111 protein-coding genes, 1 pseudogene and 1 riboswitch (2 of these 113 cut by a window edge) are annotated in these 115,343 nt (G+C 37.2%); of the genes and pseudogenes, 50 read left to right on the top strand and 62 right to left on the bottom strand.

Annotation, left to right across the window (positions count from 1 at the left end; genetic code table 11):
• Positions 1–616 carry the 3' portion of a DUF6259 domain-containing protein gene (locus tag KCTC52924_RS17710; protein WP_251807694.1) on the top strand. Its footprint begins 1,661 nt before the window's first position, so 616 of the gene's 2,277 nt are visible here — the last part of the coding sequence; its start codon lies beyond the left edge, outside the window; its stop codon occupies positions 614–616.
• 389 nt (positions 617–1,005) lie between these two features.
• Here the strand turns inward: KCTC52924_RS17710 and KCTC52924_RS17705 are convergent, their stop codons facing one another.
• A complete protein-coding gene (locus KCTC52924_RS17705) occupies positions 1,006–1,242 on the bottom strand; it encodes a YtxH domain-containing protein (protein WP_251807693.1) in 237 nt (78 codons plus the stop codon).
• A gap of 431 nt (positions 1,243–1,673) precedes the next feature.
• Here KCTC52924_RS17705 and KCTC52924_RS17700 point away from each other — a divergent pair, with 431 nt between their 5' ends.
• The 3 genes from KCTC52924_RS17700 (at position 1,674) to KCTC52924_RS17690 (ending at position 7,623) form a co-directional block, all read left to right on the top strand.
• Positions 1,674–2,123: a response regulator gene (locus KCTC52924_RS17700; RefSeq protein ID WP_251807692.1), complete on the top strand. Its 450-nt coding sequence runs from the start codon at positions 1,674–1,676 to the stop codon at positions 2,121–2,123.
• Positions 2,124–2,395: 272 nt separating this feature from the next.
• Positions 2,396–6,613, top strand: coding sequence for a chemotaxis protein CheB (locus tag KCTC52924_RS17695; protein ID WP_251807691.1), 4,218 nt, complete (start codon positions 2,396–2,398; stop codon positions 6,611–6,613).
• Between the two features lie 746 nt (positions 6,614–7,359).
• On the top strand, positions 7,360–7,623 hold the full coding sequence (locus KCTC52924_RS17690) for a hypothetical protein (RefSeq protein ID WP_251807690.1): 264 nt from the start codon (positions 7,360–7,362) through the stop codon (positions 7,621–7,623).
• A 182-nt stretch (positions 7,624–7,805) separates the two neighbouring features.
• Here the strand turns inward: KCTC52924_RS17690 and KCTC52924_RS17685 are convergent, their stop codons facing one another.
• On the bottom strand, positions 7,806–8,045 hold the full coding sequence (locus KCTC52924_RS17685; RefSeq protein WP_251807689.1) for a hypothetical protein: 240 nt from the start codon (positions 8,043–8,045) through the stop codon (positions 7,806–7,808).
• 343 nt (positions 8,046–8,388) lie between these two features.
• Between KCTC52924_RS17685 and atpD the strand changes: the two genes are divergently transcribed.
• The 10 genes from atpD (at position 8,389) to KCTC52924_RS17635 (ending at position 15,504) form a co-directional block, all read left to right on the top strand.
• The gene (gene atpD, locus KCTC52924_RS17680; protein ID WP_251807688.1) at positions 8,389–9,804 is read left to right on the top strand and encodes a F0F1 ATP synthase subunit beta; all 1,416 of its coding nucleotides are present in this window, start codon (positions 8,389–8,391) and stop codon (positions 9,802–9,804) included.
• A gap of 3 nt (positions 9,805–9,807) precedes the next feature.
• A complete protein-coding gene (locus KCTC52924_RS17675; protein WP_251807687.1) occupies positions 9,808–10,209 on the top strand; it encodes a F0F1 ATP synthase subunit epsilon in 402 nt (133 codons plus the stop codon).
• A 2-nt stretch (positions 10,210–10,211) separates the two neighbouring features.
• Positions 10,212–10,535, top strand: coding sequence for an AtpZ/AtpI family protein (locus KCTC52924_RS17670; RefSeq protein ID WP_251807686.1), 324 nt, complete (start codon positions 10,212–10,214; stop codon positions 10,533–10,535).
• Entirely contained in the window at positions 10,519–10,842 is a 324-nt protein-coding gene (locus KCTC52924_RS17665) for an ATP synthase subunit I (protein WP_251807685.1), read from the top strand. Before KCTC52924_RS17670 ends, KCTC52924_RS17665 begins: the two co-directional genes overlap by 17 nt.
• Positions 10,832–11,539, top strand: coding sequence for a F0F1 ATP synthase subunit A (locus KCTC52924_RS17660; protein ID WP_251807684.1), 708 nt, complete (start codon positions 10,832–10,834; stop codon positions 11,537–11,539). The genes KCTC52924_RS17665 and KCTC52924_RS17660 overlap by 11 nt, the downstream gene beginning before the upstream one ends.
• Positions 11,532–11,798, top strand: coding sequence for a F0F1 ATP synthase subunit C (locus KCTC52924_RS17655; protein WP_251807683.1), 267 nt, complete (start codon positions 11,532–11,534; stop codon positions 11,796–11,798). The genes KCTC52924_RS17660 and KCTC52924_RS17655 overlap by 8 nt, the downstream gene beginning before the upstream one ends.
• Positions 11,799–11,961: 163 nt before the next feature.
• Entirely contained in the window at positions 11,962–12,708 is a 747-nt protein-coding gene (locus KCTC52924_RS17650; RefSeq protein WP_251807682.1) for a F0F1 ATP synthase subunit delta, read from the top strand.
• Positions 12,709–12,712: 4 nt separating this feature from the next.
• Positions 12,713–14,260 carry an alternate F1F0 ATPase, F1 subunit alpha gene (locus KCTC52924_RS17645; protein ID WP_251807681.1) on the top strand — a complete coding sequence of 516 codons (1,548 nt, stop codon included), beginning with the start codon at positions 12,713–12,715 and terminating at the stop codon, positions 14,258–14,260.
• Complete coding sequence (locus KCTC52924_RS17640; protein ID WP_251807680.1) at positions 14,253–15,140, top strand: F0F1 ATP synthase subunit gamma; 888 nt, start codon at positions 14,253–14,255, stop codon at positions 15,138–15,140. Before KCTC52924_RS17645 ends, KCTC52924_RS17640 begins: the two co-directional genes overlap by 8 nt.
• 181 nt (positions 15,141–15,321) lie before the next feature.
• The gene (locus KCTC52924_RS17635) at positions 15,322–15,504 is read left to right on the top strand and encodes a M23 family metallopeptidase (RefSeq protein WP_370671552.1); all 183 of its coding nucleotides are present in this window, start codon (positions 15,322–15,324) and stop codon (positions 15,502–15,504) included.
• Positions 15,505–16,725: 1,221 nt separating this feature from the next.
• Here KCTC52924_RS17635 and KCTC52924_RS17630 read toward each other — a convergent pair.
• The 4 genes from KCTC52924_RS17630 to KCTC52924_RS17615 form a co-directional block, all read right to left on the bottom strand.
• Positions 16,726–17,568, bottom strand: coding sequence for a DUF2971 domain-containing protein (locus tag KCTC52924_RS17630; RefSeq protein WP_251807679.1), 843 nt, complete (start codon positions 17,566–17,568; stop codon positions 16,726–16,728).
• A 251-nt stretch (positions 17,569–17,819) separates the two neighbouring features.
• Positions 17,820–18,563: a hypothetical protein gene (locus KCTC52924_RS17625; RefSeq protein WP_251807678.1), complete on the bottom strand. Its 744-nt coding sequence runs from the start codon at positions 18,561–18,563 to the stop codon at positions 17,820–17,822.
• 210 nt (positions 18,564–18,773) lie between these two features.
• Positions 18,774–18,992 carry a hypothetical protein gene (locus KCTC52924_RS17620; RefSeq protein ID WP_251807677.1) on the bottom strand — a complete coding sequence of 73 codons (219 nt, stop codon included), beginning with the start codon at positions 18,990–18,992 and terminating at the stop codon, positions 18,774–18,776.
• Positions 18,993–18,994: 2 nt separating this feature from the next.
• Positions 18,995–19,225 (bottom strand): hypothetical protein, encoded by a 231-nt coding sequence (locus KCTC52924_RS17615; protein ID WP_251807676.1) that lies wholly within the window; start codon positions 19,223–19,225, stop codon positions 18,995–18,997.
• A gap of 147 nt (positions 19,226–19,372) precedes the next feature.
• Between KCTC52924_RS17615 and KCTC52924_RS17610 the strand changes: the two genes are divergently transcribed.
• The 6 genes from KCTC52924_RS17610 to KCTC52924_RS17585 are packed head-to-tail and all read left to right on the top strand — an operon-like array spanning position 19,373 to position 26,847.
• Positions 19,373–20,005: a hypothetical protein gene (locus tag KCTC52924_RS17610; RefSeq protein ID WP_370671487.1), complete on the top strand. Its 633-nt coding sequence runs from the start codon at positions 19,373–19,375 to the stop codon at positions 20,003–20,005.
• On the top strand, positions 20,002–20,832 hold the full coding sequence (locus tag KCTC52924_RS17605) for a hypothetical protein (protein WP_251807674.1): 831 nt from the start codon (positions 20,002–20,004) through the stop codon (positions 20,830–20,832). The genes KCTC52924_RS17610 and KCTC52924_RS17605 overlap by 4 nt, the downstream gene beginning before the upstream one ends.
• A 10-nt stretch (positions 20,833–20,842) precedes the next feature.
• Positions 20,843–21,139: a helix-turn-helix domain-containing protein gene (locus KCTC52924_RS17600; protein ID WP_251807673.1), complete on the top strand. Its 297-nt coding sequence runs from the start codon at positions 20,843–20,845 to the stop codon at positions 21,137–21,139.
• A gap of 13 nt (positions 21,140–21,152) precedes the next feature.
• Positions 21,153–22,775 (top strand): type I restriction-modification system subunit M, encoded by a 1,623-nt coding sequence (locus KCTC52924_RS17595; RefSeq protein ID WP_251807672.1) that lies wholly within the window; start codon positions 21,153–21,155, stop codon positions 22,773–22,775.
• The gene (locus KCTC52924_RS17590) at positions 22,776–23,993 is read left to right on the top strand and encodes a restriction endonuclease subunit S (protein ID WP_251807671.1); all 1,218 of its coding nucleotides are present in this window, start codon (positions 22,776–22,778) and stop codon (positions 23,991–23,993) included. It begins immediately after the preceding gene.
• Between the two features lies 1 nt (position 23,994).
• Positions 23,995–26,847 (top strand): type I restriction endonuclease subunit R, encoded by a 2,853-nt coding sequence (locus tag KCTC52924_RS17585; RefSeq protein ID WP_251807670.1) that lies wholly within the window; start codon positions 23,995–23,997, stop codon positions 26,845–26,847.
• Between the two features lie 798 nt (positions 26,848–27,645).
• Here the strand turns inward: KCTC52924_RS17585 and istB (KCTC52924_RS17580) are convergent.
• Entirely contained in the window at positions 27,646–28,161 is a 516-nt protein-coding gene (istB, locus tag KCTC52924_RS17580; RefSeq protein ID WP_370671486.1) for an IS21-like element helper ATPase IstB, read from the bottom strand.
• A 237-nt stretch (positions 28,162–28,398) separates the two neighbouring features.
• On the opposite strand from istB (KCTC52924_RS17580), the gene istA (KCTC52924_RS17575) reads away from it, so the two are divergent.
• Positions 28,399–29,943 carry an IS21 family transposase gene (istA, locus tag KCTC52924_RS17575; protein WP_370671484.1) on the top strand — a complete coding sequence of 515 codons (1,545 nt, stop codon included), beginning with the start codon at positions 28,399–28,401 and terminating at the stop codon, positions 29,941–29,943.
• Positions 29,944–29,967: 24 nt separating this feature from the next.
• Positions 29,968–30,687, top strand: coding sequence for an IS21-like element helper ATPase IstB (gene istB, locus KCTC52924_RS17570; protein WP_026815000.1), 720 nt, complete (start codon positions 29,968–29,970; stop codon positions 30,685–30,687).
• 43 nt (positions 30,688–30,730) lie between these two features.
• Here the strand turns inward: istB (KCTC52924_RS17570) and KCTC52924_RS17565 are convergent, their stop codons facing one another.
• From KCTC52924_RS17565 to KCTC52924_RS17545, 5 genes are all read right to left on the bottom strand, one after another.
• Positions 30,731–30,946, bottom strand: coding sequence for an ATP-binding protein (locus KCTC52924_RS17565; protein ID WP_370671485.1), 216 nt, complete (start codon positions 30,944–30,946; stop codon positions 30,731–30,733).
• 45 nt (positions 30,947–30,991) lie between these two features.
• Entirely contained in the window at positions 30,992–32,536 is a 1,545-nt protein-coding gene (gene istA / locus KCTC52924_RS17560; protein ID WP_370671484.1) for an IS21 family transposase, read from the bottom strand.
• Between the two features lie 177 nt (positions 32,537–32,713).
• Positions 32,714–33,163 (bottom strand): hypothetical protein, encoded by a 450-nt coding sequence (locus KCTC52924_RS17555; RefSeq protein ID WP_251809418.1) that lies wholly within the window; start codon positions 33,161–33,163, stop codon positions 32,714–32,716.
• Between the two features lie 98 nt (positions 33,164–33,261).
• A complete protein-coding gene (locus KCTC52924_RS17550) occupies positions 33,262–33,825 on the bottom strand; it encodes a hypothetical protein (protein ID WP_251809417.1) in 564 nt (187 codons plus the stop codon).
• A gap of 319 nt (positions 33,826–34,144) precedes the next feature.
• Positions 34,145–35,431 carry a hypothetical protein gene (locus KCTC52924_RS17545; protein ID WP_251809416.1) on the bottom strand — a complete coding sequence of 429 codons (1,287 nt, stop codon included), beginning with the start codon at positions 35,429–35,431 and terminating at the stop codon, positions 34,145–34,147.
• A 698-nt stretch (positions 35,432–36,129) separates the two neighbouring features.
• On the opposite strand from KCTC52924_RS17545, the gene KCTC52924_RS17540 reads away from it, so the two are divergent.
• A complete protein-coding gene (locus KCTC52924_RS17540; RefSeq protein WP_251809415.1) occupies positions 36,130–36,618 on the top strand; it encodes a hypothetical protein in 489 nt (162 codons plus the stop codon).
• A gap of 330 nt (positions 36,619–36,948) precedes the next feature.
• Here KCTC52924_RS17540 and KCTC52924_RS17535 read toward each other — a convergent pair whose 3' ends face one another.
• The 10 genes from KCTC52924_RS17535 to KCTC52924_RS17490 form a co-directional block, all read right to left on the bottom strand.
• Positions 36,949–37,218 carry a hypothetical protein gene (locus KCTC52924_RS17535; protein ID WP_251809414.1) on the bottom strand — a complete coding sequence of 90 codons (270 nt, stop codon included), beginning with the start codon at positions 37,216–37,218 and terminating at the stop codon, positions 36,949–36,951.
• 109 nt (positions 37,219–37,327) lie between these two features.
• Positions 37,328–37,774: a transposase gene (locus tag KCTC52924_RS17530; RefSeq protein ID WP_251809413.1), complete on the bottom strand. Its 447-nt coding sequence runs from the start codon at positions 37,772–37,774 to the stop codon at positions 37,328–37,330.
• 230 nt (positions 37,775–38,004) lie between these two features.
• Entirely contained in the window at positions 38,005–38,604 is a 600-nt protein-coding gene (locus tag KCTC52924_RS17525; RefSeq protein WP_251809412.1) for a hypothetical protein, read from the bottom strand.
• A gap of 180 nt (positions 38,605–38,784) precedes the next feature.
• On the bottom strand, positions 38,785–39,750 hold the full coding sequence (locus KCTC52924_RS17520; protein WP_251809411.1) for a DUF6371 domain-containing protein: 966 nt from the start codon (positions 39,748–39,750) through the stop codon (positions 38,785–38,787).
• 223 nt (positions 39,751–39,973) lie between these two features.
• A complete protein-coding gene (locus KCTC52924_RS17515) occupies positions 39,974–41,038 on the bottom strand; it encodes an AAA family ATPase (RefSeq protein ID WP_251809410.1) in 1,065 nt (354 codons plus the stop codon).
• Positions 41,038–41,517 (bottom strand): hypothetical protein, encoded by a 480-nt coding sequence (locus KCTC52924_RS17510; protein ID WP_251809409.1) that lies wholly within the window; start codon positions 41,515–41,517, stop codon positions 41,038–41,040. The genes KCTC52924_RS17515 and KCTC52924_RS17510 overlap by 1 nt, the downstream gene beginning before the upstream one ends.
• Before the next feature lie 155 nt (positions 41,518–41,672).
• Complete coding sequence (locus KCTC52924_RS17505) at positions 41,673–42,050, bottom strand: hypothetical protein (RefSeq protein WP_251809408.1); 378 nt, start codon at positions 42,048–42,050, stop codon at positions 41,673–41,675.
• Between the two features lie 150 nt (positions 42,051–42,200).
• Complete coding sequence (locus KCTC52924_RS17500; RefSeq protein WP_251809407.1) at positions 42,201–43,157, bottom strand: hypothetical protein; 957 nt, start codon at positions 43,155–43,157, stop codon at positions 42,201–42,203.
• Between the two features lie 318 nt (positions 43,158–43,475).
• On the bottom strand, positions 43,476–44,144 hold the full coding sequence (locus KCTC52924_RS17495; RefSeq protein ID WP_251809406.1) for a hypothetical protein: 669 nt from the start codon (positions 44,142–44,144) through the stop codon (positions 43,476–43,478).
• Positions 44,145–44,193: 49 nt separating this feature from the next.
• Positions 44,194–45,510 (bottom strand): tyrosine-type recombinase/integrase, encoded by a 1,317-nt coding sequence (locus KCTC52924_RS17490; RefSeq protein ID WP_251809405.1) that lies wholly within the window; start codon positions 45,508–45,510, stop codon positions 44,194–44,196.
• 258 nt (positions 45,511–45,768) lie between these two features.
• Between KCTC52924_RS17490 and KCTC52924_RS17485 the strand changes: the two genes are divergently transcribed.
• The 3 genes from KCTC52924_RS17485 (at position 45,769) to KCTC52924_RS17475 (ending at position 47,682) form a co-directional block, all read left to right on the top strand.
• Complete coding sequence (locus KCTC52924_RS17485) at positions 45,769–46,980, top strand: site-specific integrase (RefSeq protein ID WP_251809404.1); 1,212 nt, start codon at positions 45,769–45,771, stop codon at positions 46,978–46,980.
• A 139-nt stretch (positions 46,981–47,119) separates the two neighbouring features.
• Entirely contained in the window at positions 47,120–47,389 is a 270-nt protein-coding gene (locus KCTC52924_RS17480; protein WP_251809403.1) for a helix-turn-helix domain-containing protein, read from the top strand.
• Between the two features lie 2 nt (positions 47,390–47,391).
• Positions 47,392–47,682, top strand: a complete 291-nt coding sequence (locus tag KCTC52924_RS17475) for a hypothetical protein (RefSeq protein ID WP_251809402.1) — start codon at positions 47,392–47,394, stop codon at positions 47,680–47,682.
• 570 nt (positions 47,683–48,252) lie between these two features.
• Here the strand turns inward: KCTC52924_RS17475 and KCTC52924_RS17470 are convergent.
• From KCTC52924_RS17470 to KCTC52924_RS17375, 20 genes are all read right to left on the bottom strand, one after another.
• A complete protein-coding gene (locus tag KCTC52924_RS17470) occupies positions 48,253–50,709 on the bottom strand; it encodes an MFS transporter (protein WP_251809401.1) in 2,457 nt (818 codons plus the stop codon).
• Entirely contained in the window at positions 50,710–52,842 is a 2,133-nt protein-coding gene (locus KCTC52924_RS17465) for a copper-translocating P-type ATPase (RefSeq protein ID WP_370671551.1), read from the bottom strand.
• Between the two features lie 215 nt (positions 52,843–53,057).
• Positions 53,058–53,201 carry a hypothetical protein gene (locus KCTC52924_RS17460; RefSeq protein WP_251809400.1) on the bottom strand — a complete coding sequence of 48 codons (144 nt, stop codon included), beginning with the start codon at positions 53,199–53,201 and terminating at the stop codon, positions 53,058–53,060.
• Positions 53,202–53,205: 4 nt separating this feature from the next.
• Positions 53,206–53,856 carry a hypothetical protein gene (locus KCTC52924_RS17455; protein ID WP_251809399.1) on the bottom strand — a complete coding sequence of 217 codons (651 nt, stop codon included), beginning with the start codon at positions 53,854–53,856 and terminating at the stop codon, positions 53,206–53,208.
• Positions 53,853–54,746: a ribose-phosphate pyrophosphokinase gene (locus KCTC52924_RS17450; RefSeq protein WP_251809398.1), complete on the bottom strand. Its 894-nt coding sequence runs from the start codon at positions 54,744–54,746 to the stop codon at positions 53,853–53,855. Before KCTC52924_RS17450 ends, KCTC52924_RS17455 begins: the two co-directional genes overlap by 4 nt.
• Positions 54,747–54,756: 10 nt before the next feature.
• On the bottom strand, positions 54,757–56,259 hold the full coding sequence (locus tag KCTC52924_RS17445) for a thymidine phosphorylase family protein (RefSeq protein WP_251809397.1): 1,503 nt from the start codon (positions 56,257–56,259) through the stop codon (positions 54,757–54,759).
• A 29-nt stretch (positions 56,260–56,288) separates the two neighbouring features.
• A complete protein-coding gene (locus KCTC52924_RS17440) occupies positions 56,289–57,665 on the bottom strand; it encodes an MBL fold metallo-hydrolase RNA specificity domain-containing protein (protein ID WP_251809396.1) in 1,377 nt (458 codons plus the stop codon).
• Between the two features lie 154 nt (positions 57,666–57,819).
• Entirely contained in the window at positions 57,820–58,074 is a 255-nt protein-coding gene (locus tag KCTC52924_RS17435; RefSeq protein WP_251809395.1) for a hypothetical protein, read from the bottom strand.
• Between the two features lie 42 nt (positions 58,075–58,116).
• Positions 58,117–58,959 (bottom strand): restriction endonuclease, encoded by an 843-nt coding sequence (locus KCTC52924_RS17430; RefSeq protein ID WP_251809394.1) that lies wholly within the window; start codon positions 58,957–58,959, stop codon positions 58,117–58,119.
• Positions 58,960–58,961: 2 nt separating this feature from the next.
• Complete coding sequence (locus KCTC52924_RS17425) at positions 58,962–59,792, bottom strand: universal stress protein (RefSeq protein WP_251809393.1); 831 nt, start codon at positions 59,790–59,792, stop codon at positions 58,962–58,964.
• A 77-nt stretch (positions 59,793–59,869) separates the two neighbouring features.
• Complete coding sequence (locus KCTC52924_RS17420) at positions 59,870–60,931, bottom strand: class I fructose-bisphosphate aldolase (RefSeq protein WP_251809392.1); 1,062 nt, start codon at positions 60,929–60,931, stop codon at positions 59,870–59,872.
• Positions 60,932–60,942: 11 nt separating this feature from the next.
• Positions 60,943–61,956 (bottom strand): type II glyceraldehyde-3-phosphate dehydrogenase, encoded by a 1,014-nt coding sequence (locus KCTC52924_RS17415; protein ID WP_251809391.1) that lies wholly within the window; start codon positions 61,954–61,956, stop codon positions 60,943–60,945.
• A complete protein-coding gene (locus KCTC52924_RS17410; protein WP_251809390.1) occupies positions 61,953–62,234 on the bottom strand; it encodes a DUF5676 family membrane protein in 282 nt (93 codons plus the stop codon). The genes KCTC52924_RS17415 and KCTC52924_RS17410 overlap by 4 nt, the downstream gene beginning before the upstream one ends.
• Before the next feature lie 15 nt (positions 62,235–62,249).
• Positions 62,250–62,468: an SHOCT domain-containing protein gene (locus KCTC52924_RS17405; RefSeq protein ID WP_251809389.1), complete on the bottom strand. Its 219-nt coding sequence runs from the start codon at positions 62,466–62,468 to the stop codon at positions 62,250–62,252.
• A 38-nt stretch (positions 62,469–62,506) separates the two neighbouring features.
• Positions 62,507–62,725, bottom strand: a complete 219-nt coding sequence (locus KCTC52924_RS17400; RefSeq protein WP_370671483.1) for an SHOCT domain-containing protein — start codon at positions 62,723–62,725, stop codon at positions 62,507–62,509.
• Positions 62,726–62,752: 27 nt separating this feature from the next.
• Positions 62,753–62,971 carry a heavy-metal-associated domain-containing protein gene (locus KCTC52924_RS17395; RefSeq protein WP_251809388.1) on the bottom strand — a complete coding sequence of 73 codons (219 nt, stop codon included), beginning with the start codon at positions 62,969–62,971 and terminating at the stop codon, positions 62,753–62,755.
• A 9-nt stretch (positions 62,972–62,980) separates the two neighbouring features.
• Complete coding sequence (locus KCTC52924_RS17390) at positions 62,981–63,253, bottom strand: hypothetical protein (RefSeq protein ID WP_251809387.1); 273 nt, start codon at positions 63,251–63,253, stop codon at positions 62,981–62,983.
• 33 nt (positions 63,254–63,286) lie between these two features.
• Positions 63,287–63,796 (bottom strand): hypothetical protein, encoded by a 510-nt coding sequence (locus KCTC52924_RS17385; RefSeq protein WP_251809386.1) that lies wholly within the window; start codon positions 63,794–63,796, stop codon positions 63,287–63,289.
• A 74-nt stretch (positions 63,797–63,870) separates the two neighbouring features.
• Positions 63,871–64,452, bottom strand: coding sequence for an AraC family transcriptional regulator (locus KCTC52924_RS17380; RefSeq protein ID WP_251809385.1), 582 nt, complete (start codon positions 64,450–64,452; stop codon positions 63,871–63,873).
• Between the two features lie 171 nt (positions 64,453–64,623).
• Positions 64,624–65,046: an HYC_CC_PP family protein gene (locus KCTC52924_RS17375; RefSeq protein ID WP_251809384.1), complete on the bottom strand. Its 423-nt coding sequence runs from the start codon at positions 65,044–65,046 to the stop codon at positions 64,624–64,626.
• Positions 65,047–65,330: 284 nt separating this feature from the next.
• Here KCTC52924_RS17375 and KCTC52924_RS17370 point away from each other — a divergent pair, with 284 nt between their 5' ends.
• The 15 genes from KCTC52924_RS17370 (at position 65,331) to KCTC52924_RS17300 (ending at position 84,053) form a co-directional block, all read left to right on the top strand.
• Positions 65,331–65,747, top strand: coding sequence for an HYC_CC_PP family protein (locus KCTC52924_RS17370; RefSeq protein ID WP_251809383.1), 417 nt, complete (start codon positions 65,331–65,333; stop codon positions 65,745–65,747).
• 145 nt (positions 65,748–65,892) lie between these two features.
• The gene (locus KCTC52924_RS17365; RefSeq protein WP_370671482.1) at positions 65,893–69,633 is read left to right on the top strand and encodes an efflux RND transporter permease subunit; all 3,741 of its coding nucleotides are present in this window, start codon (positions 65,893–65,895) and stop codon (positions 69,631–69,633) included.
• Positions 69,630–70,844 (top strand): TolC family protein, encoded by a 1,215-nt coding sequence (locus KCTC52924_RS17360; protein WP_251806024.1) that lies wholly within the window; start codon positions 69,630–69,632, stop codon positions 70,842–70,844. Before KCTC52924_RS17365 ends, KCTC52924_RS17360 begins: the two co-directional genes overlap by 4 nt.
• A gap of 60 nt (positions 70,845–70,904) precedes the next feature.
• Positions 70,905–73,313, top strand: coding sequence for a multicopper oxidase domain-containing protein (locus KCTC52924_RS17355; protein WP_251806038.1), 2,409 nt, complete (start codon positions 70,905–70,907; stop codon positions 73,311–73,313).
• A gap of 47 nt (positions 73,314–73,360) precedes the next feature.
• Positions 73,361–73,963 carry a DUF3347 domain-containing protein gene (locus tag KCTC52924_RS17350; protein ID WP_251806023.1) on the top strand — a complete coding sequence of 201 codons (603 nt, stop codon included), beginning with the start codon at positions 73,361–73,363 and terminating at the stop codon, positions 73,961–73,963.
• Positions 73,964–74,416 (top strand): heme-binding domain-containing protein, encoded by a 453-nt coding sequence (locus tag KCTC52924_RS17345; protein ID WP_251806022.1) that lies wholly within the window; start codon positions 73,964–73,966, stop codon positions 74,414–74,416. It begins immediately after the preceding gene.
• 52 nt (positions 74,417–74,468) lie between these two features.
• Positions 74,469–74,933, top strand: a complete 465-nt coding sequence (locus tag KCTC52924_RS17340) for a DUF3347 domain-containing protein (protein ID WP_370671550.1) — start codon at positions 74,469–74,471, stop codon at positions 74,931–74,933.
• 212 nt (positions 74,934–75,145) lie between these two features.
• Entirely contained in the window at positions 75,146–75,733 is a 588-nt protein-coding gene (locus KCTC52924_RS17335; protein WP_251806020.1) for a DUF2911 domain-containing protein, read from the top strand.
• Between the two features lie 136 nt (positions 75,734–75,869).
• Entirely contained in the window at positions 75,870–76,349 is a 480-nt protein-coding gene (locus KCTC52924_RS17330; RefSeq protein ID WP_251806019.1) for a DUF305 domain-containing protein, read from the top strand.
• Between the two features lie 11 nt (positions 76,350–76,360).
• Positions 76,361–78,160, top strand: coding sequence for an efflux RND transporter periplasmic adaptor subunit (locus KCTC52924_RS17325; RefSeq protein ID WP_251806018.1), 1,800 nt, complete (start codon positions 76,361–76,363; stop codon positions 78,158–78,160).
• A gap of 248 nt (positions 78,161–78,408) precedes the next feature.
• Positions 78,409–78,972 carry a helix-turn-helix transcriptional regulator gene (locus tag KCTC52924_RS17320; RefSeq protein ID WP_251806017.1) on the top strand — a complete coding sequence of 188 codons (564 nt, stop codon included), beginning with the start codon at positions 78,409–78,411 and terminating at the stop codon, positions 78,970–78,972.
• Between the two features lie 106 nt (positions 78,973–79,078).
• Positions 79,079–81,337: a cation-translocating P-type ATPase gene (locus tag KCTC52924_RS17315; protein WP_251806016.1), complete on the top strand. Its 2,259-nt coding sequence runs from the start codon at positions 79,079–79,081 to the stop codon at positions 81,335–81,337.
• 23 nt (positions 81,338–81,360) lie between these two features.
• Positions 81,361–81,573 carry a heavy-metal-associated domain-containing protein gene (locus tag KCTC52924_RS17310; RefSeq protein ID WP_251806015.1) on the top strand — a complete coding sequence of 71 codons (213 nt, stop codon included), beginning with the start codon at positions 81,361–81,363 and terminating at the stop codon, positions 81,571–81,573.
• Positions 81,574–82,173: 600 nt separating this feature from the next.
• Positions 82,174–82,758 (top strand): YceI family protein, encoded by a 585-nt coding sequence (locus KCTC52924_RS17305; protein WP_251806014.1) that lies wholly within the window; start codon positions 82,174–82,176, stop codon positions 82,756–82,758.
• 26 nt (positions 82,759–82,784) lie between these two features.
• Positions 82,785–84,053, top strand: coding sequence for a hypothetical protein (locus KCTC52924_RS17300; protein ID WP_251806013.1), 1,269 nt, complete (start codon positions 82,785–82,787; stop codon positions 84,051–84,053).
• A 1,153-nt stretch (positions 84,054–85,206) separates the two neighbouring features.
• Here the strand turns inward: KCTC52924_RS17300 and KCTC52924_RS17295 are convergent.
• Together KCTC52924_RS17295 and KCTC52924_RS17290 are read right to left on the bottom strand one after the other, a co-directional pair.
• Positions 85,207–85,566, bottom strand: a complete 360-nt coding sequence (locus KCTC52924_RS17295) for a hypothetical protein (RefSeq protein ID WP_251806011.1) — start codon at positions 85,564–85,566, stop codon at positions 85,207–85,209.
• Positions 85,567–85,670: 104 nt separating this feature from the next.
• A pseudogene (locus KCTC52924_RS17290) lies at positions 85,671–85,814 on the bottom strand (FAD-dependent oxidoreductase); the annotation flags it as partial.
• 605 nt (positions 85,815–86,419) lie between these two features.
• On the opposite strand from KCTC52924_RS17290, the gene KCTC52924_RS17285 reads away from it, so the two are divergent.
• The 3 genes from KCTC52924_RS17285 to KCTC52924_RS17275 all read left to right on the top strand — a co-directional run bounded on the left by KCTC52924_RS17285 (position 86,420) and on the right by KCTC52924_RS17275 (position 90,705).
• A complete protein-coding gene (locus tag KCTC52924_RS17285; protein ID WP_251806010.1) occupies positions 86,420–86,599 on the top strand; it encodes a hypothetical protein in 180 nt (59 codons plus the stop codon).
• A 122-nt stretch (positions 86,600–86,721) separates the two neighbouring features.
• Positions 86,722–86,908: riboswitch (cobalamin riboswitch) on the top strand.
• A gap of 732 nt (positions 86,909–87,640) precedes the next feature.
• Positions 87,641–88,915 carry a ribonucleotide-diphosphate reductase subunit beta gene (locus KCTC52924_RS17280; RefSeq protein ID WP_251806009.1) on the top strand — a complete coding sequence of 425 codons (1,275 nt, stop codon included), beginning with the start codon at positions 87,641–87,643 and terminating at the stop codon, positions 88,913–88,915.
• A 2-nt stretch (positions 88,916–88,917) separates the two neighbouring features.
• On the top strand, positions 88,918–90,705 hold the full coding sequence (locus KCTC52924_RS17275) for a ribonucleoside-diphosphate reductase subunit alpha (RefSeq protein WP_251806008.1): 1,788 nt from the start codon (positions 88,918–88,920) through the stop codon (positions 90,703–90,705).
• A gap of 580 nt (positions 90,706–91,285) precedes the next feature.
• Here KCTC52924_RS17275 and KCTC52924_RS17270 read toward each other — a convergent pair.
• Together KCTC52924_RS17270 and KCTC52924_RS17265 are read right to left on the bottom strand one after the other, a co-directional pair.
• Positions 91,286–92,371, bottom strand: coding sequence for a PepSY domain-containing protein (locus KCTC52924_RS17270; protein WP_251806007.1), 1,086 nt, complete (start codon positions 92,369–92,371; stop codon positions 91,286–91,288).
• Between the two features lie 53 nt (positions 92,372–92,424).
• On the bottom strand, positions 92,425–94,809 hold the full coding sequence (locus KCTC52924_RS17265; protein ID WP_251806006.1) for a TonB-dependent receptor domain-containing protein: 2,385 nt from the start codon (positions 94,807–94,809) through the stop codon (positions 92,425–92,427).
• A gap of 710 nt (positions 94,810–95,519) precedes the next feature.
• Here KCTC52924_RS17265 and KCTC52924_RS17260 point away from each other — a divergent pair.
• Entirely contained in the window at positions 95,520–96,212 is a 693-nt protein-coding gene (locus tag KCTC52924_RS17260) for a LytTR family DNA-binding domain-containing protein (protein WP_251806005.1), read from the top strand.
• Between the two features lie 144 nt (positions 96,213–96,356).
• Here the strand turns inward: KCTC52924_RS17260 and KCTC52924_RS17255 are convergent, their stop codons facing one another.
• From KCTC52924_RS17255 to KCTC52924_RS17245, 3 genes are all read right to left on the bottom strand, one after another.
• Positions 96,357–96,755 (bottom strand): response regulator, encoded by a 399-nt coding sequence (locus KCTC52924_RS17255; RefSeq protein ID WP_251806004.1) that lies wholly within the window; start codon positions 96,753–96,755, stop codon positions 96,357–96,359.
• Between the two features lie 121 nt (positions 96,756–96,876).
• A complete protein-coding gene (locus KCTC52924_RS17250) occupies positions 96,877–97,047 on the bottom strand; it encodes a DUF6747 family protein (RefSeq protein WP_251806003.1) in 171 nt (56 codons plus the stop codon).
• A 352-nt stretch (positions 97,048–97,399) separates the two neighbouring features.
• A complete protein-coding gene (locus KCTC52924_RS17245) occupies positions 97,400–97,864 on the bottom strand; it encodes a PA2169 family four-helix-bundle protein (protein WP_251806002.1) in 465 nt (154 codons plus the stop codon).
• A 998-nt stretch (positions 97,865–98,862) separates the two neighbouring features.
• Here KCTC52924_RS17245 and KCTC52924_RS17240 point away from each other — a divergent pair.
• The 3 genes from KCTC52924_RS17240 (at position 98,863) to KCTC52924_RS17230 (ending at position 100,224) form a co-directional block, all read left to right on the top strand.
• Positions 98,863–99,132 (top strand): helix-turn-helix domain-containing protein, encoded by a 270-nt coding sequence (locus tag KCTC52924_RS17240; protein ID WP_251806001.1) that lies wholly within the window; start codon positions 98,863–98,865, stop codon positions 99,130–99,132.
• Between the two features lie 3 nt (positions 99,133–99,135).
• Positions 99,136–99,402 (top strand): hypothetical protein, encoded by a 267-nt coding sequence (locus tag KCTC52924_RS17235; protein WP_251806000.1) that lies wholly within the window; start codon positions 99,136–99,138, stop codon positions 99,400–99,402.
• A 336-nt stretch (positions 99,403–99,738) separates the two neighbouring features.
• Positions 99,739–100,224: a hypothetical protein gene (locus KCTC52924_RS17230; protein WP_251805999.1), complete on the top strand. Its 486-nt coding sequence runs from the start codon at positions 99,739–99,741 to the stop codon at positions 100,222–100,224.
• A gap of 15 nt (positions 100,225–100,239) precedes the next feature.
• Here KCTC52924_RS17230 and KCTC52924_RS17225 read toward each other — a convergent pair whose 3' ends face one another.
• Genes KCTC52924_RS17225 through KCTC52924_RS17165 form a run of 13 tightly spaced genes read right to left on the bottom strand, consistent with a single transcriptional unit; the run spans position 100,240 to position 112,680 of the window.
• Positions 100,240–103,278: a TraQ conjugal transfer family protein gene (locus tag KCTC52924_RS17225; RefSeq protein ID WP_251805998.1), complete on the bottom strand. Its 3,039-nt coding sequence runs from the start codon at positions 103,276–103,278 to the stop codon at positions 100,240–100,242.
• Positions 103,279–103,289: 11 nt separating this feature from the next.
• Positions 103,290–103,829, bottom strand: coding sequence for a conjugal transfer protein TraO (locus tag KCTC52924_RS17220; RefSeq protein WP_251805997.1), 540 nt, complete (start codon positions 103,827–103,829; stop codon positions 103,290–103,292).
• Positions 103,830–103,831: 2 nt separating this feature from the next.
• Positions 103,832–104,803 carry a DUF4138 domain-containing protein gene (locus KCTC52924_RS17215; protein WP_251805996.1) on the bottom strand — a complete coding sequence of 324 codons (972 nt, stop codon included), beginning with the start codon at positions 104,801–104,803 and terminating at the stop codon, positions 103,832–103,834.
• A gap of 5 nt (positions 104,804–104,808) precedes the next feature.
• Entirely contained in the window at positions 104,809–105,807 is a 999-nt protein-coding gene (gene traM, locus KCTC52924_RS17210; protein ID WP_251805995.1) for a conjugative transposon protein TraM, read from the bottom strand.
• Positions 105,808–105,817: 10 nt separating this feature from the next.
• Positions 105,818–106,435: a hypothetical protein gene (locus KCTC52924_RS17205; protein ID WP_251805994.1), complete on the bottom strand. Its 618-nt coding sequence runs from the start codon at positions 106,433–106,435 to the stop codon at positions 105,818–105,820.
• A gap of 46 nt (positions 106,436–106,481) precedes the next feature.
• Positions 106,482–107,393 (bottom strand): type IV secretion system protein, encoded by a 912-nt coding sequence (locus KCTC52924_RS17200; RefSeq protein WP_370671481.1) that lies wholly within the window; start codon positions 107,391–107,393, stop codon positions 106,482–106,484.
• A gap of 7 nt (positions 107,394–107,400) precedes the next feature.
• A complete protein-coding gene (locus KCTC52924_RS17195) occupies positions 107,401–108,018 on the bottom strand; it encodes a hypothetical protein (RefSeq protein ID WP_251805993.1) in 618 nt (205 codons plus the stop codon).
• Between the two features lie 7 nt (positions 108,019–108,025).
• Positions 108,026–110,566, bottom strand: a complete 2,541-nt coding sequence (locus KCTC52924_RS17190; RefSeq protein WP_251805992.1) for a TraG family conjugative transposon ATPase — start codon at positions 110,564–110,566, stop codon at positions 108,026–108,028.
• Positions 110,551–110,874: a DUF4133 domain-containing protein gene (locus tag KCTC52924_RS17185; RefSeq protein WP_251805991.1), complete on the bottom strand. Its 324-nt coding sequence runs from the start codon at positions 110,872–110,874 to the stop codon at positions 110,551–110,553. The genes KCTC52924_RS17190 and KCTC52924_RS17185 overlap by 16 nt, the downstream gene beginning before the upstream one ends.
• Before the next feature lie 12 nt (positions 110,875–110,886).
• Positions 110,887–111,162, bottom strand: coding sequence for a hypothetical protein (locus tag KCTC52924_RS17180; RefSeq protein WP_251805990.1), 276 nt, complete (start codon positions 111,160–111,162; stop codon positions 110,887–110,889).
• 16 nt (positions 111,163–111,178) lie between these two features.
• Complete coding sequence (locus KCTC52924_RS17175; RefSeq protein WP_251805989.1) at positions 111,179–111,532, bottom strand: hypothetical protein; 354 nt, start codon at positions 111,530–111,532, stop codon at positions 111,179–111,181.
• Between the two features lie 6 nt (positions 111,533–111,538).
• Complete coding sequence (locus tag KCTC52924_RS17170) at positions 111,539–111,985, bottom strand: hypothetical protein (protein ID WP_251805988.1); 447 nt, start codon at positions 111,983–111,985, stop codon at positions 111,539–111,541.
• A 14-nt stretch (positions 111,986–111,999) separates the two neighbouring features.
• Complete coding sequence (locus KCTC52924_RS17165) at positions 112,000–112,680, bottom strand: ParA family protein (protein ID WP_251805987.1); 681 nt, start codon at positions 112,678–112,680, stop codon at positions 112,000–112,002.
• A gap of 863 nt (positions 112,681–113,543) precedes the next feature.
• Between KCTC52924_RS17165 and KCTC52924_RS17160 the strand changes: the two genes are divergently transcribed.
• A complete protein-coding gene (locus tag KCTC52924_RS17160; protein ID WP_251805986.1) occupies positions 113,544–113,927 on the top strand; it encodes a hypothetical protein in 384 nt (127 codons plus the stop codon).
• 2 nt (positions 113,928–113,929) lie between these two features.
• Positions 113,930–115,343 carry the 5' portion of a relaxase/mobilization nuclease domain-containing protein gene (locus KCTC52924_RS17155; protein ID WP_251805985.1) on the top strand. The gene runs 881 nt beyond the window's last position, so the window shows 1,414 of its 2,295 coding nt (coding positions 1–1,414); its start codon is at positions 113,930–113,932; the stop codon falls past the right edge of the window.

Raw genomic sequence — 115,343 nt, 5'->3', positions numbered from 1 at the left:
GGTTACCCCACCTTATGATGAACTATGGCCTAAAGAATTTGCACCGGAAAATCAGGAACAACCTTTGGACCCCATATTTAACAAGCAATTCCTAATGGAACAGGCCAGGTCTTTTGTCTGGGGTATGCAGCCAACAATTTCTAATTACCATAGTTTTTTGGAAACTCAAAGAAAAGAAGAAATTGATTACTTAATGAGTATTGCGAAAATCAGGTATCAGGGGCTAAAATACTTGTTGCATGGAAAATTTTTAAGAGCCCCCTCTATGCAAATTCCAGAAGAGGAATTGGATATATCAAAACTTTCTATATACGCTGGAAGAAAGGGTGAGAGTGTTACAGCGTATAAAAAGAAATATCCCTTGGCTTATTCTGGAGCTTGGAAAGCCGATGATGGTAACGTTGGAATTCCCTTGACCAGTATAAGTGAGAAGCACATGCTGATTAACTTTAAAATAGACACTAATGATTACAACATTTCTTCAAATGGGGAGGTCTACTTAATAAATAGTGAAGGCAGAAAATTGCTGACAACATATAAGGAGAATGAGGTTATTGTAGAACATCAATTAAAACCAAGAGAAGTGTGCCTAATTGAAATTATTCCAACATTGTAAGGCCAATTTGATACTAGAAAAGTAAAGTTAGTTAGAGTTAGTTGTTTGATAACCCGGGGCGAAAATTATTTTGCTTCGGGTAAATCAACACTGGTTAAATCAAAACGATACTTAAACTGAAACTTTGAATAAACCACCATTTGTATATTATGATACACCTATATTCGTGTGTGTTGACAGATTTCTATACATTTAGTTAGAAATCTTTTTTTTATATAATTGGTATTATATTATATACGATATTAATTTTGTGTAATAAGATTTATTTAAAGGCAGCTGTGTTTTATGGCTAATACCCCTATCGAAAAATTTGAGATAAAACTGGTATGGCAATCAAATAAAAAAATCCCGCATGTGGCGGGATTTTTTATTTGATGGAATTAGCCCTTTTATTTGGTCATTTCCTTTAACTTTTCCTTTGCGGAATTCTTTGTCCGATCATAATTTTCGGCAACTTTTGATTCAAGTTCATTGACGGTTTTTTTTAGCTTGTCGCCCGCTTCGTTTATCGATGATTTAAGTGCTTCCTTTTTCTCTGGAGGCATAGTTTTATATTTCCAGAAGGCCCACGCTCCCGCACCGATCCCCAATAGGGCAAGTATGCCTTTTTTATTATTTGTCTTCATTGTATTTCAATTTATTACGTTTCTGTTAAGGTAGGTCAAAAATTGTTTAAATCATACCTTTCAGAGACATTTCTCATGTTTTCCTCCACAAAAGAACAACTTTAATTTGTTGAAGTGTTGACTCTAATAAATTGCCTGCCCCAATCTATACTATGAAGTAAAATTGGGGTGAAGTGGAGGCCCGCTGACACCCAATTAATTGGCCCTTAATGTATACGATTGAGTACCTTTTTTAATGTCCAAATAGACGTGGTTTTAAGTAAACTTTAGAGGAGTGATATTTTGACCCTTTGATCCATTGAACGTCTGTAATCCATATAATTACAGAATCCTCTTACCGATATGTATTTAATTTTTAATTATATTTAAACCAACAGATAACCCAACCTTCAATCCAGACTTGCGTCTAGATAAATCTATGATCCTGACCGATGAAAACAATTTCACATATTCTCCTTGCCGACGACGACCCAGACGATTGCATGTTTTTTCGGGAAGCTTTGGAGGCATTGTCATTTTCTACCCAACTAACTTTCGTCAAGAATGGGGAAGAGCTCATCGAGTTGCTTTCAAAGAAAACCGCAAAACTCCCCGATATCCTCTTTATGGATTTGAATATGCCCCGTAAAAGCGGCATTCAATGCCTATCTGAAATAAAAAATAATCAAAGGCTCCAAAATATTCCAGTGGTCATAATTTCTACCTCCTATGACTGTACCATCGCGGACGGGCTTTACCATTCTGGTGCCTCCTACTATATCCAGAAACCTATCGGGTTTTCACAACTACAGAATCTCATTTCCCTTGCGGTCGAACTTGTAACAAAAGAAAATATCCTACGCCCCGAAAGGATCAACTTTTTACTCGAGCAAAACATTTAAAAGGATAAAAATAGCCAAATAGCAACTGTAATAGGACAAGGTTTATAATTATGTTCCATTACTTCAGGTACTTGCAGAACTTCTATGCGATAGTACCTACGGAGCTATTTTGTGTAATTAGTATATAAATTGGACTTAAAACCGCAGTTTATTTTCCCTACCTTTAAAGCCTATGTGATTGTTAAAATATAAGATCTATTTTTTAATTGATTATTGCAACCTCACATGTATTTATAGGAACGGACCTAAAAATCGATATTCACCCGTATTACATGGATTTGAAAACACCCAAAAAGACCCTCATAAAATCAGAGAACAGTTTCCCTGTAGTAGGGATTGGGGCCTCCGCTGGCGGCCTCGACGCTTTTAAACAACTTTTGAAGGCCATTCCCGAGTCATCCGGAATGGCCTATGTACTGGTACAACATCTGGATCCGAACCACCAAAGCATGCTCCCAGAACTGCTGCAAAAAGTGACTTCTATTCCCGTTATGGAGGTTACGGATGATATAAAGGTAGCGCCAGACCATATCTATATCCTCCCTAGTAACAAGATAATGATCGCCAATGATGGTGTGCTGGAACTGAGGCCCCGTCCTGAAAAAGGTATCAACGAACGTAATATGCCTATTGATCTTTTTTTTAGGTCGCTGGCCGAAGTCCACCAATCCCATTCTATCGGGGTTGTACTTTCTGGTACTGCCACTGATGGCACGTTGGGACTTACGGCCATCAAAGACCAGGGCGGTATTACCTTTGCTCAGGACGAGGAATCGGCGGCATATAGCGGCATGCCACAAAGCGCGGTACAGGCCGGAGTCGTCGACTTTATACTCTCCCCAGGGGACATACCGAAAAAACTTCTGGAGGTGGCCCATATCATCAACGGTAATGGTGCGGAAATTTCCGGACAAAAAGAAGAAGAGGCAATATACAAACAGATCATCTCCTTGCTTCAGGTTCGCAAGGGAACCGATTTCACCTACTATAAACAAACCACGATACACAGAAGGATACTCCGTAGGATCGACATCACCAAGACCGGGAAACCCTCTGTTTATCTAAACTATCTAAAACGGGAGAAACAGGAGTTGGATGAACTGTATATGGACCTTTTGATTCCCGTAACCGAATTTTTCCGGGATCCCAAAATCTTCGATAAACTGCATAATAAGATTATTCCCACTATCATAGCAAATAAAACCTCTAGCGGCACTGTCCGCATCTGGGTAGCGGGCTGCAGTACTGGTCAAGAAGCATATTCCCTTGCGATTGCCTTCCATGAAATATTTAATGGCAGCGTATCTTCGTCCTCCCACCCTCAAAAAGTACAGGTCTTTGCTACGGATCTTAGTGGACCCGCCATTGAAAAGGCGCGATCGGGTATGTATTCCCAAAGTGAGGTGAAAGGTCTGACTACCGAACGCCTCGAAATTTATTTTACCAAGAAGAAAGACGGTTACCAGATCAATCAGTCCATTAGGGACAGCTGTGTCTTTGCCGTGCACGACTTTTTAAAAGACCCGCCATTTAGCAAGATGGACCTTATAAGCTGCCGTAACGTACTGATTTACCTGGGAAGCTACCTGCAAAAAAGGGCGTTAACCACTTTTCACTACGCATTGGATCCCAAGGGTATTCTTTGGCTGGGAAAATCAGAAACGACCAGCGGGGTGCCCTCACATTTTGTGGCCCTCGATAAAAAAGATAAGTTATTCTCCCGCAAGGAGGTAGCAGGCCATTTTATCCCCACAACGAGCCGGCGAAACGGACCGTATTTCACGGATCCATACGGGATCGGAAAAAATGGGAACCTTGCCACCGATTATCAGAAGACCGCAGACGACATTCTCCTTAGTAGATTTACCCCGGCCGGAGTGGTCATCAATGAAGCGATGGACATCGTCCATTTCAGGGGCGGTACCGGGCGTTATCTGGAGCCTGTGCCCGGCAAGGCCAGTCTCAATCTATTTAGAATGGCGAAACAGGGACTGGCCTTTGAGCTGCGCAATATTTTGCACAAGGCAAAAAAAGAAAATGATGCCGTCGTTAAAGAAAATATACCTATACAGATCAATGGCGACCACATCCACATAATAAGTATCGAGGCCATCCCATTGCCCAATATCGTAGAACCCCATTATCTGGTCCTTTTTCACGAACAAGGTCCACAAGAGGACGCAATTTCGGTGACAGACAAAAAGTGGTCCAAGGAAGCCGGTATCGGTGAAAGTACCAAAATGATCGAAAAAGATCTCCAAATACAACAGTTACAAGATGAACTTGCCCAGACCAGGGAGGATATGTGCAGTATTATCGAAAGTCAGGAGGCGGCCAACGAGGAACTGCAGAGTGCCAATGAGGAACTGATGAGCGGGAGCGAGGAACTGCAGAGCCTCAATGAGGAAATGGAGACCAGTAAGGAAGAGCTCCACAGTACCAATGAGGAACTCATGACAGTACACCAAGAAACTATAGGTCTGAACGAGCGATTGAGCATTGCACTGGACTATGCCGAGGGCATTGTCGATACCATACACGAACCCTTGTTGGTACTCGATGGGAACCTTCGGATAAAATCTGCCAACAAGACCTTTTATAAAACCTTTGAGGTAAACGAGAAGGATACCGAAGGTAAACTGATCTTTAAATTAGGGAACAAGCAATGGGATATTCCCGCTCTGCGGACCCTATTGGAGGACATTCTACCCGAAAGGTCGACAATTGAAAATTTTGAGGTAGCTTGGAATTTTCCCAACATCGGGAAACATACAATGCTATTGAACGCCCGTGAGATAAAAAGGGACAACGAGGACGAAAAATTGATCCTGTTGGCTATTGAGGATATTTCCGAACGGACCAATCTAAGGGAAAAAGAAAAAGAGCTTTTTGGCAGGTATGAGAATCTGCTGTTACAGGCCCCCGTAGCCATTATGGTATTAAAAGGATCCAATTATGTGGTGGAGCTGGCCAACAATGCCTATTTAGAGATGGTAGAAAAGGATACCGATTTTATTGGCAGGCCCTTCTTTGAAGCGTTGCCCGAACGCAAGACCCAGGGAATCAGGGAACTTATGGACGGGGTCGTCCGCAGCGGAACACCATATCATGGCAACGAAGTGGAAGTTACGATGCTCCGGAAGGAGAAAAGCGAAAAAGGCTTTTACAATTTTGCATACCATCCCACCCAGGATGCCGACGGTACGGTAACGGGTATCATAGTAGTGGTTACCGAGGTAACCGAGCAGGTAATCGCTAGAAGACTGGTGGAGGAAAGCGAGTCCCATTTCCGGCAATTGGCGGAACGGATGCCCGCCAAGATAAGCAATGCGGACATAGCTGGAAATGTTACTTACTTTAATAAGGAATGGCTGGAATTCACCGGGCTAGAATTCGAGGAATTAAAAGAACTGGGCTATCATAAGATTATGCATCCCGAGGAGATGCAGGAATTTGGGGAACGCCTCCAAAAAGCTTTGGAAACAAAGACCGATATGGAAATGGAGATGCGGTTCCTGAACAAGGACGGGGACTATATATGGCACCTGAATATCGCATCCCCGATAACGGACGAGAACGGCGACTTCAAAATGTGGATCGGCGTGACCACTGATATTTCCGAGCAGATAAATACCAGAAAAAGCAACCTAGAGACCTACAAAAAACAGTCCGACATACTGGAGGAACTAGTAGCGCAACGAACCTTTGAGTTGAAAGGGGCCAATGACGAACTCCTAGAAATGAACCGAGAACTGAAAAGGTTGAACAAAGAACTGGTATCCTTTACTTTTGCGGCCAGCCACGACCTCCAAGAACCATTGCGCAAGATCCAGATCTTTGTCGGGCGTATTTTGGAGGATGAGGAGAGCGAGGGCCTGAGCGATAAGGGCAAAGGCTATTTCGAACGGATATTGGCAGTGTCGAATCTAATGCGGAAACTGATAGAAGATCTGCTTGATTTTTCCCGTCTGGCCTTGATCGATAGAAAATTTATAACGACCGACATCGATAAGTTGACTGCGAATGTTATAACAGAGCTTGAAACGACCATTGATGAAAAAAAGGCCATAATAGAGTTTAATGGTTTGGGGGCGCTACAGGTGATCCCATTCCAATTCCAACAGCTTATTTTTAACCTAGTCAGCAATGCGCTCAAATTCTCGAGGCCCGATATTCCTCCGTATATTACCATAAAAAGTAAAATAGCCAAGGGCAAAGAGTTCAAAAGTAAAAAACTTGTCCCCAATAAAAAGTACTACCGGATTAGAGTGGGGGACAACGGGATTGGCCTTAGGCCCGAATACGGCGACCAAATATTCGAGTTGTTCAAACGCCTCCATGGAAAAGATGAATACCCTGGAACTGGTATAGGGCTCACTATTGTAAAACGGATTGTAGAAAACCACAATGGGAGTATTACTGTGGAAAGCGAACCAGGTCTAGGGGCAAGGTTTGATATCTATATTCCGGTGGTCCAAGAGACCCCTTGACAACTATTGAACGTTCTACCCACGATACTTTACATCGACCAAAAGAAGGTCGGCAACCTGTCTTCTCTGGCATGTACAGATACAAGGGAGGTATTCCCCGTCCAAGAAACTGACAAGCATCGAATAAGTAGCAAGAGAGGCCTAGAGACCCCTGTAGGGTCCCGTTTAATCCCGTGACTTCCTCGGCGGGGATTATCAAAACAGACCTTTTGAAAGAAGAGAATAAGGTGAAATGGAAATGACCAATAAAACGGCCGTTGCAAGGACCGACCTCAAAATAAAACATTCTCTGTAATTGTTTGTAACTCCGATAATTCACCTTATACGAAAATGGAAAAGTATATTTAATTGACCCTTGCAGTAAACGATTTGGAAACTTTTTGAAAGTCTAAATTAACTGGGGCTAAGTAAACCTCAGAGAATTGGTATTATGTTCAATATAGCGGCGTATTAGTTTTTCAGTATATGCTAACATTATTATTTTCTTTTTTAGATTTTATTTTCAACTACGTCTTTCGCTAAGCTTGTTTTTTTTAACTGGGTGAAAGGTGAAGATATTTTGTAGCCAAAGATTTGTGATTTGCTTGGCCGTATTCAGTGAAAGTTGTCTCCCTGAATATATTTAATTCGAAAAGCACTTTTAATTGATGCATAATGACTTATGTCATTTCTAGTAAAGAAGCTATTGACTAGTTTAGCTGCACCACTAGGTATCTAGGACATTAACAGAACTAAAACAAGAACGGATGAAAGCTAAGGCAATACTTAAAAACTTAAATGGTAACGACGATAAAGATATTATTATTCGAAACCTAAGTCGGATTATGAATTTGAGGGTCACTAATGTCAATATTAAAAAGAAAACGATTTATTTTTTATATTCCACTTCCATCGTTTTTGAGCAAGCCAGACGTGAATTGTGGAGAATAGGGTACCCTGTGGAATCCTGTAAACTTAGCGGATTCGAACCTAATTCCCGTCAAAAGTATGTTGTAGTAAATATGGCATAATCTCATTCGTTTAAACTAATAATCCATGCCGGTGTGGGTATGTAGGTCAATTATTACCAATTTGACAATTTTTCGAGCCATAGTTTTTCTGATTTTTTAAGTTGATTCCACCAAATCTATCCTATAATCCGGATCATCCGTATTGATGATATCGATAAGTGCTTTTGGTGATTTCGATGTAGTTATCTCTTTCTGTACCCATACTGTTTTCCATCCATGTTAAACCATATTGCTACTTTATAATCATTGCCATTCTTTTCCCACTCAATATCATTAGCCTTGGGGTACAATTCTAAAAGACCATATCTAAAGCTTTTTGGCACTTCGTTTGTTTTAAAATCGGTAGTGCGCACTATGACATCTTTGGGATAAAATGCCGTGGCAATGGTCGCAATTCCTTCCGCCAACAATTGGTACATCATTAATATCAATTTCGTTAAAGTGTTTTATATAACGTTTCATTTTTCAGATTTTCAGGGTTTGGGAAACAAATTTCCTAAAATTACCTGTTTTTTGCAATGATGTTGATTAGTCTCTCAAAATAGTTTTTTGCGTTACATCTAAGTTTAAATCCAAATAATTCTACCTATGGCTTGTCCCGATCAACATCAATATTTCAGGATGTAAGGATTTTTTCAAAGAGTTAAAAATGGAATTTAACTGTATCGGTTGTTAGTATAATGCTTGTAACATGATATTGGTCATTTCCTTCTGTCCATCATGTTGATACCTTAGCTCTTTTGAAATACACACAAGTATTGTTCAATGGAGAATGTCATTAAGGTCGCTGATAGTCAATCTTTGCTAGGGAAAGTTATAGCAGTACGCGGTAGCGTGGTGGACATAGAATTCGAGACTAATCTTCCTGCAATTAATATGGTTGTAAAAACGGGAAAGGGTCTGGAAATCATTCTCGAGGTGCATATGCAACTCGATAACAAGCATGTTAGATGCATTGCTTTGACCCCGACCCAAGGTCTGGAAAGAGGTATGAAAGCCATTTCGACCTATGAGCATTTGAAAGTTCCAGTGGGCCCAGAAACATTGGGGCACATGTTTGATGTTTTTGGGAATACCCTCGATGAATTCGAGTTGCCCCAAACAATGCAATGGCGTAGTATTCATAATCCGCCTTTACCGTTAATCCAGCGCTCCACTACTTCGGAGGTTTTTGAAACCGGCATTAAAGCCATCGATGTATTGTTGCCCTTGGAGCGCGGAGGAAAGGCAGGACTTTTTGGGGGTGCCGGAGTTGGTAAGACGGTGTTACTGACGGAGCTTATCCATAATATGGTTAAAAACCACAGTGGGGTCAGCATGTTCTGTGGTATCGGCGAGCGTAGCCGAGAGGGACTGGAACTGTACCACGATATGAAAGAAGCAGGTGTACTACCAGAAATGGTAATGATATTCGGTCAAATGAACGAACTGCCGGGCGCACGATTTCGGGTGGGGCATGCCGCACTTACCATGGCAGAATACTTTCGGGACGATGAGCATAAGGACGTTTTGTTGTTGATAGATAATGTTTTCCGGTTTATACAGGCAGGTATGGAAGTATCCGGATTATTGGGCCAGATGCCATCCAGGCTAGGGTATCAGCCAACGATGGCAACCGAACTATCACAATTACAGGAGCGGATAGCCAATACAAAGACAGGTGCCATCACTTCCATACAGGCAGTATATGTACCTGCAGACGACTTGACAGATCCAGCGGCTGTGCATACGTTCTCCCATTTGTCGGCCACCATAACACTATCGAGAAAAAGAGCAAGCGAAGGTATGTATCCAGCAATTGATCTGTTACAATCGGGTTCTAAAATGGCTTCCCCAACCATCATTGGCGAAAGGCATTACAAAATTGCGCAAAATATAAGGCAAACATTGGCACAATATGAAGAACTCAAAGATATTATTGCCATGTTGGGCTTGGAACAGCTATCACTTGAAGATCAAAAAATAGTTAACCGTTCACGCCGGCTCGAACGTTTTCTAACGCAACCATTTTATACCACAGAACAATTTACACAATACAAAGGGAAAAATGTAAGCCTCAAGGATGCACTTGATGGATGTGAAAGAATATTGAACGATGAATTTAAAGATTATCCCGAAAGTGCTTTTTATATGATCGGGACAATTGATGAAGTTAGGGAGAAAATAGAGGTAAACGGTTAAATAATGGAAAACACATTAATGCATCTTAAAATTTTATTGCCCTACAAAGTTTTTGAGGACCTAAAGAGCGTTAAAAAAATTGTAATCGAAACAAGTGCGGGCTCGTATGGGATTCTACCTCGAAGACTTGATTGCGTAGCGGCCTTATTGCCCGGAATTTTAGAGTATGAAACAGAAAATGAAGGTGTAAAATATATTGCATTGGACGATGGGATAATGATAAAGACTGGTAGCGAGGTATTGATATCTGTGCGGAATGCGATGGGGAATGCACCGCTCGGAAAACTTCGTGCCGTAGTGGAACAGGAAATGATGCAATTGGATGACTTGGAAATAAACGCCCGTAGCGTTATGGCCAAGTTGGAAACCGGTTTTCTGCGCAATTTTCAAAAATTAAGAAAATAACAGTGAAAGAGGGAGAAAAAAATAATAACAAATCTTTCGGGAAAATTGTCGGCGACAAGGAAGAACGAAAATTGCGGGCTCAACGCGACAATAAAAGCGTATGGTCAGGATTGGGATTATTTGGAATGATAGGTTGGTCTATCGTAGTGCCAACCATATTGGGTGCGGCACTGGGTATTTGGCTCGACAAAAAGTATAAAGAAGATTTTTCGTGGACCCTTAGTTTATTGGTGGCTGGGTTGATGATAGGTTGTTTGATTGCGTGGAACTGGGTCCAAAAAGAAAATAAGGAAATACATAAAAAAAACGATGATGGAAATAAGTGAAGTGCTAAATCTACTGCCGGCCTTGTTGGCCGGGATTATTCTTGGAGTCCTGTTTTTCGGAGGGCTTTGGTATACAGTGCGTATAGGGTTACACTCAAAAAGAACCACTTTGATATTCATAGGCAGTTTAATTATAAGAATGGCAGTTGTTGTAATAGGGTTTTATTATGTGGGTGCAGATAGTTGGCAAAAAATGCTGGCTTGCCTCGGAGGTTTTCTAATAGCGAGAATTCTGATTACCCGCATCACAAAATATGACAAGCAGTCAAAGCCTACATTTATAAAAGAAGCAAGCAATGAGAATTAGTCCTGACCAAATGATTTTCTGGGAGTATGGATCTATTAATTTAAATCTTACGATCGTTACTACATGGGTATTGATGATTCTGTTGGCTATGGGTGCAAGGCTTATAACCCGCAATTTAAAATCGGAAATTAAATCTACCCGCTGGCAAAATGTTTTGGAAATGCTGGTAATTATGATACGCGATCAAATAAAGGAAGTAGGATTGAACAAGCCGGAAAAATATATGGCTTTTATAGGGACCCTCTTCCTTTTTATCGCCGTTTCCAATCTACTGATGATAGTGCCTTGGTACGAGCCGCCTACAGCCTCCCTCTCTACCACAGTGGCATTGGCTATTTGCGTGTTCATTGCGGTGCCAGTCTTTGGAATTGCCGAGGGCGGAATAAAGGGATACCTTCGATCGTATTTACAACCAAATTTCATCATGCTACCATTTAATATTATTAGTGAGCTTTCACGGACTCTTGCCTTGGCAATCAGATTGTTTGGGAATATAATGAGTGGTGGGTTGATTGCCTCGGTACTACTTTCCATTGCGCCATTTTTATTTCCGATAATAATGAGCGCTTTGGGCATGCTTACCGGAATGATACAGGCGTACATTTTTGCCATATTAGCAACAGTTTATATAGCTGCTGCTACAAAGGATGTTAAAGTAAAAAATGATAAAAATTTAAAAATAGTACAACATGGATAACATAACTATCATCGCAGTAACATCAATAATTACTGCTGGTTTCACAACAGGTATTGGGACTATGATGCCTGCAATAGGAGAAGGAAGAGCTGTTTCCAAGGCATTGGATTCCATTGCACAACAACCAGATGCCGCACCAACAATTACCAGAACATTATTTGTGGGCTTGGCCATGATAGAATCAACGGCCATTTATTGTTTCGTGCTTTCTATGATTCTCATTTTTGCAAATCCGTTCTGGAATCATTTTCTAGGGTAAAAAGCAGTAAGAATTTAGTACAAAGAAAAGGCTGGAAGTAGGTACCTATAATGGTTTGGGTATAATGGTAATGACCGGGATCGTATAAGGATTGGATGTGCCAAATCCAATTACTCTATACTTTGTACTAAATACCAAACAACACATTACTAATAAAATAACAATGGAAATTAACTGGTTTACGGTAATAGCGCAAATAGTCAATTTTCTCATTCTCGTTTGGCTGCTGAAACGTTTTTTGTACCAGCCCGTATTGAACGCTATTGACGAGAGAGAAAAGAAGATAGCCTCACAACTTGACGATGCCGAGGCAAAAAAAGCTGAGTCTGAAAAAGAGCATAAAGTGTTTCGTCAAAAAAATGAAGTTTTTGATAAAGAGCGTGCTGCAAAAATGGATGAAGCCCAAGAACAGGTGAATTCAGAAAAACAACGTCTTTTCGAGGAAGTACGAAAGGAATCAACCCTATTGCGTTCAAAATACGAAACTTCATTAAAGCAGCAAGAACAGGAAATAACGGACAGGCTTAAGCGAAAAACTAAGGAGGAGGTTTTTGCTATTGCAGGAAAAGCACTTTCTGATCTCGCCAATGCTAATCTTGAGGAACAGGTTATAAAAGTTTTTATTAAAAAAATTAAGGATCTGGATGAGGGGAATATCGCTAAACTGAAAAATGCTTTCGACAATGACAAAGCAATTACTATTAAAAGTGCTTTTGAACCATCAGCTACTTCAAAACAAGAACTGGAAAAAACCATTGAAAAGATAACCCGAAAGAAAAATAATTTCAAATATCTACTAGCACCAGAAGTAGTTGGTGGAATTGAAATTTACACTGAAAGCTATCAGTTGTCATGGAATATAGAATCGTATCTCGATTCGTTAAAAAAGGATAGTATCTTAAAGGAGTAAGAAAATGCGATCGACAGATTTAGACCAAATTATAGATGATACGTTTAGGGAAATAAGCCACAGTAGACAAAATTTCGGCCCCTCTATCCAGTTTCGTGAAATGGGAGTAGTGAAAAATGTCTCTGCAGGTATTGCCGCTGTAACTGGTCTGCCAGGAACAGGATTTGAAGAACTGTTGCAGTTTCCAAACAATTTATACGGCATGGCATTTAATTTGGATAGCGATGAAATAGGCGTTGTTCTTTTGGGCAGGAACGATCAACTCCAGGCAGGGGACACTGTTTTAAGAACTCATCGGGTTGCTGATATTCCGGTAGGCGATGGACTCATCGGAAGAGTTATTGATTCCCTCGGAAACCCAGTGGACGACAAAGGTCCTATTTCATTTCAACAACGGTTACCTATTGAACGATCTGCGCCACCTATTATGAGCCGTGAGGCCGTGAATGTTCCTTTGCAAACTGGTATAAAAGTGATAGATGCGATAATTCCTATTGGCCGTGGCCAACGCGAATTGATCCTTGGTGACCGTCAAACAGGGAAAACATCTATTGCCATTGACACTATTCTCAATCAGCACGATAAAAACGTATTGTGTGTTTACTGTGCTATCGGGCAGCGTACGGCCGCGGTTGCCAAAGTAGTTTCAGAGCTTAGAGATAAAGGCGCAATGGATTATACTACCGTTGTGGTTACGGAAGGCAACAGTTCCCCTGGCTTACAATATATTACCCCTTATGCGGCCACAAGTATCGCCGAATACTTTATGGAGCAGGGACGCGATGTGCTGATCGTCTATGACGACCTTACCAATCATGCAAGGGCATATCGCGAGCTTTCACTTTTATTGAGAAGGCCGCCGGGAAGGGAAGCATTTCCAGGCGATATATTTTACATTCATTCGCGCTTGTTGGAAAGGGCTACCCATTTAAATGAAGCCCATGGCGGTGGATCGTTGACAGCATTGCCTATTGTAGAAACGGAGGCCCAGGATATTTCGGCTTATATTCCCACGAACTTAATCTCGATTACTGATGGGCAGCTATATCTTTCGCCCAAATTGTTCGAATTGGGTCTGCTACCGGCAGTGGATATTGGGAAATCCGTTTCCAGGGTTGGAGGAAAGGCACAATTGAAGGCATACCGGAAAATTTCAGGAAATCTAAAACTGGCTTATGCCCAATCTGAGGAGTTGGAAGCATTTGCACGTTTTGGTACGCGCCTCGACGATGATACGGAAAAAGCAATAGAGCATGGAAAAAGAATACGTATGCTTTTCAAGCAGCCAGAAATGGAGCCGGTTTCCGTAGTTGAACAGCTGCTTGTTCTGGTGGCATTGGCAAAGGGTCTTTTTGATACCGTACCGCTCCATAAAATAACGGAAGCGGAAATGATGGTACGAAAAAAATCCTCAGAATTACCTGATGGCATGTTACAGAGGATCCGTTCCTCCGAACCTTTGAACGAAGATGATGAAGAAACCATCATAAACTTGGTAATGGAAGAACTTCTGAAAATTTCGAATACCCCTGAAACCGATAACAATGAGTAATACTTTGATCAGTTTTCGAAGAAGAAAACAAAGCGCAGGAGATATGGCGTCAGTAGTACGCGCCATGAAAGCTATGGCAACTTCCAATATTACGCAGTATGAAATGGCGGTACAGTCTTTACAGGAGTATTACCGTACCATTTCCCTCGGTCTCTATGCTAGTTTTAGGGGTGAAAGGATTTCAGTGAATCCAAACGAAGGGAATAAAACCAATCAGCGAACAGTTGCCGTTATTTTCGGGTCGGACCAAGGACTCGTGGGACGCTTCAACGATACCATAACCGACTTTGCTCAGGGAATAATAAAAGAAATTCCAGGGCAAATAGAAACCTGGGCGGTTGGCGAAAGAGCCTATTCATTGCTTGTGGAACAGGACCGTACGCCTTCACGGCTTTTTAATGTCCCCAATTCCATTTCCGCGATCACACCATTAGTAAATCATATTTTAATCAAGAGCGAAGAATATAGACAAAAAAACCAGTATTATAGCTTCCATGTTTTTTACAACAGCCCGTTGACGGGTGTGGGCTATCAACAAGAAAGCCGACAATTGTTTCCGCCAGACGAAAAATGGTACGCGGAAGTATCCAAAATAAAATGGCCTTCACAAAATTTACCACAGGTAATTGGAGGTGTTGAAAGTACCTTGCGGGCCTTGATCAGGGAATATCTCTTTGTTTCCTTATATAAGGCCAGTGCTGAATCATTGGCTGCCGAAAATACAAGTAGGCTGGAAGCCATGGAGCGTGCCGAAAAAAACATAGAAGAGATGCTCGTTGATTTAAACCTAGGTTACAACAGACTTAGACAAAGCTCTATCGATGAGGAGCTTTTTGATGTAATCGCCGGCTTTGAAGCGTTGAAGAAAACTGGACCTTAGGTCATTTGGTGGTTGCATTAGGTATGGCCTCAGGCCTCCCGTCGTTTCCCGATAATTTCAAGTATTTCTATCCGATAAACGATAGGTGTGGCCCTATCATATAATTTGCTCGAAAACTCATTGATAAATTCCACCTGTTTGCCTTCCTTTCTGTTGATGATACTTTTTACAACTTGGGCAAATTGTTAAGCAACACGAAATTATTGGTACGGTGGGTAGTACAGGAAATTCTACAGGGTACCATTTACACTATGAGATATTGAAGAATAGGAACAAAATAGACCCAAAACCTTCGTTCAATCTAAAGAAGGATGTTTATACACATTTAATCGAAGCGAACGTAGTGAAAGGGGGAGGGGATTAAGAAAAATAAGTGGTATAAAGTATTGGTCTAGTGGAGGTGGTAGTTGATGAGTAGTCTGATGTGCTTGTATATGAATTTATAGCATGTCTCGTCACTAATATTTAGAAAGCCAAAACCAACAATGGCAGATGCACTTCTTAACCAATGTTTTTTAAATAATGGTTGATAATTTATTTCTCGTTTTCTATTTATTATCTATAACAGATGTCGGTCTCGACGAGCATGTTTGAATGTTGATTTAAAGAAATAAATTTAAGCTCTTTGTAAAAGTTGTTGTGTAGCAAATCCATCGCAAAAAGGGATTAGGATGCGAGATTACGTTACATATCCAAAGAATAATTAATTATTTTAAAAGAAATTTAGTCTTCCTAATGATTAATAGCAATGCAAATTCTTCCTGTTTTGCCTAAAGATTTCTATGGCACAGCACAAAATAAATTTTATTTTTTCTATAAATGAAATCCAAAACAATAGCGATATGCCTTTTGTAGTGATTGTGTCAACGTTAAATTTGACCTCAAAAATGTTGTACCTATGTTGTACCCAACAAAAAACCCAGAAGATAAATCTCCTGGGTTCCCTTTGTTTACTGGTAGCGAGAACGAGAGTTGAACTCGTGACCTCCGGGTTATGAATTCCTTTAGGGCATCATTAAACTCAATGATACTGGGATACCCGCTGCTATTTTATGAAATCGTGTTCCAAAACCTGTTCAGTTTTGTGTTCACTATGTTAGTAATTGTTTTAAGCAAATTAACTTAATTTTTAGGAATAAACTACCATGGAAGAATATAATTTATTTGTAGGATTCATTTTGACCAAGGGATTTGCAAAGGACTGGACTGGAAATTACTTCAGATAAATGATGGGGCGTCTATCAGCTGGTGGTTAGCCCGTCAAAATGGAAGGAATTATTGTCGTTTACGGATCAACCATATGAACTACTTGCAAACCGCGAGGCAGAAGCACTATGTCCTTAATGTAAATGATTAACTAAAAGGTGGCAGGAATGTCCACCTAGTTGATGAAAAAGTTAGATTGAAGTGACTAAAAAAGTTATACTTCAGAAACTAACGCAAAATTACGGCTGGTCTGCCAATACAGAAATCGGAAATAACTACTAGAAGAAGCGATTTCCCGTTAGAAGAAAACGGATCCGTCAACAAGATATTCAGCTCTGGTCAATCGGCGGGTCGAATACTTCTTAGTTATTAGCATACGTTATGCTATAGGTTTGTCTTTGTCATCGTATTGATAAAATGTTCTTCCTGGGTTTGTTTTTTGTTTATTCGGAAGTATGTTTATTTTATACAAGTCTGAAGAAGGTCTTGCATAAAGAATTTTTACTTCAGTATTATTTTTATTATTGTAATCTTGAATCATTTTTTCAACTAAGGTTATATTTTTATGCCTAAATCCAACTATAATAGCTTTTAATGAATTAACATTAAATTTGTGAGCACTTTCTTCTGATTTTATAATATAGCGATATTCTTTTTCGTACGCCCAGTTTTCCGATTTAGTACATATTATAGATTCAATTTGAGGTTTTAGCATTGAAAATGAGGTTATTTCTTCAAAAAAAATAATATTCGCAATTTCATTAGAATACACTACTTTTTTAAATTGATATTGTTGAATATTAAATAATTTACTATTGTCATAACAATAGCAAATGCCTTCGTGTTTTTTAGAATAATGAGACCACATCAATGGTTCATACGGGTTTTTAGAAAAGCAACTAACCTTTAAGTCATTAAGGTATTTATCTATTTTTCCTCGAATTTTAGAAATCAAGATATTGACAGGATTGCTGTGTACGTCTTGTAAATATTGAGAGATTGTGTTCCTTTTTTTGACAAAATGGGAATATGAATAATGTGACTCAAAAGGATCATTAAAATCTTTTAAAGAACTAAACCCAATAGTATTATTAGTTAAAACTTGATTTAAATATTCGGGTGGTCCATATTGAAAAATATCTTTGTATTCATCAAACATTAGTAGAATAGGTTTATCATTTTTTTCTGTTAGAATCAAAATTAATGCCAACGTTTGGTGCATGAAACGTAGTGTATAAATTTACAATAACTTTCGGATTGGCACTTAGCCAAATCTTTGATTTGGAACCACTTTTTCAATATTACGGCCAAATCAAAGATTTGGCGGTCTTGACAAATATACACAAACCTCTCGTAAAGCCTATATTAGCTATGTTTTATATGCGTTATGTGTGCCCATCATGGGCATCTTTATCATATCTAAGATATAGTGCACTCCGTCATTGGATGGCGGAGCCATCCATTCGATTATGCCTAGTTTTTCTTTATGTCCGCTAAAGTTTCTGCCAGTTCCAAATTGTCAAGCTTTATATTTTCAATTAATTTGTCAAAATTAACTTGTGTTTGTGTGTTCGTATTTAGGTCTGTGGTGTCGCTTGGTGGTTTTGGTGTAATTGAATTTCTAATAGATTTAATTAATCCAAGTTTGTCTATCGGGTCGATAATTTCCTTTAGTTTAAAAGCTATTAGATTATTATAATCCCTGTCATACAGTGTCTTAGTGCTTTCTAGCTCTTGGATGCGTCTAAATATAGAATCAGGATCAAGTTGTTCAACTGTTAAGTTTTGATTTGTTTCTGCTGCTAATCTAATGTCAGAAATATATTTGTCAACCCCTGCTTGGCCAGCATTTGTCAATGAGGCCCCAATTTCTTCAAGTATATCCAATGCGGTTTTTTGACAGACAATTTCAATCATTGTTCCGTTAACTCGCGGATCAATATAAATATGGCAAATTTCGTGTGCCATTTGGTAAATAATTTGATAAGGAAAAATTCCTTCGATACATAGACCGATTTCATATTTGCCTTGTTTTAATGGCCAATAAACAATCGGTCCTTGTTTACAGTCATAAATCAACACTATTGCTTTCACACCTAATGGCGGTTGATATCCTATCCGCTGTGAAATATGACTTAGTGTTAAAGAGAAAATTCTCTCAACATATTCAGAGATACCTTTGTCTAAATGTGATTTGTTTTCAATTATCCACGTCATAACTTGGGCATAATGTTTAGTATAAAATCAGTAGGGAGGTATATAAGCAATTACCGTTCGGATTATTCACAAGCAAAATCTTTTGCATTTTGTTTTATCTTATTTTTTTAAAAGCCAAATCAAAAGATTTGACGACCTCGAAAATATGCCAGAACATTGAGTTTAGCACTTACTTGCCCTGTTTTGTTTTATACAGTGTAGATGCAGTTTTTATTTCCATTCTCCGTTTTCGTCATTCCATTCAAATATAAACATCAGCTGTTCTATTTCATAAATAACTTTGTCTAATGTTCTAGCTCCTTTTGAATAATGTTCAAGTTTACTTTCCACTAACGAGTGCCAAGTTGCTTCATTTGATATTAATTCGTGAGCAATATAGTTTCTCGCATCCTTCACTGAGTTGGCAAACAAGAAGAAATCTTCTCTCATTCCTACTTGTTTAATTTATTCAAAGTTCTCCCCAATGGCCATTTTTCAATATTGTTGAACTCTTCTCTGAAATCTTTGACTAATAATTGTTTTAATTGCATCTCAAGAATTTGAGCAACTCCCATATACATAGAGTATTTTTCTAGAAGGTTTAGATTTTCATATTTTTTAATTCCAGCGTGTATCCCTTCTCTAATGTCTTTTTGGTCAAGACCGTCAACTTCTTTTTCCATAATAAATTTTCACATTCTGGTCCAACCAGAAGCGCAGTTGAATAAAAGTTTAAATAGTGCTTTATTTTAATACTTGTAGTATAACATAAAACAGGGATGAAATAATATTTCAATTTTATTAAAAATAACTCTGAAGAAATATTTAGGATGAAGCAACAAATATATATACATTTAACCTTTGAAGGACAAGTCATAAATAGGTTAATTATGGGAACGACTAAAAGCCTAAAAGTAAAAGACGATTATTCACTTTATAATAGGTTGCTTGAAGAGAGAAAATCTGTATTTAAAGAGGTAATAGAGGTTAATAAGGTTGGTAATAATGCTAACACATTAAGTCAAATAGAAGATGTAAAACAAGAAGTGTTATCTGAAGATGTAATTTTAATTGTTGATGTCAAACTAAACAATCACAATTTCTTTCAGTTTAAGTTACGTTGTAAAGACTATATACCTAATCCTTTTTTTCGTTTTGATAGTGATGGTGAAACACATAGAAATCGCATAGAAGGTATTCCTTTTGAAGAGCAAGCTGTTACGCCACCGCACTTTCATAAATTCAATGAAAACGGTATTGAGATAGCTTATAAAACAGATAAATTATTAGATAAAAAAGAAAGTAAAGCGTTAGAAGATATAAACTTATGTATTATACATTTTTTTCACGAATCTAATACGAGATTAAAGGAAGATGAATTTCCAGAAATTAAAATATTGTCTAATTCATTAGGTCTTTCATTTAAAAGTGATGACCCAAATGAGAATATGGTATACGAATGAATATAGAAGAAATTTTTTCCGATATTAAGAATAGTTTCTCTGGTATTTGGTCAACAAGACAGCGTGGTAAATCTTTAGAAATCATAACGCCTTATGCTACAACAAATAATCGTTTTGTATCAGTATTTCTATTACAGAGAGATGGTGGTTTTGTAATTACAGATGGTGGTTGGATTAACTCTGGTATGTATGATAATAACCCATCAAATGATGAATCTTGCTTTCATAAAGTATTATTTCATTTTCAAAATGCTTATGATATAAAAGAGACAAATATTAAAAGTAAATCTAATGATAGTGTAATCCAATATTATGTAAAGGCCACAAATCAAATTGATATTGCTTCTAAAATATTTGATTTAGCAACCTTTATACAAAACATAGCGAGTGTCTCTCAAATTGCATTTGAAGATAAAGAGGAAAAGGAAACAAAAGCAAGATTTGTTTCTTTAGCAAACGATTATATAAAGTCTATTGTAACACCAGAACAAATAAGGTTCAATAGTTACTTAAATGCTGAAAAAAAGGAGATAAAATTCAATGCAATGTATTATCGTAGTCAGAACGAAATAACATTAATTAACTATGTTACAGGTAGTACGGTTTCATATTTTTCTAATAGTATTTTCAAGGCGAATACGTTGTTTGAAATGGCAGACGAATCAATATATAGAAAACACGTTAGTAAGAAGATTGCTATTGTAGATACTAATGCTACAGGTTTTGTAAAAGATAAAATTGCTCATTATTTAATTCATTTACAAAAGCATACCGGTACTCAAACATTAGAATGGGTAAACCGAGATAAATTAGCTTCAATACTTTAAAATAAAAGTTATGTCAAGTCTTAATATAATTTCATTAGGTAAAAGACTCAAGGAATTAAGAGAGTCCAAAGGATTTATGCAGCGAGAGGTAGGTGCAATTATAGATGTAGATGGTGCATTTATAAGTAAAATAGAAAGTAGCGAAAAACCTATAAATAGAAATCATTTAAAAAAACTTAGCACTTTTTTTCAAATAGATGAAAAAGAGCTGCAAGTGCTATGGTTAGCCGATAAGGTAAATAACGTTTTAAAAGACGAACCATATAAAAAACAAGTAATACAATTAATCAATAACGATAATTTATAATATCAATTAATAAATGTCAGAAGACCATAAAAAACAATTAGAACAACAACTCTGGAATATTGCCAATACTTTACGTGGTAAAATGAATGCAGATGAGTTTCGTGATTATATATTAGGCTTTATTTTCTACAAATACTTAGCCGAGAAAATGGAAATATATGCCAACAAAATCCTTAAAGAAGGTGGCGATACATTTTTATTTTCTGAAATAGACGAAAACACAGAAACAGGAAAAGAATACATAGAGGCTATAAAAGAAGAATCTTTAGAGAAATTGGGTTACTTCTTAAAACCATCAGAATTATTCTCTGCGATTTCTAAACGTGGTAATCATAATGAAGATGAAAAAGAAAGTGATGCAGTAGCAGAAGATACTTCTGAAACTTACAATACAAAAGACAACTTCATATTAGAAGACCTACAAAAAATCCTAAACAATATCCAAAACAGTACAATGGGTACGGATAGTGAAGAAGATTTTGAAGACCTTTTCGAGGATATGGATTTAAACTCTACTAAGTTAGGGAAAAAGCCAGAGGACAGAAACGAGATTATTGCTAAAGTATTGGCACACTTAGATAAAATAGATTTTAAGTTAGAAAATACCGAGTTAGATGTATTGGGTGATGCCTATGAGTATCTAATTGGGAAGTTTGCAAGTGGTGCAGGTAAAAAAGCAGGTGAATTTTACACGCCACAAGAGGTGAGTATGGTGTTAGCAAAGTTGGTAACAACAGGTAAAAAGAAACTAAAATCTGTATATGACCCAACGTGTGGTAGTGGTTCGTTGCTTTTACGTGTAGCTAAAGAAGTAGAAGAAGTAAATAACTTTTATGGACAAGAATTAAACCGTACAACGTACAATTTAGCACGTATGAATATGATATTGCACGGTGTGCATTATCGTAAGTTTGATATTAAGCAAGAAGATACTTTAGAACATCCGCAACATTTAGAACATCGTTTTGAAGCTATCGTAGCTAATCCACCATTTTCTGCAAGATGGAGTGCTAATCAGCTCTTTATGAGCGATGATAGATTTAGTCAATACGGTAAATTAGCACCAGCAGGTAAAGCAGATTTTGCTTTTGTACAACATATGGTACATCATTTAGCAGAAAATGGTACTATGGCATTAGTTTTGCCTCACGGTGCTTTATTTAGAGCTGGTGCAGAATATTTAATAAGAAAGTATTTAATTGAAGAAAAAAACTTTTTAGATGCTGTTATTGGATTACCTGCAAATATTTTTTATGGTACAGGAATACCTACTTGTATCTTAGTGTTTAAGAAGTGTCGTGAGAATCCAAATAATGTACTATTTATTGATTCGAGTGATTTTTATGAAAGAGGAACTCAAAATACATTAAGAGACTCTGATATTGGAAAAATAGTATCCACCTACAGAGAAAGATTAGCTGAAGATAGATATAGTTATTTAGCACCTTTATCTGAAATAAAGCAAAATGACTACAGTCTAAACATTCCACGATACGTTGACACTTTTGTGGCAGAAGAACCGATAGATATAAATCCAATTTCAGAAAAACTAAAGCAACTAAATATTGATATTAATAAAGTTGATAATAAGATAGCTGAATTTTGTGATGAATTAAATATTAAAACACCATTTTAAATGAAGAAACCTACTCAAAAAGTACCTCAAATTAGGTTTCCGGAGTTTAGTGATAAATGGGAGCTTACTTGTTTAAATGAAATATTAGAAGAGTCCAAGGTTAAGAATAAAGACTTAAAGTATACTAAATCAGATGTTCTTTCAGTATCAGGTGATTATGGTGTGGTGAATCAAATAGAGCATTTAGGGCGTTCATATGCAGGTGCTTCTGTTCATAACTATGGTCTGGTAGAGGTTGGAGATATAGTATATACCAAAAGTCCTTTAAAAGGTAATCCATTCGGTATTATTAAAGTTAATAAAAATAAACCAGGTATTGTTTCGACCTTATATGCAATATATAAAACTAAAAATAATAAATTAGATGAGTGTTTTATTGATTATTATTTTTCTTTAGAAGATAACACAAATAGGTATTTGCGTCCATTAGTACGTAAAGGGGCGAAAAACGATATGAAAATAAATAACGATTATGTATTAAGTGAATCTATATATATTCCTCAAACTAAAGAACAGATTAAGATAAGTCAATTTTTAGAGTTAATTGACAAAAAATTAATTTTACTTGACGTGAAATTAAATGACCTTATAGAGTACAAAAAAGGATTGCTTCAAAATGTGTTTTCTCAAGTAGTTAGATTTAAAAATGATAATGGAACTAAATTTCCTGATTGGGAAGAATTATTAGCAGGTAAAGTTTTTAAGAGTGTTTCTAATAAAGAGCATAATGGAGATTTAACTGTTTTAGCAGCTACTCAAGAAAATGGGATGGTTCCAAGAGCATCCATTGGTATTGAAATAAAATCATCTGAAAAAAGTATTAAGTCTTATAAAATTGTAGAAAAGGGAGACTTCGTTATAAGTCTAAGGTCTTTTCAAGGGGGTATCGAGTACTCTAATTATTATGGTATTTGTAGTCCGGCATATACTATACTTAAACCAAAAATAAAAATCAATCATATTTTCTTTAAATTCTATTTTAAAAAAGAATCATTCATCGAGAGATTGAGTAAAACTGTTGTAGGTATAAGAGATGGGAAGCAAATTTCCTACTCTGCTTTTGCTGGTTTAAAGTTGCAATTGCCATCATTTGAAGAACAATGTAGGATTGCTGATTTAATCACGAATATAGATTCCCAAATAAAAAATACTGAAGAACAGTTGAACAATACCAAAGAATATAAGAAGGCATTATTACAAAAGATGTTTTGCAATTAATATGAGTACACAACCAGAACAAGTATTAGAAAATCAATTAATAGAGCAATTATCAAATCAAGGGTATTCAAAGGTGAGTATTCCAGATGAAGAAACTTTATTAGCTAATTTAAAAACACAATTAGAAAAGCATAATAATATAACGTTTACTGCTAAAGAATTTGAGCGTGTATTAAACATACTAAGCAAAGGTTCTGTATTCGAGAAAGCTAAAACACTAAGAGAAAAACAACATATTGTTAGAGATAATGGAGATAACTTATATTTCGAGTTTTTAAATACCGAGCATTGGTGTCAAAACCAATATCAAGTAACTAATCAAGTCACTATTGAGGGTAGTTATAAGAATCGTTATGATGTTACTTTATTGGTTAATGGTTTGCCATTAGTGCAAATAGAATTAAAGCGTAGAGGCTTAGAAATGAAAGAAGCCTTTAATCAAATAAACCGTTATCAAAGACATTCGTTTGGTGCTAAATCTGCCTTATTTCAATACGTACAAATATTTGTAATTAGTAACGGTGTAAATACCAAATACTATGCAAATAATAGACATCAATCTTTCAAACAAACATTCTTCTGGGCAGATAAAGAAAATAAGCGTTTAACCAATATTTTAAATGGGTTTACAAGTGAGTTTTTAGAGCCTTGTCATATCTCTAAAATGATATGTAAATACATTGTATTAAACGAAACGCATAAAATATTAATGGTATTGAGACCGTATCAATATTATGCAGTAGAAAACATAATAGATAAAGTCAAAAATAGTACACATAACGGTTATATATGGCATACCACAGGTTCAGGTAAAACGCTTACTTCTTTTAAAGCAAGTCAAATTATTATGAAAATGCCACAAGTTAAAAAAGTGGTATTTGTAGTAGACAGAAAAGATTTGGATTACCAAACTACCAAAGAATTTAATAGTTTCTCTAAAGGCAGTATAGATGGTACAGATAATACAAAAGCATTAGTAAAACAGTTTAGTGATGATACTAAGATTATCGTTACCACCATTCAGAAATTAAATACAGCGATAAGTAAAAAGAACTATTTAGCGAAGATGGAGAAAATGAAAGATGAACGTATCGTCTTTATTTTTGATGAATGTCATCGTAGTCAGTTTGGAGAAACACACAACCGCATAAAAGCGTTCTTCAATAACTTTCAGATGTTTGGTTTTACCGGCACACCAATATTTGCAGACAATGCAGTTAAAAACGAATTAGGAAAACGAACTACTAAAGAATTGTTTGGTGATTGCTTACATAAGTACGTAATAACCGATGCTATTAAAGATGAAAATGTATTAAAGTTTGCTGTAGAATATGTTGGTAAATACAAACAAAAAGAATCAGCTACAGAAATAGATATTGAAGTAGAAGACATTGATCGTAAAGAGTTAATGGAATCGCCAAAACGTTTAGAGAAAATAGCAGATTATATTATAGCAAATCACAACCGAAAAACACATAACAAAGAATTTACAGGAATGTTTTGTGTGGGTAGTACAGATATGTTGGTCAATTATTATGATATTCTACAACGTAAACAAGAAGCTGGAGAACATAATCTTAAAATAGCAACTATATTCAGTTACGTAGCTAATGAAGACGATGCAGATGCAAACGGCTATATTCCTGAAGAAGTAGCAATAGCTGCTGAACCTAATGCTGAATATGATTTAAACCCACATAAAAGAGATAAATTAGAAAGTTATATAGGGCATTATAACGAAATGTTTGGTTCTAATTTCAGTAACAAAGACAGTCAGTCTTTTTATAATTATTACAACGATATATCAAAGAAAGTAAAAGAACGTAAAATTGATATTCTATTAGTCGTTAATATGTTTTTAACAGGTTTTGATAGTCCATCATTAAATACTTTATATGTAGATAAGAATTTAAAATACCACGGATTAATACAGGCATATTCAAGAACAAATAGAATTATAAACGAACAGAAATCACAAGGTAATATTGTAGTATTTCGTAATCTTAAAAAAGTAACAGATCAAGCAATAACACTCTTTAGTAATAAAGAAGCTATAGATGTTATTATAATGAAGCCTTATGAGGAATACACACAAAAATTTGATGAAGCTTTTACAAATCTTATTGAGTTAGTTCCTACTGTAGATAGCGTTAATGATTTAGTAAGTGAAGAAGATGAATTAGAGTTTATCAAAGCATTTAGAGAGTTAATGCGTTTAAAAAACACAATGACAACCTTTGCTAATTTCGATTGGGAAGATTTAGCAATGGCAGAACAACTGTTTAATGATTATAGAAGTAAGTATTTAGATTTATGGCAAAAAACCAAGCACGATAATGCAAAAGAGAAAGTATCAATACTTGATGATGTAGATTTTGAATTAGAATTAATTCATAGTGATGTAATCAATGTAACTTATATTCTAAAACTATTAGCATCTTTAAAAGATGTTAAGAAAGAAGAGCAAGAAGCAAAGAAAAAAGAAGTAGTAGATTTATTAACAGGAGAAGCTAATTTAAGAAGTAAGCGAGTGTTAATAGAAAAGTTTATAGAAGATAATTTACCTGAAATAGACGATTCTGAAACCATACCACAAGAGTTTGAAAAGTTCTGGTCAGAAGAACAACAAAAAGCGTTTGAAGTCTTTGTGAAAGAAGAGAATCTATCCTCAGAAAAAACACAAAAACTAATTGAAGATTATCTATATGCAGAAAGAGAACCGTTACGTGATGAATTATTAGATTTAATAAAAGGTGTTAAGCCTAATGTTTTAAAACGTAAATCAATAGGCGATAGAATCTTAAATAAAGTAGTAAACTTTGTAGATACTTTTATCAATGGAATGGATAGTTAAATTAGTGTTTATTTTATATGCTTGTGACAAATCATATTTTAAAACTTTTTGTGATTAATAAAACTAAAATTAATTGAAATACAAACAACTGATAATCAGTTAAATAAGATTTTAGATAGCATTGTTATTAAAATTTAAGCTTGCCTATAAAAAGTATTAATTAAATAATATAAGTGCAGTGTGACATTTACTATGACTAACTTAAATAAATATGATGAATCTTATTCTGCAAAATCTTCAAGATAAGAGTATAAAAGTGAGTAGTTAATTATGCCAACTTCTTGAAGATTCATTTCAAGTAACAAAAGAGCTTCAGAACTTAATAAACTTGATTTTAAGGCCTCCAGAATTTAGCTGTACCGTCAAGTTGACAAAATAAGAAAGACCTGATAAGGGCTTAAAGAGTTCGGTTTTCATGAATTTATGGGCTTGTGCAACGATTACCGGTGTTGAACGAAAACATATACGTGGATTAGTAGGAGCAAGAAAAAAGGAGACCAGGTTACGAATGAACCGCCCCATAATCACCCGCCTGCAACATACCTGGATATTCTGGTGATGTTGGTTCTTCCTCATATTTGGGGAAACATTAACCAGTTTGAGATAGTATCACCTTCTTTCGCAATAGGTCAAAGCAAGCCCTGCCATACATTTGTCTTTTTATACTCTTTATCCGGTTTACATGGCCTTCTACAGCACCATTGCTCCAAGATGGATATTCTGGTGATGTTGACCCCCTATTCTGGCCATACTGACCCCCCTAAGGATTTTGGTCAAAAAGATAAGTTAATGACAATATTACAGTTTTTTTCTTAGACTTTCTCCCTTTAATTCTATCCGGTGAGAGGTGTGTACCAGTCGGTCCAATATCGCGTCAGCGATGCTTGCTTCTCCAATAATATCGTACCAGCTTCCCACAGGAAGTTGACTTGCAATAATGGTAGATGATCTTCCATGCCGGTCCTCAATGATCTCCATCAGGTCCATTTGCTGTTTTCTATCCAAGTGAGCCAGTCCAAAGTCATCCAGGATTAGCAGTTTCGCCTTCGCCAACTTAGCAAAGAATTTTAGGAAGCTTCCATCAATTCGGGTCATTTTGGTGGTCATCATTAGTTTTTGGGTGTTGTAATACAACACTCTATGCCCTTGACTACATGCTTGGTGTCCTAAGGCCGAGGCTAGAAAACTCTTCCCGCAACCCGTAGCCCCGGTCAATAGGATCGATTCCCCTTTTTCAAGATAGGAGCCACTGACGAGTTCCGTGATCTGAGCTTTATTGATTCCTCTTGAGGAATCTAGGTTCAGCTCTTCCACGCTGGCCTGATATCTTGGATATACTGGAGCATGCTGACCCCTCTAAAGCCTAATCAATAAGTAACTGCCGTTCTGGCGGATGCTGACCCCCCTTTGAAAAATAAGATAGCTAGATTTTTAAATTATTCTGGAGCATGTTGACCCCTCTGGATGATTTATTTGGGAGCATGCTGACCCCCCTAGCTATTTTCTTTCTGGTTTTGGTTTATTTGATGAATACCATCAAAAAGATAACCAATGGCCGGAAAATCAAAACCAATGAGTCAAGTAAAACAAATACTTCGCCTGCACTGCCAGGGAAAAGGATTTAAAACTATTGCCAGGACCCTGTCGGTGAGTAAAAACACCGTGAAAGACTATATTCAAAAAGCCAAAGCGACCGATCTCTTAATGGAAGTTTTGTTGGTTTTGGAGGATCCAGTACTAGAAGGAAAATTAAATCCTGGGAACCCTGCCTATAAAGACGAACGGTACGATCGACTTAAGCCCCAATTGGATTATTTCCGTAAGGAACTTAAGAAAACAGGTGTCAATCGACAGGTGTTATGGGATGAATATAGAGCAGGCAACTCAGATCCTTACAGCTACGCCCAGTTCTGTTACCATATCCGGCAATACTTGCGCAGTGGCAAACCATCCATGGTATTGGAGCATAGACCGGGGGATAAACTGTACGTGGATTTTGCCGGCAAACTTTTATGTTATGTTGATAGGCAGACCGGGGAGGAAATTAAAGTCCAGGTCTTTGTGGCCTGCCTACCGTATTCCGACTATTGCTTCGCTATGGCAGTGCCCAGCCAAAAGACGGGAGATTTTATCTACGCCCTAGGCTGTTGTTTAAAAGAGATTGGTGGCGTACCCCAGACCCTGGTGCCGGACAATCTCAAGGCTGCTGTGATCAAAGCGAATCCCTATGAACCGGATATTAATCGTGCTCTGGAGGATTTTGCCAATCACTATGCGACTTCGGTGACCCCTACGCGCCCTAGGAGACCTCAAGATAAGTCGTTGGTGGAGAACCAGGTGAAGCTTATCTATAGCCGGGTATATGCTAAACTCCGCAAGCTTACTTTCTTTGATCTTCCCTCGCTGAACCAGGCCATTGCCCAGAAAGTCAAAGAGCACAACCAGACCCGGATGCAACAAAAAGAGTACTGCAGGGAAGAGAAATTCCTGGCCGATGAAAAACATACCCTTCAGCCCTTACCGGCACAGTCTTTTGAGATCAAGTACTATAGAGAGCACAAGGTGGCCAAGAACAATCATATTTATCTGGGCATGGATAAACACTATTACAGCGTACCCTTCACCTATATCGGAATGAAGGTCAAGGTGATCTACACCCGATCCTTGGTAAAGATCTACCACAAGGCCAATCTAATTGCTACCCATCCCAGGAATCACCGCAAAGGAGGATATACCACCCGAAAAGAACATCTGTGTTCCCACCATCGGTATTACAAAGAGCGAAGTCCTACCTATTACCTGCAGCGTGGCTACAATCATTCCGAGACACTGTATACGTATATGGAGGCCTTGTTCAAACAAGATAAATATCCCGAGCAGCTTTATAAAACCTGTGACGGCATCTTAAACCTGTCCCGTAAGGCAGATCCGAGGTCCTTTACCAAAGCATGCACTATAGCACTGGAACATCAGAATTATTCTTACAAGTTTTTAAAACAAGTCCTAGAGAACCGGATGACCGAATACCCGGAAGAACCTGTGGTTAAATCCCTGCCGACCCATGAAAACATCCGTGGGGCATCATCCTATAAATAAGTAACCCTTTAAATTAACACACATATGAGTACTATTGAAAATCAATTGACACAGCTACGGCTCAATGGCATGCACAGTAGTTGGAAAGCTATGGTAGAAACCCGACAGCACCATGAACTCTCTTTTGGAGAGGGCCTGGAGGTCCTGTTGCAGGCGGAAGCTGAAGACCGCACCCACCGCCGTTTTGAACGCCTGAAAAAAGGGGCACAGTTCAGATATCAGGCCAGCGTGGAAGAGCTGAACCTAGATTCCTCAAGAGGAATCAATAAAGCTCAGATCACGGAACTCGTCAGTGGCTCCTATCTTGAAAAAGGGGAATCGATCCTATTGACCGGGGCTACGGGTTGCGGGAAGAGTTTTCTAGCCTCGGCCTTAGGACACCAAGCATGTAGTCAAGGGCATAGAGTGTTGTATTACAACACCCAAAAACTAATGATGACCACCAAAATGACCCGAATTGATGGAAGCTTCCTAAAATTCTTTGCTAAGTTGGCGAAGGCGAAACTGCTAATCCTGGATGACTTTGGACTGGCTCACTTGGATAGAAAACAGCAAATGGACCTGATGGAGATCATTGAGGACCGGCATGGAAGATCATCTACCATTATTGCAAGTCAACTTCCTGTGGGAAGCTGGTACGATATTATTGGAGAAGCAAGCATCGCTGACGCGATATTGGACCGACTGGTACACACCTCTCACCGGATAGAATTAAAGGGAGAAAGTCTAAGAAAAAAACTGTAATATTGTCATTAACTTATCTTTTTGACCAAAATCCTTAGGGGGGTCAGTATGGCCAGAATAGGGGGTCAACATCACCAGAATATCCATATCTGAACTGTGCCCCTTTTTTCAGGCGTTCAAAACGGCGGTGGGTGCGGTCTTCAGCTTCCGCCTGCAACAGGACCTCCAGGCCCTCTCCAAAAGAGAGTTCATGGTGCTGTCGGGTTTCTACCATAGCTTTCCAACTACTGTGCATGCCATTGAGCCGTAGCTGTGTCAATTGATTTTCAATAGTACTCATATGTGTGTTAATTTAAAGGGTTACTTATTTATAGGATGATGCCCCACGGATGTTTTCATGGGTCGGCAGGGATTTAACCACAGGTTCTTCCGGGTATTCGGTCATCCGGTTCTCTAGGACTTGTTTTAAAAACTTGTAAGAATAATTCTGATGTTCCAGTGCTATAGTGCATGCTTTGGTAAAGGACCTCGGATCTGCCTTACGGGACAGGTTTAAGATGCCGTCACAGGTTTTATAAAGCTGCTCGGGATATTTATCTTGTTTGAACAAGGCCTCCATATACGTATACAGTGTCTCGGAATGATTGTAGCCACGCTGCAGGTAATAGGTAGGACTTCGCTCTTTGTAATACCGATGGTGGGAACACAGATGTTCTTTTCGGGTGGTATATCCTCCTTTGCGGTGATTCCTGGGATGGGTAGCAATTAGATTGGCCTTGTGGTAGATCTTTACCAAGGATCGGGTGTAGATCACCTTGACCTTCATTCCGATATAGGTGAAGGGTACGCTGTAATAGTGTTTATCCATGCCCAGATAAATATGATTGTTCTTGGCCACCTTGTGCTCTCTATAGTACTTGATCTCAAAAGACTGTGCCGGTAAGGGCTGAAGGGTATGTTTTTCATCGGCCAGGAATTTCTCTTCCCTGCAGTACTCTTTTTGTTGCATCCGGGTCTGGTTGTGCTCTTTGACTTTCTGGGCAATGGCCTGGTTCAGCGAGGGAAGATCAAAGAAAGTAAGCTTGCGGAGTTTAGCATATACCCGGCTATAGATAAGCTTCACCTGGTTCTCCACCAACGACTTATCTTGAGGTCTCCTAGGGCGCGTAGGGGTCACCGAAGTCGCATAGTGATTGGCAAAATCCTCCAGAGCACGATTAATATCCGGTTCATAGGGATTCGCTTTGATCACAGCAGCCTTGAGATTGTCCGGCACCAGGGTCTGGGGTACGCCACCAATCTCTTTTAAACAACAGCCTAGGGCGTAGATAAAATCTCCCGTCTTTTGGCTGGGCACTGCCATAGCGAAGCAATAGTCGGAATACGGTAGGCAGGCCACAAAGACCTGGACTTTAATTTCCTCCCCGGTCTGCCTATCAACATAACATAAAAGTTTGCCGGCAAAATCCACGTACAGTTTATCCCCCGGTCTATGCTCCAATACCATGGATGGTTTGCCACTGCGCAAGTATTGCCGGATATGGTAACAGAACTGGGCGTAGCTGTAAGGATCTGAGTTGCCTGCTCTATATTCATCCCATAACACCTGTCGATTGACACCTGTTTTCTTAAGTTCCTTACGGAAATAATCCAATTGGGGCTTAAGTCGATCGTACCGTTCGTCTTTATAGGCAGGGTTCCCAGGATTTAATTTTCCTTCTAGTACTGGATCCTCCAAAACCAACAAAACTTCCATTAAGAGATCGGTCGCTTTGGCTTTTTGAATATAGTCTTTCACGGTGTTTTTACTCACCGACAGGGTCCTGGCAATAGTTTTAAATCCTTTTCCCTGGCAGTGCAGGCGAAGTATTTGTTTTACTTGACTCATTGGTTTTGATTTTCCGGCCATTGGTTATCTTTTTGATGGTATTCATCAAATAAACCAAAACCAGAAAGAAAATAGCTAGGGGGGTCAGCATGCTCCCAAATAAATCATCCAGAGGGGTCAACATGCTCCAGAATAATTTAAAAATCTAGCTATCTTATTTTTCAAAGGGGGGTCAGCATCCGCCAGAACGGCAGTTACTTATTGATTAGGCTTTAGAGGGGTCAGCATGCTCCAGTATATCCACCAAGACATATGGATCCCGTTTTTAACAGCTTTAATATCCCTTAACAAACCATTAGCAAAAGTGGTCAATCCTACCATCTTGTATTTTGAACGTTTAATAAATTCGATCCATCGGTTTATATTACCGCGCCCTGTTCTAATCATCGTTTTGAAAATCTGTACCAATTTTTGAATTACCTGTAGTTCTGAGATATTATCCAATAGAGTTTGTAGATACTTTCGGTCATCGAGATCCTTGATAACAGTTGGGCAGGAACCAATATATTTTGCCAGCTTCCTTGAGCTTAAGGGTTTTATATAGGGAATTCTCGACTTTTCAATTTGTGCAAAATCCGGCGTGTATATTTCAAATTCTTCCTTTATGATGTTTATATTGTGATAGGCCTGCGTTCTACCAATCCCCATAGTCATGAAAAGTGACCGCCGACCCGGTGTAGTTCAACACTGCATTCATGCTCAGTCGTACCGACCGCACGAATGCTTCTTAGTTATTAGCTGCTGTTTTATTTCGTTTTTGTGGTATCTTTTACTTTCAAATGTTCATTTTCAATTCTCAAAGTTTTTATATCATTCTCAAGATTCGAGTTAGTCGCTTTCTGTTTATTTAGCTCTCTTTCCATTTTAATGATTTCTCTATCTTTTTCCAAATTCCCGAAAAAATGTCCAGCTCCATAAATTATTCCGGTTCCAACTACGATCCCGCTAATAATAGTTCCATTATTAAATCCACTTAAAAAATTCTTTCTGTTTGGGTTTTGATAAATTCCATTTTCTCTAATGAATGATATTGAGTTTTCAATAAGATTACTAAAATCCTGTTTTTTTGATTCATCGTAAACATGAACGATACTATGTCCGATTCCCACGTTATGTATTTGAGTTTCTTTACGAGTAAAATACAATTCATCAAGTCTTTTAGAAATTGACGATTCTGAACCAATATATTGGTTTAGCATATCTTTCAATGTAGCCTTCCAAGAATTACCTTCTTGAACAGTTTTTATTTCCGAGAGTTTTTTATGGTGATTCTCAAGCGATTTAACAGCTTTTTTTGATTTACTATTCATATTCTTTGGTTGGTTTAATTGCAGCTAACAATTTGTATATGACAATAAATCATATCCCTTATATTCACCTAATATAGTAAATCCCCTACAGGAATCTATAGAATAACTGGTTACATCGCCCCATAATTTTTGTTGAATTGGCTCCAAACAAAGTATTCTATATGCTGTAAAAGATTGGCTATAGGTTGGTTAAACTGAGCAATTGAACTTTCAATTAATTCAGGAGTACTTCCTGGTATTAAAATAATTTTTATTTTCTTCTTCCATATTTTTTTTTCAACTTACAGATATTGCTTATATACGGCTTGACCAGTAGTTTTTATAATCCTTCTGGAATCATTAGATTTTCAATAACCTCTTCTCTATCACAATTTTTAAGAAAAAAGTAAAATGTTGAATCAATAATTTTGACTGAACTAGTACTTATATCATAATCAAAAATTGGAGGAGAAATGTTTTTTTTGATTTGGCTTGCAACAAGATTTCTCAAAAAATATCCCATATCAGACGCTCTTACATTTTCCGCTCGATGGTGTATCTCTTTTATTTTTTCTTGAATAAATTTCCGTTTTAATCCGATTGTAATATTTTCAAAAGATTCATCTAACAATACTTTTGTAAAATAGTAAGGAATATAAAGAGGCACTTCATCGGAACTTTTAGCTTTTTGTTCAACAAAACTTTCTAAACATCTGATATGTCTACTTCCATAATCATTTAACTTTTTCTCTATTGCCAAATCAACATTTTCTTTACTTATAGTTAACAAATTTGGATGAGTTTTGTTAACTCCGGCAGAATAACATGATTCCTTACAAATTTCTTGAAACACACCTACACTATCAAAGCAGCTATCTATTATATAGTCCAATACTTCAGTGAAATCAACGTTTAATAATGGCAATCCTTCTTGAGTAATTTTAGCTAAATCCCCTTTTTCCCAAGGTTCAACTGGCACCTCAATTACTCGGTCAACTAAATCGCCATTAAATTGGGAAAGTCGATTTTTCTCCCTCCAAATTCCTAATATTATAAAAAGAATATTATAATCTTCAAATATTCTTAAGTCTATAGAAAGTTGTTTTTGAATATCTTCTTCTAAATAATGAAAGTTTTCTAGAATGATTCTTTTATTAAATTTCACTTCTTTAAGCAACTCGGATACATCTTGTGCTAATGCTAAATTGTAATCAATCGTCTTATAAGTTAATCCCTTTTCTTTTTGACTTGAAGCACTAGCCTCGGTTTCAGCATCCGCACCACCAAAAAATGGAATTTTTATTCTTGCTTTTACTCCAGTCTTTAATTCTCCACCAATTGTTGTTGTAATATTAGTTGACTCAATTATTTCAACATTTAATTGCCTTACTATTGAATTAAATATATCAAGTGTTGTAGAGGAAGGAGAGCAATTAACCTTGACATAATCATCTTCATTTAAATGTTTATTTGTTAATGAAGTTTTTCCTTGTTTGGATGCACCATAAATAATTATATGTTTATTTTTTTGCAATCCTTCAAGGAAAAGGTTGTCAACTTTTGGTCGTTCAATATAAGTGTCTATTAAATCATTTGAAACACCAAAAACCTGGTTAGTTAATCTCATCTCGTTGGTTTTTTAAATTACTGGCAACAATTGTATATGATTATTGACCATATTCCTTTTAGCCGCCTAAGATAGTAAATACAATATGGTATTCAATAGGAACAGTGATTACAACTAATCATTATTTTTATTGAACTGGCAACCAACATTGTGTTACATCAATTTTTGAACGGAAACCGTTACAGATTAGAGTCATCACACCAACCCAAACTCTTCCACCAAGTTCCAAACCATTGGATTTATATCCCCAAGTCTTTTGAGGTTCTTTTCGGTAGGGGATAAGAGAGATCCATTCAGATAGGGTACATTTTTACTCTTAAGAATAAATCGACCAAGTCGTCTCCCTCTTTTAGGTCACAAGACTCCAATAAGCGACTGTAACTTATTTTAAAGCCTTTTGCGACCATATCAGAGCCTGTAGCTGTTAGGTCTTGACTAGGAGTAACATCAGCATGGCTCTTAAGAGGCTGTAATATTTTGTCTTTGAGTCCGTCTTTGGAGGTATTGTTGCATTAAGACCGGAAGGTCTTACTGAAACGGATGTTTCTCAAGTCAGTTAAAAATCAGGAATAAGTAAACATCCATCTTACTTATTTGGACAATTGCAAACACTATTAACCCAAGAAGCTTTGAAGTATGAATTACAATAAATGTAAATTAATAGGGAAATAAGTTTAACTCAAAAATACCTTCTAATTATGAGAAATAATATCCAAGTTAAGCGTGCTTTCTTAGACCTTTTATATATTAAAACCCAAGTGAAGAAATTATTGGGTCACGAAGAAAAATATAAAGCCTTAATTGCTTTCATGATGTCTGAAAATTTTGTGGAATCTGATGAGCCTATACCATCACTTAAATCAATGGAACTTATCCTAAATTTGAAAACCTATACACTTCGCAAGCTTATTATAGATTTATACAATGAATTATTTGGCAATGAATTAAAGTATGGCTTGGGGTTCCCTAAGTTGGAAGTGCAATTTGATTTAAGATATTTTGAAGAGCAGTGGGGATACTTTAAATGTGATAAGCTTGCTTTTATACCAAGGTTAGGAGAGAACATTACAATTCCATTTTTAAAGGCTAGGGTAGGTACAGATTGGTTTTATGTAGATAGTATTAGGCACATACTTGAAGGAAGTACCCAGAGAATTGAAATTGGCTTAAAAGGAGGGTACTTATAACAAATATTTACATTTTGAGAAATATAAAGCTCTTGAGTTGGGAAGAATTAGTCTAAAAGAATTCTTTAACAAACACGACTATTTATTAAGAGAAAAAATGGATTTACGATAAAATAAATAGTAAGTTAAAATTATGCAGGCTTTTTACAATTAAATTACAAAAATTGGGATACAAACTGGGCTAACTATTTAAGCCTTACCGACTGTATGACAAGAGCCATATGAATTAAGAGGTTCACGTACGGTTCCCTGCCCGTCCAAAGGCGGGTGAGAGTGGTCTATGGGTGAGACGCTCCTTTACCTACTCGACTAGCAACTGCCTTTATTCCGTTACGTATTTCGGACCATTGCAGCGTATTGTCTTAATGCGGACTTATAGTTTGAAATTGATTTTTCACTTCTCAATCCATTTAGCTTTTTTGCTATTTCAACAACACAGCTTTCATTGTAAAGATTTTTTTCGGAAATATCTTCACCAATTAATTTAGAAGCTGTATTCAAGTAGGATATATATGATTTTGTTGAAGAAGCAACAGAATCATTCTTACCAACTCCATTTCTTTCAATCCATTCTAAATATTTACTTTCGTTTTTTATCATAATTAGCAGAATTTTTAGCAATCGCTATGTTGTAATTGGATACTTCGTTTCGTTTTGTGCCACTGATATCGGTTCAATCTGTGCCACTTTTGGTCGGGAACGGCTCCTCTCACGTTTCGTTTTGTGCCACTTTGAAAGATCTAGTAACAATGCGCCCCCCATCTAATAGCTCCCAGTCACGGAGCAGCACCACGAAATACCTCAAGGCCTTTCTGAACGACCCTGCGCTGTCCTTTATGAAATATTCGATCTTCCTTTCCGAGGGCTTAAGTCCCTTTAAGAGCCAAATGACCTCGGGGTTCACTTTGCTGACAGGTTCCAATCGGCGGGAGGAACGAATTTTGTTCTTGTAGCCATAGATGTAGAGCTTGAGCAGATCGGATGAGCAATAAGGGGGCCTTCCCTCTGTGTTAAGGACCTCCTTGAACCCCAGCTCCTGCATTGGAAGGATATCTACGATCATGTCATCGATCCGTACCCAGGAATCCAGGCTCAGGCAGGATTCGAAATCCATCAATACCAATTGGTTCCTATTAAAACCTGTTATAAAATCCATACCATTAAGATAATCAATATCAGAACGTTTTGGACTCCAGCGTTTTATAGGTAATCAACAAAGTTATTAAGAAGTAGAAGGTTGTTGCGCAGTCTGACGGTTGGTATATGGTTTGTAGTGTATTTTAAACACCTAATTTAGCAAATACAAACCAAATAGAAAATGCGCTAGGATTTTCGTAAGTAGGCTAGGACCAGCAATAAATTATACGATACGGTGTTTTCCAGCTTTTAATATTCTAAAACTATTTGTTTTTCATCCATAAGAATTTGTGCTTTTTTGAAATCATTTATTCCTTCAGACCAAGAATAGTTTTTTTTCATCCCGTGTTTAATTACATTCAATAGTTTTCTGCCTTTTTGTAGGGTATTTATTTCATCAACCGTGAACTTCAAATTTTGACCTAGATTAAAAATAATATCTTCAAATGCGTGATTCTCTTCTATCTTATTATGGTTGTTTGCATGTATTCGTACTGTAATTTCAAAGAGTCCTATTTGATAATATAATTCATTTGAAATTTCATTATCTCCAAAATCACCATACTCGGTAACACATTTTTCATAAAAAACTTTCATTGAAGGGCCAGCCATGAATAAGCCAACAAAGTCAATATTTTCAGTTTTTGGTTTAGGATTCACTTCAACTTCTCCTTGTCTATAAAGACCCATTTCAGGAATATCACCATTAACTAAATTAATAAATTTCGGATAGTTTCCATGTCTAATGCTTGCAAATTCTTTTCTGAATTTTGCTTCAGTTTTATGGGCCTTCATTATTTTCAAGACGTACCCAACTGCAATTCCAATAATATACTTTTCTTCTTTCATTTCGAAATTGTAGGTAACAATTGTATATGTTCATTTGTCATTTAACTCTCTAAGATAGTGAATCCCTAATTACGACTAATAGGACTAAGGACAACAAAGCATTTTAATTTTTGTCAAACCGGCTCTGAATTAAGATGTTATCTCAATTTCCGAAAGGAAACCCCTCACATAATTAAGTTTTCACACCAACCCAAACTCTTCCACCAAGTTCCAAACCATCGGATTTATTTCCGCAAGTCTTTTTAGGTTCTTTTCGGTAGGGGATAAGAGAGGTCCATTCAGATGGGGTTCATTTTTAACTTTCAAGAATAAATCGACTAAATCGTCTCCTTGTTCCAGGTCACAAGACTCCAATAAACGGCTGCAACTTATTTTAAAGCCTTTTGCGGCTAGGTGTAACGCTTTCTCTGTCCAAGCCTTGTATTCCGTTTTATCTGGAAACAGGATTAGGTTGTGGTGCTTAAGAGGGAGTAGTAGTCTTTCCTTTAGGTTGGCTTTAGAGCCAGTGGCCATCCAAAGGTGTTCTGGAATAAGGATACTCATTATAATAGCCGTTTTTTCAGATTCTACTATGGCTACGGTATCAGTGTCATACTCTTTTATCAAGTGTAATCCAAATAAACATTGCTGTAATACAAAATCGGATTCCTTGTTAATCTTATGAATCCAATTGATATGAGGGTACGGTTTTTTCACTCTTTTCCCTGTATTACTGTCATACAACATCACTTTACCACCATGTACCTTGGAATGATGATCCATTTGCCAAAAAACTACAGCACCGTTCCAATGTCTTGTGGTCCCTACCAGATATATAAGTATTACATTTTGTATTTCATTTTCAGTGAAGTGTTTTTTTAAATATTGAATAAAATTATTATTCTTGAAATTTCTTCCATAATTAACAACCTCTTGGTTTTTGTGATAGCTGGGTACTGGGGGTGTGTAATTTGAAACTTGTGGCACTAACGTTTGTTGGTTAGGCATACTGTGATACCTGCATTTGCTTTCCCGGTCGCACCTACCATGGGATTCTTCCAAATAGTGTTGTTCAACATTGTCGAAGTAACGGACAAATGTTATTTTGTGACAGTGTGGACAGCGGAATTTCTTACTTGACTTATCAAGTGAATATCTATAAATCATATTTTATATTAATATTCGTAATCCTCGTAACATTCGTAACGTTACGAATGTTACGAGGATTACGAATTACTATTTAATGTTCTTAAAAAGGCTATGTAATTGGATACGTTTGTCAGTACCTTGATTATTGTTACTGTATGGGCATTTTTTACCGGCCTATTTAAAAGTGCTACTTGCTTATTTACAGATAGCACTTTTGTTATTGCCTAGATCATATTTGCCCCTATGGATTATCCATCGAGTTTTTTAGAATATTCCTTACTGTTCCCTCACTAACACCAATCTGACTCGCTATAGCTGTATTGGTCAATCCTTCTTTCTTTAAACCCAAAACAATAGTGTTCCGATCATCTACATCATCTGAAGAAAAAGTTTTTAGATGGTTTTGTTCATCATCACATTCAATAAAATGAAAACCTAAAAAACTATTTTCATGGATAATTTCACAGATAGCAACATTGCCCGAATGAAATATTTCCTCTGTATTACGTTGCTTAATTTGTTTTAAATATCTTAAAGACGGCAAAGTGGAACTCTTACCAATGGCAAAACTGCTATCACAAAAGTTGATTAGCATTTTACTTCCCGAAAGATGGTTTTTAGTCAAAGGATCAAAAGGTTTTATTTTTGGGGTGTGGGCCAAGACCAATATGGAAAGCCCGTGAGTTTTGCCCAATGCCTTTAAATGCTTCATCAAGGTCAAAGCATCTTTAGCCTTTTCATTATCATCTCTCAAAAAAGTGATATTGTCTATTATGATGACTTTCATCCCATAGCTCAGCACCAATTGTTCTAAAGAATCGCATAGGAAGTCCTCAAAAGTTTTAAATTTCTTGGGCTTCTCCGATTCAGGATTTATTTCTGCCCTTAAAAAATTTGGGTGGAAATTATAGTGATACTTATAGTCTTTGGAATATCGCTTTTCCAATTGCTTGTCGGATAGCTCAAAATCAAAGTATAGGACTTTTTGGGCACCAGTTTCAAGTTGAAAGCCTTGAATACTTTTTCCACGACTTATGCTATCTGCTATCTGCATGGCCAATATGGACTTCCCTAAATTTGTATCCGCAAAAAGAATACAAATTTCGTTTTCAAACCAAAAGGCATCAAATAGCATATTCGGTATTGGTCTCTTTTTAGCTTCTTCAATCCATTCATCTGCACTTTTAACTACAAAGCAGTTAGTGCTTTTTCCTCCGGAATTCAATTTGGTCTTATGATTATCTATATCACTTCTTACTGTATCCACAAAACTCTCCTTTGCTTTAATATTATTATTCGCTTTCATTATCTGTAGTATATAGTCCAAACCTCATTAAACAGTACGGTGTAATCGAATGATCCTTGATGGTTGGGAATTGGAAATTGAAACTGTTTGTCCAAATAATTGGGTTCATTCAAAAACCGATTGATGTCATAGGTGACCTTGGACAGTTCATACCGAAGTGCATTACTCAGCGTAGTGTCTTGAATAGCTTCATCCACAATGGCTTTTATTTCTTGTATTACATTTTTCGTGTTATGCTCTACAGGGTACATATACTTTGTAAATAGCCAAGCGGTTAGGAAAGTGAATTTAAATGATTTGGAGAATGAAACATCATCATCATGTGCCTGGTTAAAATATTCATCTTCCTCGTAGTATAGACTATCCCAAAGGATATTTCTGATATAATCGGAAAGGTTTGTTTCCGACTCTGACACACGGTACTCCAGGTCGTTTCTGAATTCTTCCGTTACACGGATATTAAGGATACATTTTTTCATTATTTTGTATTTAAAGGCTCCCCTCTGATTCAAAGGGGTATCCTATTAATTAATATTTAGTAATGGTAACTGGTAAGTATCTCCGCCTGATGGCTTTCGTATTACAGCCTATTAAAATGGTTGCATTTTAACAGACGCACTTTACGCATTCTATCTCATTTAATGGATGAAGTGTCTTGTGTTGCCAAAAGTGCAAGTATCCGGTTTTGGATGTTTTCCCGATAAAGATTGAATTCCAACTCTTTTATAGAGTGGTCCAATTCCAGGTTTACAATTTTTCTAATGTTTTGGGGGTTAAATCCTTGTTGCCAAAGTTCAGTTTCCTTATTCAAGAAATTGAGTAATACTAAGGTGTATTCCGCCTCCTTTACACTACGCTCTAACCTTAGCTTCAAAATTTCAATCCTGCTTTCTGTTAACGGGACTTGTTTAAAAAATTCAGTTGGACAAATTTGCTTTTCCAACAAGATAAGGTTGTTTTTAGACTGCTTATTCAAGCGGTCGAATTCGAACAATAATTGATTCTTAGTCATGATAAAATTATTTAAAATTAATTATCACAAGAACTATAATTATCTGTAAGTTAGAAAGTTAACTACATGTCCAAATAAGGTCTTAACATGTCAAAATATAGGCTCAACATGTCAAATTTGATACTTAACATGTCAAAAGGTATAATAGGATTATTTAGGGAAGGAAAGTTTTGACCATTCCGAAGAATAAGTGTTAACCCTTTCTTCATGACTTTTATTCGTTTGTCTGTAGTAAGAACGAATTTTGGTTATTGAAAAATAGTATTCATTATTTACAAAATCTTTGAATTTTAATGCATTTGGTTCTATTAATTCCGCATCCAACATGGCTTGGTAAAGACCTTCAATTCTAACGTTATGTAGATCCTTAATCTGTAGTATTTTTTGATCTGCAAAGCAATACGCTTCAAAGGATTTAAAGAGGATATCGAATTTGGAAAGGAACTTTTCTTTTAATATCGCAGTTCTAGTGAAATATTCATCTTTCTCAAAATCGTACTGGTCGTTAAGACTGACTAATATTTTTAAATTGGATTCAAACTTCTCTACGGAATCGATTAATTCTTGGTCATATATATTGGATGCATTAAATGCCTCCATGTTCCCGAAAATATATTGGTTTATTAAATCTGTTCCCGCTAATTCCTCCTTGAACAAAGTTTGCTGATCAAATAACCGGGACAATATGCTTTGGGGGATTACATGTTTGATCCCTCTGCTAGATTTTTCATGTTGAAAGACCTGTATCTCATTTGATAAATAATCTTTTGCAATATCCTTAAAGGCTTTCAAAGCCAACATTTTTTTTTCTTTTGAATCAAGACCATAGATCTTTTTATCAAAACCAAAGTAAAAATCTAAAGAAGCATTTTCTATATCTGGGTTCAAAGCTTTAAGTACATATGCGTAAAATTCGTTGATCAGATGTTTGGATATTCTTAATTCTTTAATGAATTCATCCTTTTCTATATTGGTTGGAATGCTATTTTTGGCCAATGGATCAATTGTTAATTCTTCTAAAACCCCTTTCTTTATTACATGGTGTTTTTGTTCTTCACTAGACAATTCATTAAATTCCTTCTCATTAATGCAACCAAAGTAAACCATTATATGTATTAGATTTTGATATTAACCTCAAATATAAGGATACAGGTTAATGAATGGGTATGTAATACGGTTTGTAATACCAAGTGTATGACAAGGTGTAATACACTTGGTATTCCTTTTTATCTAAGGACTAAGATGTACTTAACTAACTCATTATCATATGGTAATCCAGATTTTTGTATAAATGCTGCTAAAGGAAATGAGTTATCCTTGGTGTTTCAGATTAGACTACTATAGTTTATAGGCGAGATGAGATAAGAAAATACGCTGTATAAAAGAGCTTTTTTTTTAATCTTTTTTCTTCTATATAGAATTGAACTAATCCTCTATATTGAATACGGTTTTTAGTATGTATTTCGAGGCTTCTTCGTCTGTAATCACAGGACGTTTTGTTTTCTTTTTTTTAGGCTTTGACACTTTAGAATCTAAATCAGGAATAGATTTTCCTGGCTCTTCTTTTTTGAATGGGACCAGTTCATTTTCAATATGTTCCAACACATCTGCTGGCTTAAGGGGGGCAATTTTTATTTTCCCGAATTTGGTCTCAATCTCCTGAAGGTGATTTTGGAAGAATTGATCCTGTAATTCAAAATAGTAATTAACATCATCTTCCGCTCCACAGTGTTCTGTGAAATGTTGCGCCATCCACCTCGTAATTGTAGTATAGAAATCAAGCTGAACCCTATACTTTTCCATCAGGACATTAAACTGAAACAAATGGGTTGTTGCCTTTTGCTCGGTTAGGATGAGGATATTTTTATCCAGAATTGCGGGTTTGCCTAAAAATTCCATTTGATAGGAACTATTTTTTAATTCAAAGGATTCCCCAGATCTTTTAATAATCGCTGGGATATTAAAATACTTGGAAAAACTCGGATCTTTCAACAAATCCTTCTTTTCCTCTGGAACAAGACTTTTTGGAATAAAAAAAAGTAAAGGCTGATATAAGTTGTTCCTTAAATTGATAAAAACTTTTTCAAGATCCATGTGCTATTTTAAAAGATTGACAAGTTAATTATTATTTCAATTTATCACCTTATTCTAAAAGATGCGAATAATCTTCAGGTAATTCGGCATCGATATCACGTAGGTATTTTTCCAACGCCGACATGGAAGTATGTCCTGTAATGAGCATTAGTTTACTTTTGGCTTCAAAGGGAGATCCATTTTTTAACAGCATCCTATATAATTTAGTAATATAAGTATGTCTAAAGCTATAAAGTCCATAGTCCGCGCCTAAATCAAATTTAGCCTTGACAATTGTTTTAAAGCATTTAGAAAAATAATTTCTCTTATTTGTTTCCTGTGTTTCCCAAACACCTCCTATTTTATCAGGTGTAAAGAGAAAATGAGTCTTATCCATTTTTGTGAGATCGGGTAGCTCTTTCAATAATATTTCAGGAATAATCTTTGTTTTTAAAGGGCTGTTTTTCGCTTTAAACTGTATAGTGTTATTCTCCAAGTTGATATCCCCAATTCTTATTCTACATACTTCTATGGGGCGAAGAAAGTTATACGATATGAATTTTATAAAAAGTAAGAGGATGGGGTCTTCAGATTCTAAATAATCGAATATCTTATTTTCCTTGTCCAACGTATAGGTTTTGTTTCGCTGTGGTGTGGATTTTAGGACGGGAATCTTTTTTATAAAGTTCACGGGCATAATGTCATTGTCCTCCAAGGTTTGCATAACACTGCCCATCGCCAACCTATGATTGTTCCGATTTCTTGGACTAGAGTTTAGAAGTAGGTTGTTTAAAAAGTCCTGAGTGACATTTTTGCTCAATTGATCAATGGTCTTTACATCGGTGTGATGTTTAGAGATATACTTTAAAAACGATTCCATCTTATATTTATAATCCTGGAACGTCCTTTCGCTAACCTGTTGCTTCTTTAGCTTTAGACTAAAATCAAAGGCATCTTTCAACGCCGTTCCTGCAGGAGTGTCTTTTGAAACAATGATATCCGCTTCTTTTGTAGCAGTTATAAAATTACTTTCACTTTTGGTTGGATTCTTTTGCTCTTTAACGGAATTGTGCAGAGACCTGTTACTGTCAAAAGGATTGTAGCCTTCTTTTAAGTGCTTTAATAGGTTAATACGATAAGAAGATAGAATGGCATAGCGATTTTCCTTGGTTTTATATTTATGAGCTTTACCATAAATATTACTAATTCTTTCCATTTTGTTGGTTTCGGTGTTGCGAAATGAAAAATACACGTACCATCTTTTGGATAGGTCTCCCTTTGCATCGTAAATTTTAGGTATGGAATAGTTATCGTTGTGTGACAATACGTTATCTAAATCGTGTTCAACTTGGTTGTTAAGCGTAATTAGTTTTTCAAATATAGCCATAAAAAAACGGTTTAGCGTGAACTAAACCGTTGATTTTGGGTGATTTACACATTGTAGCGAGAACGAGAGTTGAACTCGTGACCTCCGGGTTATGAACTTTGAAAGATATGTATTGATATGGTCTTATATGGCTCATAATCAATTGATTGTGAGATTGTTGAAAAATCATGAAGTGCAGTAAAACCAAATAAAAACATCAAATGTTGTACATATGTTGTACATAGATTTTGTATCTTTATCATTATAAGACAATGAGTTATGGCCACTGTTAAGATAATATTGCGTAAGAATTATCAAAAAAAGGACAAATCATTTCCCATTGTTTTGCGATTAACGAAAAATAGAAAGTCAAAGTTTTTGTTTACCGGAGAGTATATTTTAGAAAAGGATTGGGATGAAACTAAAGGGCTGGCAAGAAAGTGTCACCCAAATTCCGCGCGACTTAATAACATGCTGTTAAAAAAGCTTACCGAAGCTCATGATATAGCTTTAGAAATAGAATCAAGTCAAAATAAACAATCTGTTTCTACTATTGCAAAAAAGATTTTGAACGAGGATGACTATGATTTCTTCAAATCGAGCGAAATATTTCTGGCAAACATTTTAAGACGGAAAAAATTCGATCAACATTACAATCAAGAAAAGAGACTGAATATATTCGAAGCCTTTTTAGGGCGTAAGCAATTGTCTTTTGTTGATTTGGATGTCAAATTGTTAAAGAGGTTTGAAGCATATCTACTTTATGAGCGTAAGGTAGCTCCCAGAACAGCTATTAATTACCTTATGCTAATTAGAACAGTTTATAATTTAGCACGAAAAGAATATCATGTGGATGATAGGAACTATCCGTTTGGTAAAGGAAAAATTCAGATAAAATTTCCTGAAAGTGAAAAATTTGGATTGAATACGGAAGAGATCAAATTGCTTGAAACAGAAAGCGACCTGACAGTGGCTCAAAATAATGCGGTTAATACATGGCTTGCAAGTTTTTATTTTGCGGGTATAAGGGTCGGTGATATTTTAAAACTGAAATGCTCAGATTTTAAAGATGACAGACTTTATTATCGGATGGGGAAAAACAAAAAAATTGTCTCCCTGGCGGTACCTGAGAAGGCAAAAAAATTATTACACCAGTATACCTCGGTGCAACAGCATAATAATGATTTGGTTTTTCCTTATTTAAAAGGGACTAATTTAAATGACGATAAGCAAGTGACAATCCGGGTAAAGACAATAACTAGAAACTTAAATAGACGATTGAAAATTGTAGCTGAAAAATTGGGCATCGAAAAGAAACTAACCATGCATATTGCCCGGCATAGTTTCGGGAACATAGCAGGAGATAAGATTCCGATTCAAATGCTTCAAAAATTGTATCGTCATTCTTCTATTACCACCACGGTCAACTATCAATCAAATTTCATGCATAAAGAAACGGATGATGCATTGGAAAAGGTAATTAACTTTTGAGTCAGGCTTTAATCTTAAATTATGGTGTTCTGACGAATTAAGTGCGTTACAATCAGATAAATTAGTGTCTTTTGTTCTTAGAAAATCGATAAAATATTCTATATATTATAGAATATAAACAACCTATTTAATTGAAACCATGCAAGTCGTTTGCCTACAGGAAGAAGCTTTTTACGCCTTATTTGATAAGGTGCTTGAACATATAGAGGGGAAAGTAAAGGATAAGCCTGCTAAATGGATCGATGGAGAAGAGGCAATGTCTATAGTTAAGATAAAATCCACTACAACCCTACAAAAATTGAGAGACGAGGGAAAGATTCGATTTTCTCAACCCCAAAAGAAAATAATCCTTTATGATCGAGACTCAATCAATGAATATATTGAAAATTATGCCCGTGAAACCTTTTAATTATGGAAGAAAATCTAAAAGTTGATAAGGACTATAAAGAAGCATTCAATCTCGGCTATGAACTTGCTAAAGATCTGAATTTAAAGTCTCCAATGTTTAAAAACATTGAATTAGGTAATAGCCGTATGCACACGATGCAGACAGGTATGGCAGAATACAATAGGGAAATTACACAAGAAAATGTTAAAGATAAAACTCTCGGTGAGCAAAGGAATGAGTTTATCAACAAAGAAATGAATTCTAGGAAAAGTAAGGGAAAGGACAAAGGCGCAGGGTTTGATTATTCTATTTGAAAAGTTTTTTCCTAACATGGTCTTGTTCTGACATTTTAACACCAATTAGCAATTCTTCAAGTAAACAGTAATTTTTACTTTCCTGCTAAAATTCTGTATAATTATACTGTAGATTAATTTCTTAACTAATAGCAAGGAAGTTGACCATGTTTCAATTATTCGTGTCTAACCTTTCATTTTTTCATTGAGTAAAGGCTCAAAAAACAATAAGCTAATTTGTCTTAACCAAAGTATCTTATAAAAACTTTTTTTGTAAAATATTTCCGTAATCCTTAGGGAATCATAATTAAATCCTTTACTGATTATCTCTATGGGTATTCTCATAAATTTGTTGGTCGGAGCAGCTTCGTGAGGTCACGGTTGGAATAAGTCATGAATTTCTTTTCTATATAGGATTCCTTGGAAATAGATTTAAGATATCCGTTCATCCTTCCTAAAAGAGATTTGTATTTTTTATAACTCCTTATAATACCTCCGTAGCTCAAGGGAAATAAATAGGCATCCCCTATTTTACCTAAAACAACTATTATTCTACTATGGCAGCATAATATTTAACCATTTGTCCACACCTTAAAACCTGTAATTTTTAAAAATCCTTAAATGTGGAAGAAAGGTAAGAAAAAACATGGTTGACCGTACCATTTGATAGGAAACCCAATTTGAAGACCTACTGATTAAATTTTCTCTTTTTTTTAGTGCAACTAATGTCACTTCGGTACACTCGTTTATAACCTTTTCAAGGTCAGCGCGAAGGTTTTCGGCAAATTCGACAGAGTGAACTTCTACATTCATTTCAATACTGCCATAGCAACTAAGACTGTTCAGGTTAAATGAGCCTACAGTGGACCATTTATTATCAACCATTGCCACTTTGCCATGCACTACGGATTTGTTCCACTCATAGATTCTCATATGATGGCCTAGAAAATACGAATACAGATGTTCGGTTGCCTTACGCACCAAAGGCACATCGCTAATGCTAGCTAGGATCACTGTTGTTTTCACTCCCCTTTCACTGGCATTTTTCAGTGCTTTTACCAATCTGCTTCCTGGTAAAAAATACGAGCCTACGATAATTATTTCCTGTTCGGCCTGAAGTATGGCATTCGTATAGGAATCGCAGACCTCTGTTTTTCGCTTTAGCCAATCATTTTGTAAAATACCAACAAGTGCAGTACCGGCAGAATGTAAGACAGGCGGGATTTTTTTTGAGTTTCCTTTTTTGAAAAAATAATCGCTACACAGTTTTTGAAGATTCATGGCTGCCGGGCAGTTCAACTGAACGGCATAGTCCAACCAAGGTGCCGAGGCTAAGTTTCCGCGATATTTATCGGCAATATTGATTCCACCTATCAAAGCTAGTTTTTCATCGATGACTATAATTTTATGGTGCATCCGTCTGCCGATATAAAAATTGTTCAACGATAATAAAGGCGAGAAAAAACGAATAAAAATACCATGCTGCACCAAATCCTGTACAAAACGATCGGGCAATGCTGCACTACCGTAGGCGTCCAATAGGACAAATACCTTAACATTTCGTTGTACGGCTTCTTTTAAAGAGGAGGCTATACGGTTTCCAGTTTCATCGTTCTCAAAAATATAGGTCTGTAAATGGATTATATCTTCTGCATTATCTATTAATTTTTTTAACCGCATAAAATAGTCTTCTCCCGAATGTACCAACTCAACATATTTAACATTGTCGGCAACATTTTGAAATGCCATTTTATTAGGTCCTTTACTTGTAGATTTATGATCCATAGCTACTGTTTTTTTTTGTTGATTGGCCAATAAAGCCCCATTGATCACTTTATTTTGTTGCTTCAAAAAATAAACCAGTCCCATAGCGCCCAAAACGGTTGATCCGGCAATTATAAATGGATAATAAAAACCACCTGCAATTAGCCAAGTTCCTAATACCGGACCCAAAATTTGACCGATACTATTCGTGGAACTTTGTATGGATATATTCCTGCCCGTGTTTTCCTTGGAGATCAATGAAACTGCCGAAAGCAGATTTGGGGTTACCATGGCGCCCCCACTCGCGAAAATTACTATCGTAAGATAAACGTAAAGCTCATTGCTTACGAAAGGAAACACAATTAACGCAACTCCAGATATCAACAACCCCAGCGTTATCTGTTGCTTTGAGGTCAGTATTCTTTCACCATAGGTTGCGAACACAGGTTGCAAAACTGCCATTACCGAACCACAAAGCATAAAACCAATACCCACCTGGTTGCTTGTAAATCCCAACTCATCCTTCCCATAAATTGAAAACACGGTCTCAAATAGGGTGACCACAAACTGCATCACAAAGGATAGAAGCAATAAAACGATAAAATATTTACTCAGTGAAAAGCTGAATTTAACCACCTTTGAGACAGTAGGACTTTCTATTTTAATATTCTTCAACCATTTTAAGATTATCAGTAATACTACAAATCCCAAAAGAGCTGCTAAAATAAATGGAACCGCAAAACGGTCTAAATGAAACACCCAAAAAGAGTATTTAAAGTGTAAGTTGGTTTGTGATAGCAATCCTCCTAAAACAGGGCCGAAAATAAGGCCCGAACTTATTGCTACCCCTGACCAGGCCATTATCTTGGTCCGTCGTTTTTCCGAAGTGATATCACTTAAATAAGCATTGCTGACCGGAATGACCGATGATGTAAATATACCCCCTATGATTCGGGCTATATAAAGCATCGTGAGGGAAGTGGCCAGACCCGTTAACAAGTTCATCACTACAAACCCGATGAGACCAATTACAATTAGGGGTTTGCGACCATATTTATCGGATAGCTTTCCCCAAACAATCACAAATAAGAGCTGGAACAGCGGATAAACACCGGTTAACATTCCGATATGGAAGTTGATTACATCTGTGTCCAGATTTCCTTTTAAAGCTAATTTTTCGGTATAGTAGGGGAGGGTAGGCAATAAAATACCGTACCCGAGCATCACAATAAATAAACTCAACAAGACTAAAAAAATCTTGTTGAGTTTTCCTTTTCTATTCATTTACTTTTTACCGATTTTCCTTTTCAATAATTGAGCATTGATAGCAACTACGATGGTACTCAAACTCATTAAAACAGCTCCCACTGCTGGACCTAAAACAAAACCATAAGAATAGAGAACTCCAGCGGCTAATGGAATAGCTACAACGTTATATCCTGTTGCCCAGATTAGATTCTGAATCATTTTTTTGTAGGTCGCTTTACCAAATAAAATCAAGTTGGAAATATCTTGAGGATTACTGTTTACGAGAATAATATCTGCTGTTTCTGCAGCTACGTCTGTACCAGAACCTACGGCAATACCAACGTTTGCCTGAGCCAAAGCAGGTGCATCGTTTACCCCGTCTCCCGTCATAGCTACAAACTCTCCTTCGTTCTGAAATTTTTCTACTAGTTCAACCTTTTGATGCGGTAATACTTCAGCATAGTATCCATCCAGACCAAGACTATCGCTTACCGCTTTAGCTGTTTTTTCGTTATCACCAGTAGCCATAAAGACTTTGATGTTGTTCTTTTTGAATACTTTTATAGCTTCGGCAGATTCTGGTCTTATTTCATCAGCTAGGGCAATATATCCAACTAGCTGTCCGTCAATTAAAACAAATACAACAGTTTCAGCAGCATCACTATAAGCATCTTCGGGAATGGAAATGTTTTCATCCCTTAAATATCCAGGACTAACCACTTTAACCTGCTTACCTTCTACATTTGCCTCCACGCCTTTACCTGTAATCGCATTAAAGTTTTCAGGCTTTGGGATGGTAATTTTATCTTCGTTGACTTTTTTAATGATTCCTGTGGCAATAGGATGTTCCGAGCTTTGTTCCAATGCACTAGCAAGCCGTAATATTTCCTCTTTCGGAAATTTTTCATCTACAGATTTAATACGGGTTACCCCAAAATCCCCTTTGGTAAGGGTTCCCGTCTTATCAAAAATCAGTACAGATATTTTACGAGATTCTTCAAAGGCAGTCCTATTACGGATCAACAATCCGTTTTGTGCAGATACTGATGTAGAAATTGCAACAACCAAAGGTATGGCTAGTCCTAATGCGTGAGGACAAGCAATGACCATAACGGTAACCATTCTTTCCAATGCATATACAAATGGAAACCCAAGAATCAACCAGACTGCCAGTGTTCCGAAACCAATGGCCAAGGCCATATAAGTCAACCATTTTGCAGCTCTATCGGAAAGATTTTGCATTTTAGATTTGGTCTTTTGGGCTTCCTCTACCATGGTGATAACCTTGTTAAGGTAGCTGTCTTTTCCCGTATGCTCTACTTTTACCTTTAAGCTGCCATTGCCGTTTACCGAACCTCCAATTACTTTATCATTCATTTCTTTTTTTACCGGTTTCGATTCTCCGGTGAGCATAGATTCGTTCAAATAACTTGACCCGTCTACAATAATCCCATCGGCAGGTACTTGCTCTCCTGGCTTAATCAAAATGATGTCATCAATTAATAAATCTTCCAGTGCAATAACTTCAACGGTACCACCCTTTACCCGATGTGCTTCGGCTGGCATCATGCTTACTAGCAGTTGTAATGCTTTTGAAGCGCCTAAAACACTTCTCATTTCTATCCAGTGACCGACAAGCATAATAGCTATTAGCGTGGCGAGCTCCCAAAAGAAGTCCATGCCTTCCAATCCAAACACCGTTGCTGAACTATATACATAAGCGACTGTGATGGCCATAGCAATAAGCGTCATCATTCCAGGGGCACCTTCTTTGACTTCAGACCAAATTCCTTTTAAAAATGGCCACCCACCATAGAAATAGACCACCGAGGAAAGTGCAAATAGGATATACTGGTTCCCAGGAAGCAGGAATTCATACCCGAGAAATCCCTGAATCATCGGTGAGAAGATCAGGATAGGGATAGTGAGTACAAGCGTTATCCAAAACCGTTTTCTAAAGTCAGCGATCATCATTTCATGATGGTCATGCCCCATTTTCCCGTGTCCTGGATTATGATCAGAATGGCCTCCATGATCCATTTTACTGTGGTCCATCTTACTATGGTCAACCGATTTTGGGTCTTCTATTTTCGAATGGTCCATTCCTGCCTTGCCGGCAGGCAGGTTTGAATGATCCATCTTCAAATGATCACCCTTATCGTGATTCATCTTAGTATTGTCCATTTTTTTGTCTTTGTGATCTTTGTTATTGTCCATATTTTATATTTAAGGGTTAACGTAATTCTTTTCGCATTTCTTCCGAGATATTCTCAGCATATACTCTGTGGGCATCTACCAAAAATCTTCTAATTCCATCTTTTGAAGATATAGTATATATAACACTATTATCATCAGTACTGCTCATTCCTTCAAATCGATAGGTATTATCCGCTTTTAAAATCTACGGGGCGGATCACTATTTTTATCGAAGCAAATCCCAAGCATTCAGGTTTTAAGTTGAAATCACAAGTATATCCTCTTTGTTGGAGATTGTTTATGGCTTCTGAAAGGGGATCATAATTTTTCATTTTTTTATTTATAGGTCATTGTAAAATAGCTCCCGTCTTCTTCGGTGAATTTTTGAAAGGTCAATAAGCCCTTAGTATTTAGTTTTTCGATAACGGCATAGTTGAGTCGCTTTATACGTATTCCCAACGCATATGCCTTTATATTGATTTTTGATTTAATGGCATTATTGTCTGTACTAGACTCTAATGTTCGGTGATAAATTTTTATAACACTCTTTGAACCAAAAAAATTCAGTAATCCCGAATCAAAGCTCATTTCAAGTTCTATGTCTTCTAGATTCTCCAAATCATAGAGTTCTTTAAAATTATTAGAGGTGGTGTTGATTTCGGTTTCTTTTGATTTTGGGTTGAAAAACGGAAATACCATTACCATGATACTAGATTCATCTGGTTTACATTTGTAAATCGTGTTATATTTATCCGTTGAGTTACCATTTTCATCAAAGAGTTCGGTCACGACAACAATTTCATAATATCCATCGGATTCTTTAATCTTTCCCGCTTTAAAAGCTTGCCTGTTCAGAAAATTGCCATCTTCATCAAAATTTTCCCGGACCACCAGTCTATTGGACAATTGCCCAATAAGCATTTCAGTTTGTCCATTCATTGTGATGCTCAATAAAATAAAAATTAGTAAGATTCCTTGTTTTCTCATATATGGGTCATCAATTTCTTAACTTCCATTGCCATTATGTCACTTAAATCAATTCCGTTTGAAGGATGAGGAATGGTATTGCAAGTGACTATCTTTTCTACTCCAGAATCTAGTAAATCCTGATAAGCATTACCGGAAAATACAGCGTGAATACCAACACATATAGGTGGTTTCATACCTATTTTTCTTAAATGCTTTACAGTTTCTATCATTGTCTGTGCCGTGGAAATTATATCATCCACCAATATAGGGGTGGCGTTTTTGTATTTTTCCACATCCGGTACCGAAACCTCCACGTCACGGTCACCGTGGCGTATTTTTTGCAATATCATAAATGGCGCTTTAGCAGTTTTAGCAACCTCGGAAACCCATTGTTCGCTTTCGGAATCGGGGCCTATAAGTACTGGGTTTTCAATATGTTCCTTTATCCAGCCCGAAATGGCATCTGCAGCGTGAATTACTTTATTGGGAATGTGATAGACTTCATCCAAAGAACTTATTCTGTGTAAGTGAGGATCAACAGTGGTTATGCTGTCAGCAAAACCTGAAATCAATTTTCCGAAGAAACCAGAAGTTACTCCTTCCCCTTTATTAAATACTTTGTCCTGACGCATATATGCCAAATAGGGTGCAACCAAACACGTACACATAGCTCCCAATGATTTGGCAGTATGGCTTAAAAAATAAAGTGGTAAAAGTTTCTTGTCAGGTTCGTGTAAGGTACAGACCATAACCACACATTTACCTTTTACATCGGAAAGGATGCGAGTATAGGATTCCCCGTCTGGAAATTTACGTATAGTGCATTCCCCGATTTCCGCATCCATTTTTATTGCCAGTAATTCTGTGAGTTCTTCATTTCCGGGAAGACTGAATAATATAGTTTTCATAGTCTACTTTTTAAATTATGGTTATGATGTCGTTGTGGTTGTTTTTATAATCCAAGGCATAGTTTAGTTCACCTTTGGATTCTGCGTATAGAGTGTATAGTAACTGGTTATTTTCAATTTTCTCCCCTAAATGAACATTTAATAAAATCCCTGCAGATTTTGATTGGGGTGCACCCGAAAGCTTGGCGAGTTTTGCAATCTTCCTGTTATCGATTCTCTTTATAACGCCTGACTTATCTGCTTTAATCTCAACCTTATGGGGAGCTAAAACAGGTAGTGTAAAACGACCTTGAGCTTTGCATATGGCGAGAAATTTTTCATAAGCTTTGCCAGATTTAAGTACTTCTTTGGCGGTTTCTGTTCCTTTTCCTTTTCCGATTTTTCCAGAAAGTTCCAATAGTTCCCCAGCCAAAAACAATGCCCTTTCTTTTAGGTCATTTGGCGCATCTCCTTCATTTTTTAGAACTTTTAATATATCAATGGCCTCTAATGTTGGACCAATACCTCTTCCGACGGGCTGGGTACCATCTGTAATCACGACTTTCACAATAAGCCCCACTGCGTTACCCACAGTTTCCAGGTGGCTTTTTAGTTTTTGGGCAATTCCCGTACTGCGTACCTTGGCGGTTTCTCCAACGGGAATATCTATAACGACGTGTGTGGATCCTGCCGCTGCTTTTTTAGATAGTACCGAAGCGATGAGCTGTCCTTCGCTATCAATATCCAAAGCCTTTTCAATTTTTATAAGTACGTCATCTGCAGGACTTAATTGAGCTGTACCGCCCCAGACAAAACATCCGCCTTCTTTCTCTACTACGGTCTTTATTTCCTCTAAAGAAAGCGTAACATTGGTCAATACTTCCATAGTATCTGCGGTACCTGCGGGTGAGGTGATGGCTCGAGACGATGTTTTGGGCATCGTTAGACCATAAGCGGCAACAATGGCAACCACTAATGGAGTTGTCCTATTTCCAGGCAATCCGCCAATACAATGCTTATCCACCACGATTTCTTGGTCCCAATTAAGTTGCTTCCCCGAAGCGATCATTGCTTTGGTAAGGGCTGATATTTCATCAATATCCATCCGTTCACCCGCACAGGCGGTTATAAATGCGGAAAGGTGTATGTTGGAATAATCGCCTTCAACGATATCGGTAATAATTTGGCTATAAGCATTATAATCGAGTTTTTGATTATAAATTTTGGCCCTGACGTGGCTTAACGATTCAATTGGCTCCAAATGTGAAACATTCAGGGTCTCATTTTGGGAAATGTTCAGTTTATTTGCTGCCGCATCGGATAGTCCTATTTCGTTGGGCAACAGCATATCAGAATTTATAACGTTTAGGCTTGCCACGATAGAATGGCTTGCATTTGAGATCCTTATTCTTGTTAGGGCTTCAAAGCCTTCGGAAATACAGGCGTGGCAATCTTTATGCATATAGACCACGTTTTCGTTCTGGGTATAAATGCCCAGATGCTTGTATTTCAGATTGTTTGAGTGTTGTTCCATAATGTTTCAATTTTCAAGATTTCCAAAACCTATTCTATTCCTTCAATGTTGTAGAGCTGCGGGATTTCAGCATTCCAACCATAAGTTTCCACTATTCCTTTTTGCAGGGCTTCCGCACCTTCTTTCTCACCGTGTACAATAAAAATTCTCTCTGGTTTATTTTTTATTTTGCTCATCCAAGCCATAAGTTCAGCGTGGTCTGCGTGGGCCGATAGACCTTCAATTTCAGCCATTTGCATTTTGAACGGCACCCATTTTCCGTACACTTTCAATTCCTTATCGCCCTCCAACAATTTTCTGCCCCGCGTTCCTTCCGCTTGATAACCCACGAATAGTAAGGTGTTGTTAGGGTTTTGCGCCTGTGTTTCAAGATAGTTGAGCATTCTTCCTCCGGTAAGCATTCCACTTCCTGCAATCACTATTTTTGGTTTATCATCAGTTCGTAATTCCATTGTTTCCCGATAACTGCTTACCACCGTAAAGTGCGAACACATTTCATCACATTCATTCTCGTTCAGCCTATGCCAATCCCTTGTGTGGTGGAACAGTTCCAGTACATTGGCTCCCATAGGGCTATCCATTATCATCTGGACTTTTGGAATTTTCTTTTCTTTCAGTAATCTCCAGAAGATAAGCATCATTAGTTGGGCACGTTCTACTGAAAAACTTGGGATAAACAGGCTGCCGCCCCTATTAATGGTTTCATTGACCAATTTTTCAATACGTGGAATGGCTTCCACTTCATCCGGATGAAACCTTCCTCCATAAGTAGATTCAATGAAAAGCACATCTGCTTTTTTTGGTTTCAGGGGTGGATAAAGCAATAAATCATTGGTCCTGCCAATATCTCCTGAAAAGACAAAGCGTTTTCCGTGCACCTCCAACTCGATGTAGGTGGCGCCTAAAATATGGCCGTTATATTGGAAACGTGCCCTGATACCATCAAACAAAGGAATCCATTGGGATTGGGGGATTCCTTTAAAACATGGAATGGTTTTTTCCACATCCTTTAAATCGTAAAGCGGTTCTGCGGGACTGTGTTTGGAATAACCTTCTTTATTGGCACGTTCAGCATCTTGCTCCTGTATTTTTGCACTATCGTTCAAAATGATCTTGGCAATGTCCAAAGTAGGATTGGTACCGTAGATATGCCCTTTGAATCCTAATTTCACCAATCTTGGCAGATAACCTGTATGATCCAAATGGCCGTGGGTAAGCAGTACCATATCAATTTCTGAAACTTCCACAGGCGGATATTCCCAATTTTTGAGACGTAATTCCTTTAACCCTTGAAAAAGTCCACAGTCTATCAGTATCTTTCTATCTCCAGTGTCCACTAGATACTTTGAGCCTGTTACTGTACCTGCTGCTCCCAAAAAGTGGATGCTTATTTTATTGTTTTTCATTTTTTTGGTTTGAACTTGTTGTAAATAATTCTTAGGAATCTTCTAAAATCTTATTGTTGCTTGTATAACGAATCACTATTTCCTTTTAACCATTACTCGTGTTTATTCACCTGTTTACCGGCTTTAGGGTTCGCACTTTCACAGTTGCCAAATATTAATGTCCCCCGCAGCAGGCAGGTGTGTTCCCTTTGTCTTGGTCCGACGTACATAACTCCGCTATTTCCTTGTACAGATCGTGAAAGTCTTCTTTGATAAGAAGGGCCAGTTTCTTTGCGGATTTAGGTTCGGAGTTTACCATCTCCAGTATTGTTTCAAAAGCATCTTCCAGTAGTTCTGGGTTATCTTCCAATGCCTGGTAAAATAGCTCTAGATCTATATTGTTCTGTTCTTGCGGTTTATCTGTTTTCATAAGTTTTGATTTAAGATTGTTAAACTTTTATAACCATAATCCTTAAGTGCTTTTACATAGGGCTTCTGAATCTTCTAAAATCTTTTCGTGTCTTTTTTTATCAATTCCTATCTGCTCCAATAACGCAGGGTTTTCGTGAAGCTCTTTGCAGAGCACAATGCCTTGGTCTAACAACTTAGTTTTTTCAGCATTGGTCATAGTTGTTAAAGCAGTTAACGGGTGTAGGCCAGACTTATCTATTCGCTCTTTAAGACCATTTCCATTTGGGTAATCCCAACTTGTCAATAACAATCCAACACAGGTGCCATATTGTATGGCATCGGTGGTAAACCGCGTATTGGTGTACACACCTCCTTTGTGGAGTTTAGATTCATGGTCTTTTTTTTGCTCCCATTGTTTTTCCACATCCAAAAATCTGGACTGGATATATAGGGGGGTTTTTACATTGCAAAACCTACCCTGATGACTGTGGTATTTACATTCAATCATATAATGATCATTATCCTTCAGGGCTATCACATCTATTTCGTGCTGCACACAATTGCCTTGTACAATAACACCAACCTTTGTTGCAAACCCTTCGTGCGCCAATAGTTTGCCTACCAACTTTTCAAAAGGAAAACCCGTTGGGCCGAGTTCCATCAAGGCTTTTTTGAGCTTGTACTTTGAAGCACTTACCCTCGATTTAGCCTTTAGCATCTTGAATGCCAATTGATAGATCTTTTTAGTGGTCATTCCTTCTTCAATCTGCTCTTGAACCTTACGGGCTATATCCTGAACAATATCCTCATCCGCCCGTGAGCGGCGTAGGGAATTGATGAGTTTGTTTACATCAAAAGCTTGGTGCTCACCGGAATATTTTTGTATTAGAACTGATTTATCCATAATTATACTTTAATGGTCATCACCGGTAATTCGGAATGATTGGTTACACCTTCAGCGATACTTTTTGAGAATAGGCTTAAAAACCCTGTACGTCCACTAGTACACATCGCGATCAAATCTGCATTCTTGTAGTCTAAGAAATTATTTATACCTGTTTCTACGGAAGACTCATTATAAACATTCATTGAGTACCTATCCAACTCAGGGAATTTTTTAAGGAACTCCCTAATGGGGTTTAAACCTTGTTCAATACTGTTGAAATCGGCCAGAGTATTCACCCTCAATAAATGGATATGCGCTCCACATTTTTCAGCGATCGAAATAACGTGTTTAAATGCTTCACTCACATCTTGAATAAAATCTGAAACAAAAACGATGTCTTTGAAAGGAAAGGATATTTCTTGGTCCTTGACCACAATTACCGGGACATCCGCCTTTCTCACAATTTCTTCAACATTGCTGCCTTGGAGTTCGCGTACGATACCTCTGGTGCCACTACTCCCAGTTATAATAAAATCATGATCGAAATGACCAGAATGTCTTAAAATATTGCGGATTTCGACCTTATACTCCAAAAAAGTCTGGCACTTAAGACCATGCTTTTCCGCTTTTTTTTCCAATTCTCGCAATTTGGATTTGGCTGCACCTATTTGTTTCAAGGTATCTGGATACTTTTTTTCCTTCAGTTTATCTAATTTCACCCAGTCTACAGGTGTGTGTATTAAGTGAAAGAAATGGATTTCCGCATCGTAAAGTTTGGCCATTTCAATACCCAAATCAGCGGCTTTATTACAATTGTCAGAGAAATCCGTAGGTACAAGAATATTTTTCATAATGTATTGTTTTCGAGTTATTTATATTATAAATAAGTTGTTATGCTCTTTTTTGTCAACTTAAATTTGGCCTATAATTAGGCCACCGTAATATTATTTTCCAGATATACCTTTTGCACGCTTTGCAATAATTCTATTCCCTTACTAAGTGGTTTTTGAAATGCCTTCCTCCCTAAAATCAGACCAGAACCTCCGGCGCGCTTATTGATGACCGCAGTTGTCACAGCTTCGGTCAAATCCGATTCGCCTTTGGAGGCCCCTCCTGAATTGATCAATCCTATTTTTCCCATATAACAATTGGCTACCTGTAACCTGCATAGATCAATGGGATGGTCTGTGGTAAGCGTTTCATACATGTCATCATCATATTTTCCAAATCCTATTTTTTTAAATCCGAAATTGTTTGTTGGCAGTTTCTGTTTGATAATATCTGCTTGAATGGTAACCCCCAAGTGGTTGGCTTGCCCTGTTACATCGGCAGCTGAGTGATAATCTTCTTTAGCAGTTTTAAATGCCTCGTTACGGGTGTAACACCACAAAATCGTTGCCATTCCGAGGCTATGAGCTTCGGCAAATGCCGCCGCGATTTCCATTATCTGTCTTTTGCTTTCCTTGGATCCAAAATAGATTGTGGCCCCGATGGCGACAGCACCCATGTTCCATGCTTCCCTAACCTTTCCGAACAAGGTTTGGTCATAGGTATTGGGGTAGGATAGGAGTTCATTATGGTTTATCTTGACAATGAACGGGATTTTATGAGCATATTTACGGGCATGGAGGCCCAAAACCCCAAAAGTAGATGCCACCCCGTTACAGCCAGCACCAATGGCTAATTTTATAATATTCTCAGGATCAAAATAATCAGGGTTCTTGTAGAAGGACAATGCGGCACTATGCTCAATACCTTGGTCTACGGGTAGAATACTCAAGTAGCCGGTACCACCTAGATTTCCGTGGTTATACAATTGTGAAAGGCTTCGTAGTACTTGCGGATTTCTGTTGCTATTGCCAAATACTTTCTCAAGACTGTTATTGCTGGGGATATGCAATTCATCTTTCGTTATTTTTTCACAAACGTGATCTATATAATAGGATGCCTTTTCCCCTAATAACTCTGTAATGTTTATATCTGTTTTCAAAATAATAGCGTTTAATGGATTCCTAAACTTTCATTGGTTTTAGAAATAGACTTATGAGCATCGGTTTCTATTCCGGTAAGTGCCCGAATGGCATCTATGGTCTCTGGGATTACAATCGCCTGGTTATCTACCACATAAGCATAAAAAAGCTCATCGCCCACCACTTTCAGCATATCTTCCCAGAGAGCTACTTCATACATATCGCCCCAAGGTCTTCCCATATCTAAGAACATTTCTTTAATAGTATTGTTGGAAACCAAACCTTGGTCATAATGAATTAACTTAATCCGTGTAGAAGTTTTAAAAGCATTAAGCACTTCTTCCTTGGTGGCCTGTTTTTTCAATTTCACGTTCCAGTAGTGCATATGGCTTAAGGTCTGAGGTACCTTTATTGCGGTAGTGATAACATCTAAATCGGGATCAACACTTTTAGCATCAGGACCTTGATGGCTCGGAATATCTTTTTCGGGAACCATCGTATTCATAATACCACCTAAATGGCTTTCCCAAGGATCTGTAGCTCTTCTTAATAGTGTTCCTCTGGCATAATCCAATAAATCGGCCCTTTTTAAAGCAGTCAATGTTCTTAAGATGGAGGTGGTGTTACAGGAAACAACCCTTGTAGCATCGATATTTATAGCCGACTGATAATTATTTTCGGCACTAAAGGAATGACCAGTGGTTTCGTGTTTTTCGCCTCCTTGGACAATAAATTTGATGCCTTTTTCCTTATAGATTTTTACATTTTGAGCCGCTATTTTTTTTGGGGTACAATCGACCACAAGGTCCACTTTATCCAAAAGATCCTTCATATTACCCTTTACCGAAATACCGGAAGCATTCATTTCTATTTCAGCTTCGGCGGTTGCCGCATAAATATTATACTCTTTTCGTACGGCGTTCTGTATGCGCCAATCGCTAATGACATCGCACACTCCCTCAAGCTTCATGTCGTCTTGTAGATTAATGGCATCGGCCACCCTTTTTCCAATGACGCCATATCCTATAATTGCTATATTTTTCATGTTCTTTTGGTTTTAATTTGTACGTTGTAAAAGGCCGCTATACAAGCCCCAATAAGCCACCCTAGGATGAAAGTTTGAATAATTCCAAAGAATGCTTCCAATATCGGTACATCCATTCTTATAATACTGGTAGCATCCAACCCGTGTAATAGGCTGTTGAAAAATAATATTGTACCCGCTTGACCGGTTGTAGTCATTACAATCATACAGCCTAGATAAATTAAGGCACCTGTTAGGCCAAAAGCAAATCCGAATTTTTTTACGTTGATACGATTCATGATTTTTAATGTTTGTTAATTAATTGATTCTAAGGTTTTCTTGGAATCTTCATATTCCTCTTTGGTAATCTCCCCTTTAGCAAATCTTTTTTTGAGAATTACGAGCGGGTCTTCATTTTTTGATTTTTGGTAAGGGATGTCATATGGAACAAAAAATATCCATGTTAAGAAGATGAACCAAATGATCCACCATACAAAGTGCATACCGCCAAAGTGATCGCTTAAATAATGCATAGTTTTAGTTTTAAATATTATTTTTTATTTTTAATGAATTATTTTTCCGATTTTAAAAGCTTCTTCGATTGCTCATATTCCGTCTTGGAAATCTCACCCTTTGCAAACCGGATTTTCAGCATTGTAACTGAATCGTATTCCTTTGTTTCAGTGGAGGACGTACTGGTAGGTGCAAAGAAGACCCAGCCTAGTAGTACTAACCAAATTGACCACCAAACAAGGTGCATTCCCCAAAAAAAACCATTGTAATAGAACATATTCTTTGTTTTAAGGTTACTACTATTTTAAATTATCTCTGTAATTGTATAGCCCTCAATTTGGTTGAGTTGCTTCTGTAATTCCTTTACCGAAAGTTTCTCTTTCATACTGATGATTGTCTTGCCTTTAGGGTTCAAAAAGATTTCTGCTTTCTCAATGTCCGGGTGTGCTTCCAAGGTTTTTTTGACCCGTGTTACACATCCACCACAGCTTATTCCGTTTATTCTATATGTATGTTTCGTCATTTTTTTATTTTAATGGTGACTATGCCCCTCATGCTCGTCCTTAGTTTCTGCTGCCAGCGGTTTTTCTTTACCATGTTCGTGTTGCTTATTATTATCCTCCCTACTGTTATGCCTACCATGGCCACCATGTGATCCGTGGGGCATTAATAGATGAAACACGAACATTAATATGATGAAACCAAAAAGCCCGTTATATCCAGTGAAGCCCAATGCTGGGGCGAAAAAAATTAATAGCAACGGAAGACCGCAACCGATAAGCATCCATATCCAATGACCTTTCATAATTATTGTTTTTAGCGTTAAATGTTATCTTCTCTAATGATGATCCCCATGGCTTTGGCTTTTGCTCAATTCGAGTTCGCCTAGTTCTTTGGTATCTAATTCATTTTCTTCGATCATGCCCATTCCTTTCATGTCCATTCCTTTGTCACCCATCATCTTCTTGCACGACTCCATACAGTCTTCGCTCATCATGCCCTTGTCGTGCATCATTTGCATCATATTGCCCATCATCTTTCCATCTTTCATGATGGACTGCATCATGTTTTTCGTCATCATGCTATCTTTCATCATCATTTGCATTCCGCCACTCTGTATCATATTACCCATCATTTTTTGGTTACCCTGTATCATCTGCATGGCATGGTCGTTATCTTGCATGTTGTCCATGAATTCCGTCATGTAAATGTGGTTACTGGCTATCGCCCCAAAAAGTTCTGTTCTTGACTCTGAATTTTGGAGTATCGCCTGCATGTCTGTGTCTTGTTTGCAACTATTTAAGCTTAAAAGCCCAATTGCTAATAAAATAATTACTAGTGTTTTCATAATATTTATTTTTTGTTAATACATTAAAATTATTGTTTGTACAGAAGTCTTATCTGCATAACTTTCGTTTTTATCTATATAATTTCATCGTAAAAATTTCGTTTCCAATTTTCTGTGTTTTTATAATCGGTCATACACACTCCTATTACTTCTTTAAATTGCCTGGACAAATGGTTGACACTGCTGTAGTCCAATAAGTATCCTATATCTGAAAAGGAATATTGTTTAAGCTGAATGAGCTCTTTAACTTTTTCGATCTTCAATTTGATGAAGTATTTTTCAATAGTTGTTTGTTCATTAGCAGAAAATAATTTACTTAAAGCCTTGTAATCCTTGTGAAGAGTTGATGCTAATAGCTCAGATGTTTTCACCTTAATCTGCAAGGGTAATTCTTGCAATTCTCCTATTAGAATAATTTTGATTCTTTCTACTAGCATATCGTTTTCGTTCTGAACTATTTCAAAATCATTTGCGTGAAGAACAGTTGTTATTATATTCACAATTTCATCTTTTGTTTTATTCGGAGCTTCAACTAACAATCTTCCCAATTCTAATGAAAGTACCAACACCCCAAGTTCCTGTAGTTCTTGCTTAATTACTTTTAGGCAGCGATTACAGACCATATTCTTAATCCAAAATTCTTTTGGCTTGCTCATAGTATTTATTGTATTGTCATTGAATTCTAACTCAATGTGTTAAAATGCAGAACCCTTGCAGGGTTAGTGATGTGTAGTGTTGTTGAGAATAGGGTACAACATATGTTAGCCAGAAGTGAAACAGTGGCTATAAAGGCGATACAGGTTAAATTTAACCTGCAATATGGAAATTCAAATTAAGAAGGTCTCGTTCAGAATTATTATATCAGAAGATAATAGAGGCGGCCTATAGGCTTGAAATGAAACTGCGTCTTCCTCTAACCCTTCAAAACGATTGATATGAGAATAAAAAAAGGTGTTTAAGAATACAAGAGTTTCAACCCCTATAATAGTATTTGACTTTTTGAAAGTATCGTCTCCTTCCTTTACAAAAGTCTGATTATCGCAACAATCTTTTTCTTGTATAGAAGTGCATTGCTTGGAAGTATTATCTTTATTTTGAGCAATGTCCTTACAGGATTCTGCGCTACTAAAAATAGCCATGTCCACTAATCTATTACTGCAAAAGTGCATATCTACCGTAAAAGAAAAGGTAGAAAACAGTATGAAAACTGCTAATAAAAAGGTCGTTATTCTAGTAAAAGTTGATTTCACAGTATAATGAATTTAACGAATTTTGTTTAACGTTCAATCATTTTTTATTTCGTGATATAATTGAATATAGTTATCAAGCGTTTATGATTTTTGGGTAAATGTATTGTACGAATATAGTTGTTTGCATGCAGCAAGAATATGACCAATGTCATATTCTAATAATTGTAAAAGAATTTTATTTACTAATATTATGCAGGCATCTCTTTGGATAAATTTATATTCCGAAATCCAAAAGAACTGTTAAATACACTTATTGGCATTATTATTTTATACATTTGTAACCAATGAAAAAGGTTTTTCATAAAATAGCATCGTTTAGTCTAGCACTTGTTGTGTTACTGTCAACTGTTTCGTTTACTGTTGATAGTCATTACTGTGGTGGTATTTTAGTGGATTCCTCCTTATTTGGGCACGTTGAAACCTGTGGCATGGAAGTCCATCAGCAATTACCGTCATCAGAGTGTGACATTTCAATAAAAGATTGCTGTAGTGATGAAGAAGTGATTGTTGAAGGACAAGACACTTTAAAAACATCGTTTGATAGGTTAGATAAAGACCAACAGTTATTTGCCACTGCTTTTATCTACACTTATTTAAATCTCTTCGATGGTCTGGATACCAGCATCGTTCCATTTAGAGATTATGCACCTCCGTTTCTGATAACGGATATACAAAAGCTTCACGAGACGTATTTAATTTGATTTTAAACAGTTTCCGGTCCGATAACTAATCGGATTGGAAAAATTGCCCTGTGGTTCCTGCCATTTTGGGCTTATTTCGTTGTCCTTAATTTTCTGATGTTATCAGGATCTTATTCAATGTTTAACTGTTTAACAATTGATTCAAATGCTAAATAAAAGCATCAAATTTCTCATAGAGAATAAACTTATTGCCGTATTACTACTTGTTTTGTTTGTAGGGTGGGGAGTCATAAATGCGCCTTTTGAATGGAATACAGGTCCATTGCCACGTAACCCTGTAGCCGTAGATGCCATCCCTGATATTGGTGAGAACCAACAAATTGTATTTACGAAATGGGATGGCCGTTCTCCACAAGATATTGAGGACCAAATTACCTATCCGTTAACCACATCGCTTTTAGGAATCCCGGGAGTTAAGACCATACGTAGTTCTTCTATGTTCGGTTTTTCAAGTATCTACATCATTTTTGAAGAGGATATCGAATTCTACTGGAGCCGAAGCCGAATACTGGAGAAGTTAAATTCACTCCCAGCAGGACTACTACCTGATGCAGTGAATCCGGCACTAGGACCGGATGCTACTGGACTTGGCCAAATATATTGGTACACGCTCGAAGGCCGGGATGAAAACGGAAACGTAACAGGGGGATGGGATTTACATGAATTGAGAAGTATCCAAGATTTCTACGTGAAATATGCACTGTCTTCGGCAAGCGGTGTATCTGAAGTGGCCTCTATTGGGGGTTACGTTTTGGAATACCAAGTGGATGTCAACCCAGAGTTGATGAAACAGTACAAAATCGGATTAGATGATGTTGTAAAAGCAGTTAAACAAAGTAATAAGGATGTAGGTGCCCAAACCATAGAAATTAATCAGGCGGAATATTTGATACGTGGCCTGGGGTATGTTAAATCCATTGCCGACCTGGAAAATGCTGTGGTAACATCAGAAAATTTCACCTCTATACGCTTAAAGGACATTGCAAAAGTTTCTCATGGACCCGCTACAAGAAGAGGAATTTTAGATAAAGAAGGGGCAGAAGTTGTAGGTGGTGTTGTGGTCGCGCGTTATGGTGCCAACCCAATGGAGGTCATTAACAACGTGAAGGAGAAAATAAACGAGCTAAGTTCAGGCCTACCTTCTAAAGTTTTGAGTGATGGTAGAACGTCCCAGCTTACCGTGGTTCCCTTTTATGACAGAACAGAACTCATTCAAGAAACATTGGGAACGTTGGACGAGGCACTATCATTGGAGATTTTAATCACCATTTTCGTAATCATTATAATGGTATTCAATTTAAGGGCTTCGGTGTTAATATCCGGTCTCTTACCAGTAGCGGTATTGATGGTTTTTATTTCCATGAAACTGTTTAATGTAGATGCCAATATTGTTGCGCTATCCGGTATTGCGATTGCTATTGGTACCATGGTTGATGTGGGTGTTATTCTTACGGAAAATGTGCTGCGGCATATCGATGAAAACGACGATGATGTACCCATGAATACCGTTGTGTACAATGCAACCGCTGAAGTTTCCGGGGCTATATTGACAGCGGTAATGACCACTATTATAAGTTTCATTCCGGTATTTACCATGATCGGTGCAGAAGGTAAATTGTTTAGGCCGTTGGCATTTACTAAAACAGCAGCCCTAACCGCATCCCTGATCGTGGCCTTATTTTTAATACCCCCGTTTGCAGCCTATTTGTTTAAAAAGCGCAGCTTAAAGACTTCCTTTCGTTATATGCTTAATGGAGCAATGATAATCGTAGGTGTGTTGGCTGTTATTTTTGGATACCCTCTTGGATTAATATTAGTGGCATTTGGTGTAGTAGGCTTCCTATCGTTAAAGGAAAAGATTACCCCAAAACGTGCCAATGACGTTAACATATTTGTGTCTGCCTTTGCCATTATATTTTTATTGGCAGAATACTGGAGGCCCTTGGGAGTAGATCGAAGCTTCTTTATAAATTTAATTTTCGTAGGTCTCATCTGTTTTGGTCTTCTTGGAGTGTTTACACTTTTTAGAAACTATTATGTGCGAATTTTAAATTGGGCATTGCGCAATAAATTGTTATTTCTTTCCGTACCCACAGCCATAGTAATTTTTGGTGTGTTGATTATGCGTAATACCGGTAAGGAATTTATGCCATCCCTGAATGAAGGCTCTTTTCTGTTGATGCCGACTTCCATGCCGCATTCTGGCGTTGAAGAAAACAAACGGGTATTGCAACAATTGGATATGGCAGTTGCTAGCCTTCCTGAGATTGAAACAGTTGTTGGTAAATCCGGTCGTACGGAATCGGCACTGGATCCAGCACCCTTGTCGATGTATGAAAACATAATCCAATACAAATCAGAATACATTCAAAATGAGAAAAGGAAAAGACAGCGATTTAAAGTAAATGAAGATGGATTATTTGTTCTCAAGGATGGAAGTTTGGTTTCAAATCCAAATAATGAAATAGGGGAGGAGAATGCTAATTACGATACATCTAAATTAAAGGACCCATTTTCTGTGAGCAGTGCACAACTTATTCCAGATGATGATGGGGAATACTTTAGAAACTGGCGGCCAGAGATAAAATCCCCAGATGATATTTGGAAGGAAATTGTTAGAGTCACAAAGCTTCCCGGGGTTACCTCGGCGCCTAAATTACAACCTATTGAAACACGATTGGTGATGTTGCAAACAGGGATGCGGGCTCCTATGGGTATTAAGGTGAAAGGGCAAGATTTAAAGGAGATAGAAGCCTTTGGACTGCAGTTGGAGGGCATATTAAAACAATCGGAAGGTGTTAAGAATGAAGCGGTCTTTGCTGATCGTATTGTAGGGAAACCTTATCTGTTGTTGGATATTGACAGAGACCGACTTGCCCGATATGGAATTACCGTAGCGCAGGTGCAACAAGTTATACAAGTGTCCATTGGAGGAATGGTGCTTACACAGACGGTAGAAGGTAGGGAGCGTTATGGTATTCGAGTTCGCTATCCAAGGGAATTGCGCGCAAACCCAAATGATCTGAAGGATATTTATGTTCCCGTAGAAAAGGGGAGTCCGGTCCCCTTAAGTGAGCTTGTTACTATTAGATATGAGCAAGGGCCGCAAGTCATAAAGAGTGAGGATACTTTCCTGGTGGGGTATGTTCTTTTTGATAAAATTGATGGTTTTGCCGAAGTAGATGTGGTGGAGAATGCGCAAGCGCTTATCCAGGGAAAAATCGATTCAGGAGAACTGATTGTGCCTAAAGGGATTAACTATCAGTTCACGGGAACCTATGAAAATCAATTACGAGCGGAGAAAACCTTATCGCTTGTGGTGCCTTTGGCCTTGGCAATCATTTTCTTGATCTTGTATTTCCAATTCCGATCGGTAGCCACATCCTTAATGGTTTTTACAGGGATAGCAGTTGCCTTTGCAGGAGGATTTTTGATGATCTGGTTTTACGGGCAGGACTGGTTCCTAAACTTTAACTTCTTTGGAGAGAATTTACGGGACTTATTTCAAATGCACACCATTAATTTAAGTGTCGCCGTTTGGGTTGGTTTTATTGCTTTGTTCGGTATTGCAACAGATGATGGTGTGGTAATGGCAACCTACCTGACCCAAACCTTTGATAGAAATACGCCCGAAACAAAACAGGAAATAAGAGCCGCTGTAGTTGAGGCTGGAGAAAAACGTATTCGTCCTTGTTTAATGACCACGGCAACAACCATATTGGCGCTATTGCCGGTTTTAACGTCCACAGGGCGTGGAAGTGATATTATGATTCCTATGGCAATTCCAAGTTTTGGAGGTATGCTTATAGCATTGATGACCCTATTTGTGGTTCCGGTATTGTATAGCTGGAGAGCCGAAGTTAAACTTAAAAACGCAGCAAAATGAAACGTATAATAATTTTAATCTGTGTGTTGTTTGTTTCAGCTTTCGCAAAGGCACAAGATCTAGAGAACCTTATTGAGGAAGCATTGACCAATAATCCAGAGATTCAAAAGTTTGATTATCTGTATCAGATCGCTTCCGAAAAAGTAAATGAAGTGAACAGCTTGCCAAATACTGATTTTAATTTCGGGGTTATGGCCATAGCTCCTGAAATGGATATGCCTATGGAGCAATTTAATGCATCTGTAATGCAAATGCTACCGTGGTTTGGAACCATATCGGCAAGGAAGAATTATGCCACCTCAATGGCAGATGCCCAATTTGTTGAAGTTACCATTGCCAAGCGAAAGCTTGTGCTTTCCGTTTCCCAATTCTATTATCTGCTCTATGAAATAAGAGCCAAGCAGGAAATACTTGACAAGAACATAGCGCTTTTGGAAACCTATGAACGCCTTGCACTCACCTCCTTGGAAGTGGGCAAGGCTTCGGCAGTGGATGTATTGCGATTACAGATCAGACAGAACGAGCTAAAACAGGAGAAAGATGTTTTAATGGAGCAAAACAAAGGCATACAGGCCGCGATGAACAGTTTAATGAATCGGGAATATGATTTAGAGGTATCAGTGGTTTCTACTCTGGAAATTCCGGAAGACGACAATTTCTTTAGCTACGAGAGCCTGTCTATAAACCCAGAGTTGCTTAAATATAACAAGCTCTATCAATCGGTTGAACAGGCCGAGTTGCTAAACCAAAAGGAAAGTGGTCCGATGGTAGGGGTTGGGGTGCAATATATCAATCAAGAAAATAGCCCTATGATAACCAGTTCCTATAAAGATATGGTTATGCCCATGGTCTCCTTATCCATCCCCATTTTTAACAATAAATATAAATCCCAAACCAAACAAAATGAATTGCGAAAGCAAGAGATACAATCCCAGAAAGAGGAACTCCTGAATGTACTGACAGCGGATCTATCAAAAGCCATATCTCAACGTAATCAGTCGCGGATTAAATTCACTACACAGGACAAGAACCTGAAACAAGCTGAATATGCCGAAGAAATCCTTATCAAGAACTATGAAACGGGAACTATTAATTTCAATAACGTCCTGGACGTTCAGGAGTTGCAATTGAAGTTTCAAATGGCACAGATCGAGACCGTAAAGCTGTATTACGTCCAGTCCTCTCTTATCAATTATTTAACGAATCAATAATAACAGGATTCGGGGTAATTGGAAGAAAGAATTTTTATTAAAATAGAGAAAATGAATAACATGAAAGCGATACAATATTTAATACTACTCCTGTTAATAGGCTGTCCAACACTTTTTGCGCAATCTGTTGAAGGCAATGTGGACAATTTACCTGTGCACGAATACACATTGACGATTAAAGAAGAAATGGTAAACAAAGCGGGTACGGAAGTAATGGGGATGACCGTCAACGGAACAATCCCGGGGCCAATACTTGAATTTACTGAAGGCGAATATGCGGTTATTTACGTGAAGAACGAAATGAGCGTTGAAACTTCGGTTCATTGGCACGGAATTCTTTTGCCGAATTTTTACGATGGTGTTCCGTATTTGACAACCCCACCAATAAAGCCCGGAACTACTTTTAAATATGAATTTGAAATCAGACAAAATGGAACCTATTGGTATCACTCGCACACCATGTTACAGGAACAAAGTGGAGTTTTCGGATCAATTGTCATCCATCCAAAAGAAGAAAAATTGGATTATGATAAAGAGTTAGTATTGATGCTGTCCGACTGGACAAATGAAAAACCAATGGATGTGCTACGAAACCTTAAGCGGGGCAATGAGTGGTACCAAATGAGGAAAGGTACATCTACACCTTTAAATAAAGTAATTGCACGAGGTGCGTTTGGCGCACAACTCGATTTCTGGCGCCAACGCATGGAAGGTGCCGACATTGCAGATATCTATTATCCTGCATTTTTGGTCAATGGTAAAGAAATTGCGGAATATCCCGAATTTCATCCAGGTGAAAAAGTAAGGTTACGAATTATCAACGGATCTGCCTCTTCACAATTCTGGTTGACGTTTGGTGGTTCAACACCAACATTGGTTTCTGCTGACGGAATTGACATTGTTCCCGTAAAACGAAACAAAACCTTTATTGCAACTGCAGAAACCTATGATTTTATTATTACCGTTCCGGAAAATGGTAAAATAGAGTTCCGATCAATGGTGCAAGATGGCTCAGGGGTTGCCATGGCATACATCGGTAATGGTGAAATTCTGCCTGCTGATATTCTTCCGAGACCTGACAAAATCCATATGATGCAGGAAATGGCCAAAATGAAGATGAAAATGGGGGCTCACGCGCTAAAATTTCGACCGGGCAAGGACGAACGTTTTGAAATGAAAGAGGAATATGGGATGAAAATGGACGACATGAAAGGGATGGAAATGAACGGGACGATGAAGATGGATCATTCTAATATGAAAAAGGAGGTAATGGAAAATGATACGCCAATGGATTCTACGATGACCCATATGGATCATTCTAAAATGGAAAATGGTGATATGAACCCGCATGCTGGACGGGCAGGAATGGCAGAACCTGCAAAATCCAAAATGATGGATATGAATGGTAAGGACCCAAGCACCATGGAGGGGATGGACCTGGCTGCTAGCGAAGCAGGTATGTTTTCAGAATATAATTACGATTATTTGAAGTCCCCTGTAAAAACCACATATGCGAAAGATACACCAGTAAATGAAATTTTACTGAACCTCACCGGGAATATGAATCGGTATATATGGAGTATGAATGGGGTTCCCTTGTTTGAAACCGATAAGATAAAAATAAAGGGAAATCAAGTTACCCGAATCAAATTGAATAACCTGACCATGATGCACCATCCAATGCATTTACACGGTCATTTTTTTAGGGTTATTAATAAAAATGGGGAATACTCGCCATTAAAGCATACGGTAAATGTCCCGCCAATGCAGGAAATTACTATTGAATTTTATGGCGATGAGTATGGGGATTGGTTTTTTCATTGTCATATTCTATACCATATGATGGGCGGTATGGCCAGAGTAATGAGCTACGATACGCCAAGGGATATTAGAATGAAAGCATATCCTGTTTCAAAATTAATCCACGAAACAGATCAATGGTATTCTTGGGGAATGGTCGATGTTGCTTCGCATATGACTGGAGCTACGTTAATGACATCCAATATAAGAAATCAGTTTACGTTTTCGGCAGAATACGGATGGAATGAAAACATTGAGGCAGAATTCACCTATGAACGCTATCTACACGATTATTTACGTGTTTTTGGAGGTGTTAATGTTGAAAACGAAGATGCCGATAGTCTGGACGAAATAAACACAACTGCTATAGCAGGAATACGGTATTTAACACCCTATTTGTTTAATCTTGATGTGCGTATGGATAGTAAGCTACGTCCACAAATTAGTTTGAGTCGTGCGATAACTATTTTTCCGAGAACTGTTGTTTTTGGAGTGTACGAGTATCAAGCGGATTTTGGATGGGTAGACAAGCTACCACAAGGAGATAACTTTAAAGAAGAAGCAACCTGGAGTACCGGGATTGAATATTTCTTGTCTAAAAACCTTTCAATTATGGGTAGTTATGATAACCGTTTTGGAGCAGGTGGCGGACTATCAGCACGTTTTTAATGGCCCTTAAAATAATAATAATATCAACAATTAAAATCAAAAACAATATGAGTAAATTAAAATCAACATTAAGTATAGCTGTGTTCACATTTATAACCTTAACAGCAATATCTTGTAAGGATAATAAAAAGGAACAAAACAAGACTGATGGGAACCATTCAGAAATGAATCACGACAACAGTGATGGCCATCACGATGGTAATAAAAAGGAGATTGTAATGAGTGGTAGCGGTAATTCTGAAACCGTATTAAATGACTACTTCAATCTTAAAAATGCTTTGGTTGCAGATGATAATGCCAAAGCCAAAGAACTTGGAGTAATTATGGCAAAAAGTTTTCAAAATCTTGATGTTTCAAATTATACAGATGCACAAAAAGCAGATTTAAAGGATATTATTGAAGATGCTGTTGAGCAATCAGAACATATTTCTGACAGTGATATAGACCATCAGCGTGAGCATTTTAAAATGTTGAGTAAGGATATAATCGATATGGTTGCCGTTACAGGATCTGAAAACACAGTATACCAGCTGTTTTGCCCAATGTACGATAGCGGTAGTGCTTGGTTAAGTATGAGCAAGGAAATTAAAAATCCTTATTACGGAAGCAAAATGATGAATTGTGGCAAGGTTCAAAAAGAGATTAATTAAATGAGAATTGTAAAGATCATAGTATTGGTATTATTGGTCGCGTTTGTGGGAATTCAATTTATTCCCACAGAACGCAATCAAAGTGATACTGTTCCTTCATCTGATTTTATGTTGGTTAATAATGTTCCGCCAGCTATTAAGGAGAAGTTACAGGTATCTTGCTATGATTGCCACAGTAATAATACCAAGTACCCTTGGTATAATAGGATTCAACCTGCCGCTTGGATTTTGGAAGACCATATTAAAGAAGGTAAAGCTGATCTTAATTTCAGCGAATGGGATTCGCTTTCAAGCCGAAGAAAATCAAGTAAACTTCGATCAATTATCAAGCAAATAGAAAGCGGGGAAATGCCTTTATATTCGTACACTTTAATTCATAAAGATGCGGCGTTTTCAAAGGCAGAAGCAGAAGAAATGATCACTTGGATCACACGATTAAAAGACAGTTTATAATTATTAATTAAAATTTAATAAAATGAAAAGTTTAAAAATGAGTATTGCAGGAATGCTATTGTTAGTAGTTTCTTTTACCAATGCACAGAGTGTTGATGCTAAAGCAGAAGCTATATTAAGTGATTATTTCAGTTTAAAAGATGCTTTGGTAGGCGATGGCGCTAAAGTAGCGGCACAATCTGGCACCAAACTGGTAGCCTCTCTTAAAGCGTTTGAAATGAGCAGTTATACAAAGGAACAACAAGAAGAACTAACCGATATCTTTGAAGATGCTATTGAACACGCAGAGCATATTTCTGAAAGTGCCATAGATCATCAACGGGAGCACTTTAAGATTTTGAGCAAGGATATTACTGATATGGTAGCCATTACAGGGACAAAAAGCACTTTGTATGAACAATTTTGCCCAATGTATGATAAGGGTAGTGTTTGGTTAAGTACAAGTATGGAAGTTAGAAATCCCTATTATGGTAGCGGAATGCTTAAATGCGGAAAAGTTCAAAAAACTATTCAATAGATATCTATTCCTTAAGACGTCTTATCAATATTCTGGTTTATCAGTTAACAAGAAGGTTATAAGATGATTAAGATGTCTGAATAGTCTTTAAGTCCTGTCGTGGGAAGGAAAATAAATTTGACATTTAATGGTAAATCCTTCCCGTGTCAGGCACAAATGAATAATCATTAAAAACACTTTTTATAAAGATAAAGGAAGAAAAAATAAATCTTATGAGACTACGTATCCCTTTTAGCCTATTGTTATACACACTTGTTTTCACCGCCTGTAAACAAGAAAAAAAAGAAGCCGAAATAATCCCTGAACAATCACAAATAGAAACTATATCCAAGTCGCCACAAAAAGTATTGAGTCCACATATTTCAACAATAGTTATAATTGGTGATACTCAAATTCAAATCAACTATTCATCACCTGGGGTGAGAAATAGGATGATATTTGGTGGTTTGTTGGCTTACGATCAGGTGTGGCAAGCTGGTGCACATATGGCTACCTGGATAGAGACCAACAACGATTTAATTATTGATGATAAAGTGTTACCTGCTGGTAAATATGGATTTTTCACTATTCCTTCAAAGAATGAATGGACCGTTATTTTTAATTCTAATTGGAATCAACACGGGAAAGATGAGTACAATGAAAAGGATGATGTTTTACGTTTTAAGGCTATACCAAAAACATCAGGTGAAATAATAGAACACTTAGAATATAAGATTATTAAGGCTAATGAGAAAGAAGGGGCTATATCACTAGCTTGGGAAAGAGTATTTGTTAGTTTCAACTTTCAATTAAAACAATAATGGTAAATAGGCATAAGGTTATAAAAATAAGTCAAACACACTACTAAGTGGTTTTTACTTTTAAACACTTTATTACCAACTATTGAAAAAATAATTGAAAAGAAACGAAAATTAATAATTCTTAACTCGACATAAGATGGGAAATTCAAATCAACACAAGAATAATAACTACACAAAATTCGTAGGAATGTTGGCGGCATCCTTTGTAGCAATGTACATTACAATGTATTTGAATACCTATGAGTTAGACCATGTTTACTTTAGTTTAACACGATTTTATATGAGTTGCTTGGGCATCGCTGCAATGGCTATTATAATGTTTCTGGTGATGCGTAATATGTATAATAATAAAAAGAAAAATATCTCGATCGTCTTGGGGAGTATTGTTTTATTCGCAGGTGCATTTAGTCTTGTTAGGGCCCAGGCCCCAATTATTGGCGATGTACTCTGGATGAAGGCTATGATCCCGCATCACTCAATTGCTTTATTGACCAGTAAACGAGCTGATATACAAGATCCAGAAGTTAAGAAATTGGCAGAAGATATAATTAAAGCACAAGAAAAAGAGATTACAGAAATGAAAGCAATGATAACACGATTGGAGAATAACAAATAAATATACAAACAATGAAAAAGAATATAATTTACATAGGTGTTGCCTTGATTGTTGGGCTGTTGGGTGGCTATCTCCTTTTTGGGGGTGATGCTTCGGATAGGGCTGCAAATTCCAAAGACAACCACGATCATACAGAAGAAATAGCTTCTAACCAAATGTGGACCTGCTCTATGCACCCACAGATTATGCAACCAGAACCAGGAGATTGTCCTCTTTGTGGGATGGATTTAATACCGGCCGAAACTGGTGCAGATGGTCTTAGTGCCAATGAAATTAAAATGACCGAAAATGCAATGGCTTTGGCCAATATCCAAACGTCGGTAGTAGGACAGGGCCAAATGGGAAAGAATTCCCTTAAATTGTCTGGAAAGATAAAAGCCAATGAAGAAACAAATGCCGTACAGGTTACCTATTTTGCAGGAAGAATTGAAAAACTATACGTAAATTCTACAGGGGAACGTGTTGGCACAGGGCAACGCTTGGCCACCATTTATTCCCCAGAATTAGTTGCAGCACAGCAAGAGCTACTTACCGCTTCCTCTTTAAAACAATCGCAACCAGAACTGTACAAGGCTGTTAGGAACAAGCTTAAATTATGGAAACTTTCGGAAAAGCAAATTAATGCAATAGAAGCTGCTGGAAAAGTCCAGGAGAACTTTCCTGTATTTGCAACAGTATCAGGAACAGTAACGGAGAAAATGGTGGAAGAGGGAGATTATTTAAAGCTAGGACAACCCTTATTCAAAATTGCCAATCTTAACACAGTATGGGCAGAATTTGATGCCTACGAAAACCAACTTTCTTCCTTGAAAAAAGGACAAAACATCAAAGTAACTACCAACGCTTATGGCAATGAAGTATTTGATGCCAACGTTACGTTTGTTGATCCCCTATTAAATTCAGCTACACGAACGGTGGTCGTAAGAGCGGTCTTAAAAAATAAGAATGACCTCTTTAAACCAGGAATGTTTGTTGAAGGTATTATCGAAGGCACACAAACAAGAACCGAGAATACCATTTCCGTACCCTCAACAGCGGTTATGTGGACTGGTGAGCGCTCTTTAGTATATGTTAAAACAGATCCTAACGAGGCTATTTTCGAGATGAGGGAAGTGTTATTAGGCGATGCCAACGGAGACACTTATACGATACTGGAAGGGCTTAAAAATGGGGATGTAGTGGTAACTAATGGGACCTTTACAGTAGATGCCGCTGCACAGTTACAGGGCAAAAGGAGCATGATGAATGCCAAAGGAGGTAAAACAACAACAGGCCACGAAGGTCATTTTGGAATGCAGGAAGATAGTTCGGGAGAAAATGCGGGTATAACCGATCATTCTGAGATGAAGGAAAGGCTGCAAGTCTCCGATAAGTTTAAAAAGCAGTTGAAACAAGTTTTTGATGATTATATCCTATTAAAGGATGCATTGGTCAGTGATAAGGGCAATGACGCCCAAAGGGCTGCAAAAAATATTGGAGAAAATTTAGCAAAGGTAGATATGAAGCTACTCAAAGATGAGAAAGCACACAACCATTGGATGACTATTCAAAACGAACTGAAGAAATCCGCCAATGCCATTGGGAGTACTTCGGAATTAACAACGCAAAGAGGACATTTTAACCATCTATCTGCCCATATGATAAGTAGTGTGCAGCTATTTGGGATCGACCAAGAGGTGTACGTAGAGTTTTGCCCTATGGCTAATGATGACAAAGGCGCTTACTGGTTAAGTTTAGAAAAGGAGATCCGCAACCCATATTATGGAGCAGCAATGTTAAAATGTGGCGAGGTAAAAGCAACGCTACATTAAAACGAATTATGGATCAATCAATTAATCTGAATAAGACTATAAGTAACCTTGGTTTATAAAGGAGAACGTTGATGTATAAAACTAGGATAAAAAGTTGATAAAAATGAAAAAAAGCGTCAATCTATAAGTGATTTTGCGAAATCATCACTTTGGCGGTATTGGCGCTTATTTTTATAACTATTGGAATAGCTGGTAGTTATTTTCCATTTTATAGGGCAGTGTTTAAAATGTTTTGAAATTAGAGGAATATGATAACCATATACATAAAAAACATGGTCTGTCCAAGATGTATTGCGGCAGTATCCAATATTCTGGAACAACTGGAGATTCCATATACTTCTATCAAATTGGGAGAAGTAGAATTACCTTCAGCACTTGCCTTGAAGAAAAAATTCGCATTATCCATAAGACTTCAGGAATCCGGTTTCAGTTTAATCGACGATCGTAAAAGTCAGCTTATTGAACAAATGAAAACATTGGTCATAGACAAGGTCCATCATTCGTCGGAAGAGTTGGATATTAAATGGGCGGACCATATAAGTGAGATGCTACATCTTGATTATAAATACTTAAGTTCTCTTTTCTCATCTGTAGAAAGCATCACGTTTGAACAATATATCATTAGTCAAAAAATTGAACGTGTAAAAGAACTCATCGTTTATGACGAACTAACCTTGAGTCAGATAGCTTTTAAACTTCACTATAGTAGCGTGGCCTATTTAAGTAATCAGTTTAAAAAGATAACAGGTATGACACCCTCGCAATTTAAAAAAGGTACTGAAAAAAATAGAAAATTTATTGATGAAATTTAGCTACAAAAAGATTGATCGGTAAATTCTACAAATCATTCAGCTTATAACACAACACATTGAAGTCCTTTAATCTTGAAATTTGTAGTATACAAATAAGAATAGGATTATGGAGACAGTTAACATATTTGAAACCAAAGAAAAGAACAAGAAACAGGGGATAAAAGAATCATTCCCTGTTACGGGAATGACCTGCGCATCTTGTGCATCTAGCGTCGAATCTGTGTTAAAACACACAAAAGGTGTATTTGATGCAAGTGTAAATTTCGCCAATAGTTCTGTGCTCGTGGAGTACGACGAGGCTTTAAGCCACAATCAACTTCAAAATGCACTTCGCGAAGTAGGTTATGATATTATTATAGATGCAGAGGATCCTACTGAAGTGCAACGAGAACTTCAGCAAAAAAACTACCAAGACATAAAAAGGCGTACTATCTGGTCGGCCATTCTTACCCTACCGATTTTTGTGGTGGGAATGTTCTATATGCAATGGGAACCGGGTAAGTGGACTTCATTGGTATTGACCATTCCAATTCTTTTTTGGTTCGGGCGCAGTTTTTTCATCAATGCTTATAAGCAAGCCAAACACGGTAAAGCAAATATGGATTCATTGGTGGCTTTAAGTACCGGAATCGCTTTCCTGTTTAGTTTATTTAATACTTTTTTCCCTGAATTTTGGTTGAGTCGTGGTATTGAGCCTCATGTTTATTATGAGGCGGCTACAGTAATTATAACCTTTATTTCATTGGGGAAGCTAATGGAAGAAAAGGCGAAATCCAATACCTCTTCGGCCATAAAAAAGCTGATGGGCCTACAACCTAAAACACTTAAAATCATAGAGAATGGGGAAGAAATAGAAATTCCTATTTCATCCGTGCAAGTAGGTCAGACCATTTTGGTACGTCCTGGAGAAAAGATTCCTGTGGACGGGAAAGTTTCCAAAGGAAGATCTTATGTAGATGAAAGTATGATTACAGGAGAGCCGGTCCCAGTAGAAAAGACAAAGGATGAAAAAGTATTTGCAGGTACGGTAAACCAAAAAGGGAGCTTTCAGTTTGTAGCCGAAAAAGTAGGAAGCGAAACCTTGCTGTCACAAATCATCAAAATGGTACAGCAAGCCCAAGGAAGTAAGGCCCCCGTCCAAAAGCTTGTCGATAAGATTGCTGGTATTTTTGTGCCTATAGTATTAGTTATATCCATAATTACGTTCATTGTTTGGATGTTAGTAGGAGGCGATAATGCTTTTTCCCACGCCTTATTAACTTCGGTTGCAGTATTGGTTATTGCATGTCCCTGTGCTTTGGGATTGGCAACACCTACGGCCATAATGGTAGGCATTGGTAAAGGAGCCGAAAACAATATTCTTATAAAAGATGCTGAAAGTTTAGAGCTTGGTTATAAAGTAAATGTGGTAATCCTTGACAAAACAGGCACCATTACAGAAGGGAAACCGTTGGTAACTGATATACTTTGGAAAGAAAAACTCGAAAATGAGAATGAATACCAAAAAATACTTTTGGCTGTTGAGTCACAATCCGAACATCCTTTAGCGGAAGCGGTTGTTAACCATTTGAAAGAGCAAAATGTTGAACCAGCAGAAATTACTTCCTTCGAAAGTATTACGGGAAAAGGTGTAAAAGCTAAAACAGAAAACGGGTTAAAATATTACGTGGGTAATCATAGATTAATGGTCGATAATAATGTCCAAATCGATTCATCCCTAATGCAAGCCGCAGAAAGCCTAGAAGATCAGGCAAAAACTGTAATATTCTTTGGTAGTGAAAAACAAGTGTTAGCGATACTTGCCATTACAGACAAGATAAAAGAAACTTCAAACAAAGCGATAGCTACTCTTCAAGAAAGAGGTATTGAGGTATATATGCTTACAGGAGATAATAATAAAACTGCATCTGCTGTGGCAAAACAAGTGGGAATATCAAATTATAAAGGCGAAGTAATGCCTTCGGACAAAGCTGCTTTTGTTGAACAATTACAAGCAGAAGGAAAGATAGTAGCAATGGTAGGCGATGGTATCAACGATTCTCACGCTTTGGCGCAGGCCAATGTAAGTATCGCAATGGGTAAAGGCTCGGACATAGCGATGGATGTAGCAAAAATAACACTGATAACCTCGGATTTACAATCCATTCCCAAAGCATTGGAACTTTCAAAAAGAACCGTATTGGGCATTCGTCAGAACTTGTTCTGGGCATTCATTTATAACATCATTGGGATTCCTATTGCTGCCGGGGTACTGTATCCCATAAATGGTTTTTTATTGGACCCAATGATTGCAGGGGCAGCGATGGCTTTCAGTAGCGTATCTGTAGTAGCAAATAGCTTAAGACTTAAACGAGTGAAACTTTAATATTAATTATAAATTCAAATGCAATGAAAACATTAAAATTTAAAACAAATATCAATTGTGGTGGTTGTGTATCAAAAGTAACCCCTTTATTAAACAAACAAGATGGTGTGGAAAGCTGGGAAGTGGATACCGTTAATCCGGATAAAATTTTAACCATAAAAAGCGATGGTGCTACAGAAGAAGATGTAAAGGCTACATTGCAAAAATTAGGTTTTAAAGCGGAAGCTGTAGATTAATACTTTCGTTTTAATCTTGATAATTCCCCATTGGCTTAGCCACTCCTCCCTGTAACCATTTGCCTCCTCCGCTAGCCTCCTTTGCCATAGTAGCATGGCTACGAAGGTCGGAAAGCTTCTGCAGTCCGATTATGCAAAGTCTTTGACGGAGGACTGGCAATATGGCAGGGGACGAAGGCTTTCGGAATAGTCGGTTCTATCTAAGAAATTATTTATTTTCAGTTGAGAAGGTGTGCAAAAGAGATGGGAAACAAAAGGCGACCTTTCAATCAGCAACTTTCATATCTTTTATTCTCATACAAGCGTTCTGTGCCCAACCAATTACCTTTCTGACGGGCGGTCCATGATCTTATCTCCAAATATTTTCGTCCCTCTTTTATCCAGATATAGGATATTTCAATTCTACGTAGAATATGGTCTTGACAGTGTTAAAATAAAAGGCCGCTTTTCCTGGTTGGGAAAGGTAACTTCGTCTCGGGGAAGAAAGAAAAACGTACCAGACTGATTAGCTTATAACTCTTTTATTTAACCATGATAAATCTCATACTTTCGTGATTTTTTTAGCGAGAGATTTACCTCATAATATTAAAGCATACTATTATGATTGGATTAAAATTCAGCAAGATTATAACTACAATTTTATTTGTGTTTTTACTTTTTGGCAGCAGCCTAACGGCTCAAAAGTACCACCTAGTAAATGGAGAGTCTTCTTTACTCGTGCTAGGTACTTCCAGTTTGCACGATTGGGAGATCAATGCCGAAGACCAATCCGGGGTGTTGATCCTTAAAAATATAGAAACTGGGAAAATAGAACATTTAAGTCTAGAAGTAAATTCCGAAAGCTTAAAAAGTGGTAAGTCTTCAATGGACAGAAATACCTACAAGGCATTGGATACTAAGACACATAAAAAAATTGTCTTCCAATTATCCGAAGTCAAAGATGTGAAACCGAACGGTAATGGGAAATTCAAGGTGAAGACCTCTGGGGACCTGACTATTGCCGGTGTAAAGAACGCTATTACATTGGATTTGGATATGACATTAGCTGGTGAAAAAATAACCCTGATCGGACTAAAGAAGATAAAAATGACCGATTTCAAAATTGACCCGCCTAAAGCACTATTGGGAACTATTACCACCGGTGATGATATCACCATAAAATTTAATACCGTTTTAACTAAATAGAATTATAATCAATTAAATATAGAAGTATGACATCAATAATTAAAAAAGCTGTTTGTGTAGCACTAGTAATGGCCGGATTTGGTTTAAGTGCACAGGACCGAAAACTGGATAATTTTAGACAACCCGATAAAAGTGGGATCAATGTATTTGAAGCGCCAAAGGACACCGTTTCTGTTTTCGATGGGGTGAAGGTAAGAATTGGAGGGTCGTCTACCCTACAATATCAGGCTGTAGACCATAGTAATTCAGGCGCTGTAGTCCTTAAGGATATCGGTTACAATTTTAATTTGGCAACCGCCAACCTAGATTTGGATGTTGCGTTGTTTGATGGGGTAAGAATGCATTTGAGAACTTATTTGTCCTCAAGGAACCATCCGGAACCTTATGTTAAGGGAGGGTATTTCCAAATAGACAAGCTAGATTTTATCCGTGAGGGGTTTATGGAAAATGTTATGCAGTATGTAACCATTAAGGTGGGGCATATGGAGAATAACTATGGGGATGCCCATTTTAGAAGAACGGACAATGCTCAGGCCATGTACAATCCATTTGTAGGAAACTTGATTATGGATGCCTTTACTACAGAGGTAGGAGGGGAAGTATATTTCCGAAAAAATGGATTTATAAGTATGTTGGGAATTGCCAATGGTAAATTAAATCAGGCTGTTAATAAAACCGACGGATCAACTGGTGGAGCCTCTTTCTTGGCGAAATTGGGGTATGACAAACAGGCCAGTGAAGATTTAAGGTATCGGATCATGGGGTCTGTTTATACCACGGGATATGTGCCAAATTCCTATTTGTATACCGCAGACCGTACAGGATCTAGGTACTATTTTGTGATGGCAGATGAAAACGCTACCACCGGTAGTAGTTTCAGGTCTGGAAGGTATAACCCTAACATGAAAAATCAGGTAACTGCAGTTATGATCAACCCATTTGTAAAATATAGGGGACTAGAGTTTTTCGGAACTTTTGAGCATACCAGTGGAAAAGCAGCTACTGAAACCAGTAACAGAACAGCTACCCAATACGCTGGGGAATTGATCTACAGATTTGGCCAAGATGAAAATTTATTTTTGGGAGGTAGATATAATGTGGTGAATTCGGAGGAAATGAGTGGGGATGATATTGATATCTCAAGATTTCAATTGGGAGCAGGATGGTTTATGACGAAAAATATCCTTGCCAAGGTAGAATATGTAAACCAACAATATAAAGATTTTCCAACAACAAGTATCTTAAATGACGGGGAGTTTAAAGGCTTAATGCTAGAAGCGGTTATTAGTTTCTAAATGATAGTGGGTCTTTACAAATGACTTAAAATTAAATATATTTGCCCGGGCGGAAAAGTTTACTTTCGCTCGGGCATTTTATTGAGCGCAGTTAAACAGCCACAAATACACTAACAGTGAAGAGGGTATTGTGCATCGCTACATTTTTTCTACTACTTGCTTTTAATTTCAAGGATTCCTCGCAAAACCGAACGGTAGTTACTATTGTACCGGGGGGTGGCTTGATGATCCCGGGGACTACCAATAACAGTACCTTTAGCTGTGATTTTGACATAGATAGATTAAAGGGGCCTATTCCTGTCAATTATGAGAAAATTGGTGGTAAATATATTTTCAAAAAAGCTATCTTAGTATTTAACAAACAGGGCTTTGACTGTGGAGTCAGGGGTGTAAGCAGGGACTTCCACGATCTTTTAAAATCTGGGAAATACCCAAGGATACTTTTAAAATCTGGGAAATCGATGGGGATATATTACACGATTTATTGTTAAACACTACAGTAGAAATAAAGATTACTGGCAACACCGATTCCTTTAAAATTCCTGTGGCAATAGCCGAAAATAAACCTAAATGTGTTTCAGACGCATTAAAATGAAGTTTGGGCGTTTTTTTTTAAGCTCAAAGCACCAAAAAAATCTTTTGGGCTAATTGTGGTCCACGATTCCATAACCTTTAATTTTGATTTGGCAATTCCGGAAGGCTGATTTTTTTTCTTAGATTATATCCTTTCCATGTCCAGAAAAGAAAAAGGAGACTTGCAATAGGAAATACGAAAGAATACATGAATCGACTTAATATCTAAAGGTTCTGGTTCTGATAAAACAGTGAATATCAACTTATAAAATAGATGTTGGGCAAAATTGACATACATATCTTGACACTCAATAAATATATAGTCTTATGATGTTTTTAAATGTCAAAATCTTCTACGTTTTCCGATCGGTTCAAAACCGATAAAGATTAAAGCCAGCATGAATTCGCTGCTTCAAAGTCAACTTTCTAGGTATTTCTGATTCTTTTATGGGTTCACTTTTTTGTCTCGAATGCTTTCATCATAATTCTTGGTATTGTAGATATCCACCGTGTCCTTTAACCAACCAATCGGTTTGGGCAAAACAAAAAATGAGAGACAGGACGGATGACATCAACTAAACTATAATACACTTAGCTCACCGGATTCGAGCGCACTTTTCAAATCCGCCGATACTACTGTGTGGCTATTAAAGAACCTTCTACCATCGGCCCTCTTGATTTTCACCTGTAATGTACCGTCCTTTTTTTGCTTTACCGATGTTACCACCACTTTGTTTCCCTCGACGCTTTTAAAATTGGCGATTCCGCCCTTTTTGATAATGAAATTGGGTCTTGGAAAATCGATATGTTTGTACCTAGGTGTATCGGGACGGCCTATTTCAAGTAGATCGCCTACTTTTACCTCTGAGGGCTTGGCCTCTTGCGCATTGATATTTGTGGTCGCTACCACGAACAGAATTGCTAATAATAATCTTCTCATAACTGTATATTTGGGGTTTATAAATAATTTTCATTTAACTTTTTTACTAAAAATCCATTTCGAAATAAGAACCTGACTATAGTTGATGCGATTGCTTCACTTTAGTAATCTTTTATGTGCTTAACATCTCTCCCTCTTTCCAGCACCAATGTCTTTAAACCCTTTTCGCAAAGTTCCTTTGCCGTCAAGCCTCCTGAGATTCCGGACCCTATCACTATAACATCATAAGTGTTTTCGAATTTATCCATAGCCTATATCATCATTTTTGAATTGTTATCAAATTCCAGTATGCTAAACATATCGCCGTTTTTATTGTTGTAATGAGCAGTCGACAATATTCAATTTCAAGGATCCTTTTAAAATTTAATCAAGATACTCATTTATTTATTTCCAATATTCCTCATCCTGATGAATAAATTCAAAAGGAACAACTAAGGTCCCAGTTAAATCAACTGTCAAAGAAAATATACCGATTGCGTAAAGTCTCCTGATTTATAGCTTCACCAACTCGGCATTCGTCTCTCGTGGCAATAGTAGTTTCTAAGGAAATTTACCTTCCGATTTACTCAAAGGACAGGTTTATAAAAGAGAGGGAAGATTATCTTCACAAATCCGATGTCGTTGACTAGAAACACCAACCAATTATAAAATCTAGAGTCAAACACTCTGTAAAATTTTTATTTGCTAAAAAAGTGAAGGGAATAATTTATTCACCTACCTTGCTCTGTTAAAATTTAAACCGAAATTAATCAGCTATACCTACATGTCGTGATGACTACTGACGAAATCGTAACCATATGAAGAAATTTTATTTGGACTATTTATTATCACATTTATTGGATGTAACAATAATGTGAAGAACGAATTATTACATCCAGAAAAACAAATATTGGGAGTTGATGATTCCAATAAAATAAAGGTGCTGAATTTTGGGACAATGCACTTAAGTGGAAGTGGAGACGCCTTTTCTTCCACGACCAATATTAACGACCCTATGGTGGCAATCCAAATACAAAAGGTTATTAATATGTAATATCCATGATATAGAAGATTGCTCCGTAAATTATTAGACGGAGTGCACCTATCACTCCGCACTTTTGCAGTTCAATTATTGTAAAATTTGTACTACATTTGTCCGTTATAAGTTCTTTACATTCTTCATCAACCGGAAAAGGTTTTACTTAACTTTAGTTATATAGGGAATCGTGTGTAAATCACGAACTGTCGCGCAACTGTAAGTAGCATACCAAAAGTTTTCATCAAAGATTGTCCACTGCAATAGCGGGAAGGACGATGAGAACTGTTACAAGTCAGGAGACCTGCCTATTCCGAATTGACAATGCTTTCGCGATTCGAAGCTTTGGTCGGACAAGTATGCTTTTAAACAAGTCAGTTAATTCTAAATTAGGACAATTGAACTGTGTTTTGCATACGAACTGTCTTTCTTAAATTTCCATTTCAAATAGAGTATTGCGAAGTTCTGCAAAAGAGCTTTTAACTAATTATTAATTAATTTTAAAAGTTAAAAGAAGATGCAAATACACAACCTTGCCTACCCGCGTATTGATAGCAACAAAGAACTCCATAAAAGCCTGTAAGAAATTTTGATCAGACAAAATATCAGTGAAAGACCTAAAAAACAGGATCTACTATTTACCAAAACATTGATACTATTAATTGTGCCTGAACAGGATTTTATTAATGAAAAATTAAAACGATTGTTTGTGTGCAGATGGTATGCAAAAAATGCAATTGGAATTTCGTAACCCATCCTTTCAGAATAAACTCAAAAATATCTTGTCAAATTTTATAAAAAGCCCAAATAAACTTTATATGTAACTACTTTAAAAGAAAAATTATAGACCACAGAAACACAAATTATTAATGCTTTTCTCTAAGCAGAATTAAAATTATGACATACTTATTAGATAATTATTAATGCCCTATTAATCAGTATCATGATTTCAAATGTTGATAACCATGTGGAAAACCAAAATGGAGATATCAAAAACGTAAAAAACAAAGCCAGACCTTTATTTTTTAACAGGATTTAAATTTTAAACATAGAACCAATATGAAAATCACCTCGATTATAAAAAGAGGCTTTTTAACAGAATCCTTTCATTTAGAAAAGATAAGCAACGCCATACTTAAGGCCATGACTGCCGTTCAACACGGTGGATACGAAGATGCCGAACGCATTTCTAGTAATGTTTTTACATTTCTATTGGAGCGAAAAGAATTGGATGAAGATTACATACCAACGGTAGAGGAGGTCCAAGATCTAGTAGAAACCAAACTTATGGAAAGTGGTTTTTTTGATGTAGCAAAAGCCTATATTTTATACAGAAACGAACAAACAAAGAAACGTAAAACTAATATTTTCGAGAAACGTATCAATTTAAAACCCTATGAGTATCCAGACCTTTATGAATATGTACCAGCAATTAGACATTCATATTGGATCCATACGGAGTTTAACTTTACAAGCGATATACAAGATTTTAAAACAACGCTCACAGATGTTGAGCGTAATGCCATAAAAAATACAATGTTGGCTATTTCTCAAATAGAAGTTGCTGTAAAGAGCTTTTGGGGAGATATATACCATAGAATGCCTAAGCCAGAAATTGGCTCGGTAGGTGCAACATTTGCCGAAAGTGAAGTGAGGCACCATGATGCCTATTCACATTTACTTGAAGTTTTAGGTTTAAACGAAGAGTTTAAAAATCTAAAGAAAAAGCCGGTAATCATGAAACGTGTTCAGTACTTGGAAACCGCACTTAAAAATTCGAGAAGTGACGATAATAAAGAATATTCAGAATCTATTTTGCTCTTTTCACTATTCATAGAACATGTATCTCTTTTTTCCCAATTTCTTATTATCATGGCTTTTAACAAGCATAAAAATATGCTAAAAGGGATCTCTAATGTAGTTGAGGCAACCTCTAAAGAAGAGCAGATCCATGGTGATTTTGGTATAGATATTATTAAAATCATAAAAGCTGAAAATCCAGATTGGTTTGATGAAGATTACCAAGTAGTGATTCAAGAAATGTGTAGAGAAGCCTTTGATGCGGAAAGTAAGATAGTTGATTGGATTTTTGAGGATGGAGAGCTCGATTTCTTGCCCAAAAAACTAGTTAACGAATTTATAAAACACCGATTTAACAACTCCCTTGAGAGTATCGGGATAAGTAAAATATTTGAAATAGATCAAACACTTTTAGCAGAAACTGAATGGTTTGATGATGAAATTATAGGGACAAAACACGGTGATTTTTTCGTGAAGCGCTCCATCAATTATAGTAAAAGAACCCAAAGTTTAACAAGTGAAGACCTTTTTTAAATATGAACAACAACAAATCAACCGTAGATCTAGAAATCGAAAACTTAAACGAGAAGGAATTACTTGTTAAATCAAAAAAAGAAGCTCTTGGAAAGAATAAACAACAAACCAGTGCTGGTTTTGAATGGTTAACCGAACACAGTCGAAATTTTTTATCCCTAGGCTATTTATACAATGGAATGACTGCCGAACAGCGCATTCGTGAAATTGCAGATAGAGCTGAAGAAATACTTCAAATACCTGGGTATTCCGATAAATTTTACGGATATATGTCGGAAGGGTTTTATTCTTTGGCATCTCCAGTTTGGTCTAATTTCGGAAAGAAAAGGGGACTTCCAATTAGCTGTTTCGGGTCACATGTAAATGATGATATGGGTAACATATTGTACACACAAGCGGAAGTGGGTATGATGTCTAAACTTGGTGGGGGTACTTCCGGATATTTCGGTAAAATTCGTCATCGTGGAGCCGAAGTAAAAAACAACGGACAAGCTTCAGGAGCTGTGCATATAATGCAACTTTTTGAATCTATGGTCGATGTGGTAAGTCAAGGATCTGTGAGACGTGGCCGTTTTTCACCTTATTTACCTGTAGAGCATCCAGATATTATGGAATTCTTGGAAATTGGTACAGAAGGCAATCCCATTCAAGAGCTTACCCATGGGGTTACAGTAACCAATAAGTGGATGGAAGAGATGATTGATGGTGATAATGAAAAGAGAACTATTTGGGCCAAAGTATTACAGCGAAGAGGAGAAATGGGATATCCATATATTTTCTTTAAAGACAATGCAAACAATGCTGCAGCCGATGTTTATCGCAATGAAAAACACACCATTTACGCCAGTAATTTATGTACAGAAATCATGTTGCCATCAAGTGATGAATGGTCATTTGTATGTGTATTATCTTCTGTGAATTTATTACATTATGATAAATGGAAAGACACCGATGCTGTTGAAACGATGGTGTATTTTCTAGACGCGGTGATAACAGAATTTATACAGAAGTTAGAAGTTTATAGAGATTCTGAAGAAAGGGAAGATCGCCAAACATTTCTCTTTATGGAACGAGCCTATAATTTTGCAAAGGATAATAGAGCATTAGGCTTGGGAGTGTTGGGTTGGCATTCGTTGTTACAATCTAAAATGTTGCCATTTAACAGCCAAGAGGCTTATAGTATGAATAGTGAGATTTTTAAAGTTATCCAACAAAAATCATATGCTGCTTCAAAGGAATTGGCCGATAAATTTGGTGAACCAAAAGTACTTAAGGGCTATGGCAGACGGAACGCAACTTTAAATGCTATTGCCCCGACAACATCATCAGCTTTCATTCTTGGTCAAGTTTCACAGGGTATTGAGCCTATTTGGTCCAATATATATGTTAAAGATATCGCCAAAATTAAAACAACAATAAAAAACTCGTTCTTAGAAGACTTGTTAGAAAAGAAAGGAAAAAACACCCAGGAAGTATGGCGAAGTATTCGTGAATTTGATGGATCTGTTCAACATCTAGATTTCTTAACAGAAGTGGAAAAAGATGTATTTAAAACCTATTCTGAAATTGATCAGTTGGACATTATTTACCAAGCAGCCAATCGTCAGAATCATATAGACCAAGGGCAGTCTGTGAACATTATAGTTCATCCGGATATGCCCGTTAAGGAAATTAATAACATTCATATAACGGCATGGAAGCTGGGTTTAAAATCGCTGTATTACCAGCATAGTATGAATGCAGCCCAAAAATTTAGACAGAAAAAGGAATGTTCAAGTTGTGAGGCATAAATAAGCTTTGTAACAAATTAATTTTAAAACCTCGAAGATGCTTTTTCGAGGTTTTACTTTTTGTTAGCTTTGTTTCTTTCTAAAATAGCATTACACTAAAAACTTAGTGTAATGAAAACAGCTGATTTATATTTTCAAGACTGCAACAGCCACCTGGGATTAAGTAAACCTTAGTGTTGGTATTTGGATTTAATAAAATTTATTTTAAGAGAACCAGAAAAGGGAAGGAATTGTCACGCTAATAATTAAAGTTTTAAATTCCTATCCTCGTTATATTGAGCTGGAAGCATTTTTTTGTTATTAAAATGGATACTGCATTTATTTTGAAAGATATTTTAAAATAATGCACAGCTAGTCGACCAGAGGCATTAAATTTGACATCAATTGAAGAATTGATAACGTATTTAAATAGTGTAAGGTCTGATAAAGAGGATATTTCGGAATGCTATAATTAGTTCATGAATTGTTATTCTGAAGTAGGCATAGCACTTAGATATATACCACGAATTCACAGGAAAGCGAAAAGGATTTTTGAAAGGAGGAGCAGTAATCAATATGGGCGGTTCCTTAGGTTGATAGTCTATTTCTTGCACTTTGGCCTTTTTAACTGTTTTTCCTTTCTTGTAAAATAGATCCTAAAGCCCGTTATGTAAAGCGTTATGGGGACCAACCCAGAAATAAAGACCAGTATCCTTCCAAAAAAACCGGCGATTTCTCCTGTGTGGACCGGATAAAATTGGGCTGCAATCTTATTGCTAGTAAGATCCGTATGAAATTGAGTTAAACTTGATACTTCGTCAGTTTCTGTTAATTTTAACTCCTTACTTCTTCTCAGGCCTGGCTCTATAAAACGATCCTGGATATATCTAAAGTGAAATTCCCCATTGGATTCTTTAGGAAAATATATGGCCCGTAAAGCATAAATTGTATCAGGTTTCCTTGTCAACTCGGTAAACTTAGGCTGTATTACAGTATTTTGGTTTTGTGCCAACTTGGAACTGTCCAGAAGGGTCAGGGCAGCTTTGTAATAGCTGTTATAGGTGAAATAGGCTCCCGAAAAGGCAATAATGGCCAAGGGAATAAAAAATCCAACTCCAAGTACTTTGTGTAAGTCGTAGTTCAATTTCTTTCCTTTCCATTTTATGTTAAATCCCTTTTTAAAATTGTTCCCATAGGCTTTCCACCAAATATAGATCCCAGTCCCCAGGATCAACAATAAAAAAATAATGGAACTGCCACCCATTATATACTTGCCAATTTTTGGGATGGCCAGGGTACGGTGAATATTTAAGAGGTCTTCAAAAAATTGAATGGAGGCCGATTTTGTACCTAAAAAGGTGGCTGTCTGTGGATGGTGGTAATGGGTTTCTCCATTTTTATAGATCAATGAAATGGTCTGCTGTTCCCTATAGGGCAGATTTATTCTTGTTAAACTATCCTTATGCATTTCCATTAAGAAGGATGCCGTCCGCAACAATGTTCCTTCCGAAATAGTATCAATTTGGGTTGCCGTTAAAAGCTTGGGGTTTAGTGCCGCGGTTATTTCCGGTTGCCAGACATAAAGTGAGCCTGTTAGCCCTGAAATGGAAGCCAACAGGCCGCAGCTTATGCCCAACCAAAGGTGGATGTTTTTTATCGTCCTATTAAAATGTAACAATTGATTCAATTATTTTTGGGTAAAAGTCCATAGTACAATTTCTGTATTATGGGCTTTTATATTTAAAACTTGTATTGTAAGCTCAGCTTGGCATTGGTGCCTTCTCCTGCCCCGGTAAAGGTGGTTAATGGGGAGGCCCATTGCGACCTTGCAGGTAGGTAGTATTCGTTCAATAAATTATTTATCCCAAGGGAAACGGAAATATTGGACTGTAATTGATAGGCCATGGAAAGATTTACCAAAGTGTATCCGCTTACGGGGAATTCGGTATGCCTATAGGCCCAATTATCATTAGCATCCAAGAAGGGGTCAAATCGCTTTCTATCGCCCAAATTGGTTAGTCTTACTGAAGTATTCAGTTTTTCCGTAGGTTTCCAAGAAACATAGGCAGTCAATTTGGGAGCAGAAATAACATCGCCCCCTAAAAAAGAAAGATTATTAGGATCACCAACCTGATGTTTTACTCCTTCAACATAAGAATAGGAGGTCCCTATTTGCCACTTATTGTTAAAGCTTGTAACATCTATTGAGATTTCACCCCCATAAATTTGCTGTGGTTGCTTGGAAGGCACAAAAGTGTTGATCTCATCTACAAAGACCACTCCTGTTCCTAAATTCGATGTACTATAGTATCCTACCGCTTCCAACTGAATATTTGGGAACTTGGACATAAAACCGAATTCATAGTTATTGGTTACAGCCGGTTCTAATTGAATGTCGTTAATATTGCTCGCAACCGCAGAACGTAGTACAGAGCCAAGATCCGCGATGGAAAAACCTTGAGAATAACTTATATAGGGAATAAATTCCTGGTGCTCTATAAACCGTACCCCAAGATTAAAGGCAAGGTTGTTAAAAGCAAGTTTCCCGCCTTCCACGGCCACAGACGGATTGTAATTCCCGTCTCCTTTGGGAGAATAGGGAAGGGTATTGTAATCCACGATATCCATATTCATATCATCGTATCGCAAACCACCTTTTACTACCCATTGGTTATTAAATTTAATGGTTGCTTGTGCATATGGGGCCCAGTTGATCAACTCTATATTGGGGACCCATAGCCTGCCGTCCAAAAGACCCTGATTGGTTTTGTCTTTTAGTAGGTCCAGTCCATAGGTCAAAGAAACATCAATGGCACTGTAGGAGCCTAATTTTGTATTAAAATTAGGTCTTAACCCATATTTTTCAGCATTGATGACCGATTGCCCACCATCTTCAAATTTGTCCGAATAGAAAAAGATGTTTTCGGTGCTCTGGTAATAGAGGTCGGTCTCAAAATTGGTAGTACCGTTAAAAATATTGTTCAAATTATAGGTCAGCTGCCCGTTTATAAGGGTCGATCCCGTTGGTTCCTCCCCGGAAATACTACCTTTTATACCGTAACCCGCATTTATTTGATAATCTCCAGCTTGGTTAAATACCTGTACCTCGGCAGGCACTGGAATAAACGGGGTGTCGTGGACAGATTTGTAAATATTACCGCCCACGGACAGTTTTTGATTTTCGCTAAGAAGGTATTCCAATTTCCCAAAGGCACTGTAGATATCGGTATTGTCAAAACCATAGGTGGGGAGTAGTGGAATGCCATCCGCATCGTATTTATTGCCAGTCTGCTCCAAGCTACCGCTAACATAATATCTAAATTTATTTAGGTTTCCTTTTAGGGATTGGTATACTCCCCAACCCATGGCATCTTTGGTTTTTGCTAAGTTGGCGGTGCCCCAAACATTGGTGGTGACTTCCAGCTTTTTATCAGAGGTTGGGTTTTTGGTGATGTAGTTTATAAAACCACCATTTCCGCCATTTCCAAAAATAGAAGTAGCCCCTTTAATAACTTCCACCCGACTGATATCGTTGGGATTTACAGATTTTATTCCCAACTGTCCATTTCTAAGAGGGGTAGATTGGGGGATGCCATCTATCATTACCAAAAGTGATCTTCCCCGCAGGGTTTGTCCCCAATTTGAAAAAGTGCCTGTAGAAATCGCCAAACCGGGAACGGTAAACTCGAGAATATCACTTATGTTAGTGGTAATCTGTGAAAACTCTTCCAGTTTAACCTGCCCGACAACAGTGACCGAAGCTGGAATCTCGGAGAGGTATTCTGAATGCCTACTTGCGGAAACCACCACCTCGTCTAGATTGCTGATATCTTCTCTTAGGGTGATATTTAACACCTGGTCGGCATTTGTCTCCAGATGGAGGTTTTTGGTTTGACTTTGGTATCCCAGCATACGGATATTAAAATTGTAACTGCCTTGAGGGATAGCTTCCAATCTATAATCTCCGTTAAAATCGGTCATGGTGCCCAATTTCAGGTCCTCAATGTAAATGGTGGCCCCGGCAATGGGCAGGTTAGATTCGTCTGTAACTTTGCCACGCAGCTTTGCTTGGGAAAATACGGATAGGGACATCAGTATAGTAGCGGATAGAAATATGTATTTCATCAATTCTTATTTAGATTAATTAAAAATAGATGCAAATATAGAGTCCGGATATTACTCTGCCAAGAATTTTTTTATTTTTTATTTTTTGGAACTGATTTATAGAAAATATCCTTTGTAATCTAAAAACAAATCTTGATTAACACTTATTACAATCGATTGGGGACGTTTCTATCTGCGCGAACTATCATTCTCATAAACCATAAATCAAAGGAATTAGATCTTTAAATAATTTTTTTATCTGAACTATAAGCCAAAATAGGGAGGTTTTATACGGTGTTAAAAAATTAATACAGCAAGGCATTTCGAATACGCAATATGAGAGTCATAAATTAATCGGTCCAGAAGGAAAATAGGTGTGTCGAATGGGATTTTTCTGGACCTTATAGGACTGGCTTTTCGTCCTGTAAGCCTACCCTTTATTGGAATTATAATTCATTAGGGCTATGGGTGGTTATTTTACGTAATAATATGGTTTTTAATATCTGGATTTACAACAATTAGCGGTAACACAATAGGCGGTGGTAAGGGTATCCTGATCACAACCACGGCGGACATTCCACGTACCATAAAAAGAAATAAACCTGGCCTAATCTTTGAAACCATGACAATCCCTATCTACACAACAGTTAATGCTACTTTCACAACTTGGAATGTGGTGAAGAATATTGATTACCTACTTTGTCGATGATTTCTACCTCAAATCAGCCATTATGAAATTAAGAAGTGTAATTGTAGACGATTCGACTATGCAGCGGATGGCCGTGGCTAAGTTAGTGAACGATCATAGCAACCTAGCACTGGTAGCGGAGTACAGCAATGCCATTGAAGCAAGGAAAGGTATTGCAAACAATAGGATAGATCTTATTTTTCTGGATATTGAAATGCCTATTATCAATGGTTTCGACCTTTTGGAGTCTATGGACAAATGTCCACAAATAATCTTGATAACCGGTAATGCCCATTATGCCTTTAAGGCCTTTGATTACGACGTAACGGATTATCTTCACAAACCCCTCACATTAGCTCGTTTTAATGTCTCAGTTAAGAGAGCAGTAGCCCAATATGAGCAGCTAAATAAAGTGAACGAAGATGGGGAGTATATCGTTGTGAAAAGCAACCTCAAAAAGCGAAAAGTTGTTCTTGACGACATAAAATGGATAGAAGCTCTTGGCGACTATATTAAATTGGTGACGGATGAAGCCAATATCGTCATACTATCTACCATGAAATCCATTGTACAACAGTTGCCAGAGAATAAGTTCTTAAGGATCCACAAATCCTATATCGTAAACTTGGAAAAGATCGATAAGTTCAATAGCAAGAATGTTGAAGTTGCGGGAAGACAGATACCGTTAAGCCGAACCAAAAAAATAGAATTGGTCGAAGCGCTGAATAATATTTAGGAATTATTCGAGAATCTAAACTCTCGCTTAGTTGGAAGCCTTTTTTAGATAGTTTACTTTATAAATTATTTGCACACTTTATTATTACCTGGGAATTGTCCTGATGTATTTTTTGTTTCTCCAAGGACCGGTTTCATTGGAAAGTCAAATAATCGCTCTATCAAACATTTCATCCACGCTACCTTTATTTATCGGTTTGTCGAAATAGCCAATTACCAAAGGATGTTCCTTGGCGAGTTTACGGTCCTTTGTATTGGAAAAGGCGGAAACAATATAGATTTCCAAACCGTCTATACGTCCTTTAATGTTTTCCAGCTCCTCTAGAAAGTCCCATCCGTTTATTTCCGGCAGTACAAGGTCCAATAATATTATGTTGGGCAGGCCGTTTTGAGTTTCCGCACACGCTTTGATCATAGTCAAAGCTTCTTCCACAGTATAAAAACCAACGACCTGGTAGTTTGGATATGATTGTTCGATCTTATACGTCATGGCAAATTGTGATACCATATCATCATCGATAATCCAAACAGTATTCCCTTCCATAAATACCTACATTATAAAATTGGATTTCATTGGATGGGCCGCTCTTTACTCAAATAATAAAATCGATGATCCAAACCAAAACACTTAAAAAGGACATCAGTCCGGGCCATGGCTACTTTGTTCAATCAAATGCAAAACCAGTAGCCACTCTATAGATAAAAGCATATAGCACTATTGCAAACATGATGAAACTGAACCATGCAAAGGCCTTGAAGTATTTTTTAACTATCAAATTCCCTATGTCTTTAAAACCATCTGCATAAATTTTTCTGATAAGTAGTACTGTTCTCATAATATGGGTATAAACTTGGCGCAAAATTAAGACCGCCAATCGACTTCTCCTTACTATTTCGTCAACGGGTATTCGAGTCTGGTTTATCGGTGCTTACCAATCAGGTAAACGTTTTTATAGAAGTTCTGGCAATAACCCTTTTGCAGAACGTACAAAGTATCTTCAAGCTATCTGAGTCGTGGCCGAAAACCTCTAGCTTTTCGCATAACGGCAGCGCAATATTTCATGATCGATTTAATGAAAAGCTACAATTCTATGCAGATAGCGCTGGACGGATGTTAAGTGTGGACATTAGACTTAATTACGAGAGTATTTTGCAGGGATGTAGTGGTTAGATCGGAACAACCCATTATCAATATAGATCCTTGATTTTACTCACCTTGTGCAGATCCACTTCTATAAACATTTTATGTTTTCTTATGACATGGTACACGTCAAATGGTAGCGAGTATTTCTCCAACAAGTCAGCATATTCCCTCACCGCCGCCCTGTCACCTTGAATGCATGCTTTCAACATAGAAGCATCATCCGACAAGCGGAAAATGGTCTCGGTATCGATCCAAAAGTCTCTATTGTTGTTCCTCCAAGCAACGGGAAGGAGTTGAGGAAATGCAACCGACACCTCGCGGGCCAATGTTTCGTCAAATCTTTTATATTTTGTGAATTTGTCTTGAAAATAAGTCTTCAGGTCGGCACTGACCGCCCTTTCCATTGCTTTGCAATAGGCATTTTTCGATTCTTTGTTCTTCAGGATTACCCCATACAATTGGATTGCTATTTTCGCATCATATTCATTGTCGATATTTAGATGTATCATCTTTTTGGCTTTGGTAGGACCAATATAGTTTATTGCAAAAACTACGTTGCACCTATCGCCTGAATTTTTGACACAAATGGGGAAGAGGGAGTTCCTTGGCAATATCCCACGACTTGGTCATATCTCCGTTAATTCACATATTACGGAACTTGAAAAGCATATTTAAACAACCTTATTATACATGTCAATAGAGATCAAGTATTTTTTTGATGCTCAAAATCAACATAGTTTATTTTCCCCGTATCTTTAATTAGTTTACACTTTTAATCTTTAAATGCCCAAGATGGATTTTGGATTTGTTGGAGTAAGCACCAAAACACAAAAATTGGATTTACAAGTTGGTGCTCTATTATAGTAGAAGGTTCTCCGTAAGAATATTTTCTCAGATATAGTTTCAGGAGTAAAGGCAGAGAAAAAAAAATCATGATATATTATTAGAAAGATTAAGAGAGGTGGGAGCTTTAATTATGAGTAAAACAGACCGTTAGACCATAAACCTTTCCCATTCGATAAGACTAATTGATTACCAAAACTGAATGTTTTATAGGAAAGATAGTGGTTGGATGTTTAATAACAGAGTATTTGCTTTTTTAGAAGATTTCCGGACTCAGTCTAGCAAAGTATAGAGTGCATTTCATTGCAAATAATCCAACTTCAAAATAACCGTAAGTCTGATTTAAAAGCACACTATTTCATAAAATAGGATAAGTATGTTAAGCTAGTTAAAGGTTTTGAATATTTGAGAGACCAACAAAATACAATTGTTCACGGTTTAAATTTTGTTGGTACATCAAGTGAATTTCAATGTTTTTGACACCCTTATAACTGATAATACCTTAAAGTGGCAGCGTAACTTTGGATTGTACCCCACCATAGGTCTAATTGTCTAACAATTCGACTAATTAACCTAGCATATAATCCACATAATTCGTATCTTTTAGGTAGCTGAAGTATCCGCTATAATAACGATCAATGGTCCAACGCTTAAAACAAATTCAATGCAAGTAGTATGTCTACAGGAAGAAGCTTTTTACGCCTTGTTTGATAAGGTAGTTGAACATATGGAATCTAAGCGAAAAAATAAACCAGCCAAATGGATAGATGCTGAAGAAGCGATGGTACTGCTAAACATAAAATCCACTACTACATTGCAGAAATTGAGGGATGAAGGCAAAATTAGGTTTTCACAACCTCAGAAGAAAATTATTCTTTATGACAGGGATTCTATCAATGAATATATTGAAAAACATGCACGCGAAACATTTTGAGATATGAAGAAAGAAACAAAAATTGATACAGATTATTTACAGGGATTCAATCTTGGTTATGATTTGGCCAAGGAGTTGAACTTAACCTCTCCAATGTTCAAGGATGTAAATTCGGATGATAATCATATGAATGCTATGCAGGCAGGAATGGCAGAATACACTAATGAAATTATGTATAGCAAAGATAATCTTCAAACTTTAGATGGAAAGAGTAGAGAGAACATTGGTACTCAAGATGACAATGGAAAAGGGTTAAACCAATCTGTTTAAAGTAATTTGATATTATACGCCTTATAAAAATATTAGAATCCATAATAGACTCTTTAGTATAAAATTCAGTTGGTTTTTTATTGCCCTTATTCCTGCGGAAGTTAAAAATCCTTTCCGTCTACGCATAATCGAACGAACGACTTTCGTCTACCTACTTTTTGAGGACATTTCGACTAGGGATTTTCAACCCCCTCGGAACCGCACATAAACGCAAAAAGGGCTTACAAAGGCCCTCCTTGCATTTATTTATCCTCAGCTATAGGTATTATTTTTTTAGGTTTACAGTATTGTTAATTAGAATGTTTATATTTATATAAAGCTCTAAAACAGGTGGTTATGAAAATTTATAACAATATTTCTCTCATTATTCCAATTTTACTGTTTTTTTCGTGTAGTAAAGATGACAATACCATTTCAGATTCAGATAGACACCAAGCCCTACTGGGCCAATGGGAATATCAAGCGATAATGACCGATAGGGCAGTAGATATTAATGGTGATGGAACGGTAAATATAGACTTGTTCAATACCCAAGAAATTAGGCAATGCATAAAAGACAACCTTACTTTTTTCACTGAAAGGGGGGTAGGGGAAAATGGAGGATACGCTATCAACGAAAATGGGTTGTCATGTGATGATCAAGACCCTTTTTCAACTATTGAAGAAGATAGTTATGAGCTAATAGATAATTCGATTATTCGATTTGTCATTAGAAATGAGATGCGAATCATTGATCTTACTAGGAGTAAGATGATAGTTGAAACAAACGATACTTTGGGGAATGAGAATGTTATAGTGACAATCACATTTAAGAAAAGTTAGCAACAAGAAAAAAACTTAAATTCGTATGATATTTCCTGTAGCCTTTTCACTCCATTGTCCATTAGAATCTATAACCCTAACTTGATAAGGTTGGTCTTGATATCTTAGTTTACTCTCCTTTGGCTCTTCTTCTAGCTCAAAATAGCGTTCAACACCGCCTCCCTTTGCATCATTGTAATTGAACAGCATTGTATCCCACCTTCTAGCTTCTCTGTTGTAAATACGAACCTCTACTTGCTGTATCGTTGCACCATTATAAGCTTCGGAACAATTGGCAGCAAAGCAGGTGTATATCCGTACTACATAATCACAACCATTAAGACCTCCACAACTTATATTGTGTTTCTCACCCTTAACAGCTACAGTCGGCTTCTTAAACATTATTATCGATTCACTGGTCGTTTGTGATATGCCAGTTGAATTTTCGGCACGAAAATTAATGGTAAAACTATCGTCGATTTGGGGATAAAACTGCATTGCAACAGATCCGTATTCCACGGGGATAACCTCCCCCTCCCTATATATCCTTTCCCGATGGATTATATAACCACCATTCATACTGGCAAATTCAAAAGTCATTTCGTACCGAACAGATGGATCGTGTCCAGAAGTGGAATTTGTAACCACATTCAATAGAAAGGGTTGATCCTCAAATTTGTCTTGAGACGATTGGCTGACCGTAAGATCAAAAAATTCTTCATACTTTTCAAAATCGATATTGACATTTGCTGTTTTTTCGACTTCAGAAGATGATCTGACCGTAAATTCAATATTATGGTTGGATTCAGATATTCCAGTATACCTTCCTTGGAAGGAGCCAACAGGAACGTTAAAACTTTTTCCTGCCGCATAGGAATTGCCTTGGTATTCAAAGCTACCGTTATTGCTTCCTGATGAAAAATACATTACATAGGTATCGCCACCAATGCCTAATTCTGTAATATTGAAATTAGTATCGACGATTTCTCCTGTATAAGCCTGTGATTGTGTGGCATTCGCTGTGAAATTATAGTTTTTGGGAGCAACATTAACTGAAATAACAACCGTTTTCTCCAGTCCTGTATCGTTCTGGACATAGAAGGTAAATTTGATATTACTTTCGTCCGTTCCCTCTAAACTCCAATTGAAATTTCCTTTTGGAACATCATAGATATTACCCGCACTAACTTCGATTCCATTTTCATTTTTGATTAGTGCATTGCCATTCATACTGTATCGCATCGTATAATCGGAAGAACCTACACTTTCGGAAATATTGAAGTTTAGCGATGTAATTTCCCCAACTGAAATATCCGATTTTTGACTTCCTCCTGTAAATAGAAAATCGATTTGATTGTAACCGATGGTGGTGCTGGCAGTATGGGTGATATTTGCACTTGATTCCACACTAAAAACAATGTTGTGTTGCCCTGCTTCGGATCCTAAATAAACGACATTGTTGTTATTCGGACTTAACTGGAATTTTTCTCCTGGACCATATTCAGTTCCGTTTACACGCAGCGAACTATTTTTCCCTGACGAATAAAATGCTTCATAGGTATCGTTAGTTCCTTCAGGTATTTCATTGATATCGATAATAGTATTTACGGGAATATTGACAAATTCGGAAGTTTTAGAAGGAGTAATATTGACCGTGAAATCGTTCTGTTTGGTTTCCAAATCTATTAAGACAGGCCCAATCTCTTGACCATAATTGTCGGTTACTAAAAATGAAACCAGGTGAGAGCCTAAGCTCTCTGGAAAATAGAACAATGAAAAATTACCCAGTTCAACACCATACTCCTTAGAGTTCTGCAAAACATTACCATTTACCCCAGTTATCCTTCCATTCCCTTCTAAAATCTGGAACGAAATTTTATATGTTATATTTTCAGTGTTTCCATTTGATTTTATGTTGAAATTGAATTGGGTCCGCTCCTGAATATACACTGAATTACTTTCTGAATTTCCTGAAAAGGTAAAAGGAATATTGGCGACTTCAATTTCAACACTATCCCTTTTAGTTTGTGCATTGGAATCACGAATTGTAAAATATATTTTTCGTTTTCCCAAGTCGGTACTGGTAAAGGTATAATTATAAGAATTGGGAATAATATTTCTATATTGCCCAGGTTCCATGACTCCACCATTTTGATCTCGAACGGTGCCACCTCCAATGCTTGTAGAAGAAAAGGAATGTGTGATTTCGTATTCAACGTCAGATTCCTCATCTTGGGTTTTAAGGTCTATCGCAATCGCTAAATTTGTGTCGAGTTCTACCTGTGAAGAAGCTGCCGTTGTATTTATCGTAAAATTAAGATTCAACACTGAGAGTAATAATTCTTCGGTTAATTTAGCGCCATCGGGAGCTTTGGCCGTGATAATTAGTTTATGTATTCCCAAGGTTTCCGGAAGATAACTTAGTTCAGAAATTCCTTTAGGCAAAGAAAATGGTTTTCCGGCATCAAAAATTTTATCTCCCAAATACAGTTTTCCCGTTCCATTTTCTATTTGATAGGTAATTTCAAATTCGCTTTTATTGTTTGGATCTTCCGTTTCCTTGTCCCGTAACAGTGTGACATTAACTGGATTTTTAGAATTAATGATAAACTCATTCAACCCTTTGTTGAGCAAAAAGCTAAAACTGGCGTATTTGGCATTGTATACTAGTACAAGTTCCTTTTTGTTGGCGTTCGAATCCCACGCCATAAACCTTATTTTATGCTGCCCGGTATCAATAGCGACATAATTGTAGTTCCAATGTCGATCTTTTACTTGCAACGTGTCATTGGCTCTGATAGTATCGCCTTCCATGGACAGAAAGTAGCCTTTGATATTGCTCGGTGAATATTTTACAAAATAGTCTACAGTAGTTATTTCCTTCTCGGGAGTTAAAGTGAATGATGTACGGTTATTTTCAAAAATAAAGCTTTCCTCATTATGTTCCCCTGTAAAGCTGAACTCAAAACTATCCAGAATAATATCTTCAAATTCCTTGCTACATGCGAAAATTAGGATGAATATAAAAAACACTGTAGCTATGGGATATAATGTTCGATTATTTAAATTTTTCATTTTCAAATGATTTAAAATATAAAATACCTTAGCCCTATTCCAGCATAGGGATAGAACTGACCTACATCGCTGTTACTATGATAATATTCGTTGGCCTTTATCAATAGGGAAAAATCATTGCTTAATGTTATCTCCCCTTCTATGCCTAGAAATAATCCATATATAAATTTGCTTTTGGCATCTAAAATTGCGCCATTGGTTAAAATATTATTTCCGTTATTGATAATTTCGTATCCGAAAACACCACCACCACCAATATTTACTGCATACCGTTTAAAATTTTTTTGCTCCCAAATTTTCAGGAAGTATCCAGGCTGTACAGTGAATATGTTATAAGGAATATCGAACGAACCCTTATCCTCAGCAATGGCAGCAAAAATGCTCAATTGTACATATCGATCTCGGTTCACATGGTAATTGAGCGTGGCCATTATACCGTAACCATCCTCGGCATAACCCCCGCTTAGACCAACCGACGAAGCGTAATTGTTACTTTGTGAGTTTCCCAATGAGGTAATAAAAAGAGCTAAAATTGTTATAGTGTTCCTCATTTTTAAAAGTGTATGGGGTTATTAATAATTTCATGGCCTATGCTTAATGAGAAATTGCGATTGCCAGATTCCTCATCCAATTCCACTACGACCTCTTTTTTCTCATCCAGAGCAAATTTTTTAAAAACCACTACGAAATGGTTCTCACTTTTTCCTGCGACGGTTTTAGGTTGTTTGTATACAAAAACTGGATTCAGTTCCATCTTTTGATTACTACTACTATTTTTATAGTTGGTTGCAATTTGATGCTTTATGAAATTGATGTCCATATCAAGGCCTTCTTTGTTTTCTATCCGATACTGAAAATAAAGCTCGTCCTCATTATAATAAACACCTTTTAACCACAAGAAAACATTGTCCAACCTAGAGAAATAACGACTGATTTTAGCCTTGTCAAATTGCATGTAATAACACCGAAGTCGATAATATTCGAAGGGGTCGGATTGGTACAGCTCTTTGGTGGCGCTATCTTTGGATACATCAGTTTTTGTTTTAGAAAGTCTACTTGCGTAGGATATGGAGTCTTTTTTTGTGATTTTATTATACTGTTCCTCAGTTCTGATTTTCTGAAGTACATCTTCATTACTTTTATCCATTGGTTTACCCCCAATGTTGGCAACGGCCATTTCCTGAGTGATATACCAGGTCGTTTTTTGGGGAACCGCAACTAGTTCTAATATGAAATCGTACACGTTTCCAGAATCGGTAATGACCAAATAGTTGGTTACATTTTCATTTTCGACGGCGAGTTCATCGTAATACAATTTCAGTATCCTGCCACTATATTTGCCCCCTTCCGGTTTTGGTAAGTCCACAATAAAACCAAAATCGTTGCCAATACTGCTTTCCGAAATGTTTTCAGGAAATATCAGAATCGTCTTAAAATCCTTTGATATCTGCAACGTATCACTGAATGTTTGGCCACTCAATGAGTACACAGTTAATATGGCCGATAGGAGTAATAGTGCCTTCATAATTATTATGGTTTTTTTTGTGTTAGAAATACACGGTCTCCATTTACCAAAAGAATCTTGTCTCTCTGTTTGTATTTTTTCTTATGGAAAAAGTTTCCAAATGAACGCAGTAGATTTTGTGCCAATGGTATTTCTATAGCTTCTCCGACAGCTTCCGATAATTCCTTTACACCTTGTTGTTGAATGTCGGCTTTGAACTCCTGCAATAATTGTCCTGCACGCTCATTATGCAGTCCGATCATGCCATCTTCCTGATCGATTGCGGTCAAAGCCATTGCTGTATTATCTATATTGGTTATCTCTAACAATACCCTTGATCCCTGTACGTTGGCGGTGGCAAAAACAAATGTATTCTTTGAGAACCGTCTACCCTTAAAGTGGATATCATCTTTCAAGATCAGGGTGACCCTGTTACCTGGTAAGATAAACTGATCACGGTAAATAGCTGCATCAAATGATATTGGGTCGCTGTTGGTGGTAGTTGAAGGTTCCGTGTAAGGTGCGGAGTAATCCTGACTGCGGGCTTGACGTTGATCCCTTGCCTGTATCAATAAGTTTCTATATTCTAGTTTTTCTTGAGTCGCTGTGGTTTTGGAATTATTGGACTCGGAATATGATATAGTTTTGGTTCTTGTAGTGTCATTGTTTTCCTTTTCGCTCAAAGAAAAGTTATTGAGTTCCTCCAAAATACGTTCTAGTGAATCATTTTCCTTTGTTGTTTCTAATATGCTTTTGAAGAGGCCTTTTGACCGCAATTGATCTAGTGAATCTTTGAGGGACTTCTTATAGATATCGTTAGGTTTAGCAACATCGAGTTGTTTGTTGTGATCCGGCAAAGTATTGTTGTACGCATCTTCTGGAATACTGTATTGTTTGTCTATACTCATTGTACTGGTACTAGTCATCACAAAGAACACAGCCAATAATAGGATAATAGGGGCAGAGAATGCAAACAGCCTATGTCGTTTTATCCAGAGATTAAATTTTTCAATTTTGTAGTTCATCGGTTGGTTATTATAAATCTTGATTGTGCAGAACGTCAAACTTTATAATTTTTAATCCATTCAGATTATTTGGAGTAGAGCTGGTCTCAACCAAGTACCCTTTCGTAATCATGTTTCGATATTCCGCATTTCCACTCTTTAATATTCTTTGCTTTCCAAAGAATCGAAACGGAAATGGATATTCGGAATAATCCACAAAAATCGAATCTTTTTCTATTTCGATGGAATAGCCACTTTTAGCGATATCCTCGTAATAGTTTTGATCGATTAATCGATTATACAGCCGTTGTACCGAGTGATCGGCCATATATAGCGCCTTACCTTCAATATTTCTTTTGATATGGCGTAAATCAGGTTCCAACGCAAAAAACAGTTCATGGAAATTAACAATATGTCCTTCACATAAAATGTCTACCGCTCGCCTGTAGTCTTTGATCCTGACGGCAGCCAGCTTTTGGCCGTTATCGAGCAGATAGAAATTGTTTTTAGCGCTCTCGTTCGTTTTGTAGGTATAAAAGATATTGAGGACAGTGGATACGAACGTGAGAATTAAAGATACATATAGCACCTTATTACTTCTGCTACCAATCTTACTTAAATCGTTGAAAATCTTATAATTACCGTCCATCTGGTTATTTGCTATCGTTTAAAATCAAATTTCATCGTTAAACCGATTATTGTATTAAGGTTCTTACCCCTTTTGTAGCTCCTCCAGTCTTTGCATCAACCGTTGTTTGTGCTGCTTTTTTGACATAGTGTTTGGTCTGCTCTTTTAATTGATTGGCACTGACGTTCATTCCCTGTACAATGAAATTGGCTAACGTCGGAGCTTTTAGATAAACAAAGACGTTCATCAGCATCAACAAACCGCTAGTGAGCACTAAACCTAGATTCGCATCTCCTTCAGACAGTAATGAGTCTATTAATTTATCCAACACGTGGAGCATAAAGTTATCTATGAGATAGAGCATAGGAATCCATAGGCAGACACTCATGAATTTTTGTAGCCATGCCTTCCACATTCCGGAAAATATAGGAATGAATGACAATCCTATATTTAATGGCCCGAATATTATCAGCACGAACAAATAGATTACAGACATCGCTTTTATTCCCACGAATACGACTGCGGATATGACAGATGCAATTGCTGTAACCCCAGAAGTAATAGCACCGAGAATGAGGGCTTGTAAAGCCTCTGGATCACCTTGTAGAAGCAGGTAGGATACACCATAATCTACCATAGATTTCGTCTGGGCCACAAGTATTTTGATATGGAGAACATCCCATGAAATATCGTTTGCCCTTAGCGACATTCCAATTCCTTGGTAGAACTCAAGAATCGTCCTAGTTAGTGCTCGATAATTAAATAGGACAAAAGCCAATGGAACCCATCTGAGATGTTCGAAAATATCAGCTCGCTTATCCTTGTTCAGAAAAACAAGAAGACCCACTAAACAAATACCTATGCACGCGAAAACTTGACCGATTTCTATCATAGGGTCTACCACTTCGTAGGCATCTAAAATGTATTGGTCAAAAAGTTCATTGACCGTTTCCCGTATTCCTTTGTCTGTATTATTCATAGCAAGATTAGTCTTTATTCATATTGATTAATGTGCCTCGTGCTTTTCGTAGGGAATTGATTTGAAAAAGTTTATGATTATAGGCTATCAGATTGTCTAAAATGGTTTCCAGTTGACGGTTGATGTCATTGACCTTTTTTAATCGTTCTTCTGGTAAAATGATGGCTTTAGTATTTAGAATATCATTACATTGTTTATATAAATTTTTAGTATCCAAAATAGCATTGACCGCATGGCCAATAAAATCATTGGTTTCCTTTCTATCTAAGTATTCCAATACTTGGACGGTTTGTTTGGAGGTTCGATACGCTTCGATAATTTTAGATTTTAAGTCCATGGTCAAATTTACATCCGTCGATAGGGTCACATACTTTGGAGCCTGTTTCTTGGCTTCAAGCTCCTCCTTTAGAATTTTTCTAGACTTTGAAGTATCATTATTATTTTTCTCCATTAATTTGATGAGATGAGACAGGCTATTATTTACTGCTTTTAGTTGAACGTTGATGTTTATAAGCTGACTGTTTACCACACCAACGCTTGCATTGGTGGCAACATCTGTAACTGGAATCTGGGCAAAGAGTCCCAAGGGTACCAATAGACTTAGAATTATAGGAGTTAGTTTCATTTTCTATTTAGTTTTTTGGAGTATTGTCAAAAGCGTACGCCTTTGCTGTTAATTCCCAGTTTTTATGATTTCTATCGTGTAGTCGTTTGATCTTTTCACTCTCAATGGGGTTGGTCTCATAGATGCATTTTTCTTCCAAAGAGGTTTCTACGCCATACACCTTTACCTTGTCCATCCAACAAAATGCGACCTCGCGAAATTTCCTGTCTTTTGGTAGATCTTTATTGAGAGACAGAATGAGTTGTTTCTGTTTTTCACCTAATCCCATTAGGGACTGTATTTTATCAAAGGATTGTACAAAGTCACGCATATCCAAAAACACCTTTATATGTGAATTGACGACTATGGCATTTTTGATGATTTCAGAAGAGATGAAATCATCAACTTTTTGGGAAATAAAGATCGGTTGGCCACCCATCTTTCGAGCCATCCTGGACTGGCTGTTAAAGTAATGTACCAATTCTGGTTTAACCAGAGCTTTCCAGGCTTCATCCACCGCCAATATTTTATTTATGGATAATTTTGAGGGGTCGTGCATCTTTTTGTTGAAGATTTCCATAATCATTAGAGCGGTAATAGGAAAAAGCAGCTCGTTGTCAATCAGTTTACCTAATTTGAAATAAATAATCTTCTCATCGCTTAAACTGGAAATCCGGTCGTCTAGTTTGTTCAGTAAGTTTCCTCTTGAACCATTGGCATAGTATTTCTCCAGCAGGAACATAAATACATTGGGATCGAACTTTTCCTTTGGGATTCTTTTAGTTTTAATATATGTTACAATGTGACATTTACAGTATTCGAAAAAAGTGTCGAACTTAAAATTGTTGTTTCCGTTATTCCACATCCATTGGTAATAGTCGGTTACCAAAAATTCTAGAACAGTATTTGTTATTTCCAATCTGCCTATATTTCCATCGTGCCCAATAATCAATTTTAGAAGGGTTACAAGGTAAATCAGCTTGCCTTCCGTTAAAGTTTTGAGTTTGATGTAGCTTTCTTGAGAATCATGTTTGTCCAATAGAAAAGGATTGAAGGTAAACGGGTTTTCATCGTGGTGTTGCAGGGTGACTCCACCAAATAACTCAGTAAGTCGATCGTATGAGTTGCCATCCTCCATAATTACGACTTCTGCACCCTGCCTTAGTTCGGAAGCAAAATAATGATTGGCCAGATAAGATTTACCACCGCCTGATCCAGAGGCGACCAGCATTCCCCGATTGAATATCCAATCTTTTTTTTCCGGTTCCCTGTACACAGAAACTGAAATTGGTTGGCCAGAAACACGGTCCACCAATTTCAACCCATCAACGGCCCTGGTAGCATCCTTATAACCACCCTCAAAATAGAGTAGGGCCGAAGCCATATCACTTGGCACAGGCATATACATATCAGAAGATATTCCAATGGCGTTTCCGGCTACCCCAGCAAAGAATAGGTTCTTTCGGTCTATGGTGTTTTGCTTCGCATTTATCTTTAGTTTTTTGAATGCGCCAGTAATGGAGTTTTCCATTTGCCTTTGCCGATTCCATGTTTCCTCAAAACCAAAAACATTGAGATGGTAAAAAACAGTTTCCTTATGATTTTCTAGTATATCTTTGGTATAATCATAGATCTGATCCGCATAGATGGCATTGCTGTCATCCTTTTTACCACTACCGAAACGTTGAAAGCTTTTGGCTTTGTTCCGCAATCCTAATAGGACTTTTTCTTGATTAGGAATGTAGATGTATTGATTGATAATATGTTCATGAGGGACCTTGAAACCTAATGAAAAGAGATTGCCTATTGGAAACCGGTTTTGTCGGGTAGTGAATTTTCCATATAACTCATGAGTGCTGATATGATCCTTACTAAACTGGTCTAGGTTTTCCAGAGTAAAAAACTGTCCTTGTTTGTTTCCAATATGAATGGTATTATTGTCAAAATCAACATCCACCAAATTTGCATTGTTTTCCGTAAGGCCAAAGTATTTGGCATAGAGCCCATTTTGGGAAAACAAGTCGTCGTAATCTAGAATAGTAGATTCTATAAGCCCGGAAGAATTGATCAGATTGTTCACGTTCTGTACCTGACCTTCAAAATCTGATAGTATACTACTATGAATAAATTCTTCTGGAATGGTTTGGGTCAAATAAAAACTTCGGGTTTTGTCCAAAAAGGAGTTCACCCGTTTGGAACTGTAGTTGATATAATTTTCTGGGACCACACTGATGTATAAATAATGAGTTCCAACTAAATAGGGGCGACTCATAAAATGTTTTTCATTCGCCCTTTCCATCATATCGCCCTGCAATCTTTCTGAAATTGGGGTATAGTTTTCCTGGAGGAAGAAATCTTGCCTATGTAAGAGTCTATTTGGTCCTAATATATTTATGATGTTCAAAAAAAGTTCATGGAGGATTTCATAATCTCTAGCATCCAAGGTGAACACCTCTGGGAGGATAAGTTGTAATGGAATGGTCAAACATCCCTTTTCCTTTGATATTAAGGCCTTCCTCTCGTATCCGTAAATGGGGAATGCATCCCAAAGTGTTACCTGTTTTCCCATAGCAATAGATTTTTGAAGTCATTGGTTATTTTGATGGAATCGGGTTTGGAAGCATCGGCCAGTTTTTTTATGAAACCATTGGCGCCGTAGGTCCTAGAGTAAAACAGCAGGATCAAGAATACGATGACTATTGCTATGCCAGTAATCAGCATGGCCAAGAACATGGATATGAATACGGATAGGACAAGGCCGATTATGATTGCTGCTGTACCAAGGTAAATGCAGTAAAAAATGTACTTTGCATTGAGGCCTTTGTAATACACCTCTTTTTGCAGCCCTTTCTTTATAGGAATGTGGCAATTTTCCATAGTACGGGAAATTTAAATGTTAGCAATTTCCTCACCTATGGCTATCAACGCAAAAAATATGGCGATGCCAATAATAATCTTACCCAATTTATTGGCCAGGTCCGTCTGCTGATCCCGAATATAGAGATAGGTCAGACCTGTTATGGCAATGGCCACACCTGCAATAACCTTAATTATATCTACAATTTCTCTGGAAAGGCTCTTCGAATCGTTCTTGAAATTTTGGGCTTCCTCAAGCAATTGGTCGAATTGACCATAGGAGCACAGGGATATGGATACCAGAATCAAAAAAAGAAGGAAGGGTTCAAGTTTCGGATTTCGGCGGTATCTTATCGGCCGTATCCTCGTTGCGGATGACTTTGAGTTTCTCATGCTTTTTGCGAGTTAAGGAATTTGAATTATCTTCAAATGAACCCTCTCTAAAAGCTTCCAAAAGTTTTGAAGTGTCTTCCACTTCGGTTATCTGGTTGAGTACAGCGTCTAAATCGGCTTTACCATCATTTGATTTATATACAAATTTAGTATTTAAACGCAAATAATCAAGTTTTTTAGAATGTTTTTTTGATTTTGTACTTTTTTTGGATAGTAGCACCCATATGACATACCCGTACCAAACAAGGGCAAGCCCGAACAATATGTACCAGTAAGTGCTCAACATTCAGTTTTATTTTTGCTCAATGAGCGCAATCAATTTTTCGTAATTCTTGTTCGTAAAATCGAGTAATACCTTTCGTATCAAATCGTTCCTCGAGGTCTTGACGCCCATTTTATAGGAGATACCCATTGCCAGTTTTTCGTATTTGATTGCACAATCGCTGTTGATGGTCATAAAAAAGGTTTCCTTTTTATTTTTCAATTTATCGATTTGCAATAACACATCCAATTGTTTTCCGATATTAAGATTATTTCCAGAATGACCCTCTTCCTTAGGTTTCTGATTTTCCTCCCACTTGTTGATAGCATCTTCCTTTCTAACGTTTACGGAAGTGGTTTGTTGTTTTTGACTCAAACGATCTAGTTTGAGCTGTTCTAGGGTGCTTGTTGTCTCCTGGTTCTTGTTAGCCATTTGTTGGAGCAGATCAAGAGTGGTGATTTTTTTCTGTTTTCCCATTGAAATCTAGTTTATTAATTTGATAACTGTTCTACTTCTTCGAAGAATCTTTTGATATCCAACTCGCCGTCTTCCTTGTTTTCTGGAATAGGGTAGAGCGTGTTCCGATATTGTTCCTTGTAAATAGTCCTGTCCTTGACCACACTTTGCATCATGGGGATACCGGCTTGTTCGAATTGTTGGCGGAGTAGTGAAAACTTGTTTTTTCTTACCAATTTATATTTGTTGAAAAATAAGTTGACACTTTTGAGTACGCGCTCCTCATTGTCCAGAAAGTTGTTCTTTAAGGTAAAATAGAAATTAGAGGTGCTGTCTATCTCCAGTTCGTCGTGGCTAAAGGGGATGAAAATATGCTCGACATATAAAAGACCCCTTACCATTTCTATGTTGAGACTTCCCGGTAGATCTAGAATGATGTAATCTATTAGACCGTAATATTTCATAATAGTTTCTTGGAGAGATTCCACTGTTACCCGTTCGATGGGGTAAAGCTCTAATTCCTTGATTTCTGAAGCCTCCAAAAGATTAAGTTCACGCTGTCTTTTTTTATAGATTGAATACTGTGGATTGTCCCCGTCAAGGAGCACCACCTTTTTCCCTTTTGCATAATGAAGATTGGAGGCAAGGATTAGGTTTAAAGTTGTTTTTCCGATCCCCCCTTTTTCACCTACGATACTAATTATTTTTGTTTCCATAATACATATATTATTATTATACCGTTCCATTCATATCTTGGAATATGAATGTAGATTTAGGGACATATGTACCTATAAATATATTTGAATATGCACCTATATTTATATTTAAATATATGTATATAATTATTTAATATACAGTAAATTAGAGTAAATATTTTGTGGTAAGACCACATAATACCATATTAAAACAAGTAGGTACAATGGGATGTTCCATATGGTCTTATACTTTGATTTTTGATGCGGAATTTTTGGGTTTTATCCAATTGTGAAGAGTAGTAAATTACAATTTTGTACAACTTAATAGGGTATTGGTTTTCCTTTTTTTTACGTCAATTTTGTCTATTCCGTTATTCAGTTTCTGAATGGATGGGATTTAGTAGAATGGTAGTTTCGGTATAATTCCAAATCCCTGCGGAAGTCAAGCAAACCTTTCGCTCCAATCCCTCCCATGCGGACATGCTTCGCCGGTCCACTCGGGATGTCTTTCCGCTCCTGTTTTCCTCGACCTCCTCGGGACCGCGCAAAAGCACAAACGGCAAAAAGGCCGCTTGAGCTTTCTTCTCCCTTCCTATAAAAAAACAGATTATTTCTATGATTTATTTGATCGATATTATTTTAATATTAGACCAGATGGGTTGTTTATTTGTACCCATTTGATAGCATGTGGTTTGATATGGTTTAATGAGTTAAAATACTGATTATTAGTTTGTTATATTCAATTGTGAATTGCTATATTTATATATAATTATCCGTTTTTGACGGATAGCAAGTTATGTTTTAAACATCTTAAAACGCCTACTTCTTACGAAGTGAAAACCCTGCTTTAGGCGGCAGGAAGATGATATAAATCGAGGCAGAAAATGGCAATCAATAAAATCGGGAGAAAACGTTTGGGGAGCAAGAAAAGGGAGCATGCCATAACGCTCTATTTTAATGGTACAGAATTGGAAAAGATAAAGACCATTCTGCAGTCCTATAATCTTGATTATCGGAAAAGGGGAACTGTTGGACCTTTCTTAAGAAAGCTTATCCTTAACAAGGAAACGATAAAAGAGAAACGGATTCCAGACAGTATTTCGAACCTCGGTTACCAATTGAACAAAATAGGCGCCAACATCAATCAACTGGTCAAAGTGGCGAGCTACAAGAACCTGAGAAGCCCAAATTCTAACTTGGATCGAGAGATGCATAAGGCCAACAAACTGATAATCGAATTGATAGAAACTATAAACACCAAAGATTAAATATGATAGCAAGGATACTTTATCGGAACAATGTGCAGGGAGTATTGGACTATGTTTTGGGCAAGGCCAATAACACCATACTCGGCTTCCAGAACACCTATTCGGATACCGATACCAATACTAAATTTTTCGGAAGGGTCCTCTATTATCTCGGCAATCGGCACGATTCCGAAAAACGGTACGTACATGCCACCCTTAATCTTCCCCGTGGTGAACAATTGGAAGACAAGGTCTTTTTCGAACTCTCCAAGGCATATATGAATCACATGGGATATGGGGAGCAGCCTTATATGGTGGTCCGCCATCACGATACCAAGCACGAGCATGTCCATATCGTCTCGACCACTATCAAGGAGGATTGTCTGCAGATAAACTTGTCTAACGATTTCAGAAGGAACGTGGCCACCCAGAAATACCTGGAAAAGCAGTTCGGTCTTTCTCCATCACCAGACACACGACAAGGCAAGGAGCTTCCGATATATCGAATCCCCCAATTCAAGAACGAAGACATCAGCGGTGTAAGGTTCTATATCCAGGATATCATAAACAACACCTTGCAGAAGTACAAGGTGCGAAGCTTCAAAGAACTGTCCGAACTACTAAGACCGTACCACATCCAATTAAGGACAGTGGACCATAATAGTAGGATAGGCGTATCGTTTGGCATAGAAGTAGAGGATGGTTACAGCTCAAGATATATCAACGGTTCTACCGTACATCCTCAACTTAGCGGTCCAAAATTGCAAAAGGTCTTTGAGCGGAACAAGCGTTCCAAACTATTGCCTATGGTACAAAAGCGTTTGGAAAAGCAAATATTGACCACATTTAAACTGTTTGAGAGCATACACTATGAAAATCTGCCGGATGTACTAAAATCGTACCAAAATCTGGATTGTGAATTGCCTTATGGAAAGAAAGAGCAACCAAAGGATATCATTATCTATGACAAATCAGGATTTATATTGAGGGCTTCGGAGATAAGTTCGAAAATAAAACTCGCAAACCATCCACAGCTAACCAATTCCGAAAATGAGAAAACAAGTATCGCAGTTGATGGCAAACAATTTAATCTTGAAATACAAAAACTAATAAAAAACGCCTTTTATAAATCCTACTTGGATGCTAATAAACGTGCTACATTGTTCTCGGAATTTGTAATGATCAAAAGCTTTAAAGAGGTGTTGCCTTATATAGCGAGTTCGGAACAATATTCTTTTCTAAACCATTATTCGACCAAGAATGGAGAAAGTCCGTTGTTGAATTTGGTACAAAAGGAATTTGAAAACACGCGTACTGGATTGGGCATATCGGAAGCGAACAAAGAACTTAAAACGCTGAAAAACAGGGCTTCAATTTTAAAAACGGCAATGGAAGCCAATGTATTCGATGTTTCTGGAAACAAAAGTATTCTATTTC

This window comes from Arenibacter antarcticus, from assembly GCF_041320605.1.
Taxonomy (GTDB): Bacteria; Bacteroidota; Bacteroidia; order Flavobacteriales; family Flavobacteriaceae; genus Arenibacter; species Arenibacter antarcticus.
The sequence above is the reverse complement of the archived record's forward strand: the minus strand, read 5'-3'. Positions and strand labels throughout refer to the sequence as shown.

What these genes read in the sequence shown, in the direction of transcription:
- KCTC52924_RS17705 (WP_251807693.1), bottom strand. Translation starts at nt 1,242, where the DNA reads ATGAAGACAAATAATAAAAAAGGCATACTTGCCCTATTGGGGATCGGT.
- KCTC52924_RS17700 (WP_251807692.1), top strand. Translation starts at nt 1,674, where the DNA reads ATGAAAACAATTTCACATATTCTCCTTGCCGACGACGACCCAGACGAT.
- KCTC52924_RS17695 (WP_251807691.1), top strand. Translation starts at nt 2,396, where the DNA reads ATGGATTTGAAAACACCCAAAAAGACCCTCATAAAATCAGAGAACAGT.
- KCTC52924_RS17690 (WP_251807690.1), top strand. Translation starts at nt 7,360, where the DNA reads ATGAAAGCTAAGGCAATACTTAAAAACTTAAATGGTAACGACGATAAA.
- KCTC52924_RS17685 (WP_251807689.1), bottom strand. Translation starts at nt 8,045, where the DNA reads ATGATGTACCAATTGTTGGCGGAAGGAATTGCGACCATTGCCACGGCA.
- atpD (WP_251807688.1), top strand. Translation starts at nt 8,389, where the DNA reads ATGGAGAATGTCATTAAGGTCGCTGATAGTCAATCTTTGCTAGGGAAA.
- KCTC52924_RS17675 (WP_251807687.1), top strand. Translation starts at nt 9,808, where the DNA reads ATGGAAAACACATTAATGCATCTTAAAATTTTATTGCCCTACAAAGTT.
- KCTC52924_RS17665 (WP_251807685.1), top strand. Translation starts at nt 10,519, where the DNA reads ATGATGGAAATAAGTGAAGTGCTAAATCTACTGCCGGCCTTGTTGGCC.
- KCTC52924_RS17660 (WP_251807684.1), top strand. Translation starts at nt 10,832, where the DNA reads ATGAGAATTAGTCCTGACCAAATGATTTTCTGGGAGTATGGATCTATT.
- KCTC52924_RS17655 (WP_251807683.1), top strand. Translation starts at nt 11,532, where the DNA reads ATGGATAACATAACTATCATCGCAGTAACATCAATAATTACTGCTGGT.
- KCTC52924_RS17650 (WP_251807682.1), top strand. Translation starts at nt 11,962, where the DNA reads ATGGAAATTAACTGGTTTACGGTAATAGCGCAAATAGTCAATTTTCTC.
- KCTC52924_RS17645 (WP_251807681.1), top strand. Translation starts at nt 12,713, where the DNA reads ATGCGATCGACAGATTTAGACCAAATTATAGATGATACGTTTAGGGAA.
- KCTC52924_RS17640 (WP_251807680.1), top strand. Translation starts at nt 14,253, where the DNA reads ATGAGTAATACTTTGATCAGTTTTCGAAGAAGAAAACAAAGCGCAGGA.
- KCTC52924_RS17630 (WP_251807679.1), bottom strand. Translation starts at nt 17,568, where the DNA reads ATGCACCAAACGTTGGCATTAATTTTGATTCTAACAGAAAAAAATGAT.
- KCTC52924_RS17625 (WP_251807678.1), bottom strand. Translation starts at nt 18,563, where the DNA reads ATGACGTGGATAATTGAAAACAAATCACATTTAGACAAAGGTATCTCT.
- KCTC52924_RS17620 (WP_251807677.1), bottom strand. Translation starts at nt 18,992, where the DNA reads ATGAGAGAAGATTTCTTCTTGTTTGCCAACTCAGTGAAGGATGCGAGA.
- KCTC52924_RS17615 (WP_251807676.1), bottom strand. Translation starts at nt 19,225, where the DNA reads ATGGAAAAAGAAGTTGACGGTCTTGACCAAAAAGACATTAGAGAAGGG.
- KCTC52924_RS17610 (WP_370671487.1), top strand. Translation starts at nt 19,373, where the DNA reads ATGAAGCAACAAATATATATACATTTAACCTTTGAAGGACAAGTCATA.
- KCTC52924_RS17605 (WP_251807674.1), top strand. Translation starts at nt 20,002, where the DNA reads ATGAATATAGAAGAAATTTTTTCCGATATTAAGAATAGTTTCTCTGGT.
- KCTC52924_RS17600 (WP_251807673.1), top strand. Translation starts at nt 20,843, where the DNA reads ATGTCAAGTCTTAATATAATTTCATTAGGTAAAAGACTCAAGGAATTA.
- KCTC52924_RS17595 (WP_251807672.1), top strand. Translation starts at nt 21,153, where the DNA reads ATGTCAGAAGACCATAAAAAACAATTAGAACAACAACTCTGGAATATT.
- KCTC52924_RS17590 (WP_251807671.1), top strand. Translation starts at nt 22,776, where the DNA reads ATGAAGAAACCTACTCAAAAAGTACCTCAAATTAGGTTTCCGGAGTTT.
- KCTC52924_RS17585 (WP_251807670.1), top strand. Translation starts at nt 23,995, where the DNA reads ATGAGTACACAACCAGAACAAGTATTAGAAAATCAATTAATAGAGCAA.
- istA (WP_370671484.1), top strand. Translation starts at nt 28,399, where the DNA reads ATGGCCGGAAAATCAAAACCAATGAGTCAAGTAAAACAAATACTTCGC.
- istB (WP_026815000.1), top strand. Translation starts at nt 29,968, where the DNA reads ATGAGTACTATTGAAAATCAATTGACACAGCTACGGCTCAATGGCATG.
- istA (WP_370671484.1), bottom strand. Translation starts at nt 32,536, where the DNA reads ATGGCCGGAAAATCAAAACCAATGAGTCAAGTAAAACAAATACTTCGC.
- KCTC52924_RS17555 (WP_251809418.1), bottom strand. Translation starts at nt 33,163, where the DNA reads ATGGGGATTGGTAGAACGCAGGCCTATCACAATATAAACATCATAAAG.
- KCTC52924_RS17550 (WP_251809417.1), bottom strand. Translation starts at nt 33,825, where the DNA reads ATGAATAGTAAATCAAAAAAAGCTGTTAAATCGCTTGAGAATCACCAT.
- KCTC52924_RS17545 (WP_251809416.1), bottom strand. Translation starts at nt 35,431, where the DNA reads ATGAGATTAACTAACCAGGTTTTTGGTGTTTCAAATGATTTAATAGAC.
- KCTC52924_RS17540 (WP_251809415.1), top strand. Translation starts at nt 36,130, where the DNA reads ATGAGAAATAATATCCAAGTTAAGCGTGCTTTCTTAGACCTTTTATAT.
- KCTC52924_RS17535 (WP_251809414.1), bottom strand. Translation starts at nt 37,218, where the DNA reads ATGATAAAAAACGAAAGTAAATATTTAGAATGGATTGAAAGAAATGGA.
- KCTC52924_RS17530 (WP_251809413.1), bottom strand. Translation starts at nt 37,774, where the DNA reads ATGGATTTTATAACAGGTTTTAATAGGAACCAATTGGTATTGATGGAT.
- KCTC52924_RS17525 (WP_251809412.1), bottom strand. Translation starts at nt 38,604, where the DNA reads ATGAAAGAAGAAAAGTATATTATTGGAATTGCAGTTGGGTACGTCTTG.
- KCTC52924_RS17520 (WP_251809411.1), bottom strand. Translation starts at nt 39,750, where the DNA reads ATGATTTATAGATATTCACTTGATAAGTCAAGTAAGAAATTCCGCTGT.
- KCTC52924_RS17515 (WP_251809410.1), bottom strand. Translation starts at nt 41,038, where the DNA reads ATGAAAGCGAATAATAATATTAAAGCAAAGGAGAGTTTTGTGGATACA.
- KCTC52924_RS17510 (WP_251809409.1), bottom strand. Translation starts at nt 41,517, where the DNA reads ATGAAAAAATGTATCCTTAATATCCGTGTAACGGAAGAATTCAGAAAC.
- KCTC52924_RS17505 (WP_251809408.1), bottom strand. Translation starts at nt 42,050, where the DNA reads ATGACTAAGAATCAATTATTGTTCGAATTCGACCGCTTGAATAAGCAG.
- KCTC52924_RS17500 (WP_251809407.1), bottom strand. Translation starts at nt 43,157, where the DNA reads ATGGTTTACTTTGGTTGCATTAATGAGAAGGAATTTAATGAATTGTCT.
- KCTC52924_RS17495 (WP_251809406.1), bottom strand. Translation starts at nt 44,144, where the DNA reads ATGGATCTTGAAAAAGTTTTTATCAATTTAAGGAACAACTTATATCAG.
- KCTC52924_RS17490 (WP_251809405.1), bottom strand. Translation starts at nt 45,510, where the DNA reads ATGGCTATATTTGAAAAACTAATTACGCTTAACAACCAAGTTGAACAC.
- KCTC52924_RS17485 (WP_251809404.1), top strand. Translation starts at nt 45,769, where the DNA reads ATGGCCACTGTTAAGATAATATTGCGTAAGAATTATCAAAAAAAGGAC.
- KCTC52924_RS17480 (WP_251809403.1), top strand. Translation starts at nt 47,120, where the DNA reads ATGCAAGTCGTTTGCCTACAGGAAGAAGCTTTTTACGCCTTATTTGAT.
- KCTC52924_RS17475 (WP_251809402.1), top strand. Translation starts at nt 47,392, where the DNA reads ATGGAAGAAAATCTAAAAGTTGATAAGGACTATAAAGAAGCATTCAAT.
- KCTC52924_RS17470 (WP_251809401.1), bottom strand. Translation starts at nt 50,709, where the DNA reads ATGAATAGAAAAGGAAAACTCAACAAGATTTTTTTAGTCTTGTTGAGT.
- KCTC52924_RS17465 (WP_370671551.1), bottom strand. Translation starts at nt 52,842, where the DNA reads ATGAATCACGATAAGGGTGATCATTTGAAGATGGATCATTCAAACCTG.
- KCTC52924_RS17460 (WP_251809400.1), bottom strand. Translation starts at nt 53,201, where the DNA reads ATGAAAAATTATGATCCCCTTTCAGAAGCCATAAACAATCTCCAACAA.
- KCTC52924_RS17455 (WP_251809399.1), bottom strand. Translation starts at nt 53,856, where the DNA reads ATGAGAAAACAAGGAATCTTACTAATTTTTATTTTATTGAGCATCACA.
- KCTC52924_RS17450 (WP_251809398.1), bottom strand. Translation starts at nt 54,746, where the DNA reads ATGAAAACTATATTATTCAGTCTTCCCGGAAATGAAGAACTCACAGAA.
- KCTC52924_RS17445 (WP_251809397.1), bottom strand. Translation starts at nt 56,259, where the DNA reads ATGGAACAACACTCAAACAATCTGAAATACAAGCATCTGGGCATTTAT.
- KCTC52924_RS17440 (WP_251809396.1), bottom strand. Translation starts at nt 57,665, where the DNA reads ATGAAAAACAATAAAATAAGCATCCACTTTTTGGGAGCAGCAGGTACA.
- KCTC52924_RS17435 (WP_251809395.1), bottom strand. Translation starts at nt 58,074, where the DNA reads ATGAAAACAGATAAACCGCAAGAACAGAACAATATAGATCTAGAGCTA.
- KCTC52924_RS17430 (WP_251809394.1), bottom strand. Translation starts at nt 58,959, where the DNA reads ATGGATAAATCAGTTCTAATACAAAAATATTCCGGTGAGCACCAAGCT.
- KCTC52924_RS17425 (WP_251809393.1), bottom strand. Translation starts at nt 59,792, where the DNA reads ATGAAAAATATTCTTGTACCTACGGATTTCTCTGACAATTGTAATAAA.
- KCTC52924_RS17415 (WP_251809391.1), bottom strand. Translation starts at nt 61,956, where the DNA reads ATGAAAAATATAGCAATTATAGGATATGGCGTCATTGGAAAAAGGGTG.
- KCTC52924_RS17410 (WP_251809390.1), bottom strand. Translation starts at nt 62,234, where the DNA reads ATGAATCGTATCAACGTAAAAAAATTCGGATTTGCTTTTGGCCTAACA.
- KCTC52924_RS17405 (WP_251809389.1), bottom strand. Translation starts at nt 62,468, where the DNA reads ATGCATTATTTAAGCGATCACTTTGGCGGTATGCACTTTGTATGGTGG.
- KCTC52924_RS17400 (WP_370671483.1), bottom strand. Translation starts at nt 62,725, where the DNA reads ATGTTCTATTACAATGGTTTTTTTTGGGGAATGCACCTTGTTTGGTGG.
- KCTC52924_RS17395 (WP_251809388.1), bottom strand. Translation starts at nt 62,971, where the DNA reads ATGACGAAACATACATATAGAATAAACGGAATAAGCTGTGGTGGATGT.
- KCTC52924_RS17390 (WP_251809387.1), bottom strand. Translation starts at nt 63,253, where the DNA reads ATGAAAGGTCATTGGATATGGATGCTTATCGGTTGCGGTCTTCCGTTG.
- KCTC52924_RS17385 (WP_251809386.1), bottom strand. Translation starts at nt 63,796, where the DNA reads ATGAAAACACTAGTAATTATTTTATTAGCAATTGGGCTTTTAAGCTTA.
- KCTC52924_RS17380 (WP_251809385.1), bottom strand. Translation starts at nt 64,452, where the DNA reads ATGAGCAAGCCAAAAGAATTTTGGATTAAGAATATGGTCTGTAATCGC.
- KCTC52924_RS17370 (WP_251809383.1), top strand. Translation starts at nt 65,331, where the DNA reads ATGAAAAAGGTTTTTCATAAAATAGCATCGTTTAGTCTAGCACTTGTT.
- KCTC52924_RS17365 (WP_370671482.1), top strand. Translation starts at nt 65,893, where the DNA reads ATGCTAAATAAAAGCATCAAATTTCTCATAGAGAATAAACTTATTGCC.
- KCTC52924_RS17360 (WP_251806024.1), top strand. Translation starts at nt 69,630, where the DNA reads ATGAAACGTATAATAATTTTAATCTGTGTGTTGTTTGTTTCAGCTTTC.
- KCTC52924_RS17355 (WP_251806038.1), top strand. Translation starts at nt 70,905, where the DNA reads ATGAAAGCGATACAATATTTAATACTACTCCTGTTAATAGGCTGTCCA.
- KCTC52924_RS17350 (WP_251806023.1), top strand. Translation starts at nt 73,361, where the DNA reads ATGAGTAAATTAAAATCAACATTAAGTATAGCTGTGTTCACATTTATA.
- KCTC52924_RS17345 (WP_251806022.1), top strand. Translation starts at nt 73,964, where the DNA reads ATGAGAATTGTAAAGATCATAGTATTGGTATTATTGGTCGCGTTTGTG.
- KCTC52924_RS17340 (WP_370671550.1), top strand. Translation starts at nt 74,469, where the DNA reads ATGCTATTGTTAGTAGTTTCTTTTACCAATGCACAGAGTGTTGATGCT.
- KCTC52924_RS17335 (WP_251806020.1), top strand. Translation starts at nt 75,146, where the DNA reads ATGAGACTACGTATCCCTTTTAGCCTATTGTTATACACACTTGTTTTC.
- KCTC52924_RS17330 (WP_251806019.1), top strand. Translation starts at nt 75,870, where the DNA reads ATGGGAAATTCAAATCAACACAAGAATAATAACTACACAAAATTCGTA.
- KCTC52924_RS17325 (WP_251806018.1), top strand. Translation starts at nt 76,361, where the DNA reads ATGAAAAAGAATATAATTTACATAGGTGTTGCCTTGATTGTTGGGCTG.
- KCTC52924_RS17320 (WP_251806017.1), top strand. Translation starts at nt 78,409, where the DNA reads ATGATAACCATATACATAAAAAACATGGTCTGTCCAAGATGTATTGCG.
- KCTC52924_RS17315 (WP_251806016.1), top strand. Translation starts at nt 79,079, where the DNA reads ATGGAGACAGTTAACATATTTGAAACCAAAGAAAAGAACAAGAAACAG.
- KCTC52924_RS17310 (WP_251806015.1), top strand. Translation starts at nt 81,361, where the DNA reads ATGAAAACATTAAAATTTAAAACAAATATCAATTGTGGTGGTTGTGTA.
- KCTC52924_RS17305 (WP_251806014.1), top strand. Translation starts at nt 82,174, where the DNA reads ATGATTGGATTAAAATTCAGCAAGATTATAACTACAATTTTATTTGTG.
- KCTC52924_RS17300 (WP_251806013.1), top strand. Translation starts at nt 82,785, where the DNA reads ATGACATCAATAATTAAAAAAGCTGTTTGTGTAGCACTAGTAATGGCC.
- KCTC52924_RS17295 (WP_251806011.1), bottom strand. Translation starts at nt 85,566, where the DNA reads ATGAGAAGATTATTATTAGCAATTCTGTTCGTGGTAGCGACCACAAAT.
- KCTC52924_RS17280 (WP_251806009.1), top strand. Translation starts at nt 87,641, where the DNA reads ATGAAAATCACCTCGATTATAAAAAGAGGCTTTTTAACAGAATCCTTT.
- KCTC52924_RS17275 (WP_251806008.1), top strand. Translation starts at nt 88,918, where the DNA reads ATGAACAACAACAAATCAACCGTAGATCTAGAAATCGAAAACTTAAAC.
- KCTC52924_RS17265 (WP_251806006.1), bottom strand. Translation starts at nt 94,809, where the DNA reads ATGAAATACATATTTCTATCCGCTACTATACTGATGTCCCTATCCGTA.
- KCTC52924_RS17260 (WP_251806005.1), top strand. Translation starts at nt 95,520, where the DNA reads ATGAAATTAAGAAGTGTAATTGTAGACGATTCGACTATGCAGCGGATG.
- KCTC52924_RS17255 (WP_251806004.1), bottom strand. Translation starts at nt 96,755, where the DNA reads ATGGAAGGGAATACTGTTTGGATTATCGATGATGATATGGTATCACAA.
- KCTC52924_RS17250 (WP_251806003.1), bottom strand. Translation starts at nt 97,047, where the DNA reads ATGAGAACAGTACTACTTATCAGAAAAATTTATGCAGATGGTTTTAAA.
- KCTC52924_RS17245 (WP_251806002.1), bottom strand. Translation starts at nt 97,864, where the DNA reads ATGATACATCTAAATATCGACAATGAATATGATGCGAAAATAGCAATC.
- KCTC52924_RS17240 (WP_251806001.1), top strand. Translation starts at nt 98,863, where the DNA reads ATGCAAGTAGTATGTCTACAGGAAGAAGCTTTTTACGCCTTGTTTGAT.
- KCTC52924_RS17235 (WP_251806000.1), top strand. Translation starts at nt 99,136, where the DNA reads ATGAAGAAAGAAACAAAAATTGATACAGATTATTTACAGGGATTCAAT.
- KCTC52924_RS17230 (WP_251805999.1), top strand. Translation starts at nt 99,739, where the DNA reads ATGAAAATTTATAACAATATTTCTCTCATTATTCCAATTTTACTGTTT.
- KCTC52924_RS17225 (WP_251805998.1), bottom strand. Translation starts at nt 103,278, where the DNA reads ATGAAAAATTTAAATAATCGAACATTATATCCCATAGCTACAGTGTTT.
- KCTC52924_RS17220 (WP_251805997.1), bottom strand. Translation starts at nt 103,829, where the DNA reads ATGAGGAACACTATAACAATTTTAGCTCTTTTTATTACCTCATTGGGA.
- KCTC52924_RS17215 (WP_251805996.1), bottom strand. Translation starts at nt 104,803, where the DNA reads ATGAAGGCACTATTACTCCTATCGGCCATATTAACTGTGTACTCATTG.
- traM (WP_251805995.1), bottom strand. Translation starts at nt 105,807, where the DNA reads ATGAACTACAAAATTGAAAAATTTAATCTCTGGATAAAACGACATAGG.
- KCTC52924_RS17205 (WP_251805994.1), bottom strand. Translation starts at nt 106,435, where the DNA reads ATGGACGGTAATTATAAGATTTTCAACGATTTAAGTAAGATTGGTAGC.
- KCTC52924_RS17200 (WP_370671481.1), bottom strand. Translation starts at nt 107,393, where the DNA reads ATGAATAATACAGACAAAGGAATACGGGAAACGGTCAATGAACTTTTT.
- KCTC52924_RS17195 (WP_251805993.1), bottom strand. Translation starts at nt 108,018, where the DNA reads ATGAAACTAACTCCTATAATTCTAAGTCTATTGGTACCCTTGGGACTC.
- KCTC52924_RS17190 (WP_251805992.1), bottom strand. Translation starts at nt 110,566, where the DNA reads ATGGGAAAACAGGTAACACTTTGGGATGCATTCCCCATTTACGGATAC.
- KCTC52924_RS17185 (WP_251805991.1), bottom strand. Translation starts at nt 110,874, where the DNA reads ATGGAAAATTGCCACATTCCTATAAAGAAAGGGCTGCAAAAAGAGGTG.
- KCTC52924_RS17175 (WP_251805989.1), bottom strand. Translation starts at nt 111,532, where the DNA reads ATGTTGAGCACTTACTGGTACATATTGTTCGGGCTTGCCCTTGTTTGG.
- KCTC52924_RS17170 (WP_251805988.1), bottom strand. Translation starts at nt 111,985, where the DNA reads ATGGGAAAACAGAAAAAAATCACCACTCTTGATCTGCTCCAACAAATG.
- KCTC52924_RS17165 (WP_251805987.1), bottom strand. Translation starts at nt 112,680, where the DNA reads ATGGAAACAAAAATAATTAGTATCGTAGGTGAAAAAGGGGGGATCGGA.
- KCTC52924_RS17160 (WP_251805986.1), top strand. Translation starts at nt 113,544, where the DNA reads ATGGCAATCAATAAAATCGGGAGAAAACGTTTGGGGAGCAAGAAAAGG.